The organism is Pseudomonas sp. fls2-241-R2A-110, from assembly GCF_030209165.1.
In the GTDB taxonomy this organism is placed as follows: Bacteria; Pseudomonadota; Gammaproteobacteria; order Pseudomonadales; family Pseudomonadaceae; genus Aquipseudomonas.
The window spans coordinates 1-115,343 of record NZ_JARVSN010000025.1 but is presented as its reverse complement, the minus strand read 5'-3'; the positions used below and the strand labels follow the sequence as shown (position 1 = coordinate 115,343).

General features: G+C 58.1%; 109 protein-coding genes and 2 pseudogenes (1 of these 111 running past the window's edge). 61 read left to right on the top strand and 50 right to left on the bottom strand.

The genetic code is table 11. The features are described from left to right. From QRN31_RS21320 to QRN31_RS21310, 3 genes are all read left to right on the top strand, one after another. Positions 1–901, top strand: partial view of a GlxA family transcriptional regulator gene (locus QRN31_RS21320; RefSeq protein WP_285434363.1) — the 3' portion only. The gene continues 134 nt to the left of window position 1, outside the view; only the last 901 of its 1,035 coding nucleotides appear in the window; the start codon falls outside the window, past its left edge; its stop codon occupies positions 899–901. A gap of 66 nt (positions 902–967) precedes the next feature. Further along, entirely contained in the window at positions 968–2,119 is a 1,152-nt protein-coding gene (locus QRN31_RS21315) for an MFS transporter (RefSeq protein WP_285434361.1), read from the top strand. Positions 2,120–2,486: 367 nt separating this feature from the next. Next, entirely contained in the window at positions 2,487–3,503 is a 1,017-nt protein-coding gene (locus QRN31_RS21310) for a zinc-binding dehydrogenase (RefSeq protein ID WP_285434360.1), read from the top strand. A gap of 74 nt (positions 3,504–3,577) precedes the next feature. Here QRN31_RS21310 and QRN31_RS21305 read toward each other — a convergent pair whose 3' ends face one another. The 8 genes from QRN31_RS21305 to QRN31_RS21270 form a co-directional block, all read right to left on the bottom strand. Then, positions 3,578–4,252, bottom strand: a complete 675-nt coding sequence (locus QRN31_RS21305) for a GntR family transcriptional regulator (protein WP_285434358.1) — start codon at positions 4,250–4,252, stop codon at positions 3,578–3,580. A gap of 132 nt (positions 4,253–4,384) precedes the next feature. Beyond that, positions 4,385–5,440, bottom strand: coding sequence for an ABC transporter permease (locus QRN31_RS21300; protein ID WP_285434357.1), 1,056 nt, complete (start codon positions 5,438–5,440; stop codon positions 4,385–4,387). Next, a complete protein-coding gene (locus QRN31_RS21295; RefSeq protein WP_285434355.1) occupies positions 5,433–6,944 on the bottom strand; it encodes a sugar ABC transporter ATP-binding protein in 1,512 nt (503 codons plus the stop codon). The genes QRN31_RS21300 and QRN31_RS21295 overlap by 8 nt, the downstream gene beginning before the upstream one ends. A gap of 85 nt (positions 6,945–7,029) precedes the next feature. Further along, positions 7,030–8,271 carry a sugar ABC transporter substrate-binding protein gene (locus QRN31_RS21290; protein ID WP_285434354.1) on the bottom strand — a complete coding sequence of 414 codons (1,242 nt, stop codon included), beginning with the start codon at positions 8,269–8,271 and terminating at the stop codon, positions 7,030–7,032. An 83-nt stretch (positions 8,272–8,354) separates the two neighbouring features. Further along, positions 8,355–9,860: an aldehyde dehydrogenase gene (locus QRN31_RS21285; protein WP_285434353.1), complete on the bottom strand. Its 1,506-nt coding sequence runs from the start codon at positions 9,858–9,860 to the stop codon at positions 8,355–8,357. A gap of 139 nt (positions 9,861–9,999) precedes the next feature. Next, a complete protein-coding gene (locus QRN31_RS21280; protein WP_285434352.1) occupies positions 10,000–11,277 on the bottom strand; it encodes a carbohydrate porin in 1,278 nt (425 codons plus the stop codon). A gap of 125 nt (positions 11,278–11,402) precedes the next feature. Continuing rightward, a complete protein-coding gene (locus tag QRN31_RS21275) occupies positions 11,403–12,575 on the bottom strand; it encodes an iron-containing alcohol dehydrogenase (protein ID WP_285434350.1) in 1,173 nt (390 codons plus the stop codon). Between the two features lie 41 nt (positions 12,576–12,616). Then, positions 12,617–13,768, bottom strand: a complete 1,152-nt coding sequence (locus tag QRN31_RS21270; protein ID WP_285434348.1) for a glycerol dehydrogenase — start codon at positions 13,766–13,768, stop codon at positions 12,617–12,619. 222 nt (positions 13,769–13,990) lie between these two features. Between QRN31_RS21270 and QRN31_RS21265 the strand changes: the two genes are divergently transcribed. The 7 genes from QRN31_RS21265 to QRN31_RS21235 all read left to right on the top strand — a co-directional run bounded on the left by QRN31_RS21265 (position 13,991) and on the right by QRN31_RS21235 (position 21,777). Further along, entirely contained in the window at positions 13,991–15,595 is a 1,605-nt protein-coding gene (locus QRN31_RS21265) for a GMC family oxidoreductase (RefSeq protein WP_285434346.1), read from the top strand. 14 nt (positions 15,596–15,609) lie between these two features. Next, on the top strand, positions 15,610–16,410 hold the full coding sequence (locus QRN31_RS21260) for a shikimate dehydrogenase family protein (RefSeq protein WP_285434344.1): 801 nt from the start codon (positions 15,610–15,612) through the stop codon (positions 16,408–16,410). A gap of 30 nt (positions 16,411–16,440) precedes the next feature. After that, the gene (locus QRN31_RS21255) at positions 16,441–17,133 is read left to right on the top strand and encodes an SDR family NAD(P)-dependent oxidoreductase (protein ID WP_285434343.1); all 693 of its coding nucleotides are present in this window, start codon (positions 16,441–16,443) and stop codon (positions 17,131–17,133) included. A 127-nt stretch (positions 17,134–17,260) separates the two neighbouring features. Continuing rightward, positions 17,261–18,352: a glycerol dehydrogenase gene (locus QRN31_RS21250; RefSeq protein WP_285434342.1), complete on the top strand. Its 1,092-nt coding sequence runs from the start codon at positions 17,261–17,263 to the stop codon at positions 18,350–18,352. Between the two features lie 108 nt (positions 18,353–18,460). Beyond that, positions 18,461–19,348: a transketolase gene (locus QRN31_RS21245; RefSeq protein ID WP_285434340.1), complete on the top strand. Its 888-nt coding sequence runs from the start codon at positions 18,461–18,463 to the stop codon at positions 19,346–19,348. Between the two features lie 2 nt (positions 19,349–19,350). Further along, positions 19,351–20,331, top strand: coding sequence for a transketolase family protein (locus tag QRN31_RS21240; RefSeq protein ID WP_285434339.1), 981 nt, complete (start codon positions 19,351–19,353; stop codon positions 20,329–20,331). A 138-nt stretch (positions 20,332–20,469) separates the two neighbouring features. Further along, on the top strand, positions 20,470–21,777 hold the full coding sequence (locus tag QRN31_RS21235; RefSeq protein WP_285434337.1) for an MFS transporter: 1,308 nt from the start codon (positions 20,470–20,472) through the stop codon (positions 21,775–21,777). A gap of 103 nt (positions 21,778–21,880) precedes the next feature. On the opposite strand, the gene QRN31_RS21230 is transcribed toward QRN31_RS21235, so the two are convergent. The 6 genes from QRN31_RS21230 to QRN31_RS21205 all read right to left on the bottom strand — a co-directional run bounded on the left by QRN31_RS21230 (position 21,881) and on the right by QRN31_RS21205 (position 30,733). Further along, on the bottom strand, positions 21,881–23,263 hold the full coding sequence (locus tag QRN31_RS21230) for an efflux transporter outer membrane subunit (protein WP_285434335.1): 1,383 nt from the start codon (positions 23,261–23,263) through the stop codon (positions 21,881–21,883). Continuing rightward, on the bottom strand, positions 23,256–26,438 hold the full coding sequence (locus QRN31_RS21225) for an efflux RND transporter permease subunit (RefSeq protein WP_285434333.1): 3,183 nt from the start codon (positions 26,436–26,438) through the stop codon (positions 23,256–23,258). The genes QRN31_RS21230 and QRN31_RS21225 overlap by 8 nt, the downstream gene beginning before the upstream one ends. Further along, positions 26,435–27,592 (bottom strand): efflux RND transporter periplasmic adaptor subunit, encoded by a 1,158-nt coding sequence (locus QRN31_RS21220; RefSeq protein ID WP_285434331.1) that lies wholly within the window; start codon positions 27,590–27,592, stop codon positions 26,435–26,437. Before QRN31_RS21220 ends, QRN31_RS21225 begins: the two co-directional genes overlap by 4 nt. 113 nt (positions 27,593–27,705) lie before the next feature. Next, a complete protein-coding gene (locus QRN31_RS21215) occupies positions 27,706–27,843 on the bottom strand; it encodes a hypothetical protein (RefSeq protein ID WP_285434330.1) in 138 nt (45 codons plus the stop codon). A 305-nt stretch (positions 27,844–28,148) separates the two neighbouring features. Then, the gene (gene gabD, locus QRN31_RS21210) at positions 28,149–29,627 is read right to left on the bottom strand and encodes an NADP-dependent succinate-semialdehyde dehydrogenase (RefSeq protein ID WP_285434328.1); all 1,479 of its coding nucleotides are present in this window, start codon (positions 29,625–29,627) and stop codon (positions 28,149–28,151) included. Positions 29,628–29,638: 11 nt separating this feature from the next. After that, positions 29,639–30,733, bottom strand: a complete 1,095-nt coding sequence (locus QRN31_RS21205; RefSeq protein ID WP_285434326.1) for a zinc-dependent alcohol dehydrogenase family protein — start codon at positions 30,731–30,733, stop codon at positions 29,639–29,641. Between the two features lie 293 nt (positions 30,734–31,026). On the opposite strand from QRN31_RS21205, the gene QRN31_RS21200 reads away from it, so the two are divergent. From QRN31_RS21200 to QRN31_RS21180, 5 genes are read left to right on the top strand one after another with little or no spacing between them, the layout of a single operon-like run. Beyond that, positions 31,027–31,467, top strand: a complete 441-nt coding sequence (locus QRN31_RS21200; RefSeq protein WP_285434325.1) for a cupin domain-containing protein — start codon at positions 31,027–31,029, stop codon at positions 31,465–31,467. Next, positions 31,464–32,522, top strand: coding sequence for an L-dopachrome tautomerase-related protein (locus QRN31_RS21195; protein ID WP_285434323.1), 1,059 nt, complete (start codon positions 31,464–31,466; stop codon positions 32,520–32,522). The genes QRN31_RS21200 and QRN31_RS21195 overlap by 4 nt, the downstream gene beginning before the upstream one ends. Next, positions 32,519–32,893: a hypothetical protein gene (locus QRN31_RS21190; protein ID WP_285434322.1), complete on the top strand. Its 375-nt coding sequence runs from the start codon at positions 32,519–32,521 to the stop codon at positions 32,891–32,893. Before QRN31_RS21195 ends, QRN31_RS21190 begins: the two co-directional genes overlap by 4 nt. Before the next feature lie 3 nt (positions 32,894–32,896). Beyond that, complete coding sequence (locus QRN31_RS21185) at positions 32,897–34,189, top strand: Nramp family divalent metal transporter (protein WP_285434321.1); 1,293 nt, start codon at positions 32,897–32,899, stop codon at positions 34,187–34,189. Positions 34,190–34,216: 27 nt separating this feature from the next. Beyond that, on the top strand, positions 34,217–34,636 hold the full coding sequence (locus QRN31_RS21180; RefSeq protein WP_285434320.1) for an SRPBCC family protein: 420 nt from the start codon (positions 34,217–34,219) through the stop codon (positions 34,634–34,636). A 14-nt stretch (positions 34,637–34,650) separates the two neighbouring features. Here the strand turns inward: QRN31_RS21180 and QRN31_RS21175 are convergent, their stop codons facing one another. Beyond that, positions 34,651–35,553, bottom strand: coding sequence for a LysR family transcriptional regulator (locus QRN31_RS21175; RefSeq protein WP_285434318.1), 903 nt, complete (start codon positions 35,551–35,553; stop codon positions 34,651–34,653). Positions 35,554–35,807: 254 nt separating this feature from the next. Here QRN31_RS21175 and QRN31_RS21170 point away from each other — a divergent pair, with 254 nt between their 5' ends. Then, positions 35,808–36,908, top strand: a complete 1,101-nt coding sequence (locus QRN31_RS21170) for an alkene reductase (protein ID WP_285434316.1) — start codon at positions 35,808–35,810, stop codon at positions 36,906–36,908. Here QRN31_RS21170 and QRN31_RS21165 read toward each other — a convergent pair. Further along, a complete protein-coding gene (locus tag QRN31_RS21165) occupies positions 36,893–37,837 on the bottom strand; it encodes a LysR family transcriptional regulator (RefSeq protein ID WP_285434315.1) in 945 nt (314 codons plus the stop codon). The two genes, QRN31_RS21170 and QRN31_RS21165, sit on opposite strands and share 16 nt — an antisense overlap. 124 nt (positions 37,838–37,961) lie before the next feature. Between QRN31_RS21165 and QRN31_RS21160 the strand changes: the two genes are divergently transcribed. Next, entirely contained in the window at positions 37,962–38,822 is an 861-nt protein-coding gene (locus QRN31_RS21160; protein ID WP_285434314.1) for a type 1 glutamine amidotransferase domain-containing protein, read from the top strand. Between the two features lie 13 nt (positions 38,823–38,835). Here the strand turns inward: QRN31_RS21160 and QRN31_RS21155 are convergent, their stop codons facing one another. Beyond that, positions 38,836–39,006, bottom strand: a complete 171-nt coding sequence (locus QRN31_RS21155) for an Arm DNA-binding domain-containing protein (protein WP_285434519.1) — start codon at positions 39,004–39,006, stop codon at positions 38,836–38,838. A 289-nt stretch (positions 39,007–39,295) separates the two neighbouring features. Between QRN31_RS21155 and QRN31_RS21150 the strand changes: the two are divergent. Further along, positions 39,296–39,504: pseudogene (locus QRN31_RS21150) on the top strand (hypothetical protein). Between the two features lie 94 nt (positions 39,505–39,598). Here QRN31_RS21150 and QRN31_RS21145 read toward each other — a convergent pair. From QRN31_RS21145 to QRN31_RS21100, 10 genes are all read right to left on the bottom strand, one after another. Beyond that, positions 39,599–40,135 (bottom strand): dihydrofolate reductase family protein, encoded by a 537-nt coding sequence (locus QRN31_RS21145; protein ID WP_285434312.1) that lies wholly within the window; start codon positions 40,133–40,135, stop codon positions 39,599–39,601. 239 nt (positions 40,136–40,374) lie between these two features. After that, positions 40,375–40,590 (bottom strand): hypothetical protein, encoded by a 216-nt coding sequence (locus QRN31_RS21140; RefSeq protein WP_090183215.1) that lies wholly within the window; start codon positions 40,588–40,590, stop codon positions 40,375–40,377. A gap of 181 nt (positions 40,591–40,771) precedes the next feature. After that, positions 40,772–41,707 carry a Ppx/GppA family phosphatase gene (locus QRN31_RS21135; protein WP_285434311.1) on the bottom strand — a complete coding sequence of 312 codons (936 nt, stop codon included), beginning with the start codon at positions 41,705–41,707 and terminating at the stop codon, positions 40,772–40,774. Between the two features lie 181 nt (positions 41,708–41,888). Further along, entirely contained in the window at positions 41,889–43,307 is a 1,419-nt protein-coding gene (locus QRN31_RS21130) for an aldehyde dehydrogenase family protein (RefSeq protein ID WP_285434309.1), read from the bottom strand. Between the two features lie 13 nt (positions 43,308–43,320). Beyond that, positions 43,321–44,361, bottom strand: a complete 1,041-nt coding sequence (locus QRN31_RS21125; RefSeq protein ID WP_285434307.1) for a homoserine dehydrogenase — start codon at positions 44,359–44,361, stop codon at positions 43,321–43,323. A gap of 114 nt (positions 44,362–44,475) precedes the next feature. Further along, positions 44,476–44,913, bottom strand: a complete 438-nt coding sequence (locus QRN31_RS21120; RefSeq protein WP_090183197.1) for an Lrp/AsnC family transcriptional regulator — start codon at positions 44,911–44,913, stop codon at positions 44,476–44,478. Continuing rightward, entirely contained in the window at positions 44,910–46,298 is a 1,389-nt protein-coding gene (gene thrC, locus QRN31_RS21115) for a threonine synthase (RefSeq protein WP_285434305.1), read from the bottom strand. The genes QRN31_RS21120 and thrC overlap by 4 nt, the downstream gene beginning before the upstream one ends. An 18-nt stretch (positions 46,299–46,316) precedes the next feature. Beyond that, on the bottom strand, positions 46,317–47,207 hold the full coding sequence (locus QRN31_RS21110) for a LysR substrate-binding domain-containing protein (RefSeq protein WP_285434304.1): 891 nt from the start codon (positions 47,205–47,207) through the stop codon (positions 46,317–46,319). 50 nt (positions 47,208–47,257) lie between these two features. Further along, on the bottom strand, positions 47,258–48,697 hold the full coding sequence (locus QRN31_RS21105; RefSeq protein WP_285434302.1) for an amino acid permease: 1,440 nt from the start codon (positions 48,695–48,697) through the stop codon (positions 47,258–47,260). Between the two features lie 139 nt (positions 48,698–48,836). Continuing rightward, the gene (locus QRN31_RS21100; protein ID WP_285434301.1) at positions 48,837–50,105 is read right to left on the bottom strand and encodes a cystathionine gamma-synthase family protein; all 1,269 of its coding nucleotides are present in this window, start codon (positions 50,103–50,105) and stop codon (positions 48,837–48,839) included. Between the two features lie 223 nt (positions 50,106–50,328). Here QRN31_RS21100 and QRN31_RS21095 point away from each other — a divergent pair, with 223 nt between their 5' ends. Beyond that, positions 50,329–52,188 (top strand): ABC transporter ATP-binding protein, encoded by a 1,860-nt coding sequence (locus tag QRN31_RS21095; RefSeq protein ID WP_285434300.1) that lies wholly within the window; start codon positions 50,329–50,331, stop codon positions 52,186–52,188. Positions 52,189–52,221: 33 nt separating this feature from the next. On the opposite strand, the gene QRN31_RS21090 is transcribed toward QRN31_RS21095, so the two are convergent. Next, positions 52,222–52,551 (bottom strand): DHCW motif cupin fold protein, encoded by a 330-nt coding sequence (locus tag QRN31_RS21090; protein WP_285434298.1) that lies wholly within the window; start codon positions 52,549–52,551, stop codon positions 52,222–52,224. A gap of 398 nt (positions 52,552–52,949) precedes the next feature. Here QRN31_RS21090 and QRN31_RS21085 point away from each other — a divergent pair, with 398 nt between their 5' ends. After that, complete coding sequence (locus QRN31_RS21085) at positions 52,950–53,384, top strand: DUF2721 domain-containing protein (RefSeq protein WP_285434297.1); 435 nt, start codon at positions 52,950–52,952, stop codon at positions 53,382–53,384. A 230-nt stretch (positions 53,385–53,614) separates the two neighbouring features. Here the strand turns inward: QRN31_RS21085 and QRN31_RS21080 are convergent, their stop codons facing one another. Both QRN31_RS21080 and QRN31_RS21075 read right to left on the bottom strand, forming a co-directional pair. Beyond that, positions 53,615–56,704, bottom strand: coding sequence for an efflux RND transporter permease subunit (locus tag QRN31_RS21080; protein ID WP_285434296.1), 3,090 nt, complete (start codon positions 56,702–56,704; stop codon positions 53,615–53,617). Next, positions 56,701–57,810, bottom strand: coding sequence for an efflux RND transporter periplasmic adaptor subunit (locus QRN31_RS21075; protein ID WP_285434295.1), 1,110 nt, complete (start codon positions 57,808–57,810; stop codon positions 56,701–56,703). Before QRN31_RS21075 ends, QRN31_RS21080 begins: the two co-directional genes overlap by 4 nt. A 219-nt stretch (positions 57,811–58,029) precedes the next feature. Here QRN31_RS21075 and QRN31_RS21070 point away from each other — a divergent pair, with 219 nt between their 5' ends. Next, complete coding sequence (locus QRN31_RS21070; protein WP_285434293.1) at positions 58,030–59,490, top strand: efflux transporter outer membrane subunit; 1,461 nt, start codon at positions 58,030–58,032, stop codon at positions 59,488–59,490. 108 nt (positions 59,491–59,598) lie between these two features. Here QRN31_RS21070 and QRN31_RS21065 read toward each other — a convergent pair whose 3' ends face one another. The 4 genes from QRN31_RS21065 to QRN31_RS21050 form a co-directional block, all read right to left on the bottom strand. Then, positions 59,599–60,870, bottom strand: a complete 1,272-nt coding sequence (locus QRN31_RS21065; RefSeq protein ID WP_285434291.1) for an OmpP1/FadL family transporter — start codon at positions 60,868–60,870, stop codon at positions 59,599–59,601. A 203-nt stretch (positions 60,871–61,073) separates the two neighbouring features. After that, the gene (locus QRN31_RS21060) at positions 61,074–61,700 is read right to left on the bottom strand and encodes a TetR/AcrR family transcriptional regulator (protein WP_285434290.1); all 627 of its coding nucleotides are present in this window, start codon (positions 61,698–61,700) and stop codon (positions 61,074–61,076) included. A 116-nt stretch (positions 61,701–61,816) separates the two neighbouring features. Further along, the gene (locus tag QRN31_RS21055) at positions 61,817–62,230 is read right to left on the bottom strand and encodes a cupin domain-containing protein (protein WP_285434288.1); all 414 of its coding nucleotides are present in this window, start codon (positions 62,228–62,230) and stop codon (positions 61,817–61,819) included. Positions 62,231–62,312: 82 nt separating this feature from the next. Further along, positions 62,313–63,074 carry an SDR family oxidoreductase gene (locus tag QRN31_RS21050; protein WP_285434287.1) on the bottom strand — a complete coding sequence of 254 codons (762 nt, stop codon included), beginning with the start codon at positions 63,072–63,074 and terminating at the stop codon, positions 62,313–62,315. 259 nt (positions 63,075–63,333) lie between these two features. Between QRN31_RS21050 and QRN31_RS21045 the strand changes: the two genes are divergently transcribed. Continuing rightward, entirely contained in the window at positions 63,334–64,929 is a 1,596-nt protein-coding gene (locus QRN31_RS21045; protein WP_285434285.1) for a winged helix-turn-helix domain-containing tetratricopeptide repeat protein, read from the top strand. 43 nt (positions 64,930–64,972) lie between these two features. Here the strand turns inward: QRN31_RS21045 and QRN31_RS21040 are convergent, their stop codons facing one another. Then, the gene (locus QRN31_RS21040; RefSeq protein WP_285434283.1) at positions 64,973–66,148 is read right to left on the bottom strand and encodes a XylR family transcriptional regulator; all 1,176 of its coding nucleotides are present in this window, start codon (positions 66,146–66,148) and stop codon (positions 64,973–64,975) included. A 176-nt stretch (positions 66,149–66,324) separates the two neighbouring features. Here QRN31_RS21040 and xylA point away from each other — a divergent pair, with 176 nt between their 5' ends. The 6 genes from xylA to QRN31_RS21010 all read left to right on the top strand — a co-directional run bounded on the left by xylA (position 66,325) and on the right by QRN31_RS21010 (position 73,332). After that, entirely contained in the window at positions 66,325–67,641 is a 1,317-nt protein-coding gene (gene xylA, locus QRN31_RS21035) for a xylose isomerase (RefSeq protein ID WP_285434282.1), read from the top strand. 149 nt (positions 67,642–67,790) lie between these two features. After that, the gene (xylF, locus tag QRN31_RS21030; protein WP_285434280.1) at positions 67,791–68,792 is read left to right on the top strand and encodes a D-xylose ABC transporter substrate-binding protein; all 1,002 of its coding nucleotides are present in this window, start codon (positions 67,791–67,793) and stop codon (positions 68,790–68,792) included. 102 nt (positions 68,793–68,894) lie between these two features. Then, the gene (xylG, locus tag QRN31_RS21025) at positions 68,895–70,451 is read left to right on the top strand and encodes a D-xylose ABC transporter ATP-binding protein (RefSeq protein WP_285434278.1); all 1,557 of its coding nucleotides are present in this window, start codon (positions 68,895–68,897) and stop codon (positions 70,449–70,451) included. Further along, positions 70,452–71,588, top strand: a complete 1,137-nt coding sequence (locus QRN31_RS21020) for a sugar ABC transporter permease (protein ID WP_285434276.1) — start codon at positions 70,452–70,454, stop codon at positions 71,586–71,588. A gap of 305 nt (positions 71,589–71,893) precedes the next feature. Beyond that, complete coding sequence (tspO, locus tag QRN31_RS21015) at positions 71,894–72,334, top strand: tryptophan-rich sensory protein TspO (RefSeq protein ID WP_285434274.1); 441 nt, start codon at positions 71,894–71,896, stop codon at positions 72,332–72,334. Continuing rightward, positions 72,334–73,332, top strand: a complete 999-nt coding sequence (locus QRN31_RS21010; RefSeq protein ID WP_285434273.1) for an alpha/beta hydrolase — start codon at positions 72,334–72,336, stop codon at positions 73,330–73,332. Before tspO ends, QRN31_RS21010 begins: the two co-directional genes overlap by 1 nt. A 64-nt stretch (positions 73,333–73,396) precedes the next feature. On the opposite strand, the gene QRN31_RS21005 is transcribed toward QRN31_RS21010, so the two are convergent. Further along, positions 73,397–74,380 carry an aldo/keto reductase gene (locus QRN31_RS21005; RefSeq protein WP_285434518.1) on the bottom strand — a complete coding sequence of 328 codons (984 nt, stop codon included), beginning with the start codon at positions 74,378–74,380 and terminating at the stop codon, positions 73,397–73,399. A 365-nt stretch (positions 74,381–74,745) separates the two neighbouring features. On the opposite strand from QRN31_RS21005, the gene QRN31_RS21000 reads away from it, so the two are divergent. Further along, on the top strand, positions 74,746–75,639 hold the full coding sequence (locus QRN31_RS21000) for a LysR family transcriptional regulator (RefSeq protein ID WP_502942516.1): 894 nt from the start codon (positions 74,746–74,748) through the stop codon (positions 75,637–75,639). A gap of 48 nt (positions 75,640–75,687) precedes the next feature. Here QRN31_RS21000 and QRN31_RS20995 read toward each other — a convergent pair whose 3' ends face one another. Next, the gene (locus tag QRN31_RS20995) at positions 75,688–76,581 is read right to left on the bottom strand and encodes a LysR family transcriptional regulator (RefSeq protein WP_285434270.1); all 894 of its coding nucleotides are present in this window, start codon (positions 76,579–76,581) and stop codon (positions 75,688–75,690) included. A 108-nt stretch (positions 76,582–76,689) separates the two neighbouring features. On the opposite strand from QRN31_RS20995, the gene QRN31_RS20990 reads away from it, so the two are divergent. Beyond that, on the top strand, positions 76,690–77,094 hold the full coding sequence (locus QRN31_RS20990; protein WP_285434269.1) for a (R)-mandelonitrile lyase: 405 nt from the start codon (positions 76,690–76,692) through the stop codon (positions 77,092–77,094). 21 nt (positions 77,095–77,115) lie between these two features. Further along, positions 77,116–77,952: an SDR family oxidoreductase gene (locus QRN31_RS20985; RefSeq protein WP_285434268.1), complete on the top strand. Its 837-nt coding sequence runs from the start codon at positions 77,116–77,118 to the stop codon at positions 77,950–77,952. Between the two features lie 151 nt (positions 77,953–78,103). On the opposite strand, the gene QRN31_RS20980 is transcribed toward QRN31_RS20985, so the two are convergent. The 5 genes from QRN31_RS20980 to QRN31_RS20960 all read right to left on the bottom strand — a co-directional run bounded on the left by QRN31_RS20980 (position 78,104) and on the right by QRN31_RS20960 (position 83,205). Further along, positions 78,104–79,435, bottom strand: a complete 1,332-nt coding sequence (locus QRN31_RS20980; protein ID WP_285434267.1) for a dicarboxylate/amino acid:cation symporter — start codon at positions 79,433–79,435, stop codon at positions 78,104–78,106. A 266-nt stretch (positions 79,436–79,701) separates the two neighbouring features. Further along, positions 79,702–80,643 carry a D-2-hydroxyacid dehydrogenase gene (locus tag QRN31_RS20975; protein ID WP_285434266.1) on the bottom strand — a complete coding sequence of 314 codons (942 nt, stop codon included), beginning with the start codon at positions 80,641–80,643 and terminating at the stop codon, positions 79,702–79,704. After that, on the bottom strand, positions 80,640–81,035 hold the full coding sequence (locus QRN31_RS20970) for a VOC family protein (RefSeq protein WP_285434265.1): 396 nt from the start codon (positions 81,033–81,035) through the stop codon (positions 80,640–80,642). The genes QRN31_RS20975 and QRN31_RS20970 overlap by 4 nt, the downstream gene beginning before the upstream one ends. Then, a complete protein-coding gene (locus tag QRN31_RS20965; protein WP_285434263.1) occupies positions 81,032–82,000 on the bottom strand; it encodes a hydroxymethylglutaryl-CoA lyase in 969 nt (322 codons plus the stop codon). Before QRN31_RS20965 ends, QRN31_RS20970 begins: the two co-directional genes overlap by 4 nt. Before the next feature lie 14 nt (positions 82,001–82,014). Next, positions 82,015–83,205 carry a CaiB/BaiF CoA transferase family protein gene (locus tag QRN31_RS20960; protein WP_285434262.1) on the bottom strand — a complete coding sequence of 397 codons (1,191 nt, stop codon included), beginning with the start codon at positions 83,203–83,205 and terminating at the stop codon, positions 82,015–82,017. Between the two features lie 117 nt (positions 83,206–83,322). Here QRN31_RS20960 and QRN31_RS20955 point away from each other — a divergent pair, with 117 nt between their 5' ends. Continuing rightward, on the top strand, positions 83,323–84,237 hold the full coding sequence (locus QRN31_RS20955) for a LysR family transcriptional regulator (protein WP_285434261.1): 915 nt from the start codon (positions 83,323–83,325) through the stop codon (positions 84,235–84,237). Positions 84,238–84,296: 59 nt separating this feature from the next. Here the strand turns inward: QRN31_RS20955 and QRN31_RS20950 are convergent, their stop codons facing one another. Further along, positions 84,297–85,220, bottom strand: a complete 924-nt coding sequence (locus QRN31_RS20950; RefSeq protein ID WP_285434516.1) for a LysR family transcriptional regulator — start codon at positions 85,218–85,220, stop codon at positions 84,297–84,299. 505 nt (positions 85,221–85,725) lie between these two features. Here QRN31_RS20950 and QRN31_RS20945 point away from each other — a divergent pair. After that, complete coding sequence (locus QRN31_RS20945; RefSeq protein WP_285434260.1) at positions 85,726–87,093, top strand: MFS family transporter; 1,368 nt, start codon at positions 85,726–85,728, stop codon at positions 87,091–87,093. 75 nt (positions 87,094–87,168) lie between these two features. On the opposite strand, the gene QRN31_RS20940 is transcribed toward QRN31_RS20945, so the two are convergent. Then, positions 87,169–87,984 (bottom strand): alpha/beta hydrolase, encoded by an 816-nt coding sequence (locus QRN31_RS20940; protein WP_285434259.1) that lies wholly within the window; start codon positions 87,982–87,984, stop codon positions 87,169–87,171. 137 nt (positions 87,985–88,121) lie between these two features. Further along, entirely contained in the window at positions 88,122–89,015 is an 894-nt protein-coding gene (locus QRN31_RS20935; RefSeq protein ID WP_285434258.1) for a LysR family transcriptional regulator, read from the bottom strand. A 104-nt stretch (positions 89,016–89,119) separates the two neighbouring features. Between QRN31_RS20935 and QRN31_RS20930 the strand changes: the two genes are divergently transcribed. The 23 genes and pseudogenes from QRN31_RS20930 (at position 89,120) to QRN31_RS20820 (ending at position 111,110) form a co-directional block, all read left to right on the top strand. Then, positions 89,120–89,788, top strand: a complete 669-nt coding sequence (locus QRN31_RS20930) for an RraA family protein (RefSeq protein ID WP_285434257.1) — start codon at positions 89,120–89,122, stop codon at positions 89,786–89,788. Continuing rightward, the gene (locus QRN31_RS20925) at positions 89,785–90,447 is read left to right on the top strand and encodes an RraA family protein (RefSeq protein WP_285434255.1); all 663 of its coding nucleotides are present in this window, start codon (positions 89,785–89,787) and stop codon (positions 90,445–90,447) included. Before QRN31_RS20930 ends, QRN31_RS20925 begins: the two co-directional genes overlap by 4 nt. After that, entirely contained in the window at positions 90,447–91,085 is a 639-nt protein-coding gene (locus QRN31_RS20920; RefSeq protein WP_285434254.1) for an RraA family protein, read from the top strand. Before QRN31_RS20925 ends, QRN31_RS20920 begins: the two co-directional genes overlap by 1 nt. After that, positions 91,082–92,296, top strand: a complete 1,215-nt coding sequence (locus QRN31_RS20915; RefSeq protein WP_285434252.1) for a pyridoxal phosphate-dependent aminotransferase — start codon at positions 91,082–91,084, stop codon at positions 92,294–92,296. The genes QRN31_RS20920 and QRN31_RS20915 overlap by 4 nt, the downstream gene beginning before the upstream one ends. Positions 92,297–92,468: 172 nt before the next feature. Next, positions 92,469–93,008 carry a thiamine pyrophosphate-binding protein gene (locus tag QRN31_RS20910; protein WP_163909878.1) on the top strand — a complete coding sequence of 180 codons (540 nt, stop codon included), beginning with the start codon at positions 92,469–92,471 and terminating at the stop codon, positions 93,006–93,008. Further along, on the top strand, positions 92,996–93,592 hold the full coding sequence (locus QRN31_RS20905; protein WP_285434249.1) for a thiamine pyrophosphate-dependent enzyme: 597 nt from the start codon (positions 92,996–92,998) through the stop codon (positions 93,590–93,592). The genes QRN31_RS20910 and QRN31_RS20905 overlap by 13 nt, the downstream gene beginning before the upstream one ends. A gap of 66 nt (positions 93,593–93,658) precedes the next feature. After that, positions 93,659–94,822 (top strand): acyl-CoA dehydrogenase family protein, encoded by a 1,164-nt coding sequence (locus QRN31_RS20900; protein ID WP_285434248.1) that lies wholly within the window; start codon positions 93,659–93,661, stop codon positions 94,820–94,822. Positions 94,823–94,842: 20 nt separating this feature from the next. Then, positions 94,843–96,045: a CaiB/BaiF CoA transferase family protein gene (locus QRN31_RS20895; RefSeq protein ID WP_285434246.1), complete on the top strand. Its 1,203-nt coding sequence runs from the start codon at positions 94,843–94,845 to the stop codon at positions 96,043–96,045. Between the two features lie 111 nt (positions 96,046–96,156). After that, positions 96,157–96,999, top strand: coding sequence for an HTD2 family dehydratase (locus QRN31_RS20890; protein ID WP_285434245.1), 843 nt, complete (start codon positions 96,157–96,159; stop codon positions 96,997–96,999). Then, a complete protein-coding gene (locus QRN31_RS20885) occupies positions 96,996–97,811 on the top strand; it encodes an HpcH/HpaI aldolase/citrate lyase family protein (RefSeq protein ID WP_285434244.1) in 816 nt (271 codons plus the stop codon). The genes QRN31_RS20890 and QRN31_RS20885 overlap by 4 nt, the downstream gene beginning before the upstream one ends. Positions 97,812–97,892: 81 nt before the next feature. Beyond that, positions 97,893–98,011 (top strand): annotated as a pseudogene (locus QRN31_RS20880) (glutathione S-transferase); the annotation flags it as partial. A gap of 174 nt (positions 98,012–98,185) precedes the next feature. Next, positions 98,186–99,175, top strand: coding sequence for an aldo/keto reductase (locus QRN31_RS20875; RefSeq protein ID WP_285434243.1), 990 nt, complete (start codon positions 98,186–98,188; stop codon positions 99,173–99,175). A gap of 106 nt (positions 99,176–99,281) precedes the next feature. Further along, positions 99,282–100,274: an aldo/keto reductase gene (locus QRN31_RS20870; RefSeq protein WP_285434241.1), complete on the top strand. Its 993-nt coding sequence runs from the start codon at positions 99,282–99,284 to the stop codon at positions 100,272–100,274. Between the two features lie 75 nt (positions 100,275–100,349). Further along, positions 100,350–101,501, top strand: coding sequence for a (R)-mandelonitrile lyase (locus QRN31_RS20865; protein WP_285434240.1), 1,152 nt, complete (start codon positions 100,350–100,352; stop codon positions 101,499–101,501). Between the two features lie 2 nt (positions 101,502–101,503). After that, positions 101,504–102,583 carry an alpha/beta hydrolase gene (locus QRN31_RS20860; protein WP_285434239.1) on the top strand — a complete coding sequence of 360 codons (1,080 nt, stop codon included), beginning with the start codon at positions 101,504–101,506 and terminating at the stop codon, positions 102,581–102,583. A gap of 43 nt (positions 102,584–102,626) precedes the next feature. Further along, complete coding sequence (locus QRN31_RS20855) at positions 102,627–103,682, top strand: alpha/beta hydrolase (protein ID WP_285434237.1); 1,056 nt, start codon at positions 102,627–102,629, stop codon at positions 103,680–103,682. Between the two features lie 155 nt (positions 103,683–103,837). Next, entirely contained in the window at positions 103,838–104,731 is an 894-nt protein-coding gene (locus QRN31_RS20850; protein ID WP_285434235.1) for a LysR family transcriptional regulator, read from the top strand. Positions 104,732–105,097: 366 nt separating this feature from the next. Then, complete coding sequence (locus QRN31_RS20845; RefSeq protein WP_285434223.1) at positions 105,098–105,949, top strand: sugar phosphate isomerase/epimerase family protein; 852 nt, start codon at positions 105,098–105,100, stop codon at positions 105,947–105,949. 14 nt (positions 105,950–105,963) lie between these two features. Next, positions 105,964–107,034 (top strand): isopenicillin N synthase family dioxygenase, encoded by a 1,071-nt coding sequence (locus tag QRN31_RS20840; RefSeq protein WP_285434222.1) that lies wholly within the window; start codon positions 105,964–105,966, stop codon positions 107,032–107,034. A gap of 47 nt (positions 107,035–107,081) precedes the next feature. Then, entirely contained in the window at positions 107,082–107,876 is a 795-nt protein-coding gene (locus tag QRN31_RS20835) for an ABC transporter substrate-binding protein (protein ID WP_285434221.1), read from the top strand. 63 nt (positions 107,877–107,939) lie between these two features. Next, positions 107,940–109,487: an amino acid ABC transporter permease/ATP-binding protein gene (locus tag QRN31_RS20830; protein ID WP_285434220.1), complete on the top strand. Its 1,548-nt coding sequence runs from the start codon at positions 107,940–107,942 to the stop codon at positions 109,485–109,487. Between the two features lie 45 nt (positions 109,488–109,532). Continuing rightward, a complete protein-coding gene (locus QRN31_RS20825; RefSeq protein WP_285434219.1) occupies positions 109,533–110,321 on the top strand; it encodes an SDR family oxidoreductase in 789 nt (262 codons plus the stop codon). Between the two features lie 48 nt (positions 110,322–110,369). After that, positions 110,370–111,110: a Mut7-C RNAse domain-containing protein gene (locus QRN31_RS20820; protein ID WP_285434218.1), complete on the top strand. Its 741-nt coding sequence runs from the start codon at positions 110,370–110,372 to the stop codon at positions 111,108–111,110. A 24-nt stretch (positions 111,111–111,134) separates the two neighbouring features. Here the strand turns inward: QRN31_RS20820 and QRN31_RS20815 are convergent, their stop codons facing one another. Beyond that, the gene (locus tag QRN31_RS20815) at positions 111,135–111,851 is read right to left on the bottom strand and encodes a class I SAM-dependent methyltransferase (protein WP_285434216.1); all 717 of its coding nucleotides are present in this window, start codon (positions 111,849–111,851) and stop codon (positions 111,135–111,137) included. A gap of 251 nt (positions 111,852–112,102) precedes the next feature. Between QRN31_RS20815 and QRN31_RS20810 the strand changes: the two genes are divergently transcribed. The 3 genes from QRN31_RS20810 to QRN31_RS31455 all read left to right on the top strand — a co-directional run bounded on the left by QRN31_RS20810 (position 112,103) and on the right by QRN31_RS31455 (position 113,011). After that, positions 112,103–112,291, top strand: coding sequence for a hypothetical protein (locus tag QRN31_RS20810; protein WP_285434214.1), 189 nt, complete (start codon positions 112,103–112,105; stop codon positions 112,289–112,291). Between the two features lie 133 nt (positions 112,292–112,424). After that, positions 112,425–112,676, top strand: a complete 252-nt coding sequence (locus QRN31_RS20805; RefSeq protein ID WP_285434213.1) for a hypothetical protein — start codon at positions 112,425–112,427, stop codon at positions 112,674–112,676. A gap of 104 nt (positions 112,677–112,780) precedes the next feature. Continuing rightward, a complete protein-coding gene (locus QRN31_RS31455; protein WP_350310391.1) occupies positions 112,781–113,011 on the top strand; it encodes a DUF6555 family protein in 231 nt (76 codons plus the stop codon). A 17-nt stretch (positions 113,012–113,028) separates the two neighbouring features. Here QRN31_RS31455 and QRN31_RS20800 read toward each other — a convergent pair whose 3' ends face one another. The 3 genes from QRN31_RS20800 to QRN31_RS20790 all read right to left on the bottom strand — a co-directional run bounded on the left by QRN31_RS20800 (position 113,029) and on the right by QRN31_RS20790 (position 113,978). Further along, positions 113,029–113,250, bottom strand: coding sequence for a hypothetical protein (locus tag QRN31_RS20800; RefSeq protein WP_285434212.1), 222 nt, complete (start codon positions 113,248–113,250; stop codon positions 113,029–113,031). Positions 113,251–113,356: 106 nt separating this feature from the next. Further along, a complete protein-coding gene (locus tag QRN31_RS20795) occupies positions 113,357–113,692 on the bottom strand; it encodes a hypothetical protein (RefSeq protein WP_285434211.1) in 336 nt (111 codons plus the stop codon). 67 nt (positions 113,693–113,759) lie between these two features. Continuing rightward, positions 113,760–113,978: a hypothetical protein gene (locus QRN31_RS20790; protein ID WP_285434210.1), complete on the bottom strand. Its 219-nt coding sequence runs from the start codon at positions 113,976–113,978 to the stop codon at positions 113,760–113,762. Between the two features lie 180 nt (positions 113,979–114,158). Here QRN31_RS20790 and QRN31_RS20785 point away from each other — a divergent pair, with 180 nt between their 5' ends. Together QRN31_RS20785 and osmE are read left to right on the top strand one after the other, a co-directional pair. Next, complete coding sequence (locus QRN31_RS20785; RefSeq protein WP_208667934.1) at positions 114,159–114,398, top strand: hypothetical protein; 240 nt, start codon at positions 114,159–114,161, stop codon at positions 114,396–114,398. A gap of 13 nt (positions 114,399–114,411) precedes the next feature. After that, a complete protein-coding gene (gene osmE, locus QRN31_RS20780) occupies positions 114,412–114,765 on the top strand; it encodes an osmotically-inducible lipoprotein OsmE (protein WP_285434208.1) in 354 nt (117 codons plus the stop codon). Positions 114,766–114,786: 21 nt separating this feature from the next. Here osmE and QRN31_RS20775 read toward each other — a convergent pair whose 3' ends face one another. Next, positions 114,787–115,134, bottom strand: a complete 348-nt coding sequence (locus QRN31_RS20775) for a hypothetical protein (RefSeq protein ID WP_285434207.1) — start codon at positions 115,132–115,134, stop codon at positions 114,787–114,789. Positions 115,135–115,343: the final 209 nt, after the last annotated feature.

Sequence of the window (115,343 nt, the reverse complement as noted above, 5' to 3'; positions counted from 1 at the left end):
CACTGGCGCTATCGATGCGCTGGTGACCGCCAACCTGATTAGCGAGACTCCGGCGTTCGAGGTGTTGACTGTCGGCATCAAAAACCGTCTGGTCATGAGCGATTTGGGCATTGCGATTTCAGCAGACCTGGAGCTGTCTCAACTACCGGATCGTATCGACGTACTCATCGTCGCCGGTGGATTGCGAGTGAAGCTGGTCAGCGATCCACTATTACGACGCAAGCTGCGTAACGTCGCCTCTCTTGGCGCGACGATGGGAGGTTTGTGGAACGGTGCATTTTTCCTGGCGGAAGCTCAGCTAATGGACGGTGTCGAGTGCGCCTTCCATCCCGATGGACGAGCGATGATGGAGGATGTTTTCCCCAAAGTCCTGGTCTCTTGTCGAACTCACGTAATAGACAAAAACCGTATCACCTGCGCTGGCGCCAGCAGCTCGTTACGCATGATGCTCGAGCTCATCACCACTAAACAAAGCGTGTCGCTGACCCATGCTGTCGAGGAAATACTCAGTTGTGATCAGACCGCTGAAGTGTCTGGGATATCGACGGTCATCGTTGACTCTGACCCTACCTTGCCTCAAACCCTGAAGCTTGCTTTAGAACTGATGCAAAAGAACATTGAAGAGCCGTTATCCATCGACGAAGTCGCTGAGTGTGTGAACATTTCCCGACGACAATTAGAGCGTCGCTTCTGCCGTTTCGTGGGGGCCACGCCCACACGCTACTACCTTGAGCTGCGCTTGACTCGAGCGCGGCAGCTTATTCTGCAGAGCAATCGGCCGATCACTGATATCGCGATAGCGACCGGTTTCTGTAGTTTCGCCAATTTCCATATGCGTTTTCGCGACTTCTTTGGCGTAGCGCCAAGCAGTTATAGAGCAACGTATGAGCGCAGGCGCTAGGTCTTCCCGCACTGCCCAAGCACAGTAAACGATGGTTGTCATTATCGATAAGGATTACCGAGAACTATGAATGCTCCATCGCCCGTGTTGGTACCCACGGCTAACCACAGCGAGCGGATGTCTACTCGCATCGCCTTCCTTATCGCGGGTTTACTCATGTCCGCATGGGCGCCTCTGGTCCCATTGGTTAAAGCCCGCGCTGGCCTGGACGATGGCGGCCTGGGGTTGTTGCTGCTTGGCCTGGGCGGTGGATCTATCGTGGCCATGCCCTTCGCTGGTTATCTCACTGCACACTATGGATGCCGACCGGTCGTAATCGGGGCGACGATTGTCTTGTGTGCCCTTCTTCCGCTATTGAGCACCGTGGCGTGGCTGCCGGGCCTGGTGATCGCGGTCATTCTCTTCGGCGCCAGCATGGGCATGCTGGATTGCGCCATGAACATTCAGTCCGTCATTGTCGAAAAAAACAGCGGGCAGGCACTTCAATCCGGCTTCCATGGCCTGTACAGCGTTGGAGGCATTGTGGGCGCCGGGGCGATGACTGCTTTATTGACCTTCGGGCTGGATCCATTGATTGCGGCGCTTTGTATCGTTGCCGCCGTTCTGGGATCGCTTTACAAGGCTGCACCCGCTTTGCTGACTTACGGCACTGAACGGGGTGGACCCATGTTTGCGGTGCCCAGGGGTATCGTGCTGTTTTTAGGGGCGCTCTGTTTCATCGTCTTCCTCACTGAAGGCGCAATCCTCGACTGGAGCGCGGTTTTCCTTGTCTCGAACCGAGGGTTGGAGCCGAGCATCGCCGGCTTGGGCTACGCATCCTTCGCTGCTGCGATGACGGTGGGACGCCTGACAGGCGATGCCATCGTCAGCAAACTAGGCGGCGTGCGCGTCGTTGCGCTTGGCGGACTCTGCGCAGCCGCTGGCATGATCGTGTCGCTTGGAATAGACGGCTGGGGAGCGTCCTTGATTGGCTACGCTCTGGTCGGTGCCGGATGCTCAAACATTGTCCCAGTGCTCTTTACCGCTGTAGGCCGCCAGCAACGTATGCCACAGGCGGTAGCCATCCCCGCAGTCATCTCGATGGGCTACACGGGCATTCTGATCGGTCCCGTATTCATCGGGGCGGTCGCCCATCTAAGCACCTTGTCCTTCGCTCTGGGCTGCGTGAGCGTTTTGCTGGTTTTTGTCAGTGCGACAGCTCGATTGCTTCGCAACTAACCGACTCTTTCCAGGCGCGATTTCAGCGTTGGCTGTTGGGAATGGAGTTCAATCGTTGAGAAAGCCAGGTTGCGCTTTCTACCCGCCCCTACAGATCAATGAAAACCAGCTTGCCCTTGAGGCTGCCATCAAGGAGATGCCATACGTCGGCGCTGGCTATCAAAAGCAAACATGAATAATCAGTGGTACCTAGAATTACGTCGAGTCAATTGATGATTCCTGATCACAACACCTTTGCGTAATTCAACGTTCTCCCCATGGATGCCTGAAGGGATACTACCGGCCTTAAGTGTGGCGCACCCATGACCACTCGAAGCCTGTTACCAGATTGAAATAGCTTCAATCCAGCCTTTCATGAGGACTCACGATGCACGCTGATTTCGCCGCCTGGTCCTGGACCGCTGGTCAAGGTATTCACGGATTACAACTGATCCGAAAACCCCTTGTGCAACCTGGCCCAGGTGAAGTTCTGATAGCAAACCGAGCGCTGGCGCTTAACCCGGTGGACTGGAAAATCATCGAATGGGGTCACCCCGCGTGGAACACCGGCCACGTGCCTGGCGTGGATGGCATGGGCGTTGTAGTTGCCTGCGGTGCCGGAGTCCCAATCAAACCAGGGACTCGCGTGGCATACCACCAGTCACTGGAACGCGATGGCAGTTTTGCCGAGTTCTGTTTGCTCGATTCCGCGACCGTCATGGCGGTACCGGCCGCGCTCGATGACGCCATCGCCGCGTCGCTCCCCTGCCCCGGCCTGACCGCCTGGCAAGCATTGGACAAAGTACCGGATAGAGGGCCGAGCGATATGTTGGTGGTTGGTGCCGGTGGCGCCGTGGGCCTGCTACTGGTGCAACTGGCAGTACAACGTGGTTGCCGAGTGTGGGCCACGGCGGCCACAAAGCATCATGCGAACTTAAAAGCGCTGGGGGCCGTTGGCGTGTTCGACTACCAGGATCGCAATTGGCAGCAATACCTTCAAACGAGCTTGGGTGAGCGTCGCCTCAAGGTTGTGTTCGATACTGTCAGTGGCGCGCATGCGGCGGCCCTGGCACCTCTGCTGGGTTACAACGGACATCTGGTGTGTATTCAGGACCGGCAGGAAACTGCACCGCAGCCGGCCTTCAGCACCGCGATTTCCTTGCATGAGGTTGCGCTCAACAGCTTCCATTCCTACGCAAGCCTGAGTGATCGACAACTGCTTCGAGACGCCGGAGAACATCTCCTCGAAAGCACGCTGGGCGGTCGCCTGACAGTACCCGAACGTCGAATCTTCGATTTTCGTAACCTGCCTGAAGCCCTGCTGGCTCTCAAACAAGGTGGCGAAGGTGGAAAATGGATTGCCCTGTTGAACGAGTCAGGCGTCACGCCTTCCGGACAGCCGTAAAAAAGAAATCGCCCGAGGCTCTTGCAGGGAGCGCTCGGGCGACAGATCAGCGTGACCGGACGGAGGCGGTCTGGTTACACCTCCGCGAGGTTTTCCTTTTTCTCCAGCCAATCGATCATCAGCTCACCCCAAGCGATGTCCGCTTGCAGCGCGTCTTTGGCCTTGGTCGAGTCTCGAGCGCGCAAACCTTCCAGCACTTCAAAATGCTTGTGTTTGGCACTGGCCAGCTCCCGCTTGGGAACCTCAGCGTGAAACCGGCTTAGCAGCGGCCCCATGATAACCCACATATTTTCGAGGGTTTTCGACACCACGGGCATGCGTGCCGCAGAGATCAACCCGAAGTGAAACTCCCGATTGAGCAACGCTGCTTGTTTGTAATCGACCGTTACCGCCTTCTGGAACGCATCCTGAATGGCTTCGAGTTTCTCCAGTTCAGGTCGGGTGATCCGCTGGGCCGCCACACCCGCCGCCTCGCCTTCCAGCAAATGGCGGATCAGCTGGATTTCACGCAACTGGCTGACCGTCAACTCCGGCACATAAATAGAGGTCGCTGCTTTCATGTCGAGTGCATGGTCGCTGACCAGACGGAAAATAGCTTCCCGCACGGGGGTGATCGAAACACCGAACTCTTCGGCCAGCGTGCTGATGCGCAACCGGTCCCCGGGTTGGTATTGCCCGTCCATCAACGCGGTGCGGATGATGGAATACACCCGTTCGCTCAAGTTGCCTTTATCAATGGGCTTATGCACGGTCACTGTTACTCGATCTCCATGGTCGATTACTGTGCGTCGGGCGACAGACTTGTGAATCTGCCGACCTGAAACGTCGATAACGCATCATACATCATCAACTTGCGCCTGCCACTCCGGCTGACGACTTGCTTATATGCGTGCATCGCGCCGACCGACGCCTTGCAACAACACCGCGATGACGATAATCGCACCTTTGATGATCTGTTGTGGATAGGCCGGCACACTCAGCAAGTTCATGATGTTGCCGATCAACCCCAACACCAGCACACCCACGACGGTGTAGAAAATCGTGCCTTTGCCACCCGACAGCAGTGCCCCTCCGATCACGCAAGCGGCGATGGCGTCCAGTTCCAGGGCCATGCCGGCGCTGGGTGTGGCTACCCCTGAGCGCGAAGCAATCACCACCCCGGCCAATGCTGCCAGGCCGCCGCAAATACCATAGGCGGCCAGTTTGTAGCGCTCCACCGGAATACCCGCCAGGCGCACAGCGGTTTCATTGCTGCCACTGGCAATGGTCAGGCGGCCATAGGCGTTGTAGCGCAGGATCAAGGCAAATACCACCGTCACCAGCCCCGCCAGCCACACCGGCCACGGGATCCCCAGCACGCCGTCGGCCAACCGGCCGAAATCACGTAACAGTTGGGCGCTGACCAGCCTGTCATCCAGCCGTTGTGGCTGACCGTTGGACAGGATGAACGCAAGGCCACGAGCAACCGTCATCATGGCCAGGGTCGCGATAAAAGGGGCCATGCGGAAGTACGCGATAAAGGTGCCTGTCACCAGTCCCATCAGGACACCTGCAGCCACCGCAATCGCCGCAGCCAGCAGCAACCCGAACCCACCTTCAACCGGAAGTACATTGAGGGTCATCGCAACCACGATTCCCCCCACGGCAGCGACCGAGGCAACGGACAAATCGATGCCCGCTGTCAGGATCACAATCAACATGCCGATACTGACCAGCAGCAACGGCGTCAATTGGCGCAATAGGTTGCCGAGGTTCTGATACGTGAAGAAGTCCGCCGAGAGCACGCTGGCGACGACGGCCAGTACCACCAGCATCACCAGCGCGTTGTGTTCCAGAAACAGACGCTGCAACGAGCGTCGGCCTGCCCGGCTTACTCGAGCGGGGTTGTTTTCCTGCAAAAGCTCGGCCGTGACCAGCTTGGAATTAGGGTTACTCATGGTGCTCGACTCCCATTGCCAGGCAAATCATTTCTTGTTCTTTAATGCGCTCGCCCACCAGTTCACCGGCGATCGCGCCTTCGCGCATCACCAGCACGCGATCACACATGCCGATGATTTCAATCATTTCCGAAGAGACCATGATGATCGCCACGCCCTGTTCAGCGAGGTCATTGATGACCCGATAGATTTCCGTTTTCGCGCCCACATCCACGCCACGGGTAGGCTCGTCGAGAATCAGTACGCGGCAGCCCGCATCGACCCATTTCATCAGGGCGACTTTCTGTTGATTACCCCCTGACAGGTCACCGACCAACTGCTCGATCGAATGCGTTTTGACCGCCAGTTGCTGGCGCAAGGCTTCGATACCCTGGGTCTCCCGACCATTGGCAATCCAGCCCATACGCCCGGTATAAGGACTGTCGGGACGCAGCGCGCCATTGACCCGTATGGACATCTCCAGCAACACGCCTTGTTGCTTGCGGTCCTCGGGCAAGAGGCCGATGCCATTGGTAATGGCTTCCCGGGGCGTTCGGTTGTGGATCTCCCGGCCATCGAGGTACAGCGCGCCTGAGGTTTTCCGATCAGCTCCGAAGATCGCGCGCATGGTTTCGGTCCGTCCGGCACCGACCAGCCCACAAAAGCCGAGGACTTCTCCCGCCCGTACCTTAAAGCTCACATCGCGCACCAGACGACCCGCGCTGAGGTGCTCGACCTTCAGCAACACCTCGCCGATGCATGGAGTGCGCGGCGGGAACAGGTCACTCAGTTCGCGACCAATCATCATCTCGATCAAGCCACGCTCGGTAATGTCAGCCAGTTCCAGTGTGCCGACCGTCTTGCCGTCCTTGAGCACCGTGGCGCGATCGCAGATCCGGAAAATTTCATCCATGCGGTGCGAGACGTAAACGATGCAAGCGCCTTTGCGGCGCAATTCATCGAGGATTTTGAACAGCTTCTCGGCCTCATGGGAGGTCAGCACTGCCGTCGGCTCGTCGAATACCAGCACCGACGAGTTACGCGACAGTGCCTTGCAGATTTCCACCGCTTGCTGGTATGCCACCGGCAAACTGCCAACCAGCTGGCGCACATCGATATCGCTGAAACCCAGTTCATCGAGAATCGCCCGAGCTTTTTTGCGCATGGCAGCCCACTGGACAAACCCCTTGCTCTTGCCCAGATCATCGATGCAGATGTTCTCGGCCACCGATAAATGCGGGGCCAGGGCGAACTCCTGGTAGATGATCGAAATACCCAGCTTGAGCGCATCGCCGGGTTTGCGAATATCGACTTTCTCGCCGTTCAGGCTGACCCCGCCGGCATCACGCACATAGGCCCCGGAAAGGATCTTCATCAAGGTTGATTTGCCGGCGCCGTTCTCGCCCATCAGTGCATGGATTTCCCCCGCACGGGCCGAAAAATTCGCGCTGTTCAGGGCACTGATACCTCCGAACTTTTTCGAGATGTCGAGCATCTCTACGGCAGGTTTGTGCATCGCGTTCATTATGTTCACCATCTATAAACTGTCGCTATTCGAGCTGTGGCCGCCGTCAAACACAGCAGCCGCAGGCCGGTTCAACCGTGCGAAATTACTTCATCGCGGTTTTGATCTGCTCGATGGAGCGGAACGGCGGGACGGTTTCGGTGGATGGCGGCAAGCTGTCGGCCTTGATGTAGGTGTCGACGTTGTCCGGTGTGATCAGCGTGACCGGGAAGTACGACGCTAACGGCAGGTTGTTGGCATCCAGTCCCTTGTCGAGAATCTGGTGGATCAACTCGATGGCGGCCACACCGGTTTCCGAACCGCTGTTGGTGGCACTGACCAGCAGCTTGCCTTGCTTGATCAAGTCCAGCGCCACGCGAAAGCTGCCGGCGGCGGAAGCGACCATGACGCTGTTTTTCTTACCGGCATTTTCCAGGGCATTGATTGCGCCAATGGCTATGAAGTCGTTCTCTGCCAAGACCAGATTGAGTTTGTCACCCTGGGACGAAAGGATGTCTTCCGTGGCCGCCAGACCACCCTCTTCGGTCCAGTCACCACGACCCCAGGCGAGTACGTTGAGGCCACCTTCCGGCCAGCTGAAGCTGCCCTTGGCCTTGACCTGCTGGAACAGCTTGAAGCCCTTGAGCATCGCGTCTTCTTTGGAAAGGCCCAGCTTGCGCTCTTGCGAGCGCGCATAAACGATCCCGGAGATCATGCCGTTGAGGCGGCTTTCGGAGGTCGAGTTGCCCATCACCCCAATGACCATAGCGGCGTTGATCATCTTGGCCGGATCGGTCTTGGCCGCAACGTAACGCCCTGCCTCGAATCCACTGCCGTACGGATTGCCGGTGCTGGTGGTGATCACCGGCGCGCGGGCGTCCGGGGCAGTGCCGACGGTGATCACAGGAATGCCGGCAGCCACTGCCCGCTCTACATCCGACACCGAACCGAGGACGTCGGTGGGATCAATCACGATCAGATCGACGCCCAGGGTAATGAAGTTATCGACCTGGGCACTCTGTTTGGCGACATCGCTGTCAGCCACTTGCAGTTCAATATCGTAGTTGTACTTCTTCGCGATGGCTTTCGAGTCGTCGATCATCGAGACAAACCAGGGGTTGCCGAGGGTGATTTCAGTCCAGCCGATACGCAAACGCTCGCCCCTCTTTTTCAGTGGCAAGGCTTTGTTGATCGAGGAGCGATCCGGCATGTCAGGATCAATCACGCCCGACAATGCGGTGTTAGGCATCAAACTGTAGATCTCATGCTTGGGAGCCGCCCACGCTTGGGTGCCGATGAGGCTCGCCAGGGCCAATGTGGTGATCGAACGAACAGCTGACAGCTTCATAATTATTATTCTCCAGTGCGCTGATTTTGATCGGTGATGCAGGTGCTGTTTGTTTCGAACAGCACCGGTTTCTCGTTTAAGACTCAGGCCTGCAAATCGATCCAGGCGGATTTGAGTTCCGAGTACTTGTCCAGCGCGTGCAGCGAGCGGTCACGACCGTTGCCCGATTGCTTGTATCCGCCAAACGGCATGGTGATGTCCCCACCGTCGAAGCAGTTGACCCAGACGCTCCCGGCGCGCAGCGAGCGGATGATCGAGTGGGCACGCGACAGGTCGCTGGTCCAGAGACTGGCGGCCAGGCCATAGGGTGAATCATTGGCGATACGCACAGCGTCCTGGTGATCCTTGGCGTTGATCACCGAGAGCACAGGCCCGAAGATTTCTTCCCGGGCAATCGTCATATCGTTGGTGACGTTGTCGAAGATCGTCGGCGGAATGAAGAAACCATCGGCCAAGGCGCCGCTGGCACGTTCTCCACCGAGAATGATGCGGGCGCCCTCTTCGGAGCCCTTCTTGATGTAACCGAGCACGCGATCCATCTGCGCCTTGTCGACCATGGCCCCCAACTGCGTGGCCGGGTCGAGCGGGTCGCCGACGGCGATGGTCCGCGCCACCTTCAAGACTTCGGCAACAAACTCGTTGCGAATGCCTTGCTCGACAATCAGGCGCGAAGGCGCTACACACACTTCTCCCTGGTTGAAAAACATGGATCTGGCAGCGGTGGTGGCGGCTTTTTCCAGGTCACGACAGTCATTGAGAATGATGTTCGGGGTCTTGCCACCGCACTCCAACCAAACCCGTTTCATGTTCGACTGGCCGGAGTACTGCAGGAACAATTTGCCGACTTCACCGGAGCCAGTGAACACCAGCGTATCGACATCCATGTGCAGGCCCAGAGCACGGCCTGCGGTAGGACCGAACCCCGGCAGCACGTTGAACACACCCGGTGGAATGCCCGCCTGCGCGGCCAGTTCGGCGATACGCAGTGCGGTCAACGGCGATTGTTCGGCCGGTTTGAGGATTACCGAGTTACCCATTGCCAGTGCCGGGGCAACTTTCCACATCGCCATCAGCATCGGAAAATTCCATGGGGTCACGGCCGCGACCACGCCAATGGCTTCGCGGGTAATCATGCCCAACGCGCCCGGCCCCGAGGGGGCGATTTCGTCGTAGACCTTGTCGCAGCATTCGGCATACCACTGCAGGCATTCGAGCACCGCATGCACATCAAAACCGGCGCTTTCGGACACGGGTTTGCCCATGTCCAACGTCTCGAGCAATGCCAGTTCGGTCATGTGCTGCTCGAACAACGCGGCAAACCGCAGCATTACTTTCTTGCGTTCCTTGGGCACCAGTTGCGACCACACGCCACTGTCGAATGCTTGGCGCGCCACCTTGACGGCAACGTCGACGTCTTCGGCCTGACACGATGCCACGTGGTTAAGCACCCGACCGTTGCGTGGGGAAATGTTGGCAAAGGTTTCGCCGCTCAGGGCATCGACAAAACGGCCATTGATGAAGGCTTTCCCTGGCAGGTTCAGGGCGGCGACACGTTGCTGGACCGCAGCGATATCAACGAGAGTGTTCATGCTGTTGCGTCTCCTGTTTTTGTTTTAGGCGTAGGCGCCAAACGACGATATATCATGCATTATCAAAATCGCAAGCGAATGAATGCCCTGAATCAGGGTGTTTTCTTCACAAGCTCTGTTCGCTAAACCGCGTAATCCTTTAGAAACTGACCTCGGTTTTCAGCCCGAACACCACCACGCTTTTATCCCCACTCAGCCCGCCAGGATTGACAACGTATTGCACGTTGGGCCGCAGGGTCAGGGCCGGCGTCACGCTGACGCCGTAGTACAACTCCATCGGGTATTCCGTGTCTGGTGCCGCTGAGGTGTAGCCATTTGCCTGGCGGATACGCTTCGCGGATTTTTCATTCACTTCAAGCCTACCGATCGCCACACCGATTTCATCCTGTGGCCGCCCGGCAAATGGACCGCTGATAAACGCACCGGCGTGCCAGACCTTTTCCACGTAGGACACATCGCGATCCGATTGAATGAAGTTTGCGAACAGGGTCAGGCCTCGGGCGCTGTTGCTCGGGTCCTGATAAACCCGCTGTTCGGCCATGGCGTAGTAGCCGCTGGCCTGATCGTGCTGCTCGGGTGCATTGCCAGTCAGGCCGATGGGCTGACCATTGACGTCGCGATAGACATCGTTGAAATCACCGGTATTGCGCCAGATGCCCGCCCGGTAGCTGCCGGGCAAGCCGTTCAGGGTCGGCGTCCAGGCCAGTTCGCCCACGGCCAGATAACCGGTGGTGCCGGACGGGCTGCCGAAGTTCAAGCCCTGGGCGTTCTCGGTAAAGCGTGGGTTGACCTGATACAACGACGCATTGAGGGAGATCTCATCAGTCAGTTTGCCCGCCACTGCCGCGCCCCACTGGCTGACCGGCCAAGTGAACCAGTTCGGCGTGATGTAACCAGGCACCGTGCCGCAGAAGGTCAGGTTTTGAAACTTGCAGGAAAACGGAAAGACATCGCCACTCATGGGCAAGCGACCGAGTTTCACCACCAGTCGATCGTCCAACAACGCCTGCTGGTAATAGAACTGCACCAGACGGGTGACGCTGCCGTAGCCATAGATTTCCTGGGCGGCCAGCAAGGTGTTGGTTCCGGCCTCGGCCGTCAGGCTTTCGCCGTTACGATCGCTGAGAGTCATACGAAAACTCGCGCCTTGCCAGCCGAACAGCTTCTGCAAATCGAAATTGGTGTCAACCATCAGCTGATCGCTGTAAGTCCCTTTGTGCTCGTCGCCGCCCTGGGTGTTGTAGGCCAGTTCGTTGACGTAAGTCAGCTGGAAATCCACGCCTTGCTCGTGCAATCGAGTACGTTCACCGTTCCAGTCCCCCAGCAGAAAATTTTTCGGCGAGTAACTGGCTGCATGAGCACCCGGTAATACGCAGGCGCTCAAAAGTCCGACGGCAACTATCGTTTTGCTGGTCATTATTTTTGTTCCCGAAACTATTTTTATTGTTGGTCTTAGTGTTTTTCGAGCATGCAAAACCGCGCCAACCCAACTTACGGGTCGGTCAAACAACATTCTTTAGAACTTCGTGACGGAGACTTCGGTTAGAAACACATTCTCACGATGTCGGCGACCTCCTCTTTGCTGTTGATCTGTTTCGGATGACAAGCCAGGTCCTGGTTGAAACTGGTCCATACGGTCTGGGCGAAATCATCGATCTGCTCTGGGCGCAAACCGTAGCTGCGGAAAGTGTCGGTCACGCCCAACTGGCTGAACATTTTTTTCAAGATGTCGGGAAGGCACTCGGCGCGTTCAATCTCGGAAAGGCCCAGCGTCGACGGATCAAGAATCCCGGCCACACGCGCGAACTTGTCGGCACATACCGGCAGCGTCCAGCCAATGACATAAGGCGTACTGGCCGCAACAGTGCCGCCATGCGGCGCATCAGTCATCGCCCCCAACGGTTGGCCCAGGGCATGGGAAACCGTTACGCCGGCACTTGCTATCGCCATGCCGCCGAGGGTCGAGGCAAATGCCATGCGTGCGCGGGCCTCCAGGTCATCGCCGTGCTTTACGCACTGAAGGACATTGGCGGCGAACAAACGTATCGACTCCAGAGCAACCATTTCCACCCACGGCGTGCAGTGGATGCTGATGTATGCCTCCAGCGCGTGGCAGAAGGTGTCGACAGCAGTCAACGCGGTCAGCTTCGGCGGTTTCGAAACCAGAATCTGTGGATCGATCAAGGCGACATCGGGGTAGATGAACGGGTTGACGATGGCGCATTTGAGACCCAGTTCGGGGTTATTGATCACCGAAAAAGGGGTCGCTTCGGTGCCGGTGCCGGAAGTGGTCGGTACCACCAACAATGGCAGCCCACGGCTTTTCGGGCGGGTGACGGCCTCGCCCAGGCGCTCGGTATAGTCCCAGCAGCTTCCGCCATGAACGGCAACGAAAGCCACGGCTTTGGCCGAGTCGATAGCGCTGCCGCCGCCAACCGCCACCACCACATCGCAACCTGCGTTGCGAACAAGCTCGACCGCACGATCAATCGTGGTATGCCGAGGGTTGGGTACGATGTCGTAGAACTCGACAAACTCAATGCCGCGTTCGGTGAAACTGCCGGTAATTTGCGCCACCAGGTCACTGCCCTGAAGGAACGGGTCAACCATAAAAAAGACCTTTTTGCCGAACGGCTCGACCTTTTCACCCATGCGCTTGATTGCCCCGACTTCGAAATCCAGGGTCAACGGCAGACTTGCCTGAAATGCTTTCATCAGATCACCTTTTGGTTGTGGAAAGTGCGCTGTCAACGGTCTCAACCGATCAGCAACGACCCGCCTTTTTTATAGAGTTCGCCCAGATCGCTCGCCGCGATCAGTGCCGCTTTCATTTCATCGAAAGTGACTTCGAACGGTTCGACCTTGCTGGTCTGATTGGGGTCGGCAGCAGTGCGCGCCACGCAATCGAGTTCTTGCGCGGTGATATCGGCCAGGCCCAGGTCTTCGAAGGTAAGCGGCAAACCGATACTCAGGCAGAACCTCAACACCGTATCCAGCTCACGGCTGGATTTGCCTTCCAGCACCAGCATCACCAGCACGCCGAAGGCCACGTACTCGCCGTGGTACATCGTCGCCCTGCCCCCCAGTTCACTGAACCCGCAATACACCGCATGGGCGGTCGCCACGCCGTTGCTCTCAAAGCCGATGCCACTCATCAGCGCATTGGCTTCGACCACGCGGTTGAAGGCTTTGGTCACGCATTGGTTTTCCGCGGCACGCCTGGCTTGCAGGCCATCCTCCAGCAGTACCCGATAACACAGCTCAGCGATGGCCATTGAGGTCAGCGTCGATTTGGCACCGCCGCCGCCCGCCTTCATCCCGGCACCGGCGTTCCCGAGAAAATTGTCCCGGTCCGACTCGACACAGGTGCGCGCTTCGAAATACGTCGACAGTGCATCGCCCATTCCGGCCACTAACAGGCGCACCGGAGCTTGGGCGATGATCCAGGTATCGACCACCACCACATCCGGGCTGCGTTCATAGAAAAGGACGTCATCAAACGCTCCCGCTTCGGTGTACAGCACCGAGAGTGAACTGGTGGGGGCGTCGTTGGACACGATGGTGGGCACGATGCACAGCGGCAGCTTGGCTTGATTGGCAACGGCTTTGGCGGCGTCCAGCACCTTGCCGCCACCGACACCAATCACCCCGTCGCATTCAAGGGCGTTGATGCTCGCCGTAAGCCGCTGGATTTCCTGACGCGTCACTTCGCCGGAAAAAATGCCGTAGTGCAGTTGCGTGAATTCGGCATCGAAACTGGCACTCAGGGTCTGTCTCAGGCTGTCGAGGCGGCCCTGGGTGGTGATCACTAAAAAACGCCGACCGAACCAGGCCACATGCCGGTGCAGTCGATCAAGTTCCTTGTAGCCCTGGATATAGCGGCCGGGTGCAGCAAACATTTGAGTCATGTCTTCGTCATCCTGGCCTCGTCGTGGAGGCTTTTTGTTATTGCTTTGAGGACGTTTGCGAGAGACTCATCTCTCGGCGGATCGATGATATATCATATTTAATTTTCAACCACCAACAGCTTTTTTGCCGAACCAACAACTCGAAAAACGCGGGATTGACGCTTGGGGGGTTCGAAGATATATGATGTATGAAAATAAAAACAATGCGGTTCGGAGGAAGGCATGCACGATTACATTGTCATTGGAGGCGGCTCTGCGGGCTGCGCCCTGACCGGTCGCCTGATTGAGGCTGGCGCCTCGGTCCTGCTGATTGAGGCCGGTCCCCGCGATACGCATCCGCTGATTCACATACCCGCCGGATTCACCCGGCTGCTGTCCAGCCCACTGTTGTCGCGCCATGAAACCCAAGCGCAAACCGCAATGGATGGACGCAAGCGCATTCTTCCGCAGGGTCGGGTATTGGGCGGTGGCAGTTCGGTGAATGCGCTCATCTACATCCGCGGCCAGCACGAGGATTACGACGACTGGGCCAGCGCCGGTTGTGACGGTTGGTCATTTCGCGAGGTGCTGCCGTACTTCAAGCGTGCTGAAGACAATGAGCGTTTCGACAATGGCTACCACGCGACCGGTGGCCCGCTGGGTGTCTCCGACCTCAAGCAAGTGTGCGAGTTGTCCCGTGGGTTTGTGCGCGCCGCGCAACAGGCCGGCATTCCCTTTACGCCCGATTTCAATGGTCAGCGCCAGAATGGCGTCGGTTTTAACCAGATCACCGCGCGTAACAATCGCCGCTGCAGCGCCGCCGTGGCGTACCTGCGCGCAGCGGAAAAAACCGATCGCCTGACGGTCGTGACTGATGCCACGGTGCAACGCATCCTCATCGAAGGTAATCAGGCTGTGGGAGTCGAATACCTCCATAAGGGCCAGCGGGTGCAGACGCGCGGCAGCAAAGAAGTGATCCTCAGCGCCGGCGCCATTCAGTCACCCACGCTGTTGATGCTGTCCGGTATCGGTCGCGCCGAAGAGCTTCAACGCCATGGCATTGCGGTGCTGCACGAGCTGCCCGGCGTCGGCCAGAACCTGCAAGACCACGCTGAAGTGGGCACGATTGCCTACTGTCACGGCCAATACGGTTACTACGGTCAGGACAGCGCCTTCAACACGGTGAAAAATGGCTTGCAGTATTTGATGTTCGGCAGCGGCCCGGTCAGTTCGAACGTTACTGAAGCCTGTGCGTTCGTCAACACCGACAACCCACAGGAGCGGCCGAATGCTCAGATGCATTTCGTGCCCATCGTGTTTTTCGACCTCGATCAGGAGGCCATCAAAAAGCCCGGCGCGACCATAAATACCTGCGTACTACGCCCCATGAGCCGCGGCGAAATTCGCCTGGGCGACAACAAGGCTGGAACGCCGCCGCGCATTGACCCGCGTTATTTCGCCCACCCGGAAGACCGGCGTGTCGCGATCAAGGGCTTGAACCTGTCACGGGAAATTCTCGCGCAACCGGCCATGCGTGCGTACACCGGCGAAGAGGTTTTCCCGGGACTGAGCGTGCGCAGCGATGAAGCGTTGCTGAGCTACATCAACCAGCGCGCCAAGACCGTGTACCACCCGGTCGGCACCTGCAAGATGGGTGAGGACGAAATGGCCGTGGTCGACCCGCAACTACGCGTTCGCGGCCTGCGCAATCTGCGGGTGGTCGATGCCTCGATCATGCCCAATCTGATCTCCGGCAATACCAATGCACCGTCCATCATGATCGGTGAAAAAGCCGCGGATATGATTCTCGGGCGAGCCCCATTGCCCGTTTCTGCAATCCAATCCTGAAAGAGAATTTCGACATGCCTATCAGCGGTAAAACCAAAGTAGTCGTTCATCTGACTTACCCGGCCAAACACCTGCGCACCCCTGAGTTTTTCAACCCATTGCTTGAGCGCCTCGGTCATGACGGCGTACTGGTGCCCTGGGAAGTCTCACCGGCCAACCTGGCCACGGCGTGGGAAGGATTGCGCGGAATCGAAAACCTGGCGGGGGTGATTGTCACCGTTCCGCACAAACTGGAGGTAGCGAAATTGTGCGATGAACTCAAAGGCACGGCCAGTCTGCTGAATGTATGCAACGTCGCCAAACGTCTGCCCGACGGGCGCTTCAGCGGGCGCATGTTCGATGGTGACGGTTTTGTCGGCGGCCTGAAAAAGCAAGGTCATGACCTGAGTCATAAACGTGTGCTGTTACTGGGTGCGGGGGGCGCGGCCACGGGTATCGCCCATGCATTGCTCGCCGAAGCGATTCAAGAACTGGTGATCAGCAACCGCACACCGGCCAAGGCCGAAGAACTGGCGCGCGAACTGCGGCTGCTTTTCCCTGATCGGCAGATCAATGCAGGCCCCGCCGACGCGACGGGTTTCGATGTGGTGATCAACGGGACCGCGCTGGGCCTCAAAGCCGAGGACCCACTGCCACTGCCCATCGAGACGCTCGCCCCCGGCACGGTGGTCGGCGAAGTGGTGATGAACCCGGACATCACCCCACTGCTGAGCGCCGCCGCTGCGCGAGGCTGCGTCATCCATAAAGGCGCACACATGATCACCGGCCAGATCGATCTGTTGGCCGAATTTCTGTTTTCCAAAACCGGCGTTTAAACGCCCTCCCACTAGACGTAAGGAAAAACCATGAAAAAGACTGCAATCGTGACCGGCGGTGGCTCAGGCATCGGCCTCGCCACAGCACAACGCCTGCACGCGGACGGTTATGAAGTGTTCACCGTAGGGCTCGGTGAACCCGAGCAACGCATCGAGGGCATTCACTATCAGGAGCTGGACGTGACTAACGACGAGGCGGTAATCGCGTTCTTCGAACAGTTCAAGCGCGTTGACGCAATCGTCAACGCCGCCGGCATCATTGACCACAACCGTGAGTGGGAACTGGAAGGCTTCAGTCGCGTCATGGATGTCAATCTCACCGCAGTGTTGCGCATCACCAACGCCGCCCTGCCCGGGCTGAAAGCCGCTCGTGGTGCGGTGGTGAATTTCGCCTCGATGTGGGGGATTTTCGGCTCCGCCAAGACCCCGGCCTATGCGTCGAGCAAAGCGGCCATCTCCGAACTGACACGTTGCATGGCGGTGGCTTGGGCGACCGATGGCGTGCGGGCCAATGCCGTCGCGCCAGGCTGGATCCTGACAAACCTGTCGCGTCGGGCGTTCGAAGACCCGGCACGCTCCGAAGGCATTATGGGGCGTATCCCGATGAAAACCTGGGGCGTGCCAGAAGACGTGGCCAATGTGATCGCCTTCCTGGTCTCGGACAACGCACGCTATGTGACGGGTACAACGTTGCCGGTCGATGGCGGGTATTCGATCGCCTGAGGGTACTCGTCAATTGAGCGCTTGACCGCTTAAAAACATGATATATCATGCATCATAACAAACCGAGATCTCGGCATCCTGTCGCCGAGCCTCGAATAACAATAAGCAGTGAAGTGAGAGGTGCTGAATGAATCTGGTTTTCGGCTCGCCCGGACGATACGTCCAAGGCACTGAAGTGCTCGCTCAAGCGGGTACTTATCTGGCGCACTGCGGACGCAAAGCCGTGGTGGTCACCGACAGTTATGTGCTGGGTCTGATCCAGCAACGACTCGATGACACCTGTGCGCAATCCGACGTCGAGTTGCACTACATCACCTTCGACGGCGAAATCACCGCCGACGGGATTTCCGGTCTGAGACTGGCCGCCGCAGAAGTCGAATTCGACATGATCCTGGCCGTCGGTGGCGGCAAGTGCATCGACGCTGGCAAAGCCCTCGCCCACACCTCGGGTCGCGCACTGATCACCATGCCGACCGTGGCCTCCAATGATGCACCGACTTCCAAAAACTACGTGGTCTACGATGCAAATCATCAACTAAGCGAAGTGGGCCACTTGCTGGTCAGCCCTCGCTACGTGCTGGTGGACACGTCGCTGATCGCCCAGGCACCGCGTCAGTTCCTGCTCGCGGGGATTGCCGATGCGTTGACCAAAAAGTTCGAAGCCGAGCAGTGTTTCAAGTCCGGTGGCGTGAACATGTTTGGCGCGCGCCCGGCACTGTCAGGGCTGGTGCTGGCACGCGAGTGCTACCACGTCATTCGTCAATATGCCGAACCGGCACTGGCCCGGGCCGGCACCGGCGAGGTGACGGTGGCCTTCGATCACTTGATTGAAGCCGTGCTGTTGATGAGTGGCCTGGGCTTCGAGAGCGGTGGACTGTCCATTGCCCATGCGATGACCCGCGGCCTGTCGAAAATCCCTGGCGCGCAACAGCAGGTTCATGGCTGGCAAGTGGCGTATGGCTTGCTGGTACAGCTGGTTCTGGAAGACCGCGACGCCGAACTCATGGGCGATATGTTGAGCTTCTATCAACGTATCGGCTTGCCACGCAACTTGACCGAACTAGGCGTACTCAGCGTCGACGATTCGGTGTTGATGCGGGTGGCCGAACCCACCTTGAAGGCCCCTCACGCCCGCAACTTTGTCTCCATTTCAGGCGGCGCACTGACGTGCGACGAACTGATCGCGGCGATGCGCGCGCTCGAAGGATTGACCCACTGAACACCCACTGAAACATCGACGATTGAACTCACAACCACCCCGTTGAAGTTCAAGACCCGCCACTGAGATACAAATTCAACAAATTCATGCCTGTGATTGGAGGTAGAGATGTCTGCACCCCGCAAAACACTCGAACAGTGGAAAGCCAGCAATTTTGTGCCTTCCCCCGAGACGGTTATCAAGTTGAAAGATCGGGCGAAATTCGTCCGGCTTGAAACCATTCGCCTGATTGAAATCGCCAAAACCGGCCACTACACCTCGGTGTTTTCCGCCGCGGAACTGTTCTCCGCGCTTTACTACGACGTGATGACGATTCGCCCCGACGAACCGAAATGGCCGGGCCGCGATCGGTTTCTGATGGGCAAGGGGCACGCCGCCGTGGGCCAGTTCCCGATCCTTGCGGACCTTGGCGTGTTCCCCAAGGAGTGGCTCGATGAATACACCCGCTTGGGCAGCCCTCTGGGCGATCACCCTGACATGCGCAAAGTGCCCGGCATCGACTTCTCTTCCGGCTCCATTGGCCACGCCCTCTCCGGCGGTCTGGGCATGTGCCTGGCTCAGCGTTTCACCGGCGAAGTCTACGACGTGTTCGTCATGCTCGGCGACGGTGAAATGCAGGAAGGTCAAGTGTGGGAAGCCGCGATGAGTGCGGCTCACCACAAAGCCAAACACCTGATCGCGATTGTCGACCGCAACGGCTTCCAGCTCGACGGCCAAGTGGACGACGTGATCGGCATCGAACCGCTGGACGAAAAGTGGCGAGCGTTTGGTTGGGAAGTTCATGTCATCGACGGGCACAACATTGCTGAAGTGACTGAAACCCTGCGTCGGGTGAAAGCCGATGAAACCCGCGACAAACCGGTCTGCATCATCGCCAAGACCGTCAAAGGCAAAGGTGTTTCCTACATGGAAACCGAACCTGGTTGGCACCTCGGTTACCTCGACCCGGAAGACGCCAAACGCGCTATCGCTGAAATTGAAGCCATGGAGATCTGATCATGAATGCCCCTCTTTCCTCCAATTCCTGGCAGTACCGTGGCCTCAACGCCCTCAACCCGGGCTTGTCTTATTTGTCCGACGCGCTGATCGAGCTGACCAAGGCCGGCTACCCGGTGATGGCCGGCTCGGCTGACTTGCAGTACTCCAACGGCCTGAACAAATTTGCCAGTGAGTACCCTGAGCGTTACCTGCAGTTCGGTATCTCCGAGCAGAACATGGTGACCGCCGCTGCTGGCCTGGCTACCTGTGGCGTGATGCCGTTCGTGGCGACCTTTGCTTCGTTCCTCGGCCTGCTGTGTTGTGAGCAGATCCGCATGGACGTTGCCTACTCCGCGCAACCGGTGCGGTTGATCGGTCACCACACGGGTATTTCTCTGGGTTTCTACGGCACTTCGCACCACGCCACTGAAGACATTGCGACCATGCGTTCGATCGCAGACCTGGCGGTGGTTTCACCGGCTGATGGCCCACAACTGGTCGCGGCAATCAAAGCCTCGGCCACTTATGACAAACCGGTGTATTTCCGAATTGGCCGCGGTCGTGACCCGATTGTTTACGAGGATGGCGTTGTCTTCGAGTTCGGCAAGGCTCATGAGCATATCGAAGGCGAAGAGCTGACCATCATCGCCTGCGGCATCACCGTGCATGCGGCCCTTACCGCAGCTCGAAAAATGAACGCTGAAGGCCGTTCCGTGGGCGTGATCGACATGGCGTCGATCAAGCCGATCGACCGTGACGCGATCCTGCGGGCGGCGGCACGCAGCAAACGCATGATGACGGTCGAGGAGCACAACGTGCTCGGCGGCCTGGGCGCTGCGGTGGCCGAAGTCCTGGCGGACGAAGGCGTTGGTGTGAAGCTCAAGCGCCACGGCATCTACGACGAATACAGCCTGATCGCCCCGCCGACGCACTTGTACGAACACTACAAGCTCGATGCTGCCGGGATCGAGGAGGTGGCGTTGGCACACCTCAACGCCTGATACCCGCCCTGTGGGAGCAAGCTCGCTCCCACAGGGGATTTTTACTGGACTGGAGACCACGTTTTTTTCAGGGAGCCTTACGCAACCCCATCGTCACCCGCCACATCCCGTGGTTCATGAAACATCTCGGAGCCAACAATGAATAACATCACCGAGACCCTGTCCGATTACTCGATCGGGCAAGGCAAAACACATACGTCCTTACGCAGAAAGTCATTGATGGCCACCGGCGTCGGCAACTTGCTGGAGTGGTTCGACTGGACAATCTACACCGTGGCATCGGTCTACATCGCCGCCGCACTCTTCGATAAAAGCAACGCCACTTCTGCCCTGCTCAACACCTTGGCGGTATTTGCCGCCGGGTTTCTGTTACGGCCGATTGGCGGCATCTTCTTCGGCATCCTCGCCGACAAACTAGGCAGACGCATGGTGTTGCTCAGCACCATGTTGTTGATGGCTGGCGCGAGTCTGCTGATCGCCTTTATTCCCTCCTATGACTCGATTGGCAGTTGGGCTTCAGGACTCTTGTTGCTGGCCAGGCTGGTACAAGGTTTTGCCCATGGCGGTGAAACCACCACGTCTTACGCCTACATCGCTGAAATCGCGCCACCCAAACGCCGAGGACTGTGGTCAAGCACTGTGTTTATCGCCGTTGGCTGCGGCTCGTTACTGGCGACGTTCTACATGGCATTGCTGACGTCAATGTTGTCGTTAAGTGAAATGCAGGAATGGGGCTGGCGTATCCCCTTCGCAACTGGTGGCCTGCTGGCAGTCTTCGCCTTGTGGCTGCGTCGCAACATGATGGAAAGCGAACATTCGCCAAGCGCTGGCGGTGAATCGACAGCGCCAGCCTGGAGCCGTGGCAAGATCATCCAGCACGGCGTTCGTCTGTTTCTTTATGAAGCCGGTGCCACGTTGACCTACTACACCTGGGTCACCTCGGCCTCGATCTACGCCATCAGCGTCAAAGGCATGGACCCGCGCAGCGCGTTCACCATGAGCTGCATTGCACAGGTCATTTACCTGGTGTTTCTGCCAATTTCCGGCTGGATATCAGATCTGTGGGGGCGGAAGATTTCAGCACTGATTTCTTTGTTGGGGATTGCCGCCACGCTGTTTCCGCTGTGGGGACTGATTAATAACCAGCCATGGACTCTGATGGTGGCGCAAACAGCAGGTTTGCTGTTAGTGGCCTTCATCACCGGATGTAAACCGGCATCGATCTCCGAGCAGATCCCGACCCGCTATCGCACTCGAATGTTTGGGGTGTGCATCTCTCTGGGCGTTGCGGTGTTCGGTGGTACAGCCTCCTATCTGACGACCTGGTTGTACTCGGAAAACATTGGCTGGATCTTCAATGTCTATTTGATCGTTGTCGCAGTCATCGCCAGTGCCGTGGTGTTGATGTGGAAAAACAACCACGGTGTGCCGATCGAGAAAATTTGATTCTCGTTGTTTGTTTTGACCAGTTGCGCGCAAGGCCGCCCTTACAGGCATCTCATAACCTGTGAAGGCGGGCTTGCGCGCAAAGTATTACAGTTGTCGTTACCTACCCCCCTAGCGCATTCACTAACGCGGCTTGATTCTGCCACTGTGCAGTCTTGACCTGGGACAGCGCATTCTGCGCAGCCAACTGCACCCGCTGAGCCTGCAACACATCAAGGAATGGCGTCTCCCCGGCCTGCCAGGCTCGCTGAATCTGCTCGGCGGCTGAACTGGCTTGGCTGGCGGCACTCGACAGGAAGGTCTGACGTTCGGCATTGCGTTGCGCAGCGGCCAAGGACGACTCCACCTCGGAAACGGCCGTCAGCACGGTGCGTCGGTAGCTCAGCAACGCCTGACGCGCTTCGGCATCACGAAGATCCACCACGTTACGCCGACGGCCACCGTCGAGCATCGGCACGCTGGCATTCAAGCCTGCCAACCAAAACGTAGAATTGGCCAGATTGGCGGCGCTCACACCGTCAATCAAAGACCCCAGGGCGGCTGATAGGCTCAGGTGCGGCAACATATCTGCCTTGGCCACACCGATTCGCGCGTAGGCCGCAATCAAGCGTGCTTCGGCGGCGCGTATATCGGGACGTCGACGTAATAGATCCGCTGGCGTACCGGCGTCCAGCAACGACACCGTCGAGACGTAATCCGGACTGTCCTTGAATTGCTGATATAGGGTCTCGGTCGGCTGGGCGAGCAAAACCGACAACCGATGCAGTGACCGTTGCCAGTTCAGTTGCAACGCGGGGACCTGGGCTGCGGTAGAATCCGATTGCGAGCGTGCGCGCAATACATCCGCTTCAGGACTGTCCCCGGCCGCATACAACTGCTCAGTCAACTGCAAGGTCTGCGCCTGACTGGCAGCACTTTGCTTGATGATCGCCAAGCGCTCTTCCAGACCGCGCGCCTCGGCATAGACCTGGACCACTTCGGTGATCAGCGCCACCCGCACACCCCGCGCCTCTTCCTCGGTCGCGTTGAGGTCGGCATCAGCCGCACGCACGCCTTCGCGGATACGGCCGAACAAATCGATTTCCCAGGCGGCACTCAACCCGACCGAAGTCGGCTCGGTGATCAGCGAATCAGTAAAACCGGCCTGATCCGCAGAGATCCGCTGACGCGCCACGCTTGCTCCGAGATCAACCTGCGGGCTGCCAGAGGCCGCACTGATGTTGCGCAATGCGCGCCCGGCATCGATCCGCGCCAGAGCAATCTGCAGGTCAAGGTTTTGCCCCAGGGCACGCTCGACCAAACGGTCCAGCAGCGGGTCCTGATAACGCGTCCACCAACGATCGGTGACGCTTGCTGGCTGTGCCGTTTGAGCGTTGACAAAACGCTCGACCGGTACCTCGTTCTTGGGCGGCATGAGCGGCGAAGCACACGCGCTCAGTAGCGCCGCTCCCAACACCAAGCCTGGGCTACGAAGAAAGTTATTCATGGGCCACGCCCTGTTCAGAATGGAGGGTAGGAGCGTTGACCTGACGCTCGCCGCCCGCGAGGCGACGGATCAACACATAGAAAACCGGCGTGAACAACAGACCGAACAACGTGACGCCGATCATCCCGAAGAACACCGCCGAACCGACGGCCTGACGCATTTCAGAACCCGCCCCTTCGGACATGACCAACGGCAACACACCCAGGACGAATGCCAGCGATGTCATCAGGATCGGACGCAAACGCAGACGACACGCCTCAACCACTGCATCGACAATGCCCTGACCTTCCTTCTCCTGCTGCCTGGCCACTTCGACGATCAAAATCGCATTTTTCGCCGCCAGTCCCACCAATACGATGAAACCGATCTGAGTCAGGATGTTGATGTCCAGCCCCATCAGGCGTACGCCACCGGCAGCCGCCAACAGACACATCGGCACGATCAGCAGAATTGCCAGTGGAAGGCTCCAACTGCCGTATTGCGCCGCCAGCACCAGGTACACAAAGATCACACACAGCGGGAACACCAACAGGCCCATGTTGCCAGCAGTGGTCTGCTGGTAACTGAGGTCGGTCCACTGATAAGTAATACCGGCCGGCAGCGTCTCTTCAGCCAGGCGCTCCATGGTTTTGATCCCGAATTCGGAACCCAGGCCGGGCAAAGTATCGCCGTTGATTTCTGCGGTCGGGAACAGGTTGTAGCGCGGGAACCGCTCTACCCCCAGTGCCTCGTGCAGACGCGTTACGCTGGCAATCGGGACCATCTGCCCGGCATCGTTGCGCACCTTGACCCGCGCCAGATCCTCCGGCGTGACGCGGTACGGCAAGTCGGCCTGTGCCGTCACACGATAGGTACGCCCGACCAGGTTGAAGTCGTTGATATAGGACGAGCCAAAGTAAGTCTCGATGGCTTGGTTGATTTGGCTGCTGGGTACGCCGAGCATTTCCGCCCGCTCGCGGTCCAGTTCGACGAAAACCTGTGGCGTCCGGGCCGAGAACGGTGAGTACACTCCAGTCATGCCTTGGGTGGCGTTGGCGGCGGTAATCAGGTCGTCGGTCGCTTTGGCCAGGGCTTCAGTGCCCAGCCCAGCCGTATCCTGCAGGCGCATGGAGAACCCCCCCGTGCTACCCAGACCTTGAATCGGCGGCGGCGTGGCCACAATCACCGTTGCACCACTGACCACTTTCAGGCGCTCACGCAAGTCTTCGGCGATTTTATCCGAGGTCAAGCCATGCACCTTTCGCTCGGACCACGGCAGGAACACCGGCGCCAGACCGGCCGAGTTCGAGGAACTGGTACCCGTCACCATCGAGAAACCGGAGAACGTCGGCACCCGGTCCACACCCGATACGTCCAGGGCAATCGCCTCGATCTGTTGCGAAATTTGGTTAGTCCGCTCCAGCGAAGCGCCATCGGGCAGCTGCACGATGACCACCAGGTAGCCACGATCCTGAACCGGGATGAAGCCCTTGGGGGTAGACACCAACAGGTAAGCGGTCGCGGCAATCAGCACCGCGTAGATCGCCAACATCAACGGTGTTCTGGCCACCAGGCCGCGTACGCTGCCGGCATAACTCGAAGAGAGCTTCAGGAAGCCACGGTTGAAGCCATCAGCCGCGCGTTTAAGCACGCCGAAGACGCCTGTTTTTGGCTTGTGATGAGTGTCGGGGTCATGTCGGCGCAGGATCATCGCCGCCAAGGCCGGTGACAGGGTCACCGAGTTGAACAACGAGATCGCTGTGGCCACTGCAATCGTGACCCCGAACTGACGGAAGAACTCACCGGAAATGCCGGGAATGAACGCGGTCGGTATGAACACCGCACACAACACCAGGGTAATGGCAATCAACGCACCACCAATTTCCTGCATGGTCACGATGGTCGCTTCCAGCGGGTTCTTGCCATCAGCGAGATGCCGCTCGACGTTCTCCACTACCACGATGGCGTTGTCGACCACGATTCCAACGGCCAGCACCAGACCGAACAACGTCAGGTTGTTGACCGAGTAACCAAGCATCGCCATGACCGCAAAGGTGCCCACCAACGACACAGGGATGGCCAGAATCGGAATGATCGATGGCCGCCAGCCTTGCAGGAAGATCATGATCACCAGCACCACGAGGATCACCGCCTCATAGATGGTCTTGCCTAGCTCACCAATACTGTCGGCGATGAACGCCGTCGGGTTGTAACCGATGCTGTATTCGATGCCCTCCGGGAAGTCCTTGCCGATTTTCTCCATGGTCTCTTCGACCACTTTCATCGTCGCCAGGGCGTTGGCGCCCGGACGTTGCAGCACTTGCAGGCCGATGGCCGGGTTGCGCAAGTAATAGGTGTTATTGACGTACGCCAGCCCGGCGATCTCCGTGCGCGCCACATCCTTGAGACGCACCAAACGCCCGGCCGTACCCGACTTGAGGACGATGTTGTCGAAGTCGGTGGGCTCCTTCAGGCGCCCCTCGAAGATCAGGTTCGGCTGAAAGGCCTGGGACGCCACCGGCGGCTGGGCGATTACCCCACCGGCCACCTGCGTGTTCTGCGAACGCACTGCGGCGATGATGTCTGCAGGCGTCAGATTGAAAGCTGCCACACGCTCCGGGTCGAGCCAGATGCGCATCGAATACTCGCGCGCGCCCAGCGGGTTGATGTCGCCGACACCATCGATACGCTTGAGCACGTCGGCGACGTTACGAATCGCGAAGTTCGAGACGTACAGCTGATCGTAAGTGCCCTTGGGTGACGAGATGAAAATCGTCGACAGCTGCGTCGGCGAGGACTTGCGGACCGTCACGCCACTGCGCTGCACTGGCTCCGGCAGACGCGGCGTGGCCAGCGCCACACGGTTCTGCACCAGGACCTGCGCCTTGTCGACATCAGTGCCGGGTTTGAAGGTTACGGTCAGGTTGAGGCTGCCATCGGACGTCGCCTGGCTGTACATGTAGAGCATGTCTTCAACGCCGTTGACCTCCTGTTCGATGGGGATCGCCAGGGTCTCGGCGACCGTCTGCGCCGAGGCGCCGGGATAGGTCGCGGTGACCACCACAGTGGGCGGTGCAATGTCCGGGTACTCGGAAGTCGGCAGCACTAGATAGGCCAGGCCACCAATAATCATCAGGACGATGGACAGCACAATCGCCAATACGGGTTGTTCGATGGACGTGCGTCCCAGGCTCATAGCGGCGCCTCCTGGTTGTCCATCGCTTTCGCGGCCTGGGCCAGCGAGCGCTCCTGAGCCGTCACCGTATCACCGGCCCGCACGCGTTGCAGGCCATCGACAATCACCCGGTCCTGCGCCTGCAAGCCGCTGGCGATTTCGCGCAAACCGTCATGCAGTTTGCCGAGCGTCACCGGGCGAACTTCAACCTTGTTCTGCGCATTGAGCACGTAGACGACTTTACGGGTCGCATCGACGCCGATTGCGGTGTCCGGCAGGAGCAATGCCGAGTAAGGCGCCTGACTGGAGAACTGCACCCGGCCAAATTGCCCCGGGCTCAAATGCAGGTCTTTGTTACTGACGCGGGCTCGCTGACGCAAGGTCCCGGTCGACTGATCAAGACGGTTGTCGATGAAGTCCATGCGCCCGGTCATGCTCGGCTCGACTTCACCCGGCAAGGCAATGCGCACCTGACTCTGATTGGCGGCAGTATTCGCCTGGCGGCGGTATTTGAGGTAGCTCTGCTCATCGATTTCGAAGTAGATATCAATCGGGTCAATCGAGACGATAGTGGTCAGCAACGTGGCGCTGCTGTTGCCGCCGTTGACCAGGTTGCCTTCGCTGATCAGCTTGCGGCTGATCCGCCCGGTCATGGGCGCGGTGATGTGGGTGAATTCCAGGTCCAGCTTCGCTGCGCTCAACGCCCCTTCGGCACTGAGGACTTCGGCCTGCGCGGCCTGACGCGCTTGCAGGCGTTGGTCATAGAGGCTGCGCGCGATGGTTTTGGATTCGATCAGGACGTTGGCGCGGGCAAACTCCTGCTCGGCGAGGGCTAGTTGCGAGCGCACCTGCGCCAGTTTACCTTGCGCCTGGATCACAGCGGCCTGGAAGGAGCGCGAATCAATCACAAACAGCAGGTCGCCCTTCTTGACGATGGCTCCGTCCTGAAACGCGACTTTCTCCAGATAGCCGCTGACCCGCGAACGGACATCCACCGAGTCGGTGGCCTCGAAGCGCCCGGTAAAACTGTCCCAATCGGTGATCACCGACTTGACCGGCTGACTGACCGTGACGCTCGGAGCGGCGGCCACGTCGCCGTCTTTATCCGGGCCACAACCGGTCAAGGCCGCCACCAGTGCAAGGCTGATCGCTGAAAACGTTGCACCTTTTATCACCTTCGATCTGACTGGGGTTGCTGCAGGTTTCCCCGTTATATGCACGTTCACTTTTGCGTTCTCCGGAGTTGGTAAAACTAAAACAACAGTTCATTCGTTTAAAACAGGTACCATCAACTTCCGACAGCGTGCTCATTCAGTGTTTTATTACGATCAATAAATGCACCAGACTCTTCTGCATGAACTGAAAAAGATCCAGAAAGAGCAACCAAGGTGGCAAACAGGGCAACGATTTTTTTAAAGCAAGTCATGTGGGAAAATCTCGGTAGTGATTAGGATGGAAGGATTTTCCAGCACCACTCGCCGAAGATAAACCGCAGGAATACAAAAACAATATTGACTAAAAGACAAGAGCGAACGCTCTAGAACAAGAATTCCACAAACAACATCGCGCCGATCTGGCGCCACAGGACAATGACTTGTGATGCGCATTCACTGATGGCTCGCGCGAACAACAATTATTAAGACAGGATGAAAAACAAGAATATAAAAATCAGGCAGGATTATCTAACTTCAAAAAAAAGGAGATGGCCTGGCGACCATCTCCCCCACACTTTCAGCGATCAATACCTCCCAGACAAAGGTATTTGATCTCAAGATAATCCTCGATACCGTACTTGGAGCCTTCACGACCAAGTCCCGACGATTTGACTCCACCGAACGGCGCCACTTCCGTCGAGATCAGTCCTTCGTTTATCCCGACAATGCCGCACTCCAGCGCCTCAGCCACGCGCATGATCCGGCCGATATCGCGACTGTAGAAATACGAGGCCAAACCAAATTCGGTGTCGTTGGCCATCTCGATGGCTTGCGCCTCGGTGGTGAAACGGAACAACGGCGCCACCGGGCCGAAGGTCTCCTCGCGGAACACTTTCGACTCCCGCGGTACATTCACCAGGATGGTCGGCCAGTAGAAACTACCCCCCAGCGGGTGACGCTCGCCACCGGTCAGCACCGAAGCTCCACGCGAGAGCGCATCGGCGACATGCTCCTCGGCCTTGCGCACGGCGTTGTCGTCGATCAGCGGGCCGATCGTCACACCGTCCTCAAATCCGCTGCCCACTTTCAGCGCCTCGACGGCGGTTTTCAGTTTGGCGGCGAAAGCATCATAGATACCGTCCTGGACCAGCAGACGGTTAGCGCACACACAAGTCTGCCCGGCGTTTCGGTACTTGGACGCAAGCGCACCCTGCACCGCAGCATCCAGATCAGCATCGTCAAACACGATAAAAGGTGCGTTGCCGCCGAGTTCCATGCTGGTCTTTTTGATCGTCGGCGCGCATTGGGCCAACAGTGTGGCACCGACCTCGGTGCTACCGGTGAAGGACAACTTGCGCACGTCCGGGTTTGAGGTCAGTTCGGCCCCGATTTCACTGCCCGGCCCGGTAATCACGTTGCAAACGCCGGCCGGCAGACCGGCGCGCTCGGCCAATACTGCAATGGCAATCGCCGAAAAGGGTGTCTGACTGGCCGGCCGCAGTACACCGGTGCAACCAGCCGCCCAACCTGGCCCGGCCTTGCGGGTAATCATCGCTGCGGGGAAGTTCCAGGGGGTAATCGCCGCAAACACACCGATCGGTTCTTTCTGGACGATGATGCGGCTGGTCGTTGAATGGGAGGCGATGGTATCGCCATAAACGCGCTTGCCCTCCTCTGCGAACCATTCAATGAAAGACGCGGCATAGGTAATCTCGCCACGACTTTCGGCCAGCGGTTTGCCTTGTTCGGCCGTCATGATCCGCGCAAGGTCTTCGCGGTGGGTGATCATCAGCTCGAACAAGTAGCGCAGTTTTACCGCGCGCTCTTTGGCAGTGAGCGCTCGCCACGCCGGTTGCGCGCGCTTGGCGGCGGCGATGGCCAGGGCGGTTTCACTGGCCCCGAATGAAGGCACGCGCCCCAGTACCTTACCGGTGGCCGGGTTAGTCACAGTGATGCTGCGTCCCTCGCCAACCTCCAGCCACTGGCCATTGATGAAGTTCGCCTCACGGAACAACGTAGGGTCGTCGAGCGTTGCCAGGAAGTTTGTATCGGCCATGCTGTCGCTCCTCAAAACTCAATGACCTGACGGACCGCACTACCATCGTGCAGTCGGTCGAAACCTTCGTTGATGTCTTCCAGTTTGAGCCGGCCGCTGAGCAGTCGATCCACCGGCAAGCGACCATCGCGATAGAGCTCGATGAAGCGCGGAATGTCGCGCAGCGGCACACAGGTGCCGATGTAGCTGCCCTTGAGCGTGCGTTCCTCGCCCACCAACTGGACAACATTGACCGGCAGCGCCGAACCGGGCGGCGGCAGGCCCGCGGTCACGGTCATGCCTCCACGCTTAGTCATTTTCATGGCGTTATCGAGTGCCCGGAGCGAACCGGCCATTTCGAAAACGTAGTCGGCGCCGCCACCGGTCAGTTGCCGTACTTGCTCGACAACGTCCGGGTCGCCACCGTTGACCACAGCGGTTGCACCCACTTCTTTGGCCAGGGCGAGCTTTTCCGGTGACAGGTCAACGGCAATGATTTTGCTCGCCCCGGCAGCTCTTGCACCCAATACTGAAGCCAGGCCGACACCGCCCAGGCCAATCACCACGGCAGTCGAGCCCACGCGCAATTGCGCGGTATTGACCACGGCGCCAACCCCGGTCAACACCGCGCAACCAAAGAGCGCAGCTTCTACGAAGGGCAAATCGCGGTCGATCTTGACCACTGAGTTACGCGACACCACGGCGTACTCGGCAAACGCCGAAACGCCCAGATGATGGTGGACATGACCTGCCGGGCTGCTCAACCGCACCGAACCGTTGATCAATGTCCCGGCCGCGTTGGCTTTTGCTCCAGGTTCACAAAGGGCTGGACGACCTTCTGCACAAGGCAGGCAGTGGCCGCAACTGGGCATGAACACCATGACCACATGATCACCCGGCTCCAGGTCACTGACCCCTTCACCCAGCGCTTCGACAACGCCTGCGGCTTCATGGCCGAGCGCCATGGGCATCGGCCGAGGACGGTCGCCATTGATCACCGACAGGTCGGAATGACAAAGGCCGGCGGCGCGGATACGCACCAGCACTTCGCCCGGTCCCGGTGGTGCCAGTTCGATTGTCTCGATCACAATCGGTTTGCTCTGTGCATAAGGTGGGGCAACATTCATGTGTCTTAGAACAGCAGCTCTGACTTGCATCTTGTGTCTCCGACGCAGCTGGACTCGATAGTGAGTACTCATCACTATGCCGCACGTCCTGCACCTCAGAAATGCATCAACGGGCGTAGCTGTTTGGAATTGAATTCGCAAAACCAACGCCACAAGACCCACACAGTTGTTATTTGCATTCTCAAATCTTGTGCGCGGTCACTGCGTTCTCCGCTACCCACCCAATGCTTATCCTGAACCCACAAACAACATCACAGCGTTCCTCAAAAGAGCGCCTGAATGAGGGTTACAAGATGTCCGAAGTAATCACCCGAAAAAAACTGGTAGAGGCCGCACCTCACGCCTCGTTCGATCTCAATGCGATCGTCAAAACGTTCCCCGAGACCGCTGACACACTCTTGGTTGATACCCGTTTGACCGACGAAGACGAAGCCAGCGGACGGGTTTTCCGGGTCTACCACCCGACGCCCGCTCACTATCATGCGACCTGTGATGAGTACCTCATCATCATGTCCGGGCGCGCGCGCTTTTTCATGGGTGACCGCGAACCGTTCGAAGTGGGTCCGGGCGAGATGCTGTTCTTCAAGAAGTTCACCATCCACGGCATGCCAGAGATACTCGAACACCCGCTGTTCATGGTCTCGGTCGACACGCCACGACGCGACCCCAGCGACATCATCTTCGTCGATCCGACTGCCGGCACCGCGGCCTCTTTCGTCAAGGCGCTGTCATGAACACTCATCAACTGGAGATCTTTGCGACATTCCCGGTCGAGCGGCCGGGGAATCCGACCGTCATGCCCGACGGGCGAGTGCTGGTCTCGGTATCCGCCATCATCGCACCGGACATTTCAGTGCGTGCGGTCGCCCAGGACGGTCAACACCCGGCTTACCCCAATGAAACCTGGGCAGGGAAGCCCACAGCGGATGGCCGCGGGATGTCCGCCGTGATCGGCATCCGCACCGACCCCGAGGGCATCGTCTGGATACTCGATATGGGCGGTCCGCAGCAACAGCCGCGGCTGATTGCCTGGAATGACCACGAGAACCGGCTGCAACGCCTGATCGTGCTGCCTCAGAACGTGCTCCGCCCAAGCTCATTCACCCAAGATTTTGTGATCGACTGGCGACGTCAGCGCATTTACATCGCAGACATGACGATGAACCCTTCTGGCGAAAGCGACTATCCGGCCATTGTCGTGGTCGACTTGCAAACCGGCCTTTCGTGGCGATCACTGGAGTGTTACCCAGGGTTGATGCCCGGCGATGTGCCGCTGATGGTCGACGGAAAACCGCTTTCGCTGCGCACGCCAGAAGGCGAAGTCATTCCTTACCGCTATGGCCTCAATCCTATCGCCATCGATCCGTTGGGCCGCTGGGTTTATTTCGGCTCGATGTCGGCACGCAAGGTCTATCGGATAGCCACCGAAATCCTCGCACAACCGTCAGGCCTCACACCTCAGGACGAAGCTGTAGAGTACTGGTGCGAGAAACCGCATTGCGATGGTTTTGATGTCGACGCAGAGGGCAACGTCTACGTGACCGACATTGCCAGCAACGCGATCGGGTTGGCCTCTCCGGCAGGCTACCGCATTCTGGTCAAAGACGATCAGTTGCTCGGCTGGCCGGATGGCGTCGAACTCGATGCCCAAGGGAAATGGCTCTACATCACGGCCAACCAACTGCACCGTCATCCCTTGCTCAATGCGGGTGAGGACACCAGTCAGCCGCCATTCCATGTTTTGCGTTTGCGGGTCGATGCACCCATGGGACTGAGCGAAGCACCATGAGCCATAACCGCATTGCATTCGTTGTTATTGCACTGCTGCTCACGGTCAGCGCCATCGTTTTGGTGCTGACTGGCGGCACTGCCGCTATGGGTGTCTGCATCTACGTCGTGGTGGCCATCGCCGCTTTAGCGTTCTCCCGAGCCAGGCCAGATGTTTGGCCTGGCCGTTTGTTTGAGGCGTCGAGGATTAAACGTGCTTCGCTGACCCAGCGTCTGCTGACCCAATTGGCAGCGCTGGTATTTCTGTTGGCAGCCCACGCTATGAGCGGAAACATATCGGCAACCCTCTCGGTTACCGGCATTCTTTTGTTCATTCATTCCCTGGTGCTGGCGCGCCTGCCCCATCGTCCCTGGCCCCACAGGATGCATTGATCGATGACGGCACAGACTTCTTTGTCGGAACGACCCGACGAGCCAGCCGCCCAGCAATCACCGGTGCCCGGACGCCTTTCGCTATTAATGGGCCCCGGGCTGTTGATCGCAGTGGGTTACATGGACCCCGGCAACTGGGCCACCGGTATCGCCGCGGGTGCTCAATTCGGTTACAGCCTGCTGTTCATGGTGGTGTTGTCGAGCCTGGCGGCCATGCTTTTGCAAACACTCGCCCTGCGTCTGGGCGTCGTCACAGGGCAGGATCTTGCCCAGACCTGCCGTCTTCGCTATGGGCGGCAAGCCACACTTGTGCACTGGGCAATGGCGGAGATCGCCATCATCGCCACCGACATCGCCGAAGTGTTGGGTGCGGCATTGGCGTTCAAACTGCTGTTCAACCTGCCGCTGAGCGTCGGCATCGTGCTGACCGCTATCAGTACGCTGGTCATCCTGGGTGTGAAGGGAGCCGCCAATGGCCGAGTGCAGAAGATTGTCCTGGCACTGGTGGCGATCATTGTCCTGTGTTTTGCCATTGAGTTGGCACTGATCACACTCGATACAAACGCCCTGCTCCAGGGGTTCATTCCTTCATTGGGCTCGCTGGCTGAGCCAGGGGCGCTGTTCATTGCGGTGGGCATCATCGGCGCCACCGTCATGCCACACAATTTGTACCTGCACTCATCACTGGCCCGGTCCACCCGCGCTACACCGGACAGCGAGCAGGTAAAGCTATCCCTGCGTCGGGGTTCCAACGATACGATCCGCGCGCTTTCAATTGCGGCAGCCGTCCAGGTTGCCATTCTGCTGGTGGCTGCCGCCGTCTTCCACGACAGCGGACACACGGATATCGGCGGGATCGAGCAAGCCCATCAACTACTGACACCTCTCACCGGTGTGGCCCTCTCCGCCGTGCTGTTCGCCCTGGCACTGCTCGCCTCGGGGCAAAGCGCGACGTTGACCGGCACCCTCGCTGGTCAGGTTGTGCTCGAAGGGTTCTTGAAACTGAAGGTTTCATTGTGGAAGCAGCGCGTCATCACCCGTCTGCTGGCCATGGTGCCCGCGTTGTGCGGGATCCTCTGGCTGGGCGACGCCGCGGTAGGTGATCTGTTGGTGCTTTCTCAGGTGGTGTTGTCTGTACAGCTGCCGTTTGCGGTCTATCCGTTGATTCGTTTCACCCGCGATAAAACGCTGATGGGTGACTTTGCTATCTCACGCCCGGTCGCCGTCATGGCCTGGTGTATTTTCCTGCTGATCAGCGCCGCCAATCTCTGGCTGGTTGCATCAGTGCTGCTTTGAATACCCTCCTCCCTTACAGGTGAAAACATGAGTGAAGTTCGTGTCTCTATTAGCATTGCACGCCCTGCCGAAGACGTCTGGTCGCTTCTCGGTGGATTCGATTGGCTTCCCCGCTGGCTCGATGTCATCGCCAGCAGCAGCTTGAGCGACAGCGGACGCCTGCGTCACCTGAGAACCGCCGATGGCGCGGTCATTGTCGAGCGCTTGCTCACCTTTGACGAGGAAGCAAAGCACTACAGATATGCCCTGCTCGAAGGCCCGTCTCCGGTCGTAGATTATGTCGGCACGATGTCAGCGCAGAACGATGGCAAAGGCGGGACGCTGGCGTCCTGGTCCAGCACCTTTCTTGTCCAGGGCGCAGAAGAAGCGCAGGTCGTCGCGCATTTCGAGGCGCTCTATCGCACAGGGCTGCAACGCCTGAAGGCCGTCATCGAGTCCCGGGACTGACGACGGCAGCAGGTTTACCCGCGGCTCATGAAGGCTTGCAGGCGCGGCACCATAAAGTCGAGGAACGTCCGAATACGCTGGGGCACATGCTGACCGCCCTGATACAGCGCGTGGACTTCCTCGCAGTCGTGACCGGTCTGCGCGAGCACCTCGACCAATCGGCCGGCGGCGAGGTCCTCGTCAATGTGAAAGTCGGCCAATCGGGCAATCCCCACCCCGGCTATGGCCATACGCCGAACGGTCTCGCCGTTGTTGGCTTGCAGGTTGCCCTGGACAATGCGATCAACAATGCGGCCACTTTGATGCATGGGCCAGACCGGACTCGCACGTCGGAAATTGAAACTTAAGCAATTGTGCTCGCCGAGCTCTTCGAGGGTCTCGGGGACACCGTACTTTTCCAGGTAAAGGGGTGAGGCGACTATCTTTCGGCGCGCAACACCGATCGTCCTCGCGCGCAGCGTCGAGTCGTTCAATACGCCGACCCTGAAAGCGATGTCCGTTCGATCCAGGTACATGTCGACGATGTCATCGCACAGGGACAGGTTGATTTGAATATTGGGATGAGCCTCCCAGAAAGCTGGCAAGTTGGGTTCGATCGCCAACGTACCAAACGCTACCGAGGCATTGATGCGCACTGTTCCGCGAGCCTTCTGTGCACCTTGCGCCAATACCCGTTCGACGTCATCGAGTTCTGCCAGTAACGCATTACTGCGCTCATAGTAAATGCGCCCTTCATCCGTCAATGACAGCTTGCGTGTCGAGCGCTCCAGCAGGCGAACGCCCAGACGCAACTCCAGGCGAACAATCAATTTGCTGACCGTTGAAGGCGTCATCAGCATCTGGCGTGCGGCTTGCGAAAAGCTACCGGCATCGACAACCCGCACGAAGACCGACATCTCACCCGCTCTGTTATCCACGTCATTCTCCCTCTGAATTATTAGTGAAAAAATATCACAAGCGCTTCACTAAAAATCACAGAAATAATGGGATACAGTTCACTTGGCTTGTGAACAGGATTCACATATATAGCCTAATGCAAAACCGTCTAGGCACTCACTGTGTCCCGCGCAGTTGTGAAACAACCTCACAGAACATGTTCAGCGTTGCCAGGTTATCAGCGAGCTACCCGGCGCCTACCCTCTTGAGCATCATCAAGTGAGGACAGGTTTCCATGAGCACATTATTCGACCCCTGCCAGGCTGGCGTGCTGACCCTACGTAATCGCATCGCAATGGCACCGATGACCCGGGCTCGCAACCCCGATGGCGTCGCCAACGAACTGACCGCGCTTTACTACAGCCAACGGGCCAGCGCCGGACTGATCATTACCGAAGGCACTCCGATTTCACGCTCGGCTGAAGGCTTTCTGGCCATCCCCGGCATCTACACCACGCCACAGATCAATGGCTGGCGCAAAGTGACTCAGGCTGTCCACGATGCCGGCGGCGTTATCTTTACGCAGCTATGGCATGTCGGACGTGTCTCCCATGTCAGCATTCAGCCGGACGGTATCGCACCCGTCAGCTCGACCTCTCGGATTGCCCGCAACTCCCAGGCCTGGGGCATGACTGAACGTGGTGAGCCCGGGCCAGTCGATGTCTCCAGCCCCCGCGCCCTCGGCACACACGAAGTCAAAGAGGTCATTCGTGACTTTGCCCAGGCAGCCGCCAATGCAATTGATGCCGGCTTCGACGGCATTGAACTGCATGGAGCGAACGGCTACCTGATCGAGCAATTCCTCAATCCGTTGGTCAATGACCGGACGGACGAATACCGCAGCGATACCCTAGAAAACCGCGCGCGCTTTTTGCTGGAAGTGGTCGATAGCGTCATTGAACGAATTGGTGCGCAACGCACGGCCATACGCCTGTCACCTTTTGGCGGCCTGTTCGACATGGGGCTTTACGAGGACATCGAAGAAACCTACCTGTATGTCGCCGATCAGCTTTCTCGGCGTGGATTGGCCTACGTCCATTTCATGGATCAACTGTCGCGTGGCAGCTCGCCGATTCCAGACGACTTCCTGAAAAAATTTCGCAGCCACTACCAAGGAACATTGGTTCTCGCCGGGGGTATGACCAAAGAGCGTGCCGAGAAATTCCTGCGCAACGGGTTGATTGACCTCGCCGCATTCGGTGAACCCTTTATCGCCAACCCCGACCTGGTTGAACGCTTGCACAACGACTGGCCGTTGTTAAAACCAGACCGCGCACTGAGTTATGGTGGCGGAGCCAAGGGATATACCGATTATCCAACCTACTCGATCGCTTGACGCTCGTTGAGTGGCGTGTGGGCTTGATCCGCCACCTCGCGGGTCAAGAAGTCGATCAGCGCCCGGGACGCGGCCGATAGCTGGCGATGAGGCGGGAAAATCACCGAGAACGGTCGGGACCGTCCACCCGACTGTTCGAGCAGCGGCACCAGGCGTCCGCTTTGAATCCGTTCCCGGACAATAAAGTCGTAAGTCTGACAAATCCCCATACCGTGCTCGGCCAAAGACACAGTGCCTAGCACGTCGTCGGACACTTGAACACTCGCCTCAGGTATCCACTCCCGATCAATACCCTGCTCACAGAACAGCCAGGGGCCGATCCGGCCACTGCTGGGCATCACAAATGGCAGGCAGGCATGCGCTGGCAGTTCGTCGACACTGCGCGGCGTACCGGCGCGCCGCAGGTAGTCCGGCGCGGCGACCAGGCATAAACCCGCATCCTCAAGTTTGCGCCCAATCAGGCCGCTGTCAGGTAATTGCCCAAGGCGAATAGCCAAGTCATACCCTTCGGCCACCAGATCCACATTTCGATTGCTGATGCTCAACTCGATGCGCACCTGCGGGTACTGCCGAGTAAAGCGACAGAGCAATGCCGGCAGCCGGTAGTGTCCATACGTCGTCGGCACACTGAGCCGTACACGGCCCGTCAACGCGCCTTCCTGCCCTCGGATAGCCCGCTCTGCATCATCGATCAACGAGAACGCCGCGCGAGACTGTTCAAGGTAAAGCAGACCCGCCTCGGTCAGGCTCAGGCGTCGAGTCGTGCGGCGCAACAACTGAACACCCACGCGTGCTTCAAGGCGAGAGATCGCTCGACTGACCACTGACGGGGTGGTCGCCAGAACAACGGCCCCTGCGCTCAGGGAACCCTTCTCCACTACGGTAATGAAGACTTCTACGTCCGCGAGATAATCGAATCGACGGCTCACCTTTACCTCCATAGAACAGGTGCTTTGCTTTTAAGCAAGTTTATCGCCCACGGAGGCATGAATATAGTTCTATCGGGATCAGACACCTGCTGATCGAATTCACTCTCTACTGCTCGGAAATCCCATGCGTCCTATCACCCGACTCGCCCTTGCAATGACCATTTGCACCTCGGCCTTCAACGCCCAGGCCAGCAACGTACTGATCGTGCTATCCGATTCAGACCACCTCGACCTCAAGGACAACAACGTCTTTGCAACCGGCTTTTACCTGAACGAATTGATGCAACCGGTAAAACTGCTGCTCGATGCCGGGCACACGGTGACCTTTGCCACGCCTACAGGCAAGGCGCCGACTTTGGACAAATCGTCCACCGACAAGATGTATTTCAACGATGACGTTGCGGCACTGCAGGAGCACAAGGCGCTGCTGGAGCACCTCAAGATCACCTCGCCGGGTGAGTCACCGGTCATTAGCCTGTCGCGGGTCGAACAGATCGGCTACGAGCACTTCGACGCTGTCTATGTACCTGGTGGCCATGCACCGATGCAGGATCTGCTGCACAGCGTCGAACTCGGGAAACTGCTGAATAATTTCCATGCGCACAGCAAGACAACCGCCCTCGTTTGCCATGGACCGATTGCCCTGCTGTCGACGCTGTCAAACCCCACCGCTTTCACGCGCCAACTCGAAACCGGCAACCAGGCTACGGCCTCGGACTGGACTTACGCCGGCTACAAGTTCACGGTCATCAGCAATCAGGAAGAAGAGTTGGCCAAGGGATTATTGAAGGGAGGCGTTATGAAGTTCTATCCGCAAACGGCACTGGAACAAGCCGGCGGCGTATACAGCAGCAACTCTTCACCGTGGACCAGCCATGTCGTCATCGACCGCGAACTGGTGACCGGTCAAAACCCTGGTTCAGCGCTGGATGTGGGTAAGGTGATACTCGATCGACTCAAGTCCCAGAGCAAAGCGAAAGGCTAATCGATTTAAATTTTCATTTTTCACCGACAGTATCTACTCTGCCTTCTGGCATCAGCTGCTTTTCCCGAGCTACAGCGAGACTTGTCTCAGGATGCTTCCATGAGGTCATGTATCGGCTCTTTCCTGAGAGCTTGTAGCGGAAAAGCCAACTTGTGCCACCGGTAGGGCCAACTCTTAGATACAGCCCAGATTTTTAGTAAACGGCCTGACAGCGAAAGAACTCAAAATACGTCAAAATGGCGGAAATCGCCTCCGCCATATTTATACGACAACGCCCTGATTATTCAGGGCTTTGTCGTTTCTTGCATTTGGAGATTGGGCACGCCAGAAGCGGTAGCTTATGCATCTTTACGGCTATTTCCGCTATTCCTTCTTAAAAATCTTCCGCAATCAACTAATGAATGCGCCCGCCCACAGCGCCCTGCCTTTCGCAATAATCGCTGCCACGCTTACTTACTCACTGAGGATTTTCAATGCCACATTCAGACCTGCTCCCTTCCCTCTTGTACAAGATCAACGAGAACCAACTCGCCCTTGAAGCGCCATCCTGGAACTCACAAACTGGGTCGAAGCACGTGGTTCAGCCGATGTCACCGATAACGTGCGCAGCACGCTGGACGCCATCGACAGGAACGAAGAATTCATCAAGCTGACGCTCGCAGTGTTTATGACGCCGGAGTGACTGCTTTCGGCAAGACGCGGTTATTTTTCAGCGCAGCGCCATGGACGAGATGCCATCTCGCCCTTGCCTTGGATCGGCCCTCCCCTCGGGCAGGTCAAGGAGCCAACTGATAGGTAGACTGCACCAGACCCGAAGGAAAGCACCGGCTGGTTACCAGCTTCAATTCAATATCCTGCGCAAGGGCCCCGAACAATGGTCTTCCCGACCCGATCAGCACGGGCACAGTAGTAATCACCATGTCCGCGACTAATCCGTCACGTAGGAATGATTGAACCAACTGCCCGCCATCGATATACACCCGGCGCACGCCTTGCCTCTCCAATTCCTCCATCAAGCCTGCGGGTGTGAGGCTGGAAAAACGAACTTTGCCCTCCAGCTCCTCGGGCACCGGCGAATCAGCCAGTTGTTGAGACAGCACCACGACAGGCCGGTCATAGAACCAGGCGTCGAAGGTCAGTACCTTCTCGTAGCTTCCCCGGCCCATTACGATCACATCCTTGTCGGCAATGAAGGCTGGGTAGCCGTGATCCTCGCTCTGATCGTCGCGCTGCAATAGCCAGTCAATGTCACCATCGGATCGAGCGATGAAGCCATCCAGACTGGTAGCGATGAAAACATGTGCAGTGGCCATCAGGTTCTCCTTCCTTATTCGGCTTCGGCGTATTAATCCATGATCAAAAGCCGAATAAAAGGTTCACCTTTGCTTTTTCGTGCACACGTAGTCGACCTGATGCCGCGCGATGCGTATGCAGCCTGTCGACGCATGGATGGCTGCTACGAATCTGATGAGCATCGACCCACTACCCAGCAACACGCCGTTGATCCAGAGACCAGTGCGGCATACAAACCAAGAGACGTCATCGAGACCGGTCACGCGAGCTTTATGGCTCCGCCCTGGATATCGTCACGCGCCATTCGTAAGTCAATAGCGTCCTGGTTAAGTCGGTGAATCATGTTGAGCAACCGCTGGCGTAGCACTTCGTCTTGGAGTTGCTCTGCTGCACGCATCATATCGAGCGCCGCTGCCTCATTGTTAGTGGCGACGGAGTCGAGCAGCTTGCGCAGACTTCTTGATGGTCGGTTCATCCCCAACCTCCTGGATTTCAGTGAGGCGAATCATAAGGCTGGAATGTTTCGTAAGTATTTCAACTGCACGAACTGACTGGGATCATTGGCTCCGGCTCATCTGGGATTAGCTGGTGGGACAACCTGAGGGGTCGATTACCCTTGTAACAACCGGTCATCAATGGCGCACCGTGGATTCGGATCAGTGTTTACTCATCAGACCATGCAGAACGCCGAACCTCAGCCCCGGTTCGGAGGGCGTCATATGCGAGACACCAAACACCTTGAATGCCGCCAGCATAAGCACCAAGCCTCCAGGCAAGATGCTCTGACGATGAGTTTGCAAGCCCGCCAGGCCGAGCTGTTTGACATGCCCCACTTCAAGCAGGCGCAACGACAGGCGCAACAAGCCGCTGTAGGTGATGCCGACTTCGTCATAGTCGTTCAACCCGTTGGCCTTGAGGACTTTGGCCAGCATCCGCGCGGTGCCTGAAGAGCCAATCACCTGCTGCCAACCCAGCGCGCGATAACGCCGCGCTACTTTTTCAAACTGAACAGTGGCTGCACGCTCTGCCTCCAGCAGCGCCTGAGCCGAGATACAGCCCCCCTGAAAGTAGCGAGCGCCAAATGTGCCGCTGCCGATGGCAATACTTTCAGTCATCAGGGGGTGAGCGCCCTGCCCCAAAATCAATTCAGTGGAACCGCCACCGATATCCACGACCAGTCGCCTGTTTTCGGTGCCGGGAACCGTATGAGCAACACCGGCGTACACCAGCCTTGCCTCTTCATGCCCGGAGATCACGTCAATCCGAAACCCCAGGTGGCGCTCGGCGCTGGCCAAGAACAGTTGGGCATTGTCGGCTTCGCGCACGGCACTGGTCGCCACCGCCCGCACTCGACCGGCCTCGAAGCCGCGTAACTTTTTGCCAAATCGAGCGAGCGCTTGCCATCCCCGATCCAGGGCCAATTCGTCCAGCGCTCCACCTTCAAACCCCTCCGCCAAACGGACAGGTTCACGCAAGGTTTTCACTTCCTGGATCACGAACCCCTGACGCCGTCGGACAGACTGGCCGATCATCATGCGAAACGCATTGGAACCAAGATCAATGGCTGCAAATAGAGAAGCGTCTCCTTTCATGGGGGATTCCTTGCAAGCTAAGCGCGCTAGGCGGTTTGCGAGGATCTTGCCATGGGGTCGATGACGCTAAGATGACACCCGCGACCCTTTACGGACGAGCAGTGTCGAGAAAAAACATCGGGTGTCACGGGACGAGCGATTTCACCCGATGTAAAGGTCGACGGTAATGAGTTATGAAGGCTCACCCCATTTCGTTGATGCAGACCACTTTGGGTTGCGTCATGTCCTCATAGGCGAACCGAACACCTTCTCGCCCCAGACTCCCGTACTTGAAGCCACCGAAAGGCATGGCATCAAAACGATAATCGGAAGAGTCATTGATCATCACCCCACCGGCTTCAATTTGCCGCGCCAATTTCAAGGCCTTGGAAAGATCACGTGTGAACAGTCCCGCATGCAGGCTGTACTCCGTCTCGTTGGCCAATGCGACGGCATCTTCCAGATGATCAAAAGGTTCCAGGATAACCACCGGCGCGAAGACTTCCTGCTGCCAAATCCGACTGTCATGGCTTACACGCTCCAGCACGGTCGGCGAATAGCTTCCCGCTTGGCGATGGTGTCCGCATAGGAGAAGAGCCCCCTCGGCCAGCGCTTCATTCACCAATTGTTCGGTGCGACGAGCCGCTTGCTCCGTAATCATCGGGCCAACATCCGTTGCTCGCTGATCAGGATCGCCAGTTACCAATGCACGCGCTTGGCTGACAAAACGCTCACGGAAATTCTCGTAGATTGAACTGTGTATGAGAATACGCTGCGTGCCGATGCAGTTCTGTCCTGCTGCCCAGAAGGCACCCGATACACAAGACTCTACGGTCGGTTCAAGGTCACAGTCTTCGAGCACTAGAACCGGCGCATTCCCCCCTAGATCCATGGCCAGCTTCTTCAAGCCTGCACTTCGAGCAATGGACTCTCCAGTGGCGAAACCACCCGTGAAGGAAATCATCCGGACTTCTCGCAGCTCAACCAATGCCTTACCCAGATCGACACCCCCGGTGGCCGGAGTTACCACACACGAAGGCAGGCCCGCTTCCACCAGGCACTCAACCAGCTTAAGTGCAGACAACGGTGCGAGCTCTGAAGGTTTCAGGATCACAGCATTGCCACCGGCGATGGCCGGGCCCAGTTTATGGGCAACCAAGTTCAGCGGATCGTTGTATGGGGTGATCGCGACAATAAGCCCCAATGGTTCGCGAGTGAACCAGCCTTGCCGCGATTCGGAGCCTTCATATGCCTCAAATGGAATCACTTCCCCAGCGTTACGACGAGCCTCTTCGGCCGATAGCTTCAGCGTGTTCACACAACGCTTCACTTCCTTCTCTGCTTGTCGCAGCGTTTTTCCCGCCTCTGCAACAATGAGTTTGGCAAACTCTTCAGCCTTGAGCTCTACACGCCGGGCAGTTTCCTCAAGGATACGTGCACGAAGGTGACGAGGCATTGCCGCACTCTCACGCACGCCAATTCGCGCACGCTCCAGCAAGCCAGGAACAGCGGTTGCATCAAGGCAAGGTACGCTTCCCACCAGGCGACCATCGAATGGACTGAACACATCAATCTGTTTGGCATCAACAAGCTGGATACTGGCCATGCTGGATACGCTCATGACTACTCTCCTATTACTTGCCGTGGGTGGTATGGATGGCGACGATGTCTGACAGCAACGCAAAGGCAGTCTCGATACGTCCTGCTCCAGGGCCGGATACAGTGACGGCACCCAGCAGTCCGGTATTGAACGACACCGCATTCGTGGCACCGGAAATTCCTGCAAGAGGATGCGAATTCGGCAGCAGTCGTGCCTCCACACTCGCTCGAACCGAGCCATCAACTTCGCGATTTGCAGATCCGATCAGCTTCCAACTTGCACCGTCGGCACTTGCTTGAGCGATGTCTTCTGGACTGATGCGACTGATACCTGAACAAGCCACATCGCTGACGCTCAATCGTGCATTGAGCAGTTCGTTGGCGAGGATCACCACCTTGAGACGGACGTCAAACCCCTCCACATCGGCAGTTGGGTCAGCCTCGGCATAGCCGAGCTGTTGAGCCTGAGCGACTGCGTCGTTGAAATCCAGGCCGTCCTTCATGCGGGTCAGCACGTAATTGGAAGTCCCGTTCAGGATGCCTTCAAAGCCTTGAACCCCTACACCTGCCAGAGCCTGTCTTGCCAGACGAATCACAGGTGTACCGCTCATAACCGAACCCTCGTACTCGAAGGCAACACCGTTACGACGGGCCAAATCCTTTAGCTCAGCGCCGTGCAGTGCAATCGGCCCCTTATTGGTGGTTACAACATGGATGCCGCTTTCCAGCGCCCAGCGGCAAAACGTCGTAGCGGGCTCACCATCGACTGGGTTGGTGAAGGTGGCTTCAGCAATCATGTCAGCACCTGAATGCTTGATCACGGTTTCATTGAAGGCCTCGGCATTGCCGCCTGGCAGTTGAGCGAAAGCACCTTTTTCAACGGGCAGGTCAACCAACTGCTTTGCATCCAGACCGTCTTTAGCAACGATGGAGCCGAGGAAGAGATCGGTGACACCGACAATTTTGATAGTGAAGCCCAGGGACTCTTTCCACTCGGCATTACGATCGGCGACCAATTGGGCAAAGCCACGGTTCACGCCACCAAACCCTACCAAGGCAATTTTGTACTCAGTCATAACAGCTGTTCCTTTTATTGATGTTGTTCGACAGGAACATCCTAAGAGCCGAGCTTTGGCAGTTGAATATGGCAGTCTGCTGTATTAGTTGGGCATTTTGCCCAAGCACGATTTTTAAAACACGGCTGAAAGGACGAACGATGTCAGGGTGTTTTCCACCCCCGGCATGGCCGCGATTTCCTTCCACACGAGATGGACACGTTCAGGTGTAGCTGCATTCACGCGCAGCATTAAATCGAACTCACCACTGAGTACTTCACACTGCACGACTTCGGGAATGGAGCGCAGTGCAGCCAGTACTTCTTCGCCACGCATGCGGTCGTAGCGGTAGACAAAGATCACCGCGCTGATAAGCGACGTAGGCCGCCGCGACTCACCAAGAATTACCGTATAGCCGGTGATCGCACCGTCGCGCTCAAGACGCTCGATGCGCTGGCGCACAGCATTACGCGACAAGTTGATCTTGGCACCCAGTTCGATATGGGCTATTCGCGCATTAGCGGTAAGTTCGGCCAGTATGCGTTCGTCCAACGGATCCAGAATGCGCTTCATGAAAGCCTCTGCTGCGCCACACGAAGAGCCTGGCACAGCCCCTCAAGATCGTCCTTGGCCAAGTAAGGTGGTTGCGCGCGCACCTCGACAGTGCTCGGAACGCTTGCTTGCCAGACGCCCAGCTCTGCCAACAGCGCCGCCGATTTGGCCGGCGCAATTTGCCCGAAGGTGACCATTGGCGCCCCCAGGCTGCGTCGATGAAGCCGGCCAGCCCGGACACCGACAGCGGTGTGAGGATCGATGACCGAGCCTGTCTCCCGGAATAACTCGACCACCTCATCGCGCACTTGGGATTCGTCTACCGCATAGGAATCGAAGAGTACTCGGGCATGCAGCCATTGCTGATTGCCGATGCTCATTTCTCCGCAACTTTCAAAATGCTCCATCAGAGCTTTTGTTGAGCAGCCATCGTGCTCGTAAATCTCCCAAATAAACCGCTCCAGGTTGGAAAACAACGAGAAGTCCATCGCCGGCGATACTGTTCGATTAGTCATTCGGGTGGAGTAGCGATTGCAATGAAAAAACTGGTGCAGGGCATCATTGCTGTTGGTGGAGATGATCACCTGATTGATGGGCAATCCCATTTTCTGCGCAATGTAGCCGGCGTAGATCTCGGCCGAGCTGGCAGCTGGAATGCTAAAGCCAACGGGGCGCGAGCCACCTCCCAGTTGTAACGCCGCGTGGAAGTAAAAAACTATCTGAGCCAGGACGCCAATCCAGTTGGTCGAGTTGAAACAGATCGGAATCACTCCGTCCAACGGCCACTCACGCAAGAGTCGGGAGACCAGCGTCTGGCAATCATCGAAATTACCGTCAACCGGAAACAGCTGAACCCGCTGAGAGTCGGCTGCCTGTAAGGCACTGAGTTGCTCAGGCGCAAGCCCGTCGCGCGGATAAAGTATCGCCATGCGGACGGCCTGTCCGTTAGCAAAGGCTTCAAGCGCAGCGAGGCCGGTATCACCATTAGTTGCACCGACCACCAACGCTTCTTTACCAACCTCCCCCAGAAAATGCTCGACCAGGCGCGACTGCAACTGCGCGGCGAAATCCTTGGAAGAATGAGTCGGCCCATGAAACAGCTGGAGTATCCACTCGTTATGCCCGATCTGCTCAAGCGGCGTAATAGCGCGATGCTTGAATTGTTGATAACTGTCGCTGAGCAAGGCACGGAGGGTGCTTTCGTCCATGGACGAGCCAACAAAGGGCGAGATTACCCGCCATACCAGCTCATCAAACGGCAGCCATGACCAACTGGTGATTTGTTGCTCAGTGAATACCGGCAAACTGGTTGGGACATACAGGCCACCATCTTCGGCGAGCCCCGACAGAACCACACTGCGAAAATCCGCGCGCACGTCACCGCCGCGTGTGCTTACGTAATGCATGATGACTCCAGATCAGAATTACAAAAGGCGGTGAGCTTGCCCCACCAACCAAGTAGAAAAAGTCGCTGCGTCAGTCGAGAGTTCCTCGGCCTGCTCACGCACTAGATAAAAAGACTCGCTGGCTTCGATTCGGTGACTGAATGGAGCAATCAGGTGCCCACTCTTGAGTAAATTTTCCACTACTGAAGATCGTGCCAAGGCAACGCCCTGACCGAGTTCTGCCATGCGGATTGTGGAAATCAGAGTGTCGAACTGAAGACCACGGGAATAATCGACTTCGTCTGCTCCCACCCGCTTCAACCAGTAACCCCAACCTTCCTCGTACCCCAACACGTGAAGCAGAGAATGGTTCATCAAATCGCGAGGCTCACGTATCGGTGAGCTGGCCATGAGCTCTGGCGAGCAAACGGGTTGGAGGATGTCCCACGTTAATCGCTGAGAGTGCAATCCCGACCACTCCCCGCACCCCCAACGAATCTCCAGGTCATCCTCTCCGTCCGGCTCCTTCACCCAAAGGTTGCTGATATATCGGATGTCGATTTGGGGATACTCTCGACAAAAATCGGCGAGCCGAGGGGCCAACCAATAGTGAAGGAAGGAAAGGCTGCCACGCACTTTCACATGCCTTCGATTACGCTGACCAAAGATCTCGTTTGTCCCCACCGCCAGACGACTGATTGCGTCCTGTACAACTGGCAAGTACGACTGCCCTTCCTCAGTCAAGCCAAGCCCTCGGGGTAGGCGCTTGAATAGCGCCACTCCGAGGTGGCCTTCCAACTGACGAATCTGCTGACTGACTGCACCTTGAGTCAGGTGCAGTTCCTCTGCTGCATGGGTGAAGTTCAAATACCGCGCCGACACTTCGAATGCCCTCAGCCAATTCAAGGGCGGTAGTGATTTTTGACTCATCGGCGCAACCTCATCGAGACTTATCTGTGCTCAATCATCGCCTGAGCTAATCATGCAGCACCAGCGGAATGATGTGCAGCCGCCGCTAATGCCAACCGCTCTTCCCGCTTCTTGCGAGTGATCCAATAAACGAAGTAACACCAAGCGATAAATGGAAGACCGAAGTAAAGCGCCACTCGCTGCTCAGGATCAAAAGCAATGCCGACACAGGCGAGCGAGCAACACAACAGAGCACCAATTGGAACCCACGGGTAACCACGCACCCGGAAATGCAGATCTTCAACTCGCCCGCCATTGGCGACGTATTGGCGTCGGAAGGCGATTTGGCTCGCGGCGATGCTCATCCACACGACCACCACGGCAAGACCAGAAATCGACACCAGGGCCAAATAAACCGTATCAGGGGCAAGCACACTGCTCAGCAGAGAAGCCGCGGCACCCGCCATACTTAAAATGATCGCGTTAACCGGTGTGCCCCGGCGCGAGAGCCTGGCGTAGCACTTAGGCATATGGCCTTGATCACTCAGCGTCCAAAGCATGCGCGAAGCCGCATACAACCCAGAGTTAGCCGCAGAAATCAGTGCGGTAAGAATGACAAAGTTCATGATGTCAGCCGAGTACGGGATACCAATCAGCTCGAACACCATCACGAATGGACTTTCGATGACGCCGGCCTGCTCGCGGGGCAGCAAGGTCGCCAGGACAAAAATCGTACCCACGAAGAACAGCGCCAAACGTACTACCGTCGTGCGGATCGCCTTGGGAACGCTTGTCTGAGGATCCTGCGCTTCACCTGCCGCAATCCCGATAAGTTCAGTCCCGGAAAATGCGAAGGAGACAGCTAGAAGTGTCATCGCAATGGGTAATAAACCTGTAGGGAATAGCCCTTCGCGAGTAAAGTTGGAGAGTCCAGCGCCCTGCAAATGCTGTACTTGGAAGAGACCGCAAATAGCCCCACCGCCAATTACGATAAACGTAATAACCGTCAGAACTTTAATGAGCGAAAGCCAGAACTCAGTCTCCGCAAAAAGACGAACAGATACGACGTTACTTAAAAAGACCGCAATGGCGAAAAACGCGCTCCAAATCCAGACCGGTGTATCAGGAAACCACCGAACCATCAGGATGCCCGCAGCCGTAAATTCAGATCCAATAGCCACTGCCCAAGTGAGCCAGTACAGCCAGGCCACCGTATAGCCCGTACCTGGGCCCAAGTATCGAGTTGCGTAGGTACTGAACGACCCGGTTTCTGGCATCTGTACCGCCAACTCACCGAGACAGACCATTACCAGATACACCATCACCGCACCGATGATGTAGGCGATAACCGCACCGAGCGGCCCTGCTTGATTAACGGTGTAGCCGGAAGTAAGGAATAATCCCGTACCAATTACACCGCCCAACGCTAACATAACAATGTGGCGGGTTTGCATTTCTTTCTTGAAGTTTAACGCTGGATCGGACTGATCATTTTTTGTTTGGATGGTCATCGCTATGTTCTCATGAAATGTACGGACAAAATTTCTCGTAACCGACTACTCGGCAGCACAATTAAATTGTCGCTAGTTGTTATTGTTTTCACTATTCATGAAGGACTGTCCGATAAAAAACCGGAAGTCTTACCCGAGTTCAGGTTCCCACCTCGGTGAAACGCTCGGTATTTTCAGCGTGGAGGCTTGAATGATTTTGTTTACTGCGAACTAACTCAAATGCTTGTTTAAGATCAGCCAACAAGTCGGCTGTATCTTCAATACCTACAGAGACCCTGACCAAGCCCTCGGAAATCCCAAGTGCCTCGCGTTCCTCCAAGGTGTTTTCCACGTGGCTGGTTGTCCGTGCCGGCCCGTAGATGGTTTCAACCGCTCCTAAGTTACCCGCCCGATGGGCGTACTTAAGCTGCGGTAGCAAACGAGTCACTGTGTCCATTCCCCCCACCAGCACGAAGCTGACGATTGCGCCAAATCCGCGCATCTGCGAACGGGCAATGGCGTGACCTCGATGTTGAGGCAGTCCCGGATAGTTCACTGACTCAACCAGCGGCTCGGTGCAGAGATACTCAGCCAATGCTTGCGCGCTCACCTGTTGCTGGCGCAGACGCAAAGCCAAAGTCTTGATGCCCCGGATGATGAGATAAGCGGAGAACGGATCCAGCGAGGCCCCATTAATTTCGCGGTAATGGCGAACTTGAGACATAAGATGCTCATTGCCACAGACCACACCGCCAAGCACATCACCATGACCCGACAGGAACTTGGTAGCACTGTGCACTACCACATCTACCCCGAGAGCAAGGGGATTCTGATTCAAGGGCGTTGCGAACGTGTTGTCTGCTATGACCAACGCCCCAACGCGCTTCGCCGCCGCCACCAGGCGTCGTATATCCAGAACTTTCAGAGTGGGGTTCGTCGGGGTTTCCAGGTAAAGGACATTGCAGCCGTTGGCGATCTCATGCTCGATAGATTCAGTGTCGAGCGTATCGCAAAGCGCAACTTCGACTCCCATGCGTGGGAGAAACTCTTCAAAGATCTTGTTTGTACCACCGTAGCTGTCGCGGGTAGAAACCACACGCTGACCACAGGACAGGAAGGTATGCAGCACGCCACTGATTGCAGCCATCCCGGTACTGAAAGCGACAGCCGACTCCGCGCTTTCAAGCTCGCAAAGTTTGTCTTCCAAGACAGAGACCGTCGGGTTGCTCATGCGGCTGTAAATGAAGCCAGGTTCTTTACCCAATGCCACGTCATACCATTCATCGATGTCATGGTAACCGTAGGCGGCACTGACTACGATGGGAGTTTGGGTAGCGTTGTAGGGATGCTGAACTTGCTCCCCTCCCCAAACCACTCGCGTACCCAAACCAGCAGTCTGGCTCTGGTGAGGTTTTATCTTGTCGTCCATAAATTTATCTCGCATCGATGAAACACACAGGTGTTCCGATTGGGCTTGCGATGACTATATGCAAGGCTTGTGCGTGTGAAAAATCATGTTATCTGGGGCTAAGGGGCGCTTTTTTTAATGGATGATCTACAACCCTAAACGGCGTCATACCCTTGAACTGCCAACCCTTAAAGCACTCATTAAGTGGCAGAATCTCCTCACATTGATTTTTTCGGAGGCCACAATGCTTCGCGTGTTTGAACAAAGGCTCGACCCATTTCCTCCCGACGAAGCACCGCCACCGCCTGTGGGCCTGATGCGGTTTCTGTGGGCCTGCACGCGAGGAGCACGCGGCTATATTCTTGCGCTTGCTCTGCTGAGTGCCAGCGTGTCGATTTATGAAGCCTGGTTGTTTTCCTTTCTTGGGCAGGTCGTGGATCTGCTCTCGACCTGGCAAGCCGGTAGCGATGCGAACGGGCAAGAAAGCCGAGTGCTGTGGGGTATCGCCATCGTGTTGCTCACCAGCATTGGGCTGGTGGCGCTTCGTACCATGGTGCAGCACCAGGTATTGGCGATTAATCTGCCGCTGCGGCTGCGTTGGGATTTCCACCGTCTGATGCTGCGGCAAAGCCTTTCGTTCTTCTCCGATGAATTCTCCGGCCGGGTCACGACCAAGGTGATGCAGACGGCATTGGCCGTGCGCGAAGTGCTGTTCACCCTCATCGAAATCGCACCTGGCATCGGCGTTTATTTCATTGCGATCATCGCACTGGCCGGCGGCTTCGCCCTGAAACTCATGCTGCCTTTTATTGCCTGGGTCGCGTTGTTCGGGCTGGCCATGCTGTACTTCGTGCCACGCCTGGGGCACGTCGGCCAGGAACAGGCCAATGCGCGATCTTCAATGACGGGGCGCATTTCCGACGCCTATACCAACATCACCACCGTAAAACTGTTCTCGCACTCCAAGCGTGAAGCGCACTTCGCGCGCGCGGCGATGGAGGATTTCAAGGACACCGGTTTTCGCCAGATGCGCCTGGTCAGCCAGTTTGAGATCGTCAATCAGGCACTGGTAGTCGGGCTGATCATGGGAGCAGGTGGCTATGCGCTGTGGCTGTGGCACCTGGGCGAAGTCGGCACGGGGGCCGTGGCGGCGATTACGGCCATGGCGCTGCGCATCAATGGCATGTCGCACTGGATCATGTGGCAAATGACCTCACTGTTCGAAAACATCGGCACCGTACAGGATGGCATGGCCACCCTGACCCGTGGCCCCAAGGTGCAGGATGCGCCGAACGCCGGCGTGCTGGTGCCCTCTGGCGGCGCGGTGACGTTTGACAATGTGAGCTTCAGCTACAACGGTGAACGCCACGTGCTCGATGGATTGAGCCTGAACATCCGTCCAGGCGAAAAGATTGGCCTGGTGGGCCGTTCCGGTGCAGGTAAATCGACTCTGATTAATCTGCTGCTGCGTTTCTATGACATCGACAGCGGTGAGATTCGCATCGATGGGCAAAACATCGCCAAGGTGACACAAGACAGTCTGCGCAGCGCTATCGGCATGGTCACGCAGGATACATCCCTGTTGCACCGCTCCATTCGCGACAACATCGCCTACGGCCGACCAGACGCAACCGACGCGCAGATCCGCAGCGCCGCAGCCAATGCGCAAGCCGACGGCTTCATCAGCCAACTGAGCGACCGGCAAGGCCATAACGGCTATGACACCCTCGTGGGCGAGCGCGGCATCAAGCTCTCCGGTGGCCAGCGCCAACGCATCGCCATTGCCCGAGTGATGCTCAAGAACGCCCCGATCCTGTTGCTTGACGAGGCCACTAGCGCCCTCGACTCTGAAGTCGAAGTCGCCATCCAGGAAAACCTCTATGAAATGATGGAGGGCAAAACCGTCATCGCCATCGCCCATCGGCTGTCGACGATTGCGGCCATGGATCGGCTCATTGTCATGGATGAAGGACGCATCATCGAACAAGGCACCCACGCTGAATTGCTCGCAAGAAACGGCACCTACGCACGGCTCTGGCAGCATCAAAGTGGTGGCTTTCTCGGTGAGGATGAGGGACTGGCTGAGGCGATGGATCAGGCATGAGCGTGGGCGCGGCAGGCAGGACCGCCCCCACGACTAATCCACAATGAACAACTTCGCCCCGTGGGTGGTGAATGACCGATGTCCCTCAGCATCATTACCCACCTGATAGCTCATGCCAGGCGTCAGTGTGAACTGACGACCATCCTCCAGCTCTGTATGCAACTCACCCTCCAGGCACAACAGGATGTGCCCTCTCCAACACCAGTGATCGGCCAGATAGCCAGGGCTGTACTCGACCATCCGCACACGCGCTGAACCAAACTGACAGGTACGCCAATAGGCTGTGCCTGTCTGACCGGCATGCGCCACGGGCTCTATCGTTGACCAATCGGTGGTGCCGAACGGGATTGCAGTGAGATCCATTGTTGCCTCATCGACTTGCGATAAATGCAGACCGTATCAATCTGGCGAGGGTGTCGACAGACACAGAGGTGATGCATTTATGGGATACAGGCGCTGCAACCACCCGGGAGTTTCATATCACCTGACTGTCGATCATGTTTATTTTCCTCTGTGTCACAGAATAAAACGCTTACTCACTGTGGAAAGTCTACTGAGCTGCTCTACGCTCTACGACAGGGCACCCCGACCAAGTTGCAGACTTGGCTCGATGTTGGTGTCTTGTTGTCAGCAAAAACTCAGCCCGCAAGACTGTACTGCCCCCTAACTGATAACAGGGTGCGCCATGCCTTTTGACCGCGAACTATGTCAAATGGAGGAATTGCAAATCCTCGGCCTAATACTGTTAGGGGGTCCCTAAATTGAACGAATTCATTCCTGACGCTGTGCGGTTGTCGCAGATCTTTTCACAAGCAACAGCCCCGACGTTTTTCCTCGGTGCAATAGCGGCGTTCGTATCGTTAATGACTTCAAGGTTATCCGCTGTCATCGAACGTACACGAGTACTCAATGCGATCCCCGAAGACGACCAGATGCGTGCGCACCTCAGGGCTGATCTGGAGAGATTGAGGCGGCGAGCTAACTTATTGAACGCTGGTATCCTTTCTTCTTTGCGCGGCGGACTTTGCGCCACCCTGCTGCTCGCTATCATCTTTTTGACTGAGTTCATGGGCTTCAAGTACGCCTATGGTGCCGGCCTCCTTTTTATAGTCGCTACATTCTTCCTCGGTGTGGGTCTGTTTCGCTTCGCCCAAGAAGCTAAAATCAGCATCAGTGCGGCGGATGAACAACTTTGACCGATTCAAACTCTTGATGTCCCGAGCTCCCGAGGCACTCCCCCCGTCGGATGCCAGCCTGCCTGCTCCAGAGCTTCGTGCGCGGCCACAAGTGCAACCTCGATGAAGCGATCCATCATTTTTCAATCGGCGTCGCCAAAAGAAGCAAGCTGTGGCGTACGGTTAATGCTTTGTGATCAGGCGAACAGCGAGAGGACCGGGGGGCCCTCTCATCCCGTCGATTCGATGGCTTACATCAGTTCGGCTGTTTCAGTTTGCCTCCGACTGACAGGACTGATCTTGAACCAGATGGAGTACATCGCCGGCAGGAACACCAGCGTGACGATGGTTCCGACAAACGTGCCTCCGATCAGCGTGTAAGCCAGGGTTCCCCAAAAGACGGAGTGTGTCAGGGGGATGAACGCCAGGATGGCCGCCAGCGCTGTCAGCAGTACTGGGCGAGCACGCTGTACTGTGGCTTCGATCACTGCTTGAAACGGATCCAGTCCTTCCTTTGCGTTGTGATGGATTTGTCCAATCAGAATCAGCGTGTTGCGCATCAGAATGCCCGACAAGGCGATTAGCCCTACCAACGCATTGATACCGAACGGCTGCTGGAAGATAAGCAGTGTCGGCACCACACCAATCAGCCCGAGTGGCGAGGTGAGGAACACCATGATCATCGCCGAGACCGAACGTACCTGCAGGATGAGGATCAGCAGCGTGATGGCAATCATGATCGGGAGCAGCGGCAATATCGCCTGACCGGCCTTGCCCGACTCCTCAATAGCCCCCGACTGCTCGATACGATACCCATCAGGCAACTTGTCGATGACCGGCTGCAGCGCCTTCATGATGACGCTCGAGACATCCGGTGGCTGCAATCCTTCGGCAATGTCGCCGCGCACGGTAATGGTCGGAGTGCGGTCGCGACGCCGAAGGATCGGATCCTCCATGCGCACGTCCACCTCTCCTACCTGGGACAGCGGAATCCGCTGGCCCGCCGTGCCCACAAGCGTAAAGCCTTCTATTTTTGCAGGGTCGAGCCGGATATCACCCGCCGCCCGCCCGACCACCTGCACCGAACGAATGTCTTCACGAACGGCCGTAATCGGCACCCCCGTTAGCAGGAACTGCAGCTGCTGCGCGACGGCACTGGACGTCAGCCCCACCGCCTGCAAGCGGTCCTGATCCAGGGTGAAATGCAGCGTCGGTGTCAGCGGTCCCCAGTCAGTGTTGACGGTTCTCATCATGGGGCTCGCCTGCATCACCTCCTGTACCTGGCCGGCGATCTCGCGCAATTTTGATGGGTCAGGCCCCATCACCCGATAGGCGACAGGAAAGGGTGAATACGGACCAAACACCAACTGCGTAACCCTGACTCGTGCTTGCGGGGCAAGTCCTTGAGCAACTGCCTCGCGAATGCGGAACTTGAGGGCCTCACGCGCCTCCTGACTACCCGTCAACACCACAATCTTCGCGAATGATGGATCAGGGAGTTCCGGCGCCATCGCCAGGTAGAAGCGCGGCGCACCTTGTCCGATAAAGGCCGTGACGATTTTTGCTTCATCCTGCTTTTGCAGCCAGGCCTCGATCCTGGCGGTGGTGGCGCTGGTTTGCTCGATGGAGGTGCCATACGGCATTTGCACTTCGACCAACACTTCTGGGCGGTCCGAAGTGGGAAAGAATTGCTTCTTGACCAGGCTCATGCCGAGAATCGCCAGGACAAACGCAGCGATGACAGTTCCGGCAACCAGCCATTTGCGGGCGATGACGCGCGTCAGAATCTGGCGGAAGCGGTTGTAATAACGGGTGTTGTAGATCGCCGCGTGACCACCTTCGACCTGCTTGATCTTCGGCAACATCTTCACACCCAGATAGGGGGTAAAGACCACCGCCACCACCCAGGAGGCAATCAGGGCAATGCCCACGATCCAGAACATGTTGCTGGTGTACTCGCCAGCTGTCGACTGTGCGAAGCCGTTGGGCAAAAAGCCGATAGCGGTCACCAGCGTACCGGAAAGCATCGGTGCAGCCGTATGACTCCAGGCATACGCGGAAGCTTTGATGCGGTCGTAGCCTTCCTCCATTTTCACCACCATCATCTCGATAGCAATGATGGCGTCGTCCACCAGAAGTCCAAGCGCCAGAATCAGCGATCCGAGGGTGATACGGTCAAAGTTCTTTCCAGTGGCCGCCATCACCACAAACACCACGGCCAGCGTTAGCGGCACCGCCGCCGCCACCACAATACCTACATGCCAGCCCATGCTGAGAAAGCAGACAAGCATCACAACCAGCAAGGCGACGAAGAACTTGATCATGAACTCGTCGACGGCCGAACTGATATTCACAGACTGATCGGTGACCTTGGTGAGCGTCATGCCCAAGGGCATGCCTTCATTGATTTTGGTCCTTTCCGCGTCCAATGCCTTACCCAGATCAAGACCGTTCCAGCCCTCACGCATCACGACCCCCAGTAACAGGGCCTCCTCCCCGTCATTACGCACGAGGAAAGTTGCCGGATCTTCATAACCACGCTCGACCGTCGCCACGTCCGAGAGCTTCAGTGTTCGACCTTTAATCGCAAGCGGTGTGTCACGAATCGTCTGCACCTTATCGAAGGCACCGTCGAGACGGAGGAAGACTTGCGGCCCATTGGTTTCAATTGAGCCGGCAGGTGTGAGCACGTTCTGATTGTTCAGCGCGGCAAAAATGTCCTGGGGAGAGACGCCCAGCGTGGCCAATCGATCATGGGAGAAGGAGACAAAGATGCGTTCGGGCTGCTCACCAATGATGTTGACCTTCTTCACGCCCGGCACATGCAACAGGCGCTGGCGCAACGATTCCGCATCACGCACCAACAGTCGCTGCGGCTCGCCTTTGGCTTTCAAGGCGAAGAGCGCAAATGTCACATCCGAAAACTCGTCGTTGACCATCGGCCCAATCACACCCGCCGGTAACTTGATGGCCTCATCGTCGAGCTTTTTACGCGCCTGATAGAACTCCTCCTGCACTTGAGACGGCGGTGTGCGATCAAGCAGCGTCACCATGGTGAAGGCGAGACCAGGGCGGGTGTAGGTTTCCGTGCGGTCGTACCATTTCAGTTCTTGCAGACGTTTCTCAAGTGGCTCTGCTACCTGGTCCTGCATCTCCTGCGCCGTAGCGCCCGGCCACGCGGTAATGACCGTCAGCTGCTTGACCGTAAACGGAGGGTCTTCCGCACGCCCCAGTTGGAAAAATGACAGGATCCCGGCAACACCGATCAGGAAGATCAGGAATACCGTGATCGAGCGCTCGCGAACGGCGATCGCCGAAAGATTGAAGCGCCCCTGGCTCATGGATGGCTCCCGGCAACTTTGACGTCACCCTGTTGAGCCAGTCTCACCTCCTCACCGTCGCGCAGTAAATGTGCACCTAACGCTACGATCTGCTCGCCGACCTTGAGATCACCTGCCACTTGCGCTACGTCATCGCTCAAACTCAAGACCCGGACAGGTCTCCAGATCACCTTCGCCGGGTTGCCAGCAATGACCCACACGCCTGTGCCTTTGCCTGGGTCATAAACGGCAGCGATCGGCACTTGCAACACCTGTCCACTTGCGGTGCCTGCAGCGATCCGAAGAGTGACGGTCGAACCTAACGGCGCATTGGCCAGCGCGCCCTGCAGCACATACCGCGCCTCAAATGTGCGCGTCATACGATCGGCCGAATCGGAAAGCAACCTCAGCTTCGCTGTAACAGCCTGCGTGGTGTTGCCATAAAGCGTGGCCTGCGCAGTGGACCCTGCTGCCGGGCGTAGCGTCTCGGGCAAGTGCACGATGGCTTCGCGCTGCCCGGCCCGCGCCAGTCGAACCACAGGCTGCCCCGGGCTGACGACTTGCCCGGGCTCGGCGAGCGTTTCCACCACAACGCCGTCGGAATCAGAAAACAACACCGCATAACCAGACGCGTTGCGAGCTACGTCGGCCTGCGCTTCGGCAGCGCTGAGCTGCGCTTTTGCGGTATCAGCCGCGGCTTTGACCTGATCGTAAGCCGATGCAGAAATAGCACCTGCAGCGACCAGGTCGCGATATCGAGCCTCGTCATCTGCCGTCTGCTTGGCTCGGGCCCGGGCGGCTATGACCGACTCTTGCTGCGCGCGCGCCTGCAATCCCAGGTCGATAGGGTCGAGGCGCATGAGCGGCTGCCCCTTCTTAACGGTCTGGCCAGTATCCACCAGACGCTCAAGTATCTTGCCTGAGACCCGAAAGCCCAGGTCACCCTGGACGCGGGCAGCCACTATTCCAGTGAAAGAACGTGAAACATCGGACGCCTCCTGAACCGCAGAGGATCTCACCAGAGGGGCGTGCGTGCGTGGATCTTCAACGACGGAGGAGTCGCCACACGCCGTCAGGACGAGAGGCAACAAGCAAGCGGCGATAGGGACAAGTCGAAGCCGGCGCATAGGTTCCCTTACTTAAACAATAGGACATGCGCTACATTCTCAGCAATGTGACCATATCTGTCAATGGTCACAACAAATGAGCGATAGACCTCTCTCTATCCATGCCGAGATACAGTATTAACTGTGCTAATTGTGAAAACATGAACAGATGGCATTGATTGACAGACCGTGACCATACCGTAATATGGTCACCTATCATCCCCGATTGAAGGAACCTCAATGCCTCCCCTTCGTCCCGTTGTTCTTTTGTTGAGCGCCAGCTTGATGGCAGGCTGCGCGGTCGGTCCGGACTATCAACGTCCGGCCGCCCCTCTTTCGGATCGTTACCTGGGGCAGTCTGCTGTCGAGCAGAGGCCTGTAACGGCGCAGGCCAGCCCTGCGACCTGGTGGGAAGGTTTTGGTGATCCCGTGCTCAACGATTTCGTCTCCAAGGCGCTTGAACAGAACCTGGATCTGGCGCAGGCATCGGCGCGAGTCACACAGGCACGGGCAGGACTGGGTGCCGCAAATGCCGCCTTGCTACCCTCGGGGAACATCAGTGGCCAGGTTGCGCGCTCCTACCAATCAATCGAAACCCCACTCGGCCAGGTGTTGAACTCAACGCCTGGCTATGATCGGTACGGTAACTCCTACGAGGTCAACCTCGGTGCTGGCTGGGAGGTTGATGTCTTTGGCGGCCTGCGACGCGAACGCGAAGCCGCACTCGCCGAGTACCAGGCCTCCGAGGCGGGCGCCGCTGCCACACGACTGGCTATCGCCGCACAGACCGCCGATATCTACATCACCCTCCGCGGATTGCAAGCCCGGCTGGACATTGCAAACCGACAAGTCGAAACGCAGCAGGGACTTCTGGAAAAAGTCCGCTTGCTCTACGGCAAGGGCCTCGCTGCCAACTATCAGGTTCAGCAGACTGAGGGAGCACTATCGCAGGTCCAGGCGACCGTGCCAGTCCTGCAGACCGGCCTGGATGCGGCCATGAATGCACTGGATATCATGCTAGGAACACCGCCAGGCACTCATCGCACGCAACTGGCAAATGCCGGAAGCATTCCGCTTGCGCCGCAGATAAAAGCTACGGGAACGCCGGCCGATCTGCTGCGCCGCAGGCCCGACCTCATCGTGGCTGAGCGGCGCCTTGCAGCCTCCAATGCACGCATCGGGGTGGCGATTGCCGAGTACTACCCGAAATTCTCCCTTAGCGCATTGCTGGGTAGCGCCACGGCTGTATCCGGCGGCAACCTTTTCACTGGCGGCGCCAATCAGTCGGCGGGCGTACTGGGACTGCGCTGGAGGCTTTTCGACTTTGGCCGCATTAACGCTCAAATCGATCAAGCCAAGGGACAAGAAGCCGAAGCCCTGGCCGCTTACCGCCAGTCGGTATTGCGCGCCACTGAGGATGTTGAGAATGCCTTCTCCGCACTGGTGAATCGCGACGCTCAGGCGACCACCCTGACGGCAGGCGAGGCGTCTCTGAAACAGGCTCGCCAATCGTCGTTCATAGCCTACGAAAAAGGCACGGCCAGTCTGATTGATGTTCTGCACGCCGACGAAACGATGCTGCAGGCTTCCGATTCCCGAACGCAGGCGCGAACGGAATCGGCACGGGCGGCGGTCGCGGCATTCAAGGCACTCGGTGGCGGATGGCAACCTCCGGAAGCCCAGCCTGTTGCGACGCGATGAAGCTTTCCGAGTTACCGCTGTCAACGCTTCAACCTGAACCATGTCCTTGAAAGTCGGGAGGCAATACACACTCCCGACCCCCGACATTTTCGGTGTAACAACGCTCAACTAGAAACGGTAGCTCACTGAAGTACCAAGCCCGCTGGCACTGTTCTTGAATTTAGCACTGTACGCACCTCTGGTTGCCGAGGTGTCGTTGACCTGCACGCTTTCCTCCCAAAGATAAGAGTAAGCGAGGTCGATCGTGACATTTTCCACTGGGGTCCAGCCGGCGCCGAAGCTGATGACCTTTCGGTCGCCTGTAGGAATTCGGGGCCCCCGGTTGGTATTGTTGGTGGGCGACTGATCAACTGAAAACCCGGCACGAAGCACCCATTGTTTATTCAGTTGATACGCCGTACCGATCGCGTGTGCCCACGTGTCATGCCAGTTCTGCTCTTCGGTAATGGTCCCCAATTGGCCGCTCAGTAACGGCGGCAAGCCACTGTTCTCAATCGTCAGCTCTTTGAAGCGGCTCCAACGCGTCCAGGTACTGCCAACATAGAGCGTCCAGTCGTTATTGAGCTGATGGGTCACGGAAAAGTCCACTGACTCAGGGGCGTCCACGTCCAGCGATGCGTCGTAGCTACGACCGCTGACGCCAAGCACGCTAAAGATGCCATCGGTGACCTTGGTTTCGGCATCCAAGTGGTAACTGACCTTGGAGTGATAGGTCAGCCCCAAGCGGGTCTGGTCTGTCGCTTGCACCAGGACACCCGCATTGAAACCAAGTGCCGTATCGTCGCCCGTGCTTTTGAGCTTCCCGTCATTGCGACCAGGGCTTAGCGGGTTGGGCACCATCCCCGATATCTCACCGCCGATACGGTTGATGGTTGGACCGAAGCCGATCGACACTTTTTCATTGAACGCGTAACTGACTGTGGGCTGAAAGGTCAGTGTCGTGACCTTGCTCTTGTTGGCGTAATAGCGTCCGGCAAAATCACTGCCATAGTCGGTGATCAGGCCAAAAGGCACATAAAACCCGATACCGAATGCCCAATGGTCATCGACAGGCTTGACGTAATATCCCATCGGCACGGTGGTTGTGGGCACCATGTCACCGTCTTCCTTTCCCCCAAACGTACTGCGAGTCTGGCTAATGTCGGACTTCGCGAACAGCGTCGCCGCCCCCACGCTGACCTGCTCTCTTTTAAGTCGCGCCATGCCAGCCGGATTGCCGAAAACGGTGCTGGCATCTTCCGCAGAGGAGGAGCGACCGGCAAAACCGGATCCCATCCCGCTGATGCTTTGTTCGTTGAGTGCGAAACCACCGGCAATCACATTGGAGGACGCAATAACGACAGCCAGGCCAATGGGGCTCTTGAGCATTATTTTTTTCATTGTTTGGACTCTATGGACGTCACTGAAAATAGAACATCGAAAACTACGGAGGCCCATACTATCCAAGTGACCATATCAGTCAATGGTCACAAACAGCAAAAATTCAATGCCCTCTCCGGCGCTGGTGCACCGGAGACAAAAAACTGATGAGGGGGGATGTCACCTTGACTCAAATGACCAGGCTGTTTTGGATCAGCGAGGAGTCAAGGCATGAGGCTACGCAAGATGAGGTTGGAGGTCAGCATGGGAGCTTCCTCAATCAAATCCAGATTGTGTTGCAGTAGCAATGGGTTGACGAAAGGTCGCAGCGCCAGATGGATCGCTTCGACGGTCTCGTCCAGCGGGGTTTTGCGCTCGAACTCTCCGACCTCTCGTCCTTCACGCACAATGTCAACGATAAAGCGCTTGATCTGTGCTTCATAAGCCTGGGCACTGGGCCAGTGCTCCCCAGCGGCAAAAGCTGCGATGTCGTAGAGCTTGCGATCATTGAAGAACAGGTCCACCCCCGTAGCAATCACGGTTTTTACCAGTCTGCGGAAACGCTCGGTCGGTGAAATAGTTTCTGCGTTAACAGCCTGTTCAACGGCTGCAACGATTTGCCCCAAACAGTTTGAGCAGATGGCTTCGCCAATCGCCTGCTTGGAATCAAAAAACTTATAGATGTACGCTTTGGAAAAACCGATGGCCTTGGCCAGGTCGGAAACCGTGGTTTTACCATAGCCATACTGACTGAAGTGCTCGTTGGCAGCCGCGACAATCTGGTCTCGAATGTCGTGCTCGGCAGGGCCACGAGTGCTCGGCGAGGATAAGGATATTGAAGGCTGATTCATGAGAGCAGCTTACCCACCCTATCGAAAACTGACAACTCGTGACTCTGCATGAATATAGTCACAACTCAGCCGCATTTAAGTTCTTCAGGTCACTTCATTGAGCGCGTAGATCGCGCTCACTTTTTGATAGGTGTGACGAGCGTCTTTTCGCCGGTGTCGAGGACGAACACGGCCAACAGACGTGCAGGCTCGGTGTCGCTGGCGTTGGCGCTGACTTCGTGCACGGAGCCCGGCTCCTCCACGAAGTTTTCGCCGACGTGGTAGATCTTTTCCGGCTGGCCTTTGACTTTGATGCGAAACTCGCCCTCCAGGACCGTTGCGTAGATGAAGGCCGTTTTCGGATGGGTGTGGGACGGCGACGCGGCGCCCGGCCCATATTCGACGACCACACCCTTCATGCTCTTGCCAGGGATGTTGGGAATGGGACGGTCAAACACGACGGTCACTTTGCCGGGAGGCGGCTCGGCGGCCGACGCGGCGCTGATCGACAGTGTTGCGAAAGCAGCGGCCAAGAGAAGTCGGGTAACCATGGTAATACTCCTTCGTGGGTGGGTGTTTTGACGGCGCGCCCCATGACCGGGGCGGCGTCTTCCTGAGTTGTTCCTGCAAGCCTCAGCGGCCCGCTTCGGCCATTGACTGGCTGAGCCAGTTTTCGAAACGGATCGCGCCCAGGCGTGGGTTCTTGCCGGGTGTCAGCGATTGATCGTCAAGCACGGCGCCGTAGTAACGCGCGTGTACATCCGGTACGACCTGGCGGGTATCCTGAGTGGCCCGCAGAAAGCGCCTGACCAGTTCGTCGAGCGGCATGGCCTCCGGCCCCGCGACTTCGACCGTGCCATTGATCGGCGCTGCCAGCACGATGTCGGCGAGCGCCGCCACCACATCGTCGGACGCCAACGGCTGGATCAGCGCTGGCGAAACGCACAGCTCGTCGCCGACGGTGAACGATTGGGCAATGCCGCCGACAAATTCGAAGAACTGCGTGGCACGCAAGATGGAGTAAGGAATGCCGGATGCCTTGATCAGGTTTTCCTGCGCGACCTTGGCCCGGAAATAGCCGTTCTCGGGAAGCCGTTCGCTCCCGACAATCGACAGGGCAACGTGATGGCGAACCCCGGCAGCCGCTTCGGCGGCCAGCAGGTTGCGGCTCGACGTTTCGAAAAACTCGAGGACGGCCTGATCCTCCCACGACGGCGCGTTCGCTACGTCGACGACGATGTCAGCACCATCCATCGCCTGGGCCAAGCCCTCGCGGGTGATGCTGTTTACGCCTGTGCTGGGGCTGGCCGCGAGCACGTCATGGCCGCGCTCGCGGAGGTTCTTCACAAGTTTCGATCCAATGAGGCCGGAGCCTCCGATAACGACGATCTTCATGGGCTTTCTCCACGTGTCGACTGCAACCATTGCGTCGGTGTAGAGCAAGATTGCCTGCGCGCATGAACGAAGTCCTTGGACCTGCTGTGGTTTTCCCTCCACGAATGCTTGGTTTTACGTCCAAAGAGGCCACGGAACGGCGTCGTCACTGCTGTGGACGGTGCGGCGTGATCAGCGCTGCCGTATCATCAATTTCAAATACTAATCGCCAGCCGCCCGGGACACGGAGTTGAGGGCGCGTCGTCAGGGGAAACTCACTTTGCCATTCGCGTTTGAAGACTACGTGCTCGATCAAAAGCGCCGGGAACTCACCTTGCGCGGGCAAGTCGTGGCCGTCGGGCCGCAGGTGTTCGATCTATTGCTGTTGTTCGTCAACAACCCCGATCGCGTCATCAGCAAAGACGAGCTGCTCAAGGCCGTGTGGAACGGCCGGATCGTCTCGGAATCGACAATCACCAGCCACATTAATGCGGTGCGCAAGGCCATCGGCGATACCGGCGAGGAACAGCGCCTGGTGCGCACCGTCGCCCGCAAGGGCTACCGCTTCGTCGGCCAGATCAAGGTCGACGAGAACGGCGAAACGCAACAGCCTGACCGGCCTGACATCGACGAACGCGCGTCCACGACCCCGAATGAGATGCCCTCCTCGCTCGTCCTCCCGGACAAACCTTCGATTACCGTCTTGCCCTTCCAGAATTTGAGCGGCGATCCGGAACAGGAATATTTCGCTGACGGCATCGTGGAAGACATCATCGCGGCCCTGTCGCGTATCCGCTGGCTGTTCGTCATCGCGCGCAATTCGAGCTTCACCTACAAGGGCCGCACGGTGGACCCCAAGGGCATCAGCCAGGAGCTGGGCGTTCGCTACGTGCTCGAAGGCAGCGTGCGCAAGTGCGGGAACAAGGTACGCATCACCGGGCAGTTGATCGACGCAACGAGCGGGACGCATATCTGGGCGGAGCGTTTCGAAGGCGCGCTCAACGATATCTTCGAGCTGCAAGATCAAATCACCCAAAGCGTCGTCGGCGCCATTGCGCCGCAACTCGAACGGGCAGAAATCGAACGCGCCAAACGCAAACCGACGGACAGCCTGGACGCCTACGACTACTATCTGCGCGCGATGGCAAAACTGCACAACGGCACCCGGGAAGCCCTCGACCAGGCGCTGCCGTTGTTCTACAAGTCCATTGAGCTCGATCCGGAATTTGCATCGGCCTATGGCATGGCTGCCTGGTGCTATTTTTGGCGCAAGCTCAACGGTTGGATGGCTGATAGAACGCTAGAGATCGCCGAGGGCGTGCGGCTTGCGCGTCTGGCGGTGTCGCTTGGCCGGGATGATGCGGTCGCGTTGACGCGAGGCGGACATGCATTGAGTCATCTCGCCGGCGAGGTTGACGGCGGCATTGCCTTGCTCGACAGGGCGCGCCTGCTCAATCCCAACCTCGCCCCTGCCTGGTTCCTGGGCGGCATCCTGCGCGCACTGCGCGGGGAAACGGACGCCGCCATCGAGCATCTGACCCATGCCGTTCGCTTGAGTCCGCTGGATCCGGAAATGTTCAGGATGCAGGTCGGCATGGCGTTCGCGCATTTCTTCGCCGGGCGTTTCGATTCCACGACGCAATGGGCAGAAAAAGCGTTGGGCAACCTGCCCAGTTTCCTGGCCCCGGTGGCCTTGCTGGCGGCCAGTCATGCCCTCAGCGGGCGAATGGATAAAGCGAGTTTGGCGATGCAGCGTCTGCGTGAGCTGGATCCCTCGATGTGCCTCTCCAACCTGAAAGACTGGCTGCCCATCCAAAGGCCCGAGGATTTCATGCGCTTCGCCGATGGGCTGCGGTTGGCCGGGTTGCCTGAGTGAACGTGGGACGGCGCGCCGCTGGGTGCAATCGTAATCCGCGTGGCTATCGAACGCCCTGCTGGTATTCACGGGGCGTACATCCAAACTCGCGACGGAACACCGTGTGTAGATACTGTGCGGATTTGAAGCCGCAAACCCGGGCAATGTCCGCGATCGCTGTGTCGGTATTTTCCAGCCCGCTGGTGGCGGCCGCCAGTTTGAAACGCAAAATCTCGTCGTGCACGCTGCAGCCTCGCACAGTGCGAAAGTGCGACTCCAGCGATGAGCGCGACACCCCGACATAAGCCGCCACCTGCGCTGTCTTGATGCCCTGGCAGGCATATTGGCGGATAAACAGCAGCGCTTGCATGACGTAGGGATTGCCCAACGGCTGGTGCAAACTCGACACCTGCACGTTGATCGCATCAGGGGGGATCAGAATGTGCGTGCCCGTGGACGGCATGCCGTGCAGCATCTGGTGAAGCAGTTGCGCGGCGGTGCGGCCCATGGTTTCGGTGCCCTGGATGACCGAGCTTAAGGGGACTCGGGTCAGGCTGCGTGTCAGGGGGTCGTTGTCGATGCCTATCAACGCCACCTGCTCCGGCACGGCAATTCCGGCGGTCAGGCAGGCTTGCAACAACTGCCGGGCGCGGGCGTCACTGACGGCGATGATGCCAATGGGTTTGGGCAGTTTTTGCAGCCAGGCAATCAGTTGTTCGACCGCACTGTCCCAGAGCGGTGCGCTGGTGCCCATGCCGCGATAGACCTCGGCATGCAAGCCGTCACGTTGCATCAGTCGTCGAAAGGATTTTTCACGTTCCTGAGCCCAACGATTAGCCTGCGCTTCGGGCAGGCTAAAGCAGGCAAAACGTTGCAGCCCCGCCTCGATCAAGTGCTCGTAAGCCAGCGTGATCAGCGCGTTATTATCGGTCGCGACATACGGAATCCCTTTCGGATACGCCTCCTCATCCTGATAAGACCCCCCCACCGCCACCACGGGCAACTTGATGTCGGCCAACGCCTCGCCAATCAGTGGGTCGTCGAAATCGGCAATGATCCCATCGCCTTGCCAGCGCTCGATCCCTTTTAACCGACAGAGAAAATCCTCTTCCAGGAACAGGTCCCAGGACGCGCGGGTGCTGCTCAGGTAGTTGCCGATGCCGCTGATGATGCCGCGGTCATAGATCTTGCTGCCGTTGAACAACAGTGCGATGCGATGAACAGGCGGTACGGTTTTCATTGTTTTCAGGCTTGTTCCGAAGCCCCTTGTCACGGAGGCGATTGACGCAGACTAGGCGCGCGGACGACAAATCTCAATACGCAAAATCGCACCCTGTGTTGGTGATTTTCATAATCAGCAGGCACGGAGCCGTTGTTAGTATCCAGACACCGCCAAAAACAAAAAGGACATTGCCAATGCTGTACTTCCCCGATGTCGACCACATTCGCTATGAAGGTCCTGCCAGCGATTCCCCCCTCGCCTTCCGCCACTACGACGCCGACAAAATCATCCTCGGCAAACCCATGCGCGAACACCTGCGCATGGCCGCCTGTTATTGGCACACCTTCGTCTGGCCGGGTTCCGATGTGTTTGGTGCAGGGACGTTCAAGCGCCCGTGGCATCGCGCTGGCGACCCCATGGAGCTGGCCATCGGCAAGGCGGCAGCCGCGTTCGAGTTCTTCTCCAAATTGGGTATCGACTATTACTGCTTCCACGACACCGATGTCGCCCCTGAAGGCCATTCGCTGAAGGAGTACCGCAACCACTTCGCGCAAATGATTGATCACCTGGAGCGACATCAGGAAGAAAGCGGGATCAAGCTGCTGTGGGGCACCGCCAACTGCTTCAGTAATCCACGCTTTGCCGCAGGCGCCGCGAGCAATCCAGACCCCGAAGTGTTCGCCTACGCCGCCGCACAAGTGTTCAGCGCCATGAACGCGACCCAACGCCTGAAAGGGTCCAACTACGTGTTGTGGGGCGGTCGCGAAGGCTACGAAACCCTGCTCAACACCGACTTGAAACAAGAGCGCGAACAACTGGGCCGCTTCATGCGCATGGTGGTCGAGCACAAGCACAAGATCAGTTTCAAAGGCGACCTGCTGATCGAGCCCAAACCGCAGGAGCCGACCAAGCACCAATACGATTACGACAGCGCCACCGTGTTCGGCTTTCTCCAACAGTTTGGTCTGGAGAAGGAAATCAAAGTCAATATCGAGGCCAACCACGCGACCCTGGCCGGTCATAGCTTTCATCACGAGATCGCAACGGCCGTCTCGCTGGGGATTTTCGGCAGCATCGACGCCAATCGCGGTGATCCGCAAAACGGCTGGGACACCGATCAGTTCCCCAACAGCGTCGAAGAAATGACCCTGGCCACCTACGAAATTCTCAAGGCCGGCGGGTTCAAGAATGGCGGATTCAACTTCGACTCCAAGGTTCGCCGTCAGAGCCTCAATGAGATGGATCTGTTCCATGGCCACGTTGGCGCAATGGACGTCCTCGCCCTGTCCCTGGAGCGGGCAGCCGCCATGGTACAGAACGATCAGCTTCAGCAGTTCAAGGATCAACGCTACGCCGGCTGGCAGCAGCCGTTTGGGCAGGCAGTGCTGACGGGTGAGTTCAACCTCCAGTCATTGGCCGAACACGCATTCGCCAACGAACTCAATCCTCAGGCTGTCAGCGGCAGGCAGGAGATGCTCGAAAACGTCGTCAACCGGTTTATCTATCGCTGATCGCCAACGAAGTCCGCAGGCGCAATCACGCTGTGACATTTGCACGACAAATCTGTGTCCGCAGCGTCTGCCGATTCTCTAGAGTTCTACCAGCCCGATACTCATCGTCAGGCAGTGTCTTTCAAACAACAATAAAAGGACGCACCACCATGAAGAAAGTAAAACGCGCGCTATTGGCTGGCGCCCTGGCTCTGCTGTCACTGCCGGTAATGGCCGATTCGGCCCACCCGAAAATCGGTTTCTCCATTGATGACCTGCGTCTGGAGCGCTGGTCACGTGACCGCGATTATTTCGTGGCGGCGGCGGAGAAAATGGATGCCAAAGTCTTCGTACAGTCGGCCGATGCCAACGAGCAAAAACAGATTTCGCAAATCGAAAACCTCATTTCCCGTGGCGTCGATGTGATCGTCATCGTGCCGTTCAACGCGACAGTACTGACCAACGCAGTGGCAGAAGCGAAGAAGGCCGGAATCAAGGTCGTGTCCTATGATCGTCTGATTCTCAACGCCGATATCGACGCCTACATTTCCTTCGATAACGAAAAAGTCGGCGAGATGCAGGCCAGCGGCGTGCTGCACGCAGCCCCCAAGGGCAATTACTTTCTGCTCGGCGGTGCGCCCACCGACAACAACGCCAAAGTCCTGCGCGAAGGTCAGATGAAAGTGCTGCAGCCGGCCATCGACAAGGGTGATATCAAGATCGTCGGTCAACAGTGGGTGAAGGAATGGAACCCGACCGAAGCGCTGAGCATTGTTGAAAACGCCTTGACCCGCAACGCCAACAAAATCGACGGCATCGTCGCCTCCAACGACGCCACGGCAGGCGGCGCCATCCAGGCACTGGCCGCTCAGCAACTGGCCGGCAAGGTGCCGATTTCGGGGCAGGACGCGGACCTCGCAGCGGTCAAGCGGGTAATCGCCGGCACTCAAACCATGACCGTGTACAAGCCGCTGAAACTCATCGCCTCCGAAGCCGCCAAGCTCTCGGTGCAACTGGCGCGTAACGAGAAACCCGCCTACAGCTCGCAGTACGACAACGGCAGCAAAAAAGTCGACACCATCTTGCTCACTCCGACTCCATTGACCAAGGACAACATCGACCTGCTGGAACAGGACGGGTTTTATACCAAGGCGCAGATTGCCGGACAGTGATCAACGGCACGTAAAGTCTTAACGGCCTACTGCAGGAGCGATAGGGGCGCCCTCTCGCTCCTGCAGTAGAAGCCCCGTACCTGCCGCCTGTGAGTCTTGAACATGTCCGACTATCTGCTGCAAATGAACGGTATCGTCAAAACATTTGGCGGTGTCAAAGCGCTCAATGGCATCGACATCAAAGTCAGGTCGGGCGAGTGCGTCGGGCTGTGCGGCGAGAACGGCGCCGGCAAGTCCACGCTGATGAAAATCCTTTCCGCGGTGTACCCCCATGGCACCTGGGACGGCGAAATCCTCTGGGACGGTCAACCACTCAAGGCGCAATCGATCAGCGAAACGGAAGCCGCCGGTATCGTCATTATTCACCAGGAACTGACGCTGGTGCCCGACCTGTCGGTGGCCGAAAACATATTCATGGGCCATGAGCTGACGCTGCGCGGTGGACGCATGAATTACCCGGCGATGATCCACCGTGCCGAAGCCCTGATGCGTGAACTGAAAGTGCCGGACATGAATGTATCGCTGCCGGTTTCGCAGTACGGCGGCGGCTATCAGCAACTGGTGGAAATCGCCAAGGCGCTGAACAAGCAAGCACGCCTGCTGATCCTCGACGAACCATCATCGGCCCTGACCCGCTCGGAAATCGAGGTGTTGCTGGACATCATTCGCGACCTTAAAGCCAAAGGTGTCGCCTGCGTCTACATCTCCCACAAGCTCGATGAAGTCGCTGCCGTGTGCGACACCATTTCGGTGATCCGTGACGGCAAACACATCGCCACGACCGCCATGGCGGACATGGACATTCCACAGATCATCACCCAGATGGTCGGACGGGAAATGAGCAACCTCTACCCCACCGAGCCACACGACATTGGCGAGGTGATTTTCGAGGCCCGCCACATTACCTGCTATGACGTCGACAGCCCGAAACGCAAACGGGTCGACGATATTTCATTCGTGCTCAAACGCGGGGAAATCCTCGGCATCGCCGGGCTGGTCGGTGCAGGCCGCACCGAACTGGTGACAGCGCTGTTCGGCGCCTACCCCGGTCGCCACGAAGGCGAAGTCTGGCTCGACGGCCAACTCATCGACACCCGCACGCCGCTCAAATCAATTCGTGCCGGCCTGTGCCTGGTGCCCGAGGACCGCAAACGCCAGGGCATCATTCCAGACCTGGGAGTCGGCCAGAACATCACCCTGGCCGTGCTGGACAGTTACTCGAAACTGACCCGCATCGATGCCGAAGCCGAACTGGGCAGCATCGATCGAGAAATCTCGCGCCTGCACCTCAAGACCGCGAGCCCGTTCCTGCCGATCACCAGTCTGTCCGGCGGCAATCAACAAAAAGCAGTATTGGCGAAGATGCTGCTGACCAAACCCCGGGTCCTGATTCTCGACGAGCCCACCCGAGGTGTGGATGTCGGCGCCAAGTACGAGATCTACAAGTTGATGGGGGCGCTGGCGGCCGAAGGCGTGTCGATCATCATGGTGTCTTCGGAACTGGCCGAAGTGCTCGGCGTTTCCGACCGCGTGCTGGTGATCGGCGAAGGCCAGTTGCGTGGCGACTTCATCAACCATCAGCTCACTCAGGAACAGGTGCTCGCCGCCGCACTCAGTCAGCCTGATTGTCACAATAATAATGATCGGAAGTCCGCGTAAATGAATCAGGTCAAACAGCTCTTCACTCGCTACAAGATGCTCGCGCTGGTGTTTGCCGTGGCGTTTATTTGGCTGTTCTTCAGCTGGCAGACCGAGGGCGGATTTCTCACACCGCGCAACCTCTCCAATCTGCTGCGCCAGATGTCCATTACCGGGATTCTTGCCTGCGGTATGGTTCTGGTCATCATCAGCGGCGAGATCGATTTGTCGGTCGGCTCATTGCTGGGCCTGCTCGGTGGCGTCGCGGCTATTCTCGACGTGATCTACCACATACCGCTGCTGGCGAACCTGAGCCTGGTCGCCTTGTGCGGACTGCTGATCGGCCTCGCCAACGGCTACATGGCCGCCTACTTGCGCATCCCTTCTTTCATTGTGGGGCTGGGGGGCATGCTGGCTTTCCGGGGCATTTTGCTGGGGATTACCGGCGGCACGACCATCGCCCCGGTGTCGCCGGAGCTTGTCTACATTGGCCAGGGTTATTTGCCACACACGATCGGCACGGGCCTGGGCGTTCTGCTGTTCGCACTGACGTTGTTCCTGACCTGGAAGCAACGGCGCAATCGCGCCCTTCACGGTCTGGCGGCACATTCGCTGGTGCGTGACGTATTACGCGTGCTGTTGATCGGCGCGGTGTTGGCCGGCTTCGTCCAGACCCTTAACAGCTATGACGGCATCCCTGTGCCGGTCCTGCTTCTGCTGGTTCTGCTGGGCGGGTTCAGCTACGTGACCAGTCAGACCGTCTTCGGTCGACGCGTCTATTCCGTGGGCAGCAACATGGAAGCCACGCGCCTGTCCGGTATCAATGTGCAGGCCGTGAAGCTATGGATTTTCGGGATCATGGGCGTGATGTGCGCCCTCGCCGGGGTGGTCAACACCGCGCGCCTGGCAGCCGGTTCGCCCTCGGCCGGCAGCATGGGAGAACTCGACGCCATCGCCGCCTGCTTCATCGGCGGCACCTCCATGCGCGGCGGCTCCGGTACTGTCTACGGCGCCCTCCTCGGCGCACTGGTCATCACCAGCCTGGACAACGGTATGTCGATGCTCGACGTCGACAGTTACTGGCAGATGATCGTCAAAGGCAGCATTCTGGTGTTGGCCGTGTGGGTGGATGTGAGCACCCGGACGGGACGACGCTGATCCGTTCCTAGTTCAGCCGGGTAGATCGGTACGCTGATGCATCACCGTCCAGAACAGGCATTGGCTGATCAGGCTTGCTTTACTCATCTCAGCTCGATAAACGGTCCTCGCGCCCCCGACTCTGTGTAAGTCAGCGCCAAGCCAGGGTAATGAAGACGGCAGTAACGACGAAGGCGATGTCCGAGGCAAATATCAAGCAGGAGTCTCATTCATCAACCAAACTTTTCGCGTTCCCAAGCGTCCTTCTTAATACTGCCAACTCGGCTTTGTAACCCCAGACAGCTGACATCAGCCAAGGACAAGCGATGACCTTTTTTATCTTACTTCTGGCCTGCGCTGCGGCGGCAAGCACCGGTTTCCTGTTCAAACCGGGCCCATGGTACGAATCGCTCGCCAAACCGAGCTTCACACCACCCAACTGGATGTTTCCGGTCGCCTGGACTGTGATCTATCTGTTGCTTGCCTGGGCTGGATATCGGTTGACCCTGATACCGGGAAGCCAAGTGGTGCTGGCGTTATGGGCCGCGCAGATCGCGCTGAACACGCTGTGGACACCGGTGTTCTTCGGCGCGCACCACGTTCTCGCCGGCATGGTGATCCTGACGGTGCTTTGGCTGGTGGTCGCGGCAATGGTGGTGATGGCATTGCAGCTTGATGTGATCACGGGCTTGATCCTGTTTCCTTACCTGGCGTGGTTGTGTGTAGCCGCAGCGTTGAATTTTTCCATCTTGTTCAAGAATCGCTGATGACGACTTTCGAAGCAGGTCCTGAAGCGCCCTGGCCTGCCACCGAGCAGGAGTGGGAGCAAGTGCGCAGTTTCAACAAGAAACTCGCCTTGATGCCGCGCTTTCGAATCCGCAATCGCATCACGCCCCGTGTGATCCAGGCGCTGCTGAGCGTCAGTCAAATCGGCAGTGCGGGTAAATTGCTCAAGCACGGGCTCAAAGCTGAAAGAAAGGTGATTGGTGTCGGCGGCGTTCCAGTGCCCGTACGAATCATCAGGCCGAAAGGCAAGGCCAAGGGCGTGGTGCTTGATTTCCATGGCGGCGGATGGGTAATCGGCAACGCGCAGATGAATGACGACTTCAACGTTGCCATGGTGAATACCTGCAACGTTACGGTCGTCTCGGTCGATTACCGGCTTGCCGTATCGACTCCGGTTGAAGGCCTGATGGAAGACTGCCTTAGCGCCGCTCGCTGGGTGCTCAATGATGACTCCAGGGAGTTTGCCGGTCTGCCCGTTATCGTCGTGGGTGAATCGGCAGGGGCTCACCTTGCGGTGGCGACGTTGCTGGCGCTGAAGCAATGGCCAGGCTTGCTGCAACGTGTGAACGGTGCGCTGTTGTATTACGGCGTCTACGATTTGACCGGAACGCCGAGCGTCCGCGCCGCGCCCCCTGAAACACTGCTGTTGGACGGCCCTGGCATGGTCGAAGCATTTCGCATGCTGACGCCGGGCTTGAGTGACGAGCAACGCCGCCAGCCACCGTTGTCACCGCTATACGGCGACTTTACCGATTTCCCGCCGGCACTGATGTTTGCCGGTGAGCTGGATCCCCTGCGAGACGACACACTGGAATTAGCCGATCGGTGGGTGAAGTCGGCGCCCGTCGAGAGGCATGTGTTGCCGTCTTCGCCACACGGATTCATTCACTTCCCGACCGCAGTTGCAGCCAGTGTGCTTGCGCACAGTCGTGAGTGGATAATCGCTCAAGTCGGTGCGGTGGGTTTCAACCGGCTATAGGCTCAGCCCTGAGCCTCCCAGTGTTGAAGCCAATAGGCGGTTCTTCAAGATAAGTGCCCGCCAGTCAGCTGCGGTCGATCTGCTGCATGTGCATTTCAGACATGCGCTCGCCATGCACGGTCAATTTGGAGAACTGCTGCTCCATGGCCAACAGATCGTCGCTTGTCAGCTGAATGTTCAGCGCACCAAGGTTTTCGGTGAGGTGGTCGACTCTGCGTGTGCCGGGGATTGGCACGATCCAGGACTTCTGCGCGAGTAACCAGGCAATTGCAACTTGTGCGGGTGTCCCGCCTTTTGCCGTGGCCACCTTTCTCAGGATATCCACGACCGGCATGTTCGCCGTCATGTTTTCAGGGAACATGCGCGGGAATGCTCCTCGGAAATCAGTCTTTGGATCGAACCGGGTGTTAGCGTCCATTTTTCCGGTCAGATAGCCTTCACCCAGCGGCGCCCATGGGACGAAACCGATGCCCAACGCTTCACAGGCCGCGAGTACCCCGTTGCGTTCCGGGTCCCGATGGAAGAATGAGTATTCCGTCTGGATGGCAGACACAGGCTGCACCGCATGAGCGCGACGGATGGTTTTGGCACTGGCTTCAGACAAACCGAAATGCAGAATCTTGCCTTCAGCAATCAAGTCCTTGATAGCGCCGGCTACTTCTTCAATAGGCACATTGGGATCGACACGATGCTGGTAATAGAGATCGATACGATCCGTCTGCAATCGCTTGAGCGATTCCTCGACCACCTTTTTGATGTGCTCCGGGCGGCTGTCCAAGCCGATAGTGCCGTCGATGGCGAAACCGAACTTGCTGGCGATCTTCACTTGATCGCGAAAGGGCTTGAGGGCTTTGCCGACCAACTCTTCGTTGGTGTAGGGGCCATACACTTCCGCGGTGTCGAAGAAGGTGACGCCTTTGTCGAACGCCGTTTGAAGGGTGTGGATGCCTTGATCAATATCAGCAGGTGGACCGTAGTTGGCGCTGATGCTCATACAACCGGCGCCGATGGCCGACACCTCTAAATTGCCTAGATGACGTTTGCTCATTGTTCCAGTTCCTCCGGAAGGGTTTTGCGAGTTCTCAACAGTGGCGGGCGGGACCGATGATCCTGCCCATGCCGAAGCTCCAACTGCCAGGGCGGCACCCGTAAGCGCGGCTCTGGTCACAAACTCGCGACGGCCAAGAGAGGTGAAAAAACCAGAACCTGTTACCGGCTTGCCGCTGTCCATAAAAACTCCTGAATGAGCACGCACTTTCGGTCTCCAAGCATGATTACCAAGGCTGTTTGTCCGTAGAAGTCATGGATGGGTTCATGAGCTGGAGCCGCACTGAATGTGGAGCCAATCTAGCAGCGCACCCTACAAATGATTAGATGGTATGGTAGGAATGGACCTATATCAGTTGGATATCAATCATGCGCGACAGTGTTAACGACCTGGTTGCTTTCCTGACGGTCGCTCGTGAGCGCAGCTTTACCAAGGCAGCGGCTCAATTGGGCACGTCACAACCGGCGTTGAGCCGAACGCTCAGACGTCTCGAAGAGCAATTGGGTGTGCAGTTGCTGACTCGCAGTACCCGCAGCGTTTCACCGACAGAGGCTGGAGAGCGCTTGATTGGCTCCATCGGCCCCCACTTTGAAGGCATCGAAGCCGGGCTGGCGGATCTGTCCGAGCTCAGCGGAAAACCAGCAGGCACCCTGCGGATCACCTCGGTAGAGCACGCTTCTGCAACGATCCTGACGCCAGCGGTCAGCAGGCTCATGCTGGATTACCCAGAGGTCCGGATCGAAATCAACAATGACTATGGGTTGGTCGATATCGTCGAGCAGCGGTACGACGCCGGGGTTCGTTTAGGCGAGCAAGTGGCCAAGGACATGATCGGGGTTCGTATCGGTCCTGACTTTCGGCAGGCAGTGGTCGGATCGCCCTCCTACTTCGAGCGCAGGACCAAACCCGTCACCCCTCATGACCTGACAGCCCATATCGGAATCAACTTGCGACTGCCGACATCAGGTGGGCTCTGGTCCTGGCCGTTTGCAAAGGACGGTCGGGAGATAAGGGTTCGAGCGGAGGGCCACATGGTTTGCAACACGGTGCCGCTGATGCTGGACTTTGCGCTAGCGGGCGTCGGACTTGCTCATCTCCCCGAAGACATCGTTGAACAGCACATCCGGGAAGGCCGCCTGGTCCGCGTATTGGATGAATGGTGCCCTACGGTCACCGGGTATCACCTCTATTACCCGAGCCGAAGACAGCCCAAACCAGCGTTTAGGCTGTTGCTGGATTTACTGCGTTCAAGTCTGTGAAGTGATGTTGCGAATGCGGCTAAGCGGCGCCCCGGACGTCGATAAGGATCAGTGCTTGTAACGCAACGCCTCCACCAGCAACGCAAACGCCGGCGATGCCTGACGTCGACTCGGGTAGTAGAGATGAAACCCGGCAAACCATGGCGACCAGTCTTCCAGCACTTGAATCAGGCGCCCCGCTTCGAGGTGAGGCACGACCAGGTCATGGGGAATGTAGCTCAACCCGAAACCGTCCAGCGCCGCTTCCAACAACTGGTAAACACCGTTGTAGGTCACTTGGCCTGTCACGCGAACCTTGAGGCTTTCACCGTCTTTGGCGAACTCCCAGGCATACAGCCCGCCGTTGGTGGGCAATCGCAGGTTATTGCACAAGTGATCCGTGAGCGCCCGAGGCGTCGTGGGTAATTCACGGTTGGCAAAGTAGCCAGGAGACCCCACCACCGACATACGCATATCCGGTCCGATACGCGTGGCGATCATGCCGTCCGCCACGTCCTCGCCCAACCGGACTCCGGCGTCAAAGCCCTGTGCGGCGATGTCGACGAAGCTGTAGTCGCAGCAGACCTCCACCGAGATGTCCGGGTACTTGGGAAGGAAGTCTTTCAGCACGGGCCGAATGATCTGGTCCAGCACATGGTCCATCGCGTTGATACGGATATTGCCAGCGGGTGTATCGCGCAGATCACTCAAGCCAGCCAGCTCCATTTCGATTTCCTCGAAATGGGGCCCCACCCTTCTCATCAGACGTTCGCCTGCCTCGGTGGGCGAAACGCTGCGCGTGGTACGCGTCAACAAACGCAGGCCGAGACGCGCTTCCAGGCCACGGATAGTGTGGCTCAGCGCTGATTGGGAGACTCCGAGTCTGGCAGCCGCTTTGGTGAAGCTTCGCTCCTTCGCGACAGCGAGGAAGGCAAGCAGATCACTGGCGTTTTCCCTAAGCATTGATGAGAGTCTCACATAAGTATTTTCGGATTCTAGCGCCTAATCATATGAATGAGGAGCTGATAGATTTCAGATCTCGCGCCAAATTGCCTTAAGGGGGAAAAATACATGCTCGTCATTAACCCGAACGGATCGCAGCCATCTGCAAAGGGGCCAGCCGATTACTTTACGGGCACTGTTCGTGTCGACGCGCCGTTCAAGGGGACAGAAGAGGCTCGTGTCAGCGGCGCCACCGTGACCTTTGAACCCGGGGCTCGCACTGCCTGGCACACTCATCCGCTCGGCCAGACCTTGATCGTCACGGCCGGATCCGGGCTGGTGCAGGCGCTGGGGCAACCGGTTCGCTCAATCAAACCGGGTGACACCGTGTGGATTCCACCTAATGTCAGACACTGGCATGGCGCGACCGCCACCACGGCAATGACTCATATCGCCATTGCCGAAGTAGTGGACGGCAAAGTGGTCGACTGGATGGAACAGGTCAGCGACGAACAATACGCCCAGGAATCTTGATCGAGTTCACTCGAGGTCTTCATGAAAAACACCAGCAACGTCACAGTCGTCATCGGAGCGGGTTCGATTGGTCAGGCGATTGCCCGCCGTGTCAGCGCGGGTAAACATGTCGTGCTGGCCGACCTGCGCCAGGAGAACGCCGATTCAGCCGCCAAAGTGCTGCTCGACGCCGGCTTCGAAGTCACCACAGCCGTCGTCGATGTTTCTTCGCGCGAATCGGTCGAGGCGCTGGTTCGAATGGCAACCGCCATCGGTGATGTCACCGGCGTGATCCATGCTGCGGGTGTTTCACCGTCGCAGGCGCCGGTAGCGACTATCCTGCGAGTGGACCTTTATGGCACGGCATTGGTGCTGGAAGCGTTCGGCAACGTGATCGCCGAGGGTGGCTCAGGAATAGTCATCGCCTCGCAATCGGGCCATCGCCTGCCCGCACTGACGCCGGAGCAGAACAAAGCGCTGGCCACCACCCCCGTCGAGGACTTGCTGGCGCTGCCGATGCTTCAGGCCGACAAGGTGACTGATCCATTGAACGCGTATCAGCTATCCAAACGCGGTAATTCCCTGCGTGTGATGGCCGAAGCCGTGCGCTGGGGCAAGCGCGGAGCACGGGTCAATACCATCAGCCCCGGCATCATCTTCACTCCGCTGGCCAGAGACGAATTGAACGGTCCGCGGGGTGAAGGTTACCGCCGCATGATCAATCTCAGCGCCGCCGGCCGCGGCGGTACACCCGATGAAGTCGGTGCTGTCGCGGCTTTATTGATGGGGCCTGAAGGAACCTTCATTACCGGTAGCGACTTTCTTATGGATGGTGGCGTTACCGCAGCCTACTGGTATGGCGACTTGGCGCCTCAGTAGGACTGTTGAACTGATGACCACCACCCGCCCCACGTTCTACGCTGGTTGGGCGAAGAAAATGTCAGCCCTCAGAACCTGGTTGATTCAGAAACCCAAAACCGCTCGGCTTTCGTGGACCGGGCGGTCTTGGGGCTGTCTTGCGACAACTCGTTCAGGGCTGTGTCTCTGGTTCACGGGCACAACCGCTGTGTAATTCAGCCGCCAACTTCTCTTCGTCCAGGGCCCCTTCCCACTTGGCAATAAACAAGGTGGCAACACCGTTGCCGATAACGTTGATCAACGCCCCGCCTTCGGAAATAAACCGGTAGACCCCAAGTACCAACACCAGCCCCGCCGCTGGAATGACATCCAGGCTGCCCAGGGTCGCCGCCAGGGTAATGAATGCACCGCCGGTGACACTGGCCGCGCCCTTGGAGGTCAGCAACAGAATCAACAACAAGGTGATCTGGTGCCAGAGGTCAAGGGGGATATCCAGCGCCTGGGCGATGAAAATGGCCAGCACCGTCATGTTGATACAGCTGCCATCAAGGTTGAAGCAGTAGCCCGACGGCACCACCAGCCCCACCACTGACTTCTCGCAGCCCAGACGCTCAAGCTTGCCCATCAGCCGAGGCAATGCCGATTCCGAAGACGAGGTGCCCAGCACCAGAAACAACTCATCGCGGATGTATTTCAGAAATTGCCACAGGCTGAAGCCGGCCAGACGCGCGACCAAATTGAGGATAACGAATACAAAAAACAGTGCGGTCACGTAATAGCAAATCAGCAAGCTGCCATAGGCGCTCAACGAACCCACTCCATACTTGCCGATGGTAAAGGCCATGCCACCGAAAGCGCCCAGCGGCGAGACATACATCACGATCTTGACCATGCGGAAAAACGCCTGTGCCACCAGGTCGATCAGGTTCAGCAACGGTTTGCCGGCGGCACCGAGCATCTGCAAGGCGAAGGCAAACAGGATGGAAATGAACAGCACCTGGAGAATATCGCCCTCGGCAAAGGCGCCAAACACGGTACTGGGCACAATATGGGTGAGGAACCCCACCACACTCTGTTCGTGGGCCAGCTTGCTGTAGCTGTCAACGGCATGGACGTCGAGTGTCGCCGGGTTGATATGCATGCCTGAGCCAGGTTGCATCAGATTGACCCCGATCAAACCGACCACCAGCGCCAGCGTTGTCAGCACTTCGAAGTACAACAACGACTTGAAGCCGACCCGACCGATGCGCTTGAGACTCTGCATGCTCGCAATGCCGCTGACCACGGTGCAGAAGATGATCGGGGCGATCAGCATCTTGATCAGCTTGATGAACGTGTCGCCCAGCGGCTTCATTTCTTCGCCGAGGCCGGGGTAGAAATGACCAAAGATAATGCCCAGCACAATCGCCAGCATCACCTGCACATACAGATGACGCAACACTCGGCGCAGTCGTGAATGGTTCGGTTTTTTTTCGGCAATCGAGGGTGTAATTGTTGTTGTCATGATGGCTTCCTCGCAGGCGTGATGCGTTTTCCCAGGCAACCGATCGCCACACCGGTGCACGACCGATCGCCTGGGAAAGAATGTTTCGGGGATGATGACTACTGGATGTCCTCGGACATCTCGATCAGCGTCAGATCGGAATTGCGCAGGGACACCGAGCGCATGGCCCGTGGGGCAAGGTTGCGATGCACAAAGCGGCAAGCTGACGGGGCGATGTGATTGTTATTGTTTTCATGGGTGGACCTTCTTATTGGAGGGTTAAGCATTCACGACACGAGGTTGATCAGATTCCCCGAGTGGTAGCCCAGCAGGTTGCCCAGGATGCCGTCGGCCAGCCGTTGCAAGCTGCTCTGACTGGCCCAGGCCACGTGAGGAGTGACGATCAGGTTGGCGTGGCGACTGCTGAGTAATGGGTGGTCGGCGGGAGGCGGCTCCTGGCACAGCACATCGAGGGCCGCGCCACCGAGGCGGCCGCTGTCCAGTGCATCGAGCACCGCAGCCTCATCCACCAACGGCCCGCGCGCGGTATTGATCAGCAAGGCGCCGGGTTTCATCTGTGCCAGTGCCGAAGCACCGATCAGGTGTCGGGTCTGCTCGGTCAGCGGACAATGCAGAGAAATCACATCGCTTTGCGCCAACACCGTTTCAAAGGCCTGGTAGCCCTTGCGCACCGGGACCACGCCTCGGTGTTCGGCAAACAGCAACTGCATGCCCAAGGCGCTTGCAAGTCGCGCCGTGGCCAAGCCGATACCGCCACGGCCGACAATGCCCAGCACGCTGCCCTGAACATCGTGAATGGGTGAGCGATGCACACAAAAATGTCGCGAGTCCGGCCAGTCCCGCAGCGCGGCCGCCTGATAGACGAACAACTGTCGACGCAGGGCGAAGATTGATGCGATCACCGACTCGGCGACGCTTTGCGCCGAGTACGCCGGGACATTACACACCGTCACGGCAAAATCACGGCAAGCCGCCAGATCAATGCAGTCGTAACCGGTGGCCGCGACACAGATGAATCGCAGGTTCGGCAATTGCTCAAGTTCGGCCCGGCCAATGCGCACCTTGTTGGTGATCACCGCATCGGCATCCCGGGCGGCGTCCACCACTTGGTCTGGCGTCGTGTCGGGGCGGTCCTGCCAGTCCGTGACCCAGGCCGGACGAGCAATGCTCACGGGCAGGCTGTCGCTGTCGAGAAACACTACTTTCATGCTGCACTCTCCGGCTGGACGGGTTCGGAAATCTCGATCAGGTTCAGGTCCGGATCACGCACATACACCGAACGAATCGGCCCGGTGGCACCCGTGCGCAATACCGGGCCTTCAATGATTGGCCAGTCGACACGGGCCAGGTGAGCAATCACCCGGTCCAGGGGGATGGAGGCGATAAAACACAGGTCCAGCGCTCCGGGCACCGGCAAGTGCGCCTTGGGATCAAACTCATGGCCACGTACGTGCAGATTGATTTTCTGCTGTCCGAAAGCAAACGCCTTGCGTCCACCGGCGAAGGTTTGCACCTGCATGCCCATGACACGCACGTAAAAATCCTCGGCCGCCACGGGGTCGATGGTGGTCAGCACCAAATGGTCGAGATGCTCGATCATGGCTGCAACTCCTGGGCTCGAGCCGACGGCACTTGTTTTTCCAGGCTGGCGACATGGGCGGGTATCGGATGCAGGTCCAGGCGTTTACCGGCCTTGAGAATCTGGCTGGGAATCTCGTGACCGATCAGGCCCGGCAACTGCGCGGCGACCGCCAGCACCCGATCCAGATCAACCCCGGTGTTGAAACCCATTAGCTGCAGCATGTGCAGCAGGTCTTCGGTGCACACATTGCCGCTGGCCCCTGGCGCATAAGGGCAACCACCCAGGCCGCCGAGGGACGAATCGAAACGATCGACCCCGGCTTCAATGGCCGCCAGCGCATTGGCCAGGGCCATGCCACGGGTATTGTGAAAATGCAGGGTCAGTTGCAGCGCCGGAAAACGCTCACGGACTGCCCGGGACAGTGCCTCGACCTGACTCGGATACGCCATGCCCGTGGTGTCGCACAAGGTCACCCCGCGAGCCCCCAGGTCGGCAAATCGCTCGACCCAATGCAACACCTCCCCCACCGCGACATCGCCCTGCATCGGGCAGCCGAACACCGTCGACAACGACACATTGATTGCGACCGGTCCCTGGCCGATGACGCTGACCACTTCCCTGAGCTGGGCAAATGATTGCTCGCGGCCCATGCGCAAGTTGGAACGGTTGTGCGGTTCGCTGACCGACATCACCAGGTTGGCTTCATCGATGTTGCACGCCAAGGCACGTTCGGCACCGCGCACGTTCGGCACCAGCACGGTGTATTCCACCGCAGGATTACGCCGGATGCCCTGCATTACCGCCTCGGCGTCCCGCAGCGCGGTAATGGCCTTGGGCGAGGTGAACGAGGTGACCTCGATCTTGGCAAAACCACACTCACTGAGGGCATCGATCATCGCGATCTTGTCGACGGTTTCGATAAAGCGCGCTTCATTCTGAAAGCCGTCACGCGTGGCGACTTCCTGCAAGAAAAGACGTTGCATGTTCATTCTCCGGTTCAAATGATGCCGCGCTGACGCCAGTCGGCTTGTTGTTCAGCGTCGATGCCGAGTTCACCCAGAATCTCGGCGGTATGCTGGCCTAGCATCGGCGCCGAACGAGTTACGTTGCCCGGGGTCGTACCCAGCTTGGGGACGATGCCGGGCAACGTCACTGGCGTGCCGTCGTCCAGCTGGCTCTCGATCAACATGTCGCGTGCCCGGTAATGTGGGTCCTGGGCAATGTCGGCAGCGTTGTAAATCTTGCCGGCCGGGATGCGCGCTTCGGTCAGGATCGACAAGACTTCGTCGAGGGTGAGCCGCGCGGTCCATTCGGAGATCGCGGCATCGATGCGCTCAACCTGCAACACTCGACCATGGTTTTGCGCAAGCTCGGGATCAGCCCCCAGATCAAGGCGACCAATCACCCCCATCAGACGCTGATAGATGCTGTCGCCATTGCCGGCGATCAAGGCAAAACCGCCGTCCCGGCAGCGATAGGCATTGGTCGGCGCGATACCCGGCAAACTGCTGCCGGCGGGCTCACGAACGACGTTGAACACCGAGTATTCGGGCAACAGGCTTTCCATCATGTTGAACACCGACTCGTACAGCGCCACATCGATCTGCTGGCCGTCACCACCGTTCTGCTCGCGATGACGCAGGGCAAGCAGAATCCCGATCACCCCGTGCAAGGCCGACAACGAGTCGCCAATGGAAACACCCACCCTGACTGGCGTGCGCCCCGGCTCACCGGAAAGATGCCGCAAGCCGCCCATGGCTTCACCGATCACGCCAAAACCGGGACGGTCACGGTAAGGCCCGGTCTGGCCGTAACCGGACACCCGGAGCATGATGAGTTTTGGGTTAAGAGCGTGCAGAGTGTCCCAACCGAGCCCCCAGCTTTCCAGGGTGCCTGGGCGAAAATTCTCGATCAGCACATCCGCATCGGCCAGCAACTGGCGCACGACCTGTTGGGCTTCACTCTGGCGTAAATCAAGGGTCAGCGAGCGTTTGTTACGCGATTGTGCGGCCCACCAGACGGAAGTACCGTCGTGCAGCAAGCGCCATTTGCGCAATGGGTCACCAGTGACCGGAGGTTCTATCTTGATCACATCGGCGCCAAACTCACCGAGCATTTTCGCCGCAAATGGCCCGGCAATCAGTTGACCGAGCTCCACGACCTTGACACCTTGCAGAGGTAACCTCATGACGTTTCCCGTTCTTGTTGAGTACTTGTGGCATGGATAATCGACACAAATTCGGCAGATGAAAATTTCATATTTCGCCACTACTCTTTCCAGATTGGAAAACCTTGGATCCCTTTGATGATCAATCCCCTGCATTTCGATCTGCTGTCCTTACGCCTGCTGATCTTCGCGGCCGAATCCGGCAACCTGACCCGTGCCGCCGAAAAGGCCAACATGACAGTCTCGGCAGCCAGCAAACGGTTAGCCGAGCTGGAACGAACGACCCAATGCCCGCTGTTTGTGCGCCTGCCAAGGGGACTCGAACTGACCGCGGCGGGACAAGGGATTGTTGAACATGCCAGAACGATTCTGGAAGGCGTGAACCGCATGGCGTGCGACGCCAGTGATTACGCCGTGGGTGTGCGCGGGCATGTGCGGTTGTTCGCCAACACTTCCGCCGTCGTCCAGTTTCTGCCGGATGACCTCGCGTCATTCCTGCGCGCCAACCCGAACGTACGGATCGGACTGGAAGAGGCACTCAGCGAACCCATTATTCAAGCCGTGGAAAACGGGCGTGCCGACATCGGCATATTCGCCGATAACGTACCGGCTGAAGGGTTATACAAACTGCCCTATCGTGATGACCGGCTTGTGCTACTCGTGCCCGTCAGCCATGAACTGGCCAATGAGCGCAGCGTGTCCTTTGCCGATACGCTTGGCTTCGATTATGTAGCGCTCAACCAAGGCAGTTCGTTGCTTCGCAGAATCACCGATGCCGCCGTGAGTGCAGGTAAGATCCTCAAGGTCCGGATCCAGGTCAGCAGCTTCGACGGCATCTGTCGGATGATCGAAGCAGGCTTGGGTATCGGAATTTTGCCGTTGTCATCCGTGCGTGCCGAATTGCTCGGAACCCGCCTGGTGGCTGTCGACTTGACCGACGACTGGGCTGATCGAACGTTGTTCGTGGGCGTGAGCAGTCAGGCGCAACTTGCGCCGGAGGCGGCCAAGTTGTTTGAGTATCTGAGCAACATGCATGGCTTGTCCGGTCGCTAAGCCAGCGTTCTATCAGTACTCGGCCTCCGCACGGCGCGGCTAACCGACTGGCCGTTGGCTCAAAGCATGTGCCCAGCCCAAATCTTGCGATTGACCAGATCGGCAGCAATTTCGATAAAGGCATCCCCGACAAATTTAGCGGCCGGACTGACACGCCTGTCGGCTGGGAAAACCTGAACCAGTTTGCGCATCGGAATGGGGTCGACCAAGGGTGCGGCGCTGAGCACGCCAGATTCGATTTGCGTGTAAATCGATGCCAAAGGCAAAGCGGTCAAACCGAAGCCATTGCAGACCAGGGCAATCATCGCGCCGAAAGAATCGGCTTCGACACTGGTGTTGAGTTTGATCCCGACTTCGCGCGCACAATCATCCAGAATCACACGAAGGCTGTGTCGAGCGCTGGGCAATACCAACGGCTGCTCAGCCAAGGACTCGAATGACACCGGCGTATCAAGACGCAGGTTGGCGCTGGCGGGGCCGACCAACAGCAGATTCTCCATCATCACCGGCACGATACGCAGCGTATGCAGGGGTTGGGGATCGTAAGAAATCGCCAGTTCCAATTCGCCACGCTGAACCCAATCCAGCAGATAGCCGCTAAAGGCTGAAGAAAACCTGACAGCGAGATTCGGATGCGCCTCTTTGATTTTGCGCACCAGAGGAACGGTGACAATTTCCGCCACCGTCGGCGTTGTACCGATGACGACCGTGCCCCGAAAAGAGGTCTTTGCGCCCAACACAGAACTTCGAATGGACTCCATTTCTTCCATGATTCGGGTGGCATGCGCCAGCACTTCGCGGCCGGCATCGGTAATTTCCATGCCTCGCCCATGTCGATCAAACAGGTAGGTGCCCAGCTCCTTTTCCAGCAATCGAATCTGCCGGCTAAGTGCCGGTTGTGCGATGTGCAGCCGGTCGGAGGCCTTGCTGAGACTGCCCAGCTCGGCCACATGAATCAGGGTTTTGAGTTGAACGACATCCATTACCAGGCCAGTCAAAGTCGGTCTCGGCGCGAAATGCGTCGAAAGTAGAGTGAGTGTAAACGCATTGGCATTTCCTGGAATGCCATCGGATTCGCATCTCATGGCGCCTTGCGGCGATGGAGGCGGCTGTATCCCTCAGCCCGCAGGGGCTGCAAGGCAAGCTATAGAATTTCGGTATATCAGTTAGGCCAGGCTGACGGCTTATTACCCTTCTCACTCTGCGGTAGCGTGCAATCAACGTCGACGCCAAGAGCGATCGACTGACTACAAGAATAAGATTCGAGGGCTTACGCCATGATTGACTACCTTTCTCGCTACCTGACCGCCCCTCCTCACACAGCCAGCGAACAGCTGACTTCTCGCCTACATCCCCCCTCTTCATGTGCCTTGGTCACCAAAAGGCCACACACGCTGCGTTAAGCACATCAACCCATCGAGCTAGCAACGTCGGACACGCATCAGCGTGCGCCTCGTATCGTCTCGCCTTGAAAAAAGGGTGAACAACATGTCCGCATCAACCAGTGACTCAACAAACCACACTGCAAACATCAAAAGTCTGAATCGCGTCAGAGCCATCATGGGTGCCTGCTCGGGCAACCTGGTGGAGTGGTACGATTTTTTCATTTACGCGTACACCGCCATCTACTTTGCCGCTTCGTTTTTCCCCAAAGGCGATACCACCAGCCAGTTGCTCGCAACCGCCGGCGTCTTCGCCGTCGGCTTTTTCATGCGCCCGCTCGGCGGCTGGATTTTCGGCTGGATTGCCGATACTCGCGGCCGCAAGGTCTCGATGATTATCTCGGTGTTCATGATGTGCGCTGGCTCACTGTTGATCGCCGTCATGCCCACCTACGCAACCATAGGGGTAGCGGCGCCAATTCTGCTGGTGGTTGCCAGGCTGATTCAGGGCCTGTCCGTCGGCGCGGAATACGGCACCGGTGCCACCTACATCAGCGAAATCGCCACACCGGGGCGTCGCTGCTTCTATGGATCATTTCAGTACTTCACCATCATCGCCGGCCAATTGCTGGCATTGATGACCGTGGTCATTCTCCAGCAAACCCTGACCGGCGAAGAGTTGCGCGAATGGGGCTGGAGGATTCCGTTCTTCATCGGCGCGCTGAGCTCGATCGTGGTGGTGTATCTGCGCCGTGCAATGCATGAAACCGCCACTAGGAAGGACATGAACCGCAAAGATGCTGGCTCGCTGCGCGGCATGTTCAAGCACAAACGTGCGGTCGCCTTGGTGGTTGCGTTCACCATCGGCGGTTCGCTGTATTTTTATACCTTCACCACCTACATGCAGAAGTTCCTGGTGATCTCCGCCGGTTTCAGCCCGGAAACGGTCAGCTTCATCATGACGGCGGCGCTGATCGGTTTCATGCTCTGTCAGCCGCTGTTTGGCTTGCTCGCCGACCGCATCGGGATCAAGACGCACATGCTGATGTTTTCCGGGTTGGCCATGGTGCTGGTGATCCCCCTGCTCTATTTGCTGCAGTCGGTCAGCAATCCGTTTACGGCGTTCCTGTTGGTGTTTGGCGGGTTAGCCATCGCGTCGCTCTACACCCCGGTTGCCGGGATCGTAAAAGCCGAACTGTTCCCGCCAGCAGTACGCGCGTTGGGCGTGGGCTTTCCGTATGCAGTCGGCAATGCAGCATTCGGCGGCACCGCCGAGTACGTCGCGTTATCGCTTCGTTCGCAGGGGATCGAGGAATATTTCTTCTTCTATGTCGCCGCAGTAGTGACCATCACGTTCATCGCCGCGATACTGATGCCCAATCTGTCTCGCTACGGGTACATCAGCGGCTCGGGTGAAATCGAAGAGCGCACAGGGCTCAAGAGCTATTCAAAACCGAGCGTTGCCGGGGCCTGACGAAGAAATTTGAGCGTCGAACATCTTGTGGCCGCGTCAGGCGCGACGATTCCACAAGTTCTGCGCCCTCTTTTGTTATTGCGCTGTGCTCGCCTGGAAATCGGCGATCTGTTGCCACATCGCGACAGGGTTGGAATACATCGGGAAATGCCCGCAATCGGCAATAGGTGCCAACTGCACACCTTCAGCCTGAATGTGTGGCAAGTAGGACAACGACGCGTTCTGTTCGCCGTACATGAACATTCGCGGGCACTTCAATCCAAGGAATTTGCCCATCAGATCAGCGTTATCGGAGAGATCGACCATGGACTGAAAAATCCCCCGCACCGCACCGGTACGCACCTTGTGTCGCAAGCTCGCGGAATACAGTGCACTGGCATACGCCGGAGCGTGCCGGGCACGTTCGATGAAGGCGGTGAAAAACGCCTCGGGATCGTCACTCGGATAGTCAACGATCTGCCGGCTGAGAAAACAGTCTTCCGGGGCGATATTGCCTTCGATATCAACGAAGCTGAGCACTCGGTCCGGAAACTGATGGGCCAGTATCAATGCAGTCAGTCCGCCCATGGAATGGCCGACCAGATGGAAGCGCTCAATGCCGAAATGCGCCAGCACCTGCAATGCCGTCTGCAGCAGAAAGGCAATGGAAATCCTGGAAAGGTCATCGCACTGACTTTCACCACAACCCGGTGCGTCGTACGCCACGAAAGGGTGACCGGCAAATGCGGGCTGCTGCACGATGTCGGCATAGTCCTCCTTGGTCGAACCAAAACCATGCAGGAACACGATCGGCGCAAGGACGCCGTCCCGATGGAGGGCGGCCACGTTCAGTTGGACACCCTCAACCGTCAGAGGGAGTTGCACATGAGTGAACGTTTCTGGGGAAGACACGTTGTTGACTCCTTGAACAAAAAGGTAGCGCCGAACCAGGGTTGCCGGCAGCCAGGCTCGCAATTACAAGGGCAATCGAGCCTTCTGTAAATTCCTGATACGGGAAGGCTTTCATACGCGAAACCTATCACTGCTGTTCACGCCCGGGACTGGAGCCGGGTGACCAGTTCCTCCACCAGCGGATTGGGCCGATCAGCATTCCATGCCACCGCTGTGGTCACGACATTGAGCTTCTGGCTCAGCGCTCGAAATACCACGTTGTCGGGCGCCAGTTTTTTCAGCGACGCCGGAACCAACGCGATGCCCTGGCCGCAGCTGACAAAGGCAATTTGCGAGGCGACCGAGCGCACTTCATGCAGTACGCGCGGGGAAAAACCGCTGGCACGGCAGGTCGCGATCAGATTGTCGAAGTAGACCGGGCTGACCTTTCGGGAAAACATCACCAAGGGTTCAGTGGCCAGGCTGGACAGGCTGATTCGCGTGCGTCCAGCCAAGGAGTGATCGCTGGGCAGCGCCACGACCAAACGGTCCTGAGTCAGCGGCAGTGATTTGATCGAGGGTCCCAAATCACCGTCCAGCCGGGCGAAGGCCAGGTCGATGTCGCCGGCTTCCAGCGCCGGGATGGCTTCGACGCTGTCGATCTCCCGCACAGACACCGTGAGGTGCGGGTAATCACTTTTCAATTGCTCGATCAAATCGGGCAAGACATCAAACATCGCCGTAGAAATCGCGCCGATGGTCAACATACCGGACTGCCCCGCCACCGCTTCCTCCACGGCGAGTTCAAGGCGCTCCAATTGATCAGCGAACTTGCGCACGGCCGGCAGAATCGCCGCTCCCACCGGGGTCAGCTTCGCGCCGCGTCGCGAGCGATCAAACAGCTTGACCTTGAGTGCCTGCTCCAGCACCTGGATCTGCTCGCTCAGCGGTGGCTGGGACATGCCCAGACGCTTGGCCGCACGGCCGAAATTCTGTTCTTCGGCCACCGCCAGGAACAACCAGAGATGACGAATCAGTCGAAAATTGATCATGATTAATCCATAGGTTTAACGTATCTAAGGCATCTGTGATTAGTAATATACCTATCAAAGTGTCTCACTGACACTGGACGCCTCCGTCACCACTGGGGCTTCCCATGATCAATAAGAGTTTGCTGGATCGCTTGGCGGCGCTGGACACCAACACGGTTTCCGATGCGCTCGACTTCCTCGGCTTGCCGGGTGCCACCGTTGGGCTGCGCCCGTTGTGGAACTGCCCAAAGATTGTCGGCCGCGCCAGCACCGTGCTGCTGGCTCCTAAATCCGACAACGTCCCCACTGTGCACCTGATTACCCCCGTGGTGGAACAGATCGACAGCGACGATCGTGTGCTGGTGATCGCCGGTGGAATCGAAGGCATCTCCTGCTGGGGCGACATCCTCGCCAACGCAGCGACCAGCAAGAAAGTACGCGGCACGGTCATCGACGGTTTCAGCCGCGACATCGACGGCAGCGAGTCAATTGCCTACCCGGTTTATGGCCGCGGCGTGACCATGATCAGTGCCCGCAATCGGGTGATCCAGATCGATGCCGCAGTAACCATCAACGTGGCCGGCGTCGACGTCAGCGAGAACGACTATGTCATCGCCGATACCTGCGGCACCGTATTCGTGCCCTCAGCCTATATCGAGAAAGTTCTCGACCTTGGCGAGCGTATTGCCCACCGCCAGGACGGCATGGTCGAGGCTGTTCGCAGCGGTCGCTCGGTCGCCGAAGTGATGCATGACAGCCAATTCGAAGCTATCCAAGTGGAGCACGCCCGATGAATATCGAAGACAAAGAACTGGTCGCCTTGTTTGAAGGCCTCGACACCCCGGGCGTATCTGACGCAATGGACAAACTCGGCCTGCCCGGTCAATGCCTCGGTGTGGCGCCACTGGACAACTACCGCAAGGTTATCGTCGGCCCGGCGTTTACCGTGCAGTACGTCTCGGCCAGCGTACCTCCCGGCACCGTTGGCGATTTCATTGAAGACGTTGCGCCCGGCGACGTGGTGGTCATCGACAACGGCGGCCGCACCGATTGCACCGTCTGGGGCGACATCATGACCCAGTACGCCGGTACTCGGCAGATCGCAGCCACGGTCATCGACGGTGTTTGCCGTGACGTGAACAAAGCGCTGGGCGATGACTACCCGATTTTCAGCAAAGGTCGTTTCATGCGCACCGGTAAAGATCGGGTGCAGGTTCAGTCGGTCAACCAGCCGGTGTCCATCGGTGCCGCCCGGGTCTGTGCCCGTGACATCGTGGTCGCCGACGCCAACGGTGTGGTGGTCGTCCCCCGAGCTCGTGCAGCTGAAGTGGCCGCGTGTGCCCGTCAAATCGAATCGGTCGAAGCCGACATTCGTGCGCTGATCAGCCAAGGCAAAACCCTTAAAGAAGCCCGGGCCGCACTGGGTTACCACAGCCTGCAGAGGAAAGTCTGATGACCACGCTCCCCCTCCCCCTGGATTTTCATGCGCGGGCAAAGGTGCTGGGCAGCTCGACGCTGTATGAAGCGTCCCATCTGCCTTGCGCGGTCGACAGTGCAATCCGCCCGATCTGGGACGGCGCCTTCATCTGCGCCCCCGCTTACCCCCTGGAATGCTCGCCGGGTGACAACCTTGCCCTGCACCTGGCGATGGAACGTGTGCCCCGTGGCAGCGTGCTGGTCGTGGGTACGGGTGGCTTCATCGCCGGTTATTGGGGCGAAGTGCTGACCGTGGCGGCTGAAGCGGCTGGTGTGGTCGGGCTGGTGATTGATGGCGGCGTGCGCGATATCGCGGCCCTGAGAAAGCGCCAGTTCCCAGTGTTTGCACGCGGTATTTCGGTGAAAGGCACGGTCAAGGCCAGTGCGCCTTCGGTGGGGCAACCGTTCAACTTCAACGGTGCCTTCGTGGCACAGGGCGACTGGGTGGTGGCTGACGATGACGGTGTGATCATCATTCCCAAGGCGGATGCGGCACGCACCCTGGCCGAAGGCGAGGCGCGCGCGAGCAAGGAAGCGCAGATGATGCAGGCGTTGACCGAAGGCCGCTCGACACTGGAACTGATGAACCTGACTGAGTGGAGAACCCGCGCATGAGCGCCGATATCCAGCGTCTGAATCAGCGTCTGGCCGCCGCGCAGCCTTCCGCGACTTACCGGATCATGGATCGGGTGGCAGAGCGCCGGGCACAAGGTGCTCAGATTATTTCGCTGTGCGCCGGCGAGCCCGATTTCGATACGCCCAAGCACGTGCGCGAAGCGGCCATTCAGGCCATTGAACACGGCCACACCCGCTACACCCAGGTCGCCGGCGTGCGTTCACTGCGGGAAGCGGTGGCCGCCAAGTTCCGCCGCGAGAACGGCCTGGACGTCACCTGGCAAGACACCCTGGTGTGCAACGGTGGCAAACAGGTGATCTACAACGCCCTGGCCGCGACCCTCAACGAGGGGGACCAGGTAATCGTGCCGGCACCGTACTGGGTCAGTTACCCGGAGATGGTTCAACTGTGCGGGGGTCAAGCCCGAGTCGTTACCTGCGATGCCGACACCGGTTTCAAGCTGACGCCCTCCGCACTCGCCGCCGCGATCACCCCGCAGACTCGTTGGCTGATCCTCAATTCGCCGTCCAATCCGACCGGTGCGGTGTACAGCCGGGAAGAACTGCACGCCCTGGCTGAGGTGTTGCTGGCTCACCCTCACGTGCTGATTTTGGCCGATGACATCTACGAGCACCTGATCTTCGACGATCAAACGTTCCATACCCTGGCCCAAGTCGAACCACGGCTGGCACCGCGCACCCTGACCATGAACGGGGTGTCCAAGGCCTATGCCATGACCGGCTGGCGAATCGGTTTCACCACTGGGCCGCGCTGGCTGCTGGACGCCATGGAAAAACTGCAAGGTCAGCAAACCTCTGGCGCCTGCTCTGTGTCGCAACAGGCTGCGCTCGCGGCGCTGGAAGGTCCCAAGGATTTCATCCGTGAAAGCCGAGCGGCGTTCCAGAGTCGTCGCGATTTGATGGTGGCGCTGCTGAATGCTACGCCGGGGCTTGAATGCGTCAGTCCGGCCGGGGCGTTCTACGCGTTCGCGTCCTGTGCCGGATTGATCGGTCGCACCTCACCCGGTGGCCTGGTATTGCACACCGATGAAGATGTCGCGCATGCGCTGCTCGACGAAGCGGATGTAGCCGTAGTGCATGGCAGCGCTTTTGGCCTCGGCCCTTACATTCGCATTGCCTACGCCCTGGATGACGCTTCATTGCGCCGGGCGTGCGAGGCTATCCGTACCTTCTGCACCTCACTCCGTTAATCATTTCCCTTCCCATAAAGCGTGGCTATCGCGATTACCCGGCAGGCCACGCATTCACCTTCCAGCTATACAAAATGGGCATATCTCAAAGACAAAAACGGTAGTCGTTCTTCTCTTCCATCCCTCCCAGAATGAGTGAAAACACAAAAGCAGCACTGCTTGGGAGATGGGCATGTCAACAGAAGCAGAACATACCGTGGGACAGGATTGGCAGGAGGACGTGTTTCGCGTGCTCAAAGCCCACGACGTCAAACACGTGGTCTTCGTACCGGATGCAGGCCACTCGGCAGCGATTCGCATGTCGTATGCGGATCCGGACATCAAGGCCGTCGTCCTGACCACCGAAGAAGAAGGCATCGGCTACCTGGCAGGTGCGTGGCTGGGTGGCGAGCGCGGTGCCCTGTTGATGCAATCAAGCGGTGTCGGTAACTGCATCAACACCCTCGCCCTGCAAGTCTGCGCCGGCTTTCCGCTGTTGATGGTGGTCACCATGCGCGGCGACTGGGCCGAATTCAACGCATGGCAGAACCCGATGGGTCAGGCCACCGAAGCTGCCCTGAATCTGATGAAGGTTATGACCTGGCGTGCAGACGTTCCAGAAGACGTCGCTCCGTTGCTGCACGGTGCCGCGACCATGGCCTTCAACGGTGATTCGTCCACTGCCCTGCTGCTCGGTCAGCGCCTGATTGGAGAAAAGAAATGGGTCAAGTAAGCGCAAACCACATACTGTGCCGGCGCGAAGTGGTTAAAGCCCTTCTGGCCGACCGCAAAGACGTGCTGGTCGTGACGGGTCTCGGTTCGGCGTCCTACGACGTCATGGCTGCCGGTGACAACGATCTGAATTATTACCTGTGGGCTGCCATGGGCAGCGCAATCACTGTGGGGCTGGGCCTGGCGAATGCGCAGCCAGACAAGTCGGTCGTGGTGGTCACCGGAGACGGCGAGTTGCTCATGGGCTTCGGAGCGCTGGCCACGGTGGCACTGCAAAAGCCCGCCAACCTGACCATCGCTGTGCTGGACAACGGTCACTTTGGGGAGACCGGCATGCAAGTCAGCCACGCCGGTTTTGGTATTTCCCTCGACCAGGTGGCGAAGACTTGCGGCTTCGGCTGGACCGATGAAATCCGCGACATGGAAGGCGTACATGACCTGCGCGAGCGCTTTGCGACCCGCGATGGAGTCAAGCTCGCGACGATCAAGATCAAAGCAGAAAACCCGCCACGGGTGCTGCCACCGCGCGATGGTCACTACGTCAAGAATCGCTTTCGTGCCGCCTTGGGTTTCAACCCGATCTGATTGCTCTTTGCCCGGACCCGGTCACGCAGGGCTGATGCCATGCGTGACGCGTTGAGGAGAATAATAATGACTGACCGTAACTCTGAAGAACTCAATGCCATCCGCGAGGGCGTACGTGCTCTGTGCGCTGAATTCGATGCGGCTTACTGGCGCAAAGTCGACGAAGAAAAAGGCTTTCCGGAAACCTTCGTCAAGGCCCTGACCGATGCGGGTTGGCTGGCAGCGCTGATCCCTGCCGAATATGGCGGCTCCGGCCTTGGGCTGGCCGAGGCCTCGGTAATTCTAGAAGAAGTGAACCGCTGCGGCGGCAACTCCGGCACCGTGCACGGACAGATGTACAACATGTTCACCTTGCTGCGTCACGGCAGTGAGGCGCAGAAAAGCTATTACCTGCCGAAACTGGCCAGCGGTGAATTGCGCCTGCAATCGATGGCCGTGACTGAGCCCACCACCGGCACCGACACCACAAAGATAAAGACCACCGCCGTGCGCAAAGGTGACAAGTACGTGATCAACGGGCAGAAGGTGTGGATCTCACGCGTTCAGCATTCCGACCTGATGATCCTGCTAGCGCGTACTACTCCTTTGGCTGACGTGAAGAAAAAATCCGAAGGCATGTCGATCTTCCTCGTGGACCTGCGTGAAGCCATCGGTAACGGTCTGACCGTGCAGCCAATTGCCAACATGGTCAACCACGAGACCAACGAGTTGTTCTTCGACAACCTGGAAATCCCCGCTGACAGCCTGATCGGTGAGGAAGGCAAAGGTTTCCGCTACATCCTCGACGGACTGAACGCCGAGCGCACCCTGATCGCCGCCGAATGCATCGGTGACGGCCGCTGGTTTATCGAGAAGGCCAGTGCCTATGCCTGCGACCGCGTGGTGTTTGGGCGCCCGATCGGGCAGAACCAGGGCGTCCAGTTCCCCATCGCTGAAGCGCACATCGAGATTGAAGCCGCTGACCTGATGCGCTGGCGTGCATGCGAGGAATACGACAGCGGTATCAACGCCGGGGCCAGCGCCAATATGGCCAAATATCTTGCGGCGAAAGCCTCCTGGGAAGCCGCCAATGCGTGCTTGCAGACCCATGGTGGTTTTGGTTTTGCCTGCGAGTACGACGTCGAGCGCAAATTCCGTGAAACCCGTCTGTATCAGGTGGCGCCCATCTCCACCAACCTGATCCTGTCGTACGTCGCCGAACACCTGCTCGAACTGCCGCGCTCTTTCTAAAAGCAAGAGAGAAAAAAATCATGAGCCAGCCCAACGGCCTACGTCCGCTCGATGGCATTACCGTCGTCAGCCTTGAACATGCCATCGCAGCGCCCTTCTGCACCCGACAACTGGCCGATCTCGGCGCACGTGTCATCAAGGTCGAACGCCCCGGTACGGGTGACTTCGCCAGAGGTTACGACCAACGCGTCAACGGCCTCGCCTCTCACTTCGTCTGGACCAATCGCTCGAAAGAAAGCCTGACCCTCGACCTGAAACAAGAGTCGGCCACCGACGTGCTGGACAGTTTGCTGGCTACGGCCGATGTCCTGGTGCAGAACCTGGCGCCGGGAGCATCTGCGCGAATGGGCCTGTCTTTCGAGGTGCTGCACCAGCGGTTTCCGCGCCTGATCGTTTGTGACATTTCAGGCTATGGCGCAGGCGGCCCCTATGAAAAGAAAAAAGCTTATGACCTGTTGATCCAGAGTGAAGGCGGCTTTCTATCGGTCACCGGAGGACCGGGTGAGAATGAAATGGCCAAGGCAGGTTGCTCGATTGCTGACATCGCGGCGGGCATGTACGCCTACACCGGAATTCTTTCAGCACTGCTGTTGCGGGGACGCACTGGTGAAGGTAGCCACCTCGATGTGTCGATGCTGGAAAGCCTGGTCGAGTGGATGAATTACCCAATGTACTACGCCTACGACGGCGCACCTCCTCCACCTCGAGCAGGTGCCGCGCACGCCACCATTTACCCCTACGGCCCCTTCCCCATCGGTGACGGCTCCACCGTGATGCTGGGTTTGCAGAATGAGCGCGAATGGCAGCTGTTTTGCGACAAGGTACTGCTGACGCCTGAACTGGCGAAAGACAAACGCTTCTCTGCCAATTTCAAGCGCGTCGAGAACCGTTCGGCGCTGCGAGCACTCATCGTCGAATCGTTCTCCACTCTCAATTTCGATGCCGTGTTTGATCGGTTGGAGCATGCGCTAATTGCCAACGCTCGCGTCAACGACATGCAAGGTGTCTGGGACCATCCGCAACTTCAGGCACGTGATCGCTGGCGTGAAGTAGAAACCTCTGCCGGCACCGTCCCGAGCTTGATACCTCCTGGCAGCAACAGCGCATTCGAGCCTCGTATGGATGCCGTACCGGGCCTCGGCCAGCACACCGAACAGGTGCTCAGGGAACTAGGGCTGGGCACGGATCGTATTGAACAAATGCGCGCAGCCGGGGCGATTTAGCCTTGATCTGAAAACAAGATGCCTGCCTGCAACGCTTGGTGGCGGACTGGTTCGAAGCAATACCCGAAATGGCCGCCCTGGCCTGATGATTGACCGACAGGAGCAATGGATATGAGCAGTCCCGATTTTTCCGCCTGGATTGGCCGCCGCCAGGAAAGCCAGGACCGAATCAGCTTGAACCTGGTTAAACGAATGGCCGCGACATTGAGCGAAGAGGCGCCGCAACCCGGCGAACCACTGCCGCCGCTGTGGCATTGGGCATTCTTTCAAGAACCCGTTATGGCCAGCGAACTGGGCCCGGATGGTCATCCAGCGCTCGGCGGATTCCTGCCACCGGCCCATAACCGCAATCGCATGTGGGCCGGCAGCCGAATTGAGTTCTATCAACCGCTGAAGGTAGAGGCTGAGGTGACCTGTATTTCGACCATTCTCAATGTCGAAGAGAAGCACGGTCGCACCGGCTCGTTACTGTTCGTCACGGTACGCCACGAGTATTTCCAGGACGGCCAGCGTGCACTTCAGGACGAGCAGGACATCGTCTACCGGGAACCCACTCCACCAAAATTGAGCGGCACCGAAGCGCTCCCCGAAGGCCAGTGGCATGAACAGGTCGAGCCTTCCCCGACCCTGCTGTTCCGTTATTCCGCCGTCACCTTCAATGGCCATCGAATTCACTACGACTGGCCCTACGTCACCGAAACCGAAGGCTACCCGGGGCTGGTGGTGCATGGCCCTCTGATCGCGACACTGAACTTACGTGCTTTCACCCGAGCGCGCCCGACTGCACGATTGGAGCGTTTCACCTTTCGTGGGCTTCGCCCGCTGATTTCGCCTCAGCAATTCGAAATCGGTGGACGTTTGATCGACCGCGGCAAGGCGCAGGTCTGGGCAGGCAATCAGGACGGGGTCGCGCAGCTAGGCGAAGTCCAGTTCAGCGAAGGAGAAACACCATGAGTCCATCGATTGTTCGCTCTGCCCTGTTTGTACCGGCGACTCGTGCGGAGCGCATCTCCAAAGCCATCGCCAGCGGCGCGGACCGGGTCATTGTCGATCTGGAAGACGCCGTGCAGGAAAACCTCAAGGAACAGGCCAGGGATAATTTGGAACGCTTCCTGAGTGAAAATCCGGGCGCGCGGATTCTGGTTCGCGTGAATGCGCCGGATCATTGGGCGCACGCTGCCGATCTGGAAATTTGCCGACGTTATGCCGGCGTGACTGCCCTACTGCTGCCCAAAGCAGAAAGCGCGGCGCAAGTCGCTGCCGCAGCTCGCAGTGAAAAGCCGATCTGGCCGATCATTGAAAGCGCCAAAGGCTTGGCTGCCCTTAACGAGATTGCCAACGCTCAAGGCGTTGAACGCTTGTCGTTCGGTAGCCTCGATCTAGGTCTGGACCTGAACCTGACCACCGGCAGCCCTGCCGCCGAAGAGATACTCAGTCACGCCCGCTACGCCGTATTAATCTGCACGCGGGTGGCCGGTCTTTCACCGGCGCTGGACGGCGTCTTCCCCTCAATCCAGGACACCGCTGGTCTGCACAATGCCGTCCAGTTCGCCCGTGACATGGGCTTTGGTGGTGCGCTATGCATCCATCCAAGCCAAGTGGCGATCATCCATCAAGCGTTAAAACCCAGCCCGGAGGAACTGCACTGGGCGCAACGGATTATCAACGCGGCGAGTTCAGGAGAAGGTGTCTTCACACTTGATGGGCAAATGGTGGATGCGCCGGTCATCGGTCGTGCTCGCTCCATTCTCCGACGCGCCACCTGACGCCAGGGCGGCGTCTTTGCCTTGAGGCTGCATATTCATTCATGGCTTACAGGACGGAGGCATCATTTCCAGCCTACCCCGCTAACCGGCAAAACACCGCCGAGCGAGGCATCATCCATATGATGACCAAACGTGCGGAAATTGAATTCCTGGATGCTGTCAGCGTTTATTTCAATCACGCCACCCTCGGGTTGGCACCGGACACTAATGAACACAGCTCATAGGTCCTTGCCGATTTACCCATCTAGTTTCACCAACCGCCCTCCCTTAGTGTGTTCACAGCGCAATTGCACACGCCGCTCCAGGCAAAGTGCAGTCTGTTCTTAACTTCTGGCGTTCGGCTTCAAGCCGCTCGCCAGGCAGGGAGATCCACAATGCAAAAGCGGAAACTCGGAAACAGTTCTCTTGAAGTCTCGGCCTTGGGACTCGGTTGCATGGGCCTCAGTCATGGCTATGGCGCCGCTACCGACACCGGGGAAGCCATCTCGCTGATCCGCGCGGCGGTCGATCACGGCGTGACTTTTTTCGACACTGCCGAGGTCTACGGCCCCTACCTGAACGAGCAAGTGGTAGGTGAGGCACTGGCCCCCGTGCGCGATCAAGTCGTCATTGCCACCAAGTTCGGCTTCACCTTTGGCGCGGACAACAAACAGCAGATCCTCAACAGTCGCCCGGAACATATCCGTGTCGCGGTCGAGGGCTCGCTGCGCCGTTTAAAGACAGACTTCATCGATTTGCTCTACCAGCACCGAGTCGATCCAGACGTTCCCATCGAAGAGGTCGCGGGGGTGGTCAAGGCGCTGATCCAGGAAGGCAAGGTCAAGCACTTCGGCCTGTCGGAAGCGGGCGCGCAAACCATTCGCCGGGCCCACGCGGTACAGCCGGTCACGGCGCTGCAAAGCGAATACTCCCTGTGGTGGCGTGAGCCGGAGCTGGAAATACTGCCGACACTCGCGGAGCTGGGAATCGGCTTCGTGCCTTTCAGCCCGTTGGGCAAGGGTTTTCTCACCGGAACCGTGTCGGCGGATGCTTCATTCGGCAGCGACGATTTCCGCAGCATTGTGCCTCGCTTCAGCAAGGAGGCCCTGCACGCCAATCAGGGTCTGGTGGTGTTGATCCGCGAGATTGCGGCACAGAAGGAGGCGACCCCGGCGCAGATCGCGCTGGCCTGGTTGCTCGCAAAGGCGCCGTGGATCGTTCCTATCCCCGGGACGACCAAACTGCATCGCCTGGAAGAAAATATCGGCAGCGTGTCCCTCTCGCTCTCGGAGGCCGAACTTCAGGCAATCGAGTCGACACTCTCGCAGATCCATATCCAGGGCGACCGCTATCCCGAATCTCTGAAGGCACGTGTCGGGCGCTGACGGCAACGGGCATGAACACCCTTCGCCCCACGGTCGTCACTGCCCTCGCCAGCTCGCCCTTCAACCACCACTGATGGGCACTCAATTTCTTTACTGGAGTAGATCAATGAAAACTCGCACGCTGGGTAATGGCCTGCAAGTGTCGGCACTGGGTCTTGGGTGCATGAGCATGACGTCGGCGTATGGGCCTGCTGCCGACAAGCAGGACATGATCAAGCTGATCCGTACCGCTCATGATCGCGGCGTCACCATGTTCGATACCGCCGAGGCTTACGGCCCCTTCAGCAATGAGGCGCTACTGGGTGAGGCCCTGCAGCCGATTCGCGACCAGGTCGTTATAGCCACCAAGTTCGGTTTCGACATCGATCTGATCACCGGCGAACGCAGCGGCGGTACCAACAGTCGCCCGGAGCATATCCGGGCGGTGGCCGAAGCTTCGTTGAAACGCCTGCGCACTGACCGCATTGATCTGTTTTACCAGCACCGCGTCGATCCAGCCGTGCCGATCGAAGACGTAGCCGGCACCATCAAGGACTTGATCGCCGAAGGCAAGGTCAAGCATTTCGGTCTCTCAGAGGCGGGTGTCGAGACGATTCGCCGGGCCCATGCGGTTCAGCCAGTGACGGCCGTACAGAGCGAATATTCACTCTTCTGGCGTGGCCCGGAGCTCGAGCTTTTGGCTGTGCTGGAGGAGCTGGGCATTGGTTTTGTGCCCTTCAGCCCGCTCGGCGCAGGTTTCCTGACCGGCAAAATTGACGAGAACACGCAGTTCGAAGCATCCGACTTTAGAAACGCCGTACCCCGTTTTTCTGTGGAGGCGCGCAAGGCTAACCTGGCGTTGGTCGAGGTGGTAAAAGCTGTCGCCCAGCGTAAAAACGCGACCCCGGCACAGGTAGCACTGGCCTGGCTGATGGCACAGAAGCCGTGGATCGTGCCGATTCCCGGCACGACGAAACCGCATCGCCTGGAAGAAAACCTTGGGGCTATCGAACTGGATCTGACCCGTGAGGATCTGCGCTTGATCAACGAGCAGACGTCCCGGATCCAGGTGCAAGGGGATCGGTTGCCCGAGCCTGCGCTGAAGATGACCGGGCTCTGAATCCATCACGGTGAGAGCGGCAGCGCTTTTGAAAAAGCTTCACTGTCGACTCACCCTTTTGCAGGGACGCCCTATATGAAAACACTGATTGCACCACTGGTTGCCTTGGCGCTCCTGACCGGAGAAGCCTGCGCCCAAACCGCCAACGAAGTGCGCATCAGCCGTGCGGGCTCTCAGCCTTCAATCGAAGGCGCTGCAGATAACTTCACGGGCACAGTGCATGTCGATGGCCTTTTCAAGGCTGAGCCCCCTGCCCGCGTCGGCGGTGGCACGGTGACTTTTGAACCCGGTGCGCGCACGGCTTGGCACACCCATCCGCTGGGGCAGACGCTGATCGTCACCGCCGGCATGGGCTACGTGCAGCAGGCAGGTGGTCCACGTCAGGAGATCCGGCCGGGGGATATCGTCTGGATCCCGCCCAACGTGCGCCATTGGCATGGTGCCACGGCGACTACCGGCATGACCCACATCGCCATCGCCGAAGCCGAAGACGGCAAATCCGTCACCTGGGCAGAGAAGGTTTCAGACAAGGACTACGCGGACCCATCGAAGTCGACCGGCAAGCTGCCCGATACACAATCCGCGTCAGACACGCTGTCCGCCAGACAACAAGCCATTCCGTTGATCGCCGCCGCCATGGCCGTCAGCGATAGGCCCAGGCTCAACGCCGCCTTGGGCCAAGGCCTGGACGCTGGCCTGACGGTCAGCGAAACCCGGGAAATCCTCGTGCAGCTATACGCCTATGTGGGTTTCCCGCGCAGCCTCAACGCGCTGGATGAGCTGATGAAACTGGTGCAGGCGCGCAAACAGCGTGGCATCGACGACGCGCCGGGGCGTGAACCCGGCCGCGCGATTCCAACCGGTGCTGCCTTGCTTGCTGCAGGCACGGCCAACCAAACCCGGATCTCCGGCGGACCGGTCAAAGGCCCGGTGTTCGAGTTCGCGCCCGTCATCAACCAGTTCCTGCAAACCCATTTGTTCGGCGACATCTTCGAGCGCGACAACCTCGATTGGCAAAGCCGGGAACTGGCCACCGTCGGCGCGCTGGCCGCAACCCCGGGTGTGGAGTCGCAGTTGCGCTCGCATATGCGGGCGAGCATGCGGGTCGGGTTGAGCGCCTCGCAGTTACAGCACGTCACTGAGCTGCTGGCCGAGCACATGGATGAACAAACGGCCAAGCGTGCAAGCGCAGCACTGACGCAGGCACTCGCCGCGTCTGGAGGTTGAAGATGAAGATCGGAAAAAATCTGCTGGGCATCGCCCTGCTCGGCTTGCTTGCCGCCTGCGCAACTCAGGGCTCCAGTAACGCCAATGGCCCCTTGCTGATTCAGCAACAAGGCAGCTTCACCGCTGGCGGGACGATGACCACGGCGCCTGGCCTGTTCGATCCGCGCAAACCGATGGAACCGAACGGCCAGACCTACCATGGCGACCATGCCTACGCGTTCTACCAGATTCCGGTCAATGCCCGAAAACTGCCCATCGTCATGTGGCACGGCGCGGGCCAGTTCTCCAAGACCTGGGAAACCACCGCCGATGGTCGCGAAGGTTTCCAGAACATCTTCCTGCGCCGTCAGTTCGGCGTGTATCTGATCGATCAACCGCGTCGCGGTAATGCCGGCCGCAGCATGGTCGAGGCCACGCTCAAGCCGACGCCGGACGAGCAGCTCTGGTTCAACCAGTTCCGTATCGGCCTGTGGCCCAACTATTTCAAAGGTGTGCAGGTGGCTCAGGATGCGCAAACCCGCGAACAGTTTTTCCGCGCAATGACGCCCAATACCGGCCCCTTCGACATGGCAGTGGTCTCAGCTGGGGTGTCGGCGCTGTTTGACAGGATTGGCCCGGGCATCCTGTTCACTCACTCCCAGGGTGGTGGGCCAGGTTGGCTGACCGCGATCAAGAACGACAAGGTCAAGGCGATTGTGGCGTTCGAGCCCGGCAGCAGTTTTGTCTTTCCGGAAGGTGAAGTGCCCGCACCGATTCCCAGCGCGTTCGACACCGTGCAGGGAGCGGCAGTGCCACTGGCGCAGTTCATGGCGCTCACGCGGATTCCGATCCTGGTCGTTTACGGCGACAACATCCCTGAGCAGGCCGTCGACCTGCCCGCCCAAGACAGCTGGCGTGCCCGACTGAGCATGGCTCGAACGTGGCGCGACACGGTCAACAGGCATGGCGGCGACGTCACGCTGATCCATCTGCCGCAGATCGGTATCAAGGGCAATACCCATTTCCCCATGTCGGACTTGAACAACGTACAGATCGCGGACCTGGTCTCCAGATTCCTCGCCGAAAAGAGCCTGGACCGATGAGGGGCTGCACCGCTGCGTTGCTTGAACACACAGGAGACTTCACATGAGAAACACAATTTTGAAAGCCACGCTCATGGCTGCAATGGCCAGCGTCTGCGGTGGCGAGGCCATCGCCGCTGACTATAAAAAGAATCCCTTTACCTTGGTCTACGACGGTGCGATCAGCAAGAATGAGCCCGGCAAGGTCAATATCCATCCGGTCAGCTACAAGCTCAATGGCCTGGATATAGCGGCCAACGTTTATACCCCGGCCAACTACGACCCCAAGAAAGCCTATCCAAGTATCGTCGTCGCGCATCCCAATGGCGGGGTGAAAGAGCAAGTGGCAGGTCTTTATGCGCAACGCCTGGCGGAACAAGGCTATATCACCATCACGGCAGATGCCGCTTACCAGGGCGCCAGCGCAGGACAACCGCGCAGTGTCGACAAACCGGCATCGCGTATTGAAGACATTCATGGCATGGCGGATTTCATTACCCAGTATGCCGGCGTCGACGGCAAGCGCCTGGGCCTGCTCGGCATCTGTGGCGGCGGCGGGTATTCCCTGGCTGCGGCTGAAACCGACAAACGCTTCAAGTCGCTGGCGACGGTGAGCATGTTCAACTCAGGGCGGGTTCGCCGCAATGGCTACGCCGACTCGCAACTGGACACCCTTGAGCAACGCTTGCAACAGGCCTCGGCGGCTCGCGCCAAGGAAGCGGCCGGCGGCGAAATCCTCTATTCAGGGGATGCCAATCTGACGGATGAGCAGATCGCGAAATTGCCATTCGATCTCTACCGCCAAGGCTACGAGTACTACTGGAAGACTCACGCCCATCCCAACTCGACCTTCAAGTACACCACGAGCAGTTTGCTCGACCTGATGCGCTTCGACGCCACCCAGCAGATCGACCTGATCCGCCAGCCGTTACTGATGATTGCCGGCAGCAAGGCCGACAGCCTGTACATGACCGAAGATGCGTTCGCCAAGGCCACAGGCACCCAAGACAAGGAACTGTTCAAGATCGACGGGGCAACCCATATCGAAACCTATTGGGTTCCACGCTATGTCGACACGGCCATAGACAAGCTCTCCGGGTTTTACGCCAGAACGCTGTGATCCCAGACTTCACCCGGGTTCGTTCTATCACCCTCGGCCGGGAAGCCATTTCCCGGCACGCCTGTTCCCGCGCCTTTGCTACAAAAAATGCGTGCACTCCATTGGGGCATGCTTACATGCAGTAATGCCCCGCCTCTCATGAGAGTCTCTCAGCAATGTCCCGAGCCAATCTCAATGACCTCCAGGCCTTCGTGGTCATCACCCGCGAGGGCAGCTTTACACGCGCGGCCGCACAACTGGGGGTCTCGCAATCCGCCCTCAGCCACACGATGCGCGCCCTCGAAACCCGACTCGGTGTTCGGCTGCTGACTCGCACCACACGCAGCGTGTCACCGACCGAAGCGGGTCAGCGGCTGTACCTGTCCATGGCGCCGCGCTTTGAGGAAATCGAACTTGAATTGGCCGCCGTCAGCGAGTTTCGCGATACCCCGGCAGGCAATGTGCGGATCTCGGCTTCGGAGCATGCCGCGAACAATATTCTGTGGCCAAAACTGTTGAAAGTGCTTCCAGACTATCCAGACATCAAGGTCGAAATCACGGTCGACTACGCCCTTTCCGACATCGTCGCGCAGCGCTATGACGCAGGCGTGCGGCTGGGCGATCAAGTGGCCAAGGACATGATCGCTGTGCCCATCGGCCCTGCGTTGCGGATGGCGGTTGTCGGCTCCCCCGAGTATTTCAAGCGGCGATCACCGCCGACAGTGCCAGGCGATCTCGCCGAACACAGTTGCATCAATCTGCGTCTGCCGACCCACGGCAGCCTCCTGCAATGGGATTTCGAGAAGGACGGTCACGAGCTGAAGGCACGCGTCGAAGGTCAGTGGACGTTCAACAGCAGCCTGCCCATCCTGCGCGCGGCAGTCGCGGGCTGCGGATTGGCGTTCCTGCCAGAAGATATGGTGACGAAGGAAATTGGCGACGGGAGTCTGTTGCGGTTTCTGGAGGATTGGTGCCAGCCCTTCCCCGGTTACCATCTCTACTACCCAAACCGCCGCGAGCACTCGTCAGCGTTTGGCGTGGTCGTTGATGCGCTGCGTTACAAGCGCTGAATCTTCACTCTTCGACGGCCCTTGTCGCTTGGGACTCTTCAAAATAATGCCGTAACAGTGGCACCTCGCGCTGATAGCCAACGCAGACACGTATGCACCCAGCAAATTCCTCTTGGCAAGCCAGATAAGTAGCTAGCTATTTGTTAATGAAAGTCTGAAGTATTCATTTGAACTTTCAGATTCTTTCGTCGCCCGGCCTGTGCCTAACATCGGCTCCACAGCGAACCCGCCTGGTATCGCTCAGTGGATCAGATTTACGCAGAGATCCAGACCTGAAGTCCTCTGCCCCGCTGACCATTGATCGCTTGGTGACTTGGCGCCGTTGAAGTGCTTTTGCAGTAGGCCCTGGATTTTTGAGGATCACCGATGAAGCTGGAAATTTTCCGCACGCTGTGGGGTTACACCGCCAGCAAGGCTCAGGCGCTTGAGGAGTTGCTGCAAGCGGGCTTTGATGGCATGGAAGCACGCCTGCCACTGGACGCCCGTGAGCGGGCTGAGTTTGGCGCCTTTCTCCAGGCCAATCGCCTGGGCTATATCAGCACCGTCTTCACCGCGTACGACGTGCTGCCGGACCAGTCGGCAACGCCTGCCGTGCACCTCAATGACCTCGACCAGAAACTCGCCTGGGCTGCTGAACTCGGTCCACGTTTCGTCAACGTGCTGGCGGGCAACGACCGCTGGACCTTGCCACAACAAGTGGAGTTTTTTGGCCAGGCGCTGGACCTGGCGCGCAAGCACGGACAGGTCTGCAGTTTCGAAACGCACCGCTCGCGTTCACTGTTCAACCCTTGGGTGACCCTGGAGTTGATCCGGCAACTGCCCGATCTGCTGTTCACCAGTGACATCAGCCATTGGGTCGTGACCTGCGAGCGCCTGTTGAACGACCCGGCCGATGACCTGAGCGCTTTCGTCGAGCGGGTTCACCATATTCAGGCTCGGGTCGGTTACGACCAGGGCCCGCAGGTTCCGCACCCGGCAGCGCCCGAGTACGCAAAAGAACTGGCGTTCCATCAACAGCATTGGGAAAGCATCTGGCGATCGCAGCAAGCGCGCGGTTACCAGGTCAGCACCCTGACCCCGGAATTTGGCGCCGACGGCTACCTGCACCATTTGCCCTTCACCAATGTCCCGGTCGCCGACCTGTGGTCGTTGAACGTGTGGATGGGCCAGACCGAGCGCAAACACTTCGAGCGTTTCCACCACCCAAGCCATCCTTAGGGAGCCGATGCGTCATGCCTGACAATAAAAACAACAGCGCCAGCACTGACCCACAAAAAGCCAATTTCAACAGCATCCCGGTGGTCAACATCGCCGGTCTGTTCAGTGTGGAACTGGAACACCGTCTCGCCGTGGCCGAAGAATTGGGGCGCGCCGCCAGCGAAGTCGGGTTCCTCTATATCACCGACCACGGTATCGACCCGCAACTGATCGCCAACCTGCGCCAGGCAGCCAAGGACTATTTCGACCAGTCCCTGGACACCAAAATGCGGCACTACATCGGCACCTCGCAAACCCACAAGGGCTTTGTGCCCGAAGGCGAAGAGGTCTATTCCAAAGGCAAGCCAGACCACAAGGAAGCCTTCGACGTCGGCTTCGAAGTCCCGGCCAATGACCCGCTGGTGCTAGCCAACACCCCGCTGCTGGGGCCCAACGACTGGCCACAGCTGCCGGGTTTCAAGCCGGCGGTGCAGGCCTACTACGAAGCGATCTTCGCCCTCGGCCGGCGCCTGTTCAGCGGCTTTGCCCTGACCCTGGGCCTGGAAGAAAACTACTTCGACAGCCTGGTCACCCGACCGCCGTCCAAACTACGCCTGATCCACTACCCGTTCGACGGTGCAGCCCATGACGCACCGGGACTTGGCGCCCATACTGATTACGAGTGTTTCACCATTCTCCTGGCCGACAAACCCGGCCTTGAGGTGATGAACAACCTCGGAGAGTGGATCGATGCACCACCGATTGCCGATGCCTTTGTGGTCAACATCGGCGACATGCTGGAGGTGATGACGGCAGGCGCATTCGTTGCCACCGCGCACCGGGTACGCAGCGTGAAAGAAGAGCGTTATTCCTTCCCGCTGTTTTATGCCTGCGACTATCACACCCAGATCAAACCACTGCCAGGGTTCGCCCAGGAAGGCAACGATTACGAAGAGATCACGATCGGCGAACACATGTATGGCCAGGCGCTGCAGACCTATCAGTATCTGCGTCACAGGGTGGCCAATGGGGAAGTTCAACTGCCAGGCAAGGCACGCAAGCCCGCCAGTTTCGGACATTTGAAAAATCAGGCTCAACCGTCCTGATTGAAGTTTTCAGCCACATCCCTTACCTACGCCGGAGTCAGTGAAAAATGAAAAACAACAAAAAAAATCTGTTGAGCTTGGCTGTATTGGCAGCCGGAATGCTCGGTGCCTCCGTGAGCATGGCTGCGGCAGATACGTTCAAGGTCGGCATGGAAATCACCTACCCGCCTTTCGAGTCCTATGACAAAGACAAGAACGTGGTGGGTTCGGACCCTGAGCTGGCAGCGGCATTGGCCAAGCACATGAACGCCAAGGTGGAGTTCGTCGACACCAAGTTCCCGAGCCTGATCCTGGGCTTGAATTCCGCCAAGTACGACGCGGTCATTTCCGGCATGTACATCACGCCGGAGCGCCAGACTCAGGCCCAGACCATCGCCTATGCCAACACCGGTGCCGCGGTCATGGTGCCCAAGGGCAGCGAGATCAATGCGAAAAAACCTGAAGACCTGTGCGGCTTGAAACTGGGCCTTGAACAGGGCACGACCTGGGTCAAGGAATTCAGGAAGCTGTCTGATGACTACTGCGTGCCGAACAACAAAGGCGCGATCACCGTCAGCGAATACCCTTCGGCGCCTGAAGTGACCCAGGCCCTGTTGTCCAAGAACATTCAGGCCCAGGTTGAAATCGCCGGCGCCGCCAAAATGATCGCGGAAAAAACCAATGGGCGCGTCGTGATTACCACCGAGCACCCGATTTATCAGCAAACCCTGGGCATCTTCGTCAAGAAAGGTAACGACGAAACCTTCAAGGCCATGCAAACGGCCTTCGAGGAGACCAAAAAGAGCGGTGAATACGCCGCCATTCTTAAAAAATATGGCTTGGAAGAACCGACTGCCAACTAAGAATTTGTCCTTATAGATTGGTCATCTGCCTCCCCGCTTCGGGGCGGCAGATCGAGGTGTCCCATGCAATTCGATTGGTCGTATTTTCTCTCGCTGTTCTCCCTTCCGGACTTCTGGCATGCCTGCATAACAGTCATCCAACTCAGTGCCCTGGCCTGGTTCATCGGCATGCTGCTGGGTTTCGTCCTGGCCACGGCCAAGCTGTCCCAATCGCCCTTGCTGCGCATTCCCGCAGCGGTCTACATCTGGTTCTTTCGCAGCATCCCGTTGCTGGTGCTGGTGGTGTTCGTCTACAACCTGCCGCAATTGTTTCCCGGTAGCGGACCGATTCTGTCCAATCCCTTCTACTCCGGTTTGCTGGCCCTGGTAGTCACCGAAGCGGCGTACATGGCGGAAATCCATCGTGGTGGTCTGATTTCCGTGGCCAAGGGCCAGAAAGAAGCCGGGCGCGCATTGGGCGTCGGCCTGCTCGGCATGCAACGCTTGATCGTGATCCCCCAGGCATTCCGTATTTCGCTGCCCACCTTGATCAATGAATACATCACGGTGGTCAAGCTGACATCGTTGGTCTCGGTCATCTCCCTGACCGAAATTCTCACCGTCGGGCAACGTCTCTACGCCACTAACTTCCTGGTCATGGAAACCCTGGCGGCGGTCGGCGTGTACTACGTGTTGATCGTCACCGTCTTCGGCTTCTTCCTGCAGCGTCTGGAGCGCTACCTGGACCTGAATTTCCGTAAGCCGCATACACTCGACGCGGCCGCCATCGCCAAGCTCAAGGCCTGTGCCGAAGCATTGCCCGACAGCGCGCGCAAAGCCGCCGGCACCAATGCGACGCCCATCCTGCAACTCAAGAACATCCAGAAGAGCTATGGCACGCACAAAGTGCTGCTGGGCATCGACCTGAATGTCCAATACGGCGAAGTGGTCTCGATCATCGGGCCATCCGGCTCTGGCAAAACGTCGCTGATCCGCACGGTCAACGGCCTGGAAAGCATCGATACCGGTGACATTCTGTTGTTCGGCGAAAAATTCATCGAAGCCTCGGACAAACCCAACAGCTCGCGCCTGCGCAAAGGCGTGCGCCACATCGGCATGGTGTTCCAGAACTTCAACCTGTTCCCGCACCGCACCATTCTCGACAACGTCACGCTGGCCCCGCGTTACCACGGCCAGCCGGGCGAGCTGAGCGAACATCGTGCTTATGCGCTACTGGACAAGGTCGGCCTGCTGGCCCATGCCCACAAGTACCCGCACCAGCTCTCCGGCGGACAGCAACAGCGCGTGGCGATCGCTCGGGCCCTGGCCATGGAGCCGCAGATCATGCTGTTCGACGAGCCGACCTCGGCCCTCGACCCGGAACTGGTCAACGACGTGCTCAACGTGATCCGCGACTTGGCCAAAGAAGGCATGACCATGGTGATCGTGACCCACGAAATGGACTTTGCGATGTCGATTTCCGATCGGGTGATTTTCATGGAAAACGGCAATATTCAACTCGATGCCGCGCCTGAAACCATACGCTGCGATGCCGAAGGAGAACGCGTTCGACGCTTTATGGGGATCGGTGTTCGAGCGCCAAACACGCCGGTCGCAGCGGATCATGCATGATCAGGCAACCCCTTTTTTGAGCTTCGTTCTTTCAGGAAAACACGCATGAACCTTGGAATCGCAGGACGTTGGGCGCTGGTGTGCGCCGCCAGCAAAGGTCTGGGTAAAGCTTGCGCACAGGCACTCGTCCACGAAGGCGTGAACGTGGTAATCACGGCACGAGGCGAGCAGACGCTGAATGAAACAGCCCGTCAGCTCAGAGCGATCAATCCTGAGGTGACCGTCATCGCCGTCGCCGGAGACATTTCGACGCCTGAAGGCCGGGCCGCAGCACTCAACGCCCATGAGCATTTCGATATCTTGATCAACAACGCTGGCGGCCCTCCTCCCGGGGATTTTCGCGAATGGAACCGCGACGCCTGGCTCAAGGCGCTGGATGCCAACATGCTCACGCCCATCGAGTTGATCAAGGCAACCGTGGACGGTATGGCGGCTCGCGGATTTGGCCGGATCATCAACATCACCTCGAGTGCCGTGAAGTCCCCCATCGAAAGCCTGGGCCTGTCCAATGGTGCTCGCAGTGGTCTGACGGGATTCATCGCAGGGCTGGCCCGGCAAGAAAACATTGCCAGTCGCAACGTGACGATCAACAACCTGCAACCCGGCTCCTTCGACACTGATCGACTGCGTGACAACCTGGTCGCCGCGGCCCAGGAGATGGGGCAAGACAGTGAGGCATTCCTAGACGAATGCCGCAGCGAAATCCCTGCCAAACGCTTCGGCACACCCGAGGAATTCGGAGCGCTGTGCGCCTTCGTTTGCAGCCATCATGCAAGCTACCTGACCGGGCAGAACTTGCTGATCGACGGTGGAGCGATCCGCTCCAGCCAATAGTGACAGCAGGCGGGGCGGCGATTGAGCTGCCCTGCCATACTGTTGAGCATGACCCGTGCAACCTTCCGCTTCTACGAGGAGCTCAACGATTTCCTGCCGGCCGAACGGCGGCGGCAGTCATTCACCTGCGAGTGCGCGCGAGGGGCGACGGTCAAGCACATGATCGAGGCGCTCGGGATACCGCACACGGAGGTCGAACTGGTGTTGCTCAACGGCGAGTCAGTGGGCTTCGAACGGTTGATCTTCGACGGTGACCGGCTGGCGGTGTATCCCAAATTCGAAGCGCTGGATATCAGCCCGTTGCTAAAGGTTCGCGCGCAACCGCTACGGGTGCTGCGCTTCATCGCCGATGCGCACCTGGGCGGACTTGCCAGCCTGCTGCGCATGAGCGGCTTCGACACCCTCTACGACAACGGCTTCGAGGATGGCCAGATCGCCGAGATCGCGGCGCACCAAGGACGCATCGTGCTGACCCGCGACCGCGATTTGCTCAAGCGGCGCATCATCAGCCACGGCTGCTACGTGCATGCCCTGAAACCGTCCCTGCAACTGCGCGAAATCTACGAGCGCCTCGACCTGGCGCGAAGCGCGCGGCCCTTCAGCCTGTGCCTGCATTGCAATCTGCCGCTGCACGAGATCAGCCCGGAACTGGCCCGGGCGCGAGTCCCGCCCCGCGTTGGCGCCCTCTATTCGCACTTCGTGCGCTGCGACGCTTGCCAGCGAATTTACTGGGAGGGTTCCCACTGGCGCGGCATGTGTGCACTGCTGGCACCGCTACTGGATCGATAGGCAGACATCGGCCGGCTGCGTTGCTCAAGCCACTTTGCACGTTAACCACGCCCCCCAGAAAAGGCTGCTAAAAAAACGGGTTGCGTCGCCAAATCCTGCGTCATGCAACAGCTTTTGAACCGCCGCTTCGGAATGCGGAGGATCGGCGCCTTGAAGAATTTTCCCAAGCTTGGCCTTTACCTCGTCCGGGCTGGCGCCATGCTGCCGCCAACGCTGCCCCCAGGCGGCCAGCAGCAACGGCTGACTCGCATAAGCGTATTGGTTGCCCGCGACAATCAGTGGCGCATCCGGTTTTAGATGAGCCCGAATGGACCGTAGAATGTGTCGCTTGGCGTCGTCCCCTTCAAGATGATGCAGCACGCCGATCAGGGTGGCTGCGTCGTATGATTCGTCTGCTGCCAGGTCTTCAACATGCCCAAGATGCAGGGTTGTTCTTTCAAGCAAGTTGTTGGCTTCCAACTGCTGCTTCGCGGCCTCCAGCATCGGCTCGGACGGATCAACGGCGGTGAAGCGCCAACCGGGTTCAAGCCTGGCCATGGCAATAATTTCCTGTGCCGTACCACCAGCGCCCACCACCAGTATTTTTGCCGAGTCTGCAGGGCCAAGGCTTGCCGCCAGCATACAGGCCGCCAAGTCCTGGCAAGCGTCGTATCCGGCGAGTGCAATACGGCTCTGCCGGCCGTAATCATTGGCCCGGGAGGTATCAAATTTTTCGGCGGCGTTGAGTGAGGATATTTTCAAGGCGGTTCTCCATGTCCTGAAATCAAGCTACGCCACACGTTCAAATAATAAAAATTCATTAATTTTATGTGCTGCATTCCTGTCAGGAATGGACGGCTAAAACCTTTAGCGCTCTGGCGCAACGCTCGCTGTGAAAATCAAGCGCACCATTGCAGTGCAAATTCTTGGCGAAAATCCGTTTCCTCAACTAGGGTATTTACCGAACCCAAACTGCCTGATTCATTGGCGGTCGCCTGATCAAGGAGAGATAGATGACATCCATTCCTCAAGCTGAAAAAACCTATCGCACCTGGTCCAGCCCGATACTCCTTGAACTCAAGAAGCGAGAGCATCAGCTAGAGCCTGTCGCGCGGCAGGCTCTGCAAAATATCCTGCTCGAGAGAAGGTTGATAAATGCCAGCAATCCTTCTGGCCTGGATCGGCGCCAACCAACCTCCTGACGGCTCTCCACAGCCGGCATCGACCCGCCCTTTTCTGCGGACGGCCTGTTCATCGGATACTTCAGGCGCACCCTTGCGGTAGTGGCCAGTAGCCGCTACACGTTAAGGGGAATTCGAAAAGGAGTACGTGAAGATGATTCCAAGATTCGCTGTTGTTCCTGCAATCCCCACGGAAACGGGATCGACGCGCAACGGATCGCGCTTCTACTGCAAAACTGCATCGATCGGATTCAACCTTTATGACAATGAAGAAAAGCGACGACTACCCACTCACTATGCAACCAGGGAAGACGCCGACAAGGAATGCTTGCAGCTCAACGATGAGTGCCTTCAATGCATGCGGGTTGAGCGCTCCGGCGTCAACTCGCCAAAATATCGAACATGACGGGATAAAAAACTTCGCGTTTCGAGGAAGTTGATAAAAGTCCGAAAACCGAGGGAACTGGCACTACGCCACTAATGTCGTAGTGGCAGCACCAGGAGAATCGGATGATCCGCCGTCGACATTTTCAAATCACTTACAGCCTAAAAAAGAGTCGTCATATTTTTGTTCAACCCGACTCACACATGACCGACGCCGACGCATGGTATTACGCATGCCTGCACTCGGGGATCGGGCTTTCGTATGGGGAAAACCACGATCAGCAAAACGAAGAAGCGCTTCGAGTCCACGCCCAGTCGTCAGGGTTGATACAGGTCAGTTGGGAGGAACTGCCATAAAGGCAGGCATGGATCACCTAAGTGCCGCCGTCCACGCTTTCTATGGCTTTTGAAAATGCCGTGCCCGCTTGCCGCACCAACTCGCGCCATTCCGCACTGTTGATCAGCCCGGTACGCTCCATCTCGTCAGCAGCCTTGAGCAACTCGTCGTACTGTTCTTCGCAATCCATACGAAGTTGCGGCTCGTTCAAGATTTTGTACCAGGTATCCAGGGCATTTTTTTTCAAATCGTCATTCATCGCCACACTTCCAAGGACAGTCTTTCTCTTGGAAGGCGCCTGATCGGTCAGTGTTCCTCGGCTCCGACATACGGCACTGATAAATGAAGTCGCCATTGAGCGATCTCTACAAGCAGCTGCGAACCGCCTTGCGCATCGCGTCCGACTTGGCCCACGGTGGTCCCTGATACAGCGAAATGCGACTGCCGTCCTTATATTTCACAATGTCCAGAATCTCGTCAGCCGTGATAATGCTCGGCGCTTTGATCCGGTAGCCATTGGAAATCGGGGTCTGAGTCGTTTTGGAGATTTGCTGCTGCCACAGCGGTAGAACGCAGGCGGCATAGTCCTTGGGTATCTTGTTACTGTATTTGCTGAGGTTAGGCTCGCCTGGCACCAGGGATGCCGGCAACGAACAACCTGCCAGCATCACCACCGCAATTCCCCCAATCCACATCCGCATGACGCTTCCTTATCCCGAAAAACGGGAAATGTAGCGCGTAGCGGTCCAGACATCCATCGGAATAACGTCAGGAGTTGATGTTGTTCTCACCAGGGCCTGGGTATGACCTTTTGTTCAAATACGTCATCCATCGTTCATACGCTTCATGTTGCCATTGAGTGACCCGTTCCCACTCCGGGCCGCTTAGTTGATGGGCAGAAATCAGTTTCATCATTTCCGTGGTTGCAGCGTCCAGATCAACAATCAACTCATGCGCATGAAATCTGAAATCATCGGTATTCGACATTTGATATGGCCTCGCCCTAGCGAAAATTCACTTCATCACTACGACATCACGCTGGCTCAAACCCACTCATCTTCCCGACCAATGGAAGCCCTTCCCTCTCCCGTGGATCAGACGAACACACATTTCGCCCCAGCCAAATGGGACTACGCTTTTCTTAGCGGAGTATTGCAGGAGATCATCATGTGGCTTAGCGAAGATGAGAACCAACTTCGGCGTGACCTGCAAGGCGTTGCGTCGGACCTGAGGTGGTCGGCAGTGGAACTCTTGCGCATAGCAGAGCAGTTGCGCCTGGCCGGTAATGATGTGGATGCACAAGCAACGCAGAAGCTGTGCGAATTGTTTCAAGGTGATGAAGAGCGACTGGCGGGTTATGCCGAAGAAGTCAAAGCAAAGGTGATCAGACGAACGAAAGCTCACTGACGGGAGCGTTGCCATGAACACGCCTCTATTGGCGCTGGTTGTTGTGCTGGCGGCGACGGCTGGCTGCAGCAGTGATTCACATGTCTATCGTGATCAGCCGCTGGTTGCCAAAGTCGAGACCGGGATGAGCAAGGATCAGGTCGAGCAAATTGGCGGCCAGCCTTCAGCGATAAGCGAACGCACCGTGGTGCCTGGCACCTGTTTTGATTACAAGCTCAAGCAGGCCGGCCAACAGAAGCCGTACAACATCAGCTTCGATGACCGGGGCAAGGTCGACCACAAAAGCTTCATGACCTGTGCGGAATGGAGCAACGCACAACAGAGAGCCAGGGAGCCCTCGCACAGTACGGGCGGCGGGGGTTACTGAACGGCTCGCTGTGCTTTCCCGTTAACTGGAAACGGGATGGTTACAGGTGTTCCGCCATTTATCCGCGAACGTAATGATGGCGCTGCTCTTGAGCTCAGGCGTATCGAGGACAGGCTGGCTGTACGCTTCGTTGATCAGCATCGCGCCTAACTTGTCGTGGTCAGGGTTACCCGATTTCACCGCCAGCAGACTGGCCTTGGACTCGCCATTCTGGCGAGACTGCATGATCGAGCCGGCCAATGTACGGAAGGCATCGCAAACCGTTTGATTGGTCTGGATCTCACCTTGCGTCTGGGCGTGCGCCAGACTCATGCCAGCAAAAGAAATAGCCGACATCACTGCCAGAACAGTCCAACGCACTTTAAACATGAATTCGTCCCTGGATAAAAAGCGCCACCCTATCACCTGAATCGTGCGTTTAAAATCCTCCTCAGACGGGGTTTTCGACAAACAAAGTCCCGGTTTACCGTAATGCGGTTCGCTTAAGAAAGTTTTGGGGTTGGGTACATATCCGTTTCTGCGTTAACGGCGGCTATTGGTTCCGCCCTGACGGCGGGTCACTTGGAAGAGCGCCAAGT

Excerpts from the sequence above, each read along its gene's own strand:
- QRN31_RS21315 (WP_285434361.1), top strand. The coding sequence starts at position 968 with ATGAATGCTCCATCGCCCGTGTTGGTACCCACGGCTAACCACAGCGAG.
- QRN31_RS21310 (WP_285434360.1), top strand. The coding sequence starts at position 2,487 with ATGCACGCTGATTTCGCCGCCTGGTCCTGGACCGCTGGTCAAGGTATT.
- QRN31_RS21300 (WP_285434357.1), bottom strand. The coding sequence starts at position 5,440 with ATGAGTAACCCTAATTCCAAGCTGGTCACGGCCGAGCTTTTGCAGGAA.
- QRN31_RS21295 (WP_285434355.1), bottom strand. The coding sequence starts at position 6,944 with ATGAACGCGATGCACAAACCTGCCGTAGAGATGCTCGACATCTCGAAA.
- QRN31_RS21290 (WP_285434354.1), bottom strand. The coding sequence starts at position 8,271 with ATGAAGCTGTCAGCTGTTCGTTCGATCACCACATTGGCCCTGGCGAGC.
- QRN31_RS21285 (WP_285434353.1), bottom strand. The coding sequence starts at position 9,860 with ATGAACACTCTCGTTGATATCGCTGCGGTCCAGCAACGTGTCGCCGCC.
- QRN31_RS21280 (WP_285434352.1), bottom strand. The coding sequence starts at position 11,277 with ATGACCAGCAAAACGATAGTTGCCGTCGGACTTTTGAGCGCCTGCGTA.
- QRN31_RS21275 (WP_285434350.1), bottom strand. The coding sequence starts at position 12,575 with ATGAAAGCATTTCAGGCAAGTCTGCCGTTGACCCTGGATTTCGAAGTC.
- QRN31_RS21270 (WP_285434348.1), bottom strand. The coding sequence starts at position 13,768 with ATGACTCAAATGTTTGCTGCACCCGGCCGCTATATCCAGGGCTACAAG.
- QRN31_RS21265 (WP_285434346.1), top strand. The coding sequence starts at position 13,991 with ATGCACGATTACATTGTCATTGGAGGCGGCTCTGCGGGCTGCGCCCTG.
- QRN31_RS21260 (WP_285434344.1), top strand. The coding sequence starts at position 15,610 with ATGCCTATCAGCGGTAAAACCAAAGTAGTCGTTCATCTGACTTACCCG.
- QRN31_RS21255 (WP_285434343.1), top strand. The coding sequence starts at position 16,441 with ATGAAAAAGACTGCAATCGTGACCGGCGGTGGCTCAGGCATCGGCCTC.
- QRN31_RS21250 (WP_285434342.1), top strand. The coding sequence starts at position 17,261 with ATGAATCTGGTTTTCGGCTCGCCCGGACGATACGTCCAAGGCACTGAA.
- QRN31_RS21245 (WP_285434340.1), top strand. The coding sequence starts at position 18,461 with ATGTCTGCACCCCGCAAAACACTCGAACAGTGGAAAGCCAGCAATTTT.
- QRN31_RS21240 (WP_285434339.1), top strand. The coding sequence starts at position 19,351 with ATGAATGCCCCTCTTTCCTCCAATTCCTGGCAGTACCGTGGCCTCAAC.
- QRN31_RS21235 (WP_285434337.1), top strand. The coding sequence starts at position 20,470 with ATGAATAACATCACCGAGACCCTGTCCGATTACTCGATCGGGCAAGGC.
- QRN31_RS21230 (WP_285434335.1), bottom strand. The coding sequence starts at position 23,263 with ATGAATAACTTTCTTCGTAGCCCAGGCTTGGTGTTGGGAGCGGCGCTA.
- QRN31_RS21225 (WP_285434333.1), bottom strand. The coding sequence starts at position 26,438 with ATGAGCCTGGGACGCACGTCCATCGAACAACCCGTATTGGCGATTGTG.
- QRN31_RS21215 (WP_285434330.1), bottom strand. The coding sequence starts at position 27,843 with ATGACTTGCTTTAAAAAAATCGTTGCCCTGTTTGCCACCTTGGTTGCT.
- gabD (WP_285434328.1), bottom strand. The coding sequence starts at position 29,627 with ATGGCCGATACAAACTTCCTGGCAACGCTCGACGACCCTACGTTGTTC.
- QRN31_RS21205 (WP_285434326.1), bottom strand. The coding sequence starts at position 30,733 with ATGAATGTTGCCCCACCTTATGCACAGAGCAAACCGATTGTGATCGAG.
- QRN31_RS21200 (WP_285434325.1), top strand. The coding sequence starts at position 31,027 with ATGTCCGAAGTAATCACCCGAAAAAAACTGGTAGAGGCCGCACCTCAC.
- QRN31_RS21195 (WP_285434323.1), top strand. The coding sequence starts at position 31,464 with ATGAACACTCATCAACTGGAGATCTTTGCGACATTCCCGGTCGAGCGG.
- QRN31_RS21190 (WP_285434322.1), top strand. The coding sequence starts at position 32,519 with ATGAGCCATAACCGCATTGCATTCGTTGTTATTGCACTGCTGCTCACG.
- QRN31_RS21185 (WP_285434321.1), top strand. The coding sequence starts at position 32,897 with ATGACGGCACAGACTTCTTTGTCGGAACGACCCGACGAGCCAGCCGCC.
- QRN31_RS21180 (WP_285434320.1), top strand. The coding sequence starts at position 34,217 with ATGAGTGAAGTTCGTGTCTCTATTAGCATTGCACGCCCTGCCGAAGAC.
- QRN31_RS21170 (WP_285434316.1), top strand. The coding sequence starts at position 35,808 with ATGAGCACATTATTCGACCCCTGCCAGGCTGGCGTGCTGACCCTACGT.
- QRN31_RS21160 (WP_285434314.1), top strand. The coding sequence starts at position 37,962 with ATGCGTCCTATCACCCGACTCGCCCTTGCAATGACCATTTGCACCTCG.
- QRN31_RS21145 (WP_285434312.1), bottom strand. The coding sequence starts at position 40,135 with ATGGCCACTGCACATGTTTTCATCGCTACCAGTCTGGATGGCTTCATC.
- QRN31_RS21140 (WP_090183215.1), bottom strand. The coding sequence starts at position 40,590 with ATGAACCGACCATCAAGAAGTCTGCGCAAGCTGCTCGACTCCGTCGCC.
- QRN31_RS21135 (WP_285434311.1), bottom strand. The coding sequence starts at position 41,707 with ATGAAAGGAGACGCTTCTCTATTTGCAGCCATTGATCTTGGTTCCAAT.
- QRN31_RS21130 (WP_285434309.1), bottom strand. The coding sequence starts at position 43,307 with ATGAGCGTATCCAGCATGGCCAGTATCCAGCTTGTTGATGCCAAACAG.
- QRN31_RS21125 (WP_285434307.1), bottom strand. The coding sequence starts at position 44,361 with ATGACTGAGTACAAAATTGCCTTGGTAGGGTTTGGTGGCGTGAACCGT.
- QRN31_RS21120 (WP_090183197.1), bottom strand. The coding sequence starts at position 44,913 with ATGAAGCGCATTCTGGATCCGTTGGACGAACGCATACTGGCCGAACTT.
- thrC (WP_285434305.1), bottom strand. The coding sequence starts at position 46,298 with ATGCATTACGTAAGCACACGCGGCGGTGACGTGCGCGCGGATTTTCGC.
- QRN31_RS21110 (WP_285434304.1), bottom strand. The coding sequence starts at position 47,207 with ATGAGTCAAAAATCACTACCGCCCTTGAATTGGCTGAGGGCATTCGAA.
- QRN31_RS21105 (WP_285434302.1), bottom strand. The coding sequence starts at position 48,697 with ATGACCATCCAAACAAAAAATGATCAGTCCGATCCAGCGTTAAACTTC.
- QRN31_RS21100 (WP_285434301.1), bottom strand. The coding sequence starts at position 50,105 with ATGGACGACAAGATAAAACCTCACCAGAGCCAGACTGCTGGTTTGGGT.
- QRN31_RS21095 (WP_285434300.1), top strand. The coding sequence starts at position 50,329 with ATGCTTCGCGTGTTTGAACAAAGGCTCGACCCATTTCCTCCCGACGAA.
- QRN31_RS21090 (WP_285434298.1), bottom strand. The coding sequence starts at position 52,551 with ATGGATCTCACTGCAATCCCGTTCGGCACCACCGATTGGTCAACGATA.
- QRN31_RS21080 (WP_285434296.1), bottom strand. The coding sequence starts at position 56,704 with ATGAGCCAGGGGCGCTTCAATCTTTCGGCGATCGCCGTTCGCGAGCGC.
- QRN31_RS21075 (WP_285434295.1), bottom strand. The coding sequence starts at position 57,810 with ATGCGCCGGCTTCGACTTGTCCCTATCGCCGCTTGCTTGTTGCCTCTC.
- QRN31_RS21070 (WP_285434293.1), top strand. The coding sequence starts at position 58,030 with ATGCCTCCCCTTCGTCCCGTTGTTCTTTTGTTGAGCGCCAGCTTGATG.
- QRN31_RS21065 (WP_285434291.1), bottom strand. The coding sequence starts at position 60,870 with ATGAAAAAAATAATGCTCAAGAGCCCCATTGGCCTGGCTGTCGTTATT.
- QRN31_RS21060 (WP_285434290.1), bottom strand. The coding sequence starts at position 61,700 with ATGAATCAGCCTTCAATATCCTTATCCTCGCCGAGCACTCGTGGCCCT.
- QRN31_RS21055 (WP_285434288.1), bottom strand. The coding sequence starts at position 62,230 with ATGGTTACCCGACTTCTCTTGGCCGCTGCTTTCGCAACACTGTCGATC.
- QRN31_RS21050 (WP_285434287.1), bottom strand. The coding sequence starts at position 63,074 with ATGAAGATCGTCGTTATCGGAGGCTCCGGCCTCATTGGATCGAAACTT.
- QRN31_RS21040 (WP_285434283.1), bottom strand. The coding sequence starts at position 66,148 with ATGAAAACCGTACCGCCTGTTCATCGCATCGCACTGTTGTTCAACGGC.
- xylA (WP_285434282.1), top strand. The coding sequence starts at position 66,325 with ATGCTGTACTTCCCCGATGTCGACCACATTCGCTATGAAGGTCCTGCC.
- xylF (WP_285434280.1), top strand. The coding sequence starts at position 67,791 with ATGAAGAAAGTAAAACGCGCGCTATTGGCTGGCGCCCTGGCTCTGCTG.
- xylG (WP_285434278.1), top strand. The coding sequence starts at position 68,895 with ATGTCCGACTATCTGCTGCAAATGAACGGTATCGTCAAAACATTTGGC.
- QRN31_RS21020 (WP_285434276.1), top strand. The coding sequence starts at position 70,452 with ATGAATCAGGTCAAACAGCTCTTCACTCGCTACAAGATGCTCGCGCTG.
- tspO (WP_285434274.1), top strand. The coding sequence starts at position 71,894 with ATGACCTTTTTTATCTTACTTCTGGCCTGCGCTGCGGCGGCAAGCACC.
- QRN31_RS21010 (WP_285434273.1), top strand. The coding sequence starts at position 72,334 with ATGACGACTTTCGAAGCAGGTCCTGAAGCGCCCTGGCCTGCCACCGAG.
- QRN31_RS21005 (WP_285434518.1), bottom strand. The coding sequence starts at position 74,380 with ATGAGCAAACGTCATCTAGGCAATTTAGAGGTGTCGGCCATCGGCGCC.
- QRN31_RS20995 (WP_285434270.1), bottom strand. The coding sequence starts at position 76,581 with ATGCTTAGGGAAAACGCCAGTGATCTGCTTGCCTTCCTCGCTGTCGCG.
- QRN31_RS20990 (WP_285434269.1), top strand. The coding sequence starts at position 76,690 with ATGCTCGTCATTAACCCGAACGGATCGCAGCCATCTGCAAAGGGGCCA.
- QRN31_RS20985 (WP_285434268.1), top strand. The coding sequence starts at position 77,116 with ATGAAAAACACCAGCAACGTCACAGTCGTCATCGGAGCGGGTTCGATT.
- QRN31_RS20980 (WP_285434267.1), bottom strand. The coding sequence starts at position 79,435 with ATGACAACAACAATTACACCCTCGATTGCCGAAAAAAAACCGAACCAT.
- QRN31_RS20975 (WP_285434266.1), bottom strand. The coding sequence starts at position 80,643 with ATGAAAGTAGTGTTTCTCGACAGCGACAGCCTGCCCGTGAGCATTGCT.
- QRN31_RS20970 (WP_285434265.1), bottom strand. The coding sequence starts at position 81,035 with ATGATCGAGCATCTCGACCATTTGGTGCTGACCACCATCGACCCCGTG.
- QRN31_RS20965 (WP_285434263.1), bottom strand. The coding sequence starts at position 82,000 with ATGCAACGTCTTTTCTTGCAGGAAGTCGCCACGCGTGACGGCTTTCAG.
- QRN31_RS20960 (WP_285434262.1), bottom strand. The coding sequence starts at position 83,205 with ATGAGGTTACCTCTGCAAGGTGTCAAGGTCGTGGAGCTCGGTCAACTG.
- QRN31_RS20955 (WP_285434261.1), top strand. The coding sequence starts at position 83,323 with ATGATCAATCCCCTGCATTTCGATCTGCTGTCCTTACGCCTGCTGATC.
- QRN31_RS20950 (WP_285434516.1), bottom strand. The coding sequence starts at position 85,220 with ATGGATGTCGTTCAACTCAAAACCCTGATTCATGTGGCCGAGCTGGGC.
- QRN31_RS20945 (WP_285434260.1), top strand. The coding sequence starts at position 85,726 with ATGTCCGCATCAACCAGTGACTCAACAAACCACACTGCAAACATCAAA.
- QRN31_RS20935 (WP_285434258.1), bottom strand. The coding sequence starts at position 89,015 with ATGATCAATTTTCGACTGATTCGTCATCTCTGGTTGTTCCTGGCGGTG.
- QRN31_RS20930 (WP_285434257.1), top strand. The coding sequence starts at position 89,120 with ATGATCAATAAGAGTTTGCTGGATCGCTTGGCGGCGCTGGACACCAAC.
- QRN31_RS20925 (WP_285434255.1), top strand. The coding sequence starts at position 89,785 with ATGAATATCGAAGACAAAGAACTGGTCGCCTTGTTTGAAGGCCTCGAC.
- QRN31_RS20920 (WP_285434254.1), top strand. The coding sequence starts at position 90,447 with ATGACCACGCTCCCCCTCCCCCTGGATTTTCATGCGCGGGCAAAGGTG.
- QRN31_RS20915 (WP_285434252.1), top strand. The coding sequence starts at position 91,082 with ATGAGCGCCGATATCCAGCGTCTGAATCAGCGTCTGGCCGCCGCGCAG.
- QRN31_RS20910 (WP_163909878.1), top strand. The coding sequence starts at position 92,469 with ATGTCAACAGAAGCAGAACATACCGTGGGACAGGATTGGCAGGAGGAC.
- QRN31_RS20905 (WP_285434249.1), top strand. The coding sequence starts at position 92,996 with ATGGGTCAAGTAAGCGCAAACCACATACTGTGCCGGCGCGAAGTGGTT.
- QRN31_RS20900 (WP_285434248.1), top strand. The coding sequence starts at position 93,659 with ATGACTGACCGTAACTCTGAAGAACTCAATGCCATCCGCGAGGGCGTA.
- QRN31_RS20895 (WP_285434246.1), top strand. The coding sequence starts at position 94,843 with ATGAGCCAGCCCAACGGCCTACGTCCGCTCGATGGCATTACCGTCGTC.
- QRN31_RS20890 (WP_285434245.1), top strand. The coding sequence starts at position 96,157 with ATGAGCAGTCCCGATTTTTCCGCCTGGATTGGCCGCCGCCAGGAAAGC.
- QRN31_RS20885 (WP_285434244.1), top strand. The coding sequence starts at position 96,996 with ATGAGTCCATCGATTGTTCGCTCTGCCCTGTTTGTACCGGCGACTCGT.
- QRN31_RS20875 (WP_285434243.1), top strand. The coding sequence starts at position 98,186 with ATGCAAAAGCGGAAACTCGGAAACAGTTCTCTTGAAGTCTCGGCCTTG.
- QRN31_RS20870 (WP_285434241.1), top strand. The coding sequence starts at position 99,282 with ATGAAAACTCGCACGCTGGGTAATGGCCTGCAAGTGTCGGCACTGGGT.
- QRN31_RS20865 (WP_285434240.1), top strand. The coding sequence starts at position 100,350 with ATGAAAACACTGATTGCACCACTGGTTGCCTTGGCGCTCCTGACCGGA.
- QRN31_RS20860 (WP_285434239.1), top strand. The coding sequence starts at position 101,504 with ATGAAGATCGGAAAAAATCTGCTGGGCATCGCCCTGCTCGGCTTGCTT.
- QRN31_RS20855 (WP_285434237.1), top strand. The coding sequence starts at position 102,627 with ATGAGAAACACAATTTTGAAAGCCACGCTCATGGCTGCAATGGCCAGC.
- QRN31_RS20850 (WP_285434235.1), top strand. The coding sequence starts at position 103,838 with ATGTCCCGAGCCAATCTCAATGACCTCCAGGCCTTCGTGGTCATCACC.
- QRN31_RS20845 (WP_285434223.1), top strand. The coding sequence starts at position 105,098 with ATGAAGCTGGAAATTTTCCGCACGCTGTGGGGTTACACCGCCAGCAAG.
- QRN31_RS20840 (WP_285434222.1), top strand. The coding sequence starts at position 105,964 with ATGCCTGACAATAAAAACAACAGCGCCAGCACTGACCCACAAAAAGCC.
- QRN31_RS20835 (WP_285434221.1), top strand. The coding sequence starts at position 107,082 with ATGAAAAACAACAAAAAAAATCTGTTGAGCTTGGCTGTATTGGCAGCC.
- QRN31_RS20830 (WP_285434220.1), top strand. The coding sequence starts at position 107,940 with ATGCAATTCGATTGGTCGTATTTTCTCTCGCTGTTCTCCCTTCCGGAC.
- QRN31_RS20825 (WP_285434219.1), top strand. The coding sequence starts at position 109,533 with ATGAACCTTGGAATCGCAGGACGTTGGGCGCTGGTGTGCGCCGCCAGC.
- QRN31_RS20820 (WP_285434218.1), top strand. The coding sequence starts at position 110,370 with ATGACCCGTGCAACCTTCCGCTTCTACGAGGAGCTCAACGATTTCCTG.
- QRN31_RS20810 (WP_285434214.1), top strand. The coding sequence starts at position 112,103 with ATGACATCCATTCCTCAAGCTGAAAAAACCTATCGCACCTGGTCCAGC.
- QRN31_RS20805 (WP_285434213.1), top strand. The coding sequence starts at position 112,425 with ATGATTCCAAGATTCGCTGTTGTTCCTGCAATCCCCACGGAAACGGGA.
- QRN31_RS31455 (WP_350310391.1), top strand. The coding sequence starts at position 112,781 with ATGATCCGCCGTCGACATTTTCAAATCACTTACAGCCTAAAAAAGAGT.
- QRN31_RS20800 (WP_285434212.1), bottom strand. The coding sequence starts at position 113,250 with ATGAATGACGATTTGAAAAAAAATGCCCTGGATACCTGGTACAAAATC.
- QRN31_RS20795 (WP_285434211.1), bottom strand. The coding sequence starts at position 113,692 with ATGCGGATGTGGATTGGGGGAATTGCGGTGGTGATGCTGGCAGGTTGT.
- QRN31_RS20790 (WP_285434210.1), bottom strand. The coding sequence starts at position 113,978 with ATGTCGAATACCGATGATTTCAGATTTCATGCGCATGAGTTGATTGTT.
- QRN31_RS20785 (WP_208667934.1), top strand. The coding sequence starts at position 114,159 with ATGTGGCTTAGCGAAGATGAGAACCAACTTCGGCGTGACCTGCAAGGC.
- osmE (WP_285434208.1), top strand. The coding sequence starts at position 114,412 with ATGAACACGCCTCTATTGGCGCTGGTTGTTGTGCTGGCGGCGACGGCT.
- QRN31_RS20775 (WP_285434207.1), bottom strand. The coding sequence starts at position 115,134 with ATGTTTAAAGTGCGTTGGACTGTTCTGGCAGTGATGTCGGCTATTTCT.